Source organism: Bacillus cereus group sp. N24 (assembly GCF_016483345.1).
In the GTDB taxonomy this organism is placed as follows: Bacteria; Bacillota; Bacilli; order Bacillales; family Bacillaceae_G; genus Bacillus_A; species Bacillus_A toyonensis.
On record NZ_JAEHCA010000011.1, the window covers coordinates 1 to 115,343 of the forward strand.

Sequence of the window (115,343 nt, forward strand, 5' to 3'; positions counted from 1 at the left end):
GCTCTCCTCTTTGTCCGCGTGGGCCTTGTGGTCGTCGTTGTGCAGTTGGGCCTGTTGGTCCTGTTTGTCCAGTTTGTCCTGTTTGTCCTGTTTGTCCTGTTTGTCCTGTTTGTCCTGTTTGTCGTGCTTATCTGGTTTACCTGGTTTACCTGGTTTACCTGGTTTATCTTGTTTGTCCTGTTTGTCCTGTTTGTCCTGTTTGTCCTGTTTGTCCTGTTTGTCTTGTTTGTCTTGTTTGTCTTGTTTTTCATGTTTGTCGTGCTTGTCCTGCTTATTTTCTATTTCCTGCTGTTCTAGTTCAAATTTGTCAGAGTCTAATTCAGAGCGCTCGTCTTTTTTATAGCTTGTTATTCTATAAATCTTTATTTTACTTTGTTTTCTATGTTTTGGCATAGGAATCCCCTTTCGAATTGTGTTATTTTATTTTATTCTATGTAATTTAGTAGAGTTTGCTTGGACAATAGATAGAAGAGTGTGTTCAAGAGAGGTTTATTTTTTTACTGGATTTTCAAGCTGAAAAATTTTTTTAGTGTTTTTTTATTTTAAATACAACTAGACAACTAAACACTAATCTATTTTCATACAGTTATGTGTTAAAAGTGTGTTGTTTTATAACACACTGTGTGTTTTTTTGGGGGACACACTAATTGAAAGCGTTAACACACAAAGAAAATGCTCGAAAAAGCGCTGATTTTAGTGGTTTTAAAAAGTTGGCACGATAATTGCATTAATAAATATCGTAAAGAAAAATAAATAACATAAACTTTTTACACTACACAAGGGGGATTTTCAAATGAATATTTTATTATGTTGCTCAGCAGGGATGTCTACAAGTTTACTAGTTACAAAAATGGAAGCGGCTGCAAAAGCTCGCGGTTTAGAAGGAAAGATTTGGGCTGTATCTGGGGATGCAGTAAAAAACAATATCGATCAAGCAGATGTACTATTATTAGGACCACAAGTTCGTTACATGCTCTCTTCAATGAAAACGCTTGCTGATGAGAAGAACGTTGGAATTGATGTTATTAATCCAATGCACTACGGCATGATGAATGGAGAAGCAGTTTTAGATCACGCACTAACACTTAAAAAATAATTAGGGGGGAAGCGAAATGCAAAAATTTATTGCATTTATGGAGAAATATTTAGTTCCAGTCGCAGGAAGAATCGGATCACAGCGTCATTTAGTTGCAATCCGTGATGGTTTTATCGCAGTTATGCCTCTTATTTTAGTTGGATCGTTTGCAGTACTTATAAATAATCTACCAGTTGATGCATTCCAAAAACTTATGAAGGGTGCATTTGGGGATGTTTGGAAAGATATCGGCGGTGGTATGTGGACAGGGTCCTTTGCAATATTAGCTCTCATAGCCGCAGTTGGGATAAGTTATAATTTAGCGAAATCTTACGGTGTAGATGCGTTGTCAGCAGCAATTATTACATTCGGTGCATTAATTATTATATCTCCGACAACGCCAAAAGAAGGCGGTATTGATTTAGCTTGGACAGGATCACAAGGTTTATTCGTTTCTATCATTGTAGCTCTTCTTGTAACGGAGGTATTCAGGTTCTTTGTTCAAAGGGATATTACAATTAAGATGCCAGATGGTGTTCCACCAGCAGTAATGAAATCATTCGCAGCATTAGTTCCAGCATTCGTTATTTTAATCGCAACAGCAAGTATTCAATTAGCTGTGAAATTAGCGGGAACAAGTATTCATAAAATCGTATTTGAAACAATTCAATTACCATTACAAGGTTTAGCAGGTACGTTACCAAGTGCAATTATTATCGCATTACTTATTCACGTATTATGGTTCTTCGGATTACATGGTCCTAATATTATCGGTGGTATTATCGACCCAATCTATTTACCAGCACTAGAAAAGAACATTAAATTATTTAACGATGGTATGTCTGCATATGATGTACCGCACATTTTCACAAAGCCATTCTTTGATGTATACGTATACATCGGTGGATCAGGTGCAACATTAGCATTCTTAGTAGCGGTAATGCTTGTTGCAAAAAGTGCGCAACTTCGTGGTGTAGGCCGTGTATCTATCGGTCCTGGTTTCTTCAATATTAACGAACCAGTTATTTTCGGTACACCAATTGTACTAAACCCAGCGTTAATCATTCCATTCGTACTTACACCAGTTGTATTAGTAATTACTTCTTATACAGCAATTTCTTTAGGATGGGTACCAAAAACAGTTGCTTTAGTTCCATGGACAATGCCACCAATCTTTAGTGGTTATCTTGTAGCGGGCGGAAGTATTGCTGGTGCTGTACTACAGCTTGTAAACTTTGCAATCGCGGTAGTTATTTACTATCCATTCGTATTAATGTGTGACCGTACGTATGTACAAGCTGCGAAAGCTGAAACAAAAGGAAACGACAATTCAGTATCACTTTAAAAAGTGTTGTTCTGACGAGTTTGTATAGCTCGTCAGAACAATTACCTTTATATCATGTTCAGAAAGATGAGACCCATCTACAAGAACACCAAACTATCATTAATAAAATAATAATTTAATAGAAATGTTCAAACTGAAGGGGTATTTAAATCGGTTGAACCATAATAGAGAGGGCGGTAATTATGATGACTACAGCAGAACAAATTCCATTCCAATTAATTTTAAATAGTGGTAATGCACGAAGCTTTGCAATGGAAGCACTTCAATTTGCCAAACAGGGGAAAATGGCAGAGGCTGATGAAGCGATGGTAAAGGCGAAAGAAGCGATTAATGAAGCGCATCATTTCCAAACAGAGCTCATACAATCAGAAGCAAGAGGAGAAAAAACAGAGATTAGTGTTCTTTTAATTCACGCACAAGATCATTTAATGAATGCAATTACAGTAAAAGAATTAGCAGCAGAATTTATTGACCTTTATAAAAAGTTAGAAGCGAAAGGGGAATAAAGCATGACTGGAATTAAAATTGCTACAATCGGCGGTGGATCTAGTTATACACCAGAGTTAATTGAGGGATTTATTAAACGTTATGATGAGCTTCCTGTTCGTGAAATTTGGTTAGTAGATATTGAGGCAGGAAAAGAAAAGTTAGAAATCGTTGGTAACTTAGCGAAACGCATGGTGAAAAAATCAGGTTTACCAATCGAAGTGCATTTAACACTTGATCGCCGCGAGGCATTAAAAGGTGCTGACTTCGTAACAACACAGCTTCGCGTCGGTTTATTAGAAGCACGTGCAAAAGATGAAGCAATTCCGTTAAAATATGATGTAATCGGTCAGGAAACGAATGGTCCTGGTGGTTTATTTAAAGCGCTGAGAACGATTCCTGTTATTTTAGATATTTGTAAAGATATGGAGGAACTTTGTCCAAATGCATGGTTAATTAACTTTGCTAACCCAGCTGGTATGGTAACAGAAGCTGTCCTTCGCTATACAAATGTTCAAAGAGTAGTTGGTCTATGTAACGTTCCAATCGGAATTCGCATGGGTCTTGCGAGATTACTTGAAGTAGATGCAAGTCGTGTACATGTTGATTTCGCAGGTTTAAACCATATGGTATACGGATTAGACGTATACTTAGATGGCGTAAGTGTAATGGATCGAGTGTTAGAGCTTGTAACAGATCCAGAAAAGCAAATTACGATGGAAAATATCGCTGCTCTTAATTGGGAGCCAGACTTTATTCGCGGTCTTCGCGCAATTCCATGTCCATATCATCGTTATTACTACAAAACACGTGAAATGTTAGAAGAAGAGAAAGAAGCTTCAATTGAAAAAGGTACACGTGCAGAAGTAGTAAAACAATTAGAAGATGATTTATTCGAGTTATATAAAGACCCGAATTTAGATATTAAGCCACCACAATTAGAAAAACGTGGCGGAGCTTATTACAGTGATGCAGCATGTAGCTTAATTACGTCTATTTACAATAATAAAGGTGATATCCAGCCTGTTAATACAAGAAACAACGGAACAATTGCAAGTTTACCACATGATTCCGCTGTTGAAGTGAACTGTATTATTACGAAAGAAGGTCCAAAACCAATTGCGGTCGGAGATCTTCCAGTACCAGTTCGCGGTTTAGTACAGCAAATTAAATCATTTGAGCGCACAACAATTGAAGCTGCTGTTACAGGGGATTATCATAAGGCGCTGCTTGCTATGACAATTAATCCACTTGTACCGTCAGATAAAGTTGCAAAACAAATTTTAGATGAAATGTTGGAAGCACATAAAGAATATCTTCCACAGTTCTTTAAAAAGGTAGAGAAGTAAAAAGCGGCGCTATTTAGCCCGCTTTTTTTATTCTATTAGGAGGTATTATGATGATTAAGTTGATTGTAAATGCAGATGATTTCGGTCTTACAGAAGGTACAAATTACGGTATTATTGATGGACATATAAATGGACTTGTAAACTCAACGACAATGATGATGAATATGCCAGGAACAGAGCATGCCGTACGCTTAGCGAAAGATTATAAAACGTTAGGAGTAGGAGTGCATCTCGTATTAACGGCAGGAGAACCACTTTTAAAGGATGTACCATCCCTTGTAGGGAAAGATGGGGAGTTCCATAAACAACGTGTTGTAAGGGAAGGGAATATAAATCCTGAAGAAGTTGAGAGAGAATGGACTGCTCAAATTGAGAAATTTTTATCTTACGGATTAACACCAACTCATTTAGATAGTCATCATCATGTGCATGGATTAAAGGTTTTACACGATGTTCTTGAGATGTTAGCAAGTAAATATAACGTTCCGATTCGTCGTTGTGAGGAAGATAGAGCAGTGCGCCCATTTTCTGATGTGTTTTATAGCGATTTTTACGCGGATGGTGTGACGGAAGATTACTTTTCCAAGTTAAAAGGAAGAGTGAAGGATAAACAAACGATAGAAATTATGGTACATCCAGCGTATATTGATCCAGAGCTTGTGAAACGTTCTTCTTACGTAATGGATCGTGTGAAAGAATTGCGTATTTTAACGGAGAGTGAGTTACCTGAAGGAATAGAGCTTGTGAAGTTTTAATAGGAAAACGACGGCTAAGTGGCCGTCGTTTTTTATATTTATAAAATAGATATAACATATCCACCAAAAGCCCCAAGTATAACGATAATCCAAGGCGGTGTTTTCCAAAAAGTTAGTAAGCCAAAAAGAAGAGATGCAAAGACAAAATCTGAAGCATTCATAATTGTACTCGTCCAAATTGGATCGTAAAAAGCGGCAATTAAAATACCGACAACTGCGGCGTTAACACCGAGTAATGCGCCTTGTATAGCGGGTACCTTTCTTACACTGTCCCAAAATGGTAAAACACCAATAACGAGCAAAAAGGCAGGAAGGAAGATAGCGATTGTTGCGATTACTGCTCCAGTGGTTCCGTTTAGCACTGCCCCTATATAAGAAGCAAATGTAAAGAGAGGTCCTGGCACCGCTTGTGTTAATCCGTATCCAGCTAAAAATTGTTCTTTTGTCATCAGCCCGTTCTGTACAAACTCACTTTCAAGAAGAGGGAGTACGACGTGCCCTCCGCCAAATACGAGAGAACCAGAACGGTAAAAGCTATCAAATAATGCGATATGAGGAGAGAGCGGTCGCAGTATTGGTAGCAATAGTAATAGTCCGAAAAATAAAATGAGACAAGAACTAGCCATCGTTTTTGAAATAGAAATTTGTATTTTATAGACTTGGGCGTTTTGAGGAGTTTTATATAAAAGCCAGCCGATCAGCCCTGAAAGTAAAATGAGAATGATTTGTGTCCAGCTACTTGGCCATAACAAGGCAATCGCGGCAGTTACAATGGCGATTGTTGCACGGTTTCGGTCCGGGGTTAGCTTTTGAGCCATTCCCCATATTGCATGAGCGACAATTGCGACTGCTACAAGTTTGAGTCCATGAATCCATCCTGTACTTCCAATTTCGAATTGATTAAGGAATGAAGCAAAAAAGACTAAAACGAGAACAGAGGGAAGGGTGAAACCAATCCAAGAGATAATTGCTCCTAATAGCCCGCCCCTTAATAATCCAACGCCCATACCGACTTGACTACTAGCGGGACCAGGAAGGAATTGACACAGTGCTACTAAGTCTCCGTAACTTTTTTCATCCATCCATTTTCTTTTTTGCACGTATTCATGATGAAAATAACCAAGATGAGCGACAGGACCGCCGAATGAAGTAAGTCCTAATTTAAATGAGACGAGAAAAATCTCGACTAATAATCGAAAAGAGTAGTTGTTATTTTTCAAAGTAACCTCCTAGAAAGTTTTTTCTATGTGCATTATACAAGAGGTGGTAAAGCAAAAGAAATGATTCTTATGTAAAGATTTTGTGAATCTTTTCTTCGTAATTAAAAGTTGAAAAAGTCATAAATGATTATGTGTAAACCATAAAGTAGTAAAAGAAGTGCTGGGAAATTGATATAAGGAGAATGCCCTATGACAACACACTTTTTTGCTAGGTTAACAGGGAAGAGGGAATTGCCTCCTGTAAATACAGAAGCTTTTGGGGTAGCAGAGTTTATTTTTAGTGATGATTTAACGAAGTTGCATTACAGGGTAATATTAAAAAATATAGAAAAGGTCACGTCGTGTCAAATTCATTTAGGGAAGTCCAGTCAAATTGGTCCCGTTGTTTTCTATTTATACGGTCCGCTAGAGCAAGGGATTAGTTTGAATGAGGGAAGCATTACTGGTGCTGTAAATGTGGAGGAATTCGAAGGGCCTTTACAAGGAAAATCCCTTGTTCATTTTCTCCAAGAAATTATTCAAGCTAATGTATATGTAAATGTTCATACGAAATCACATAAAAAAGGAGAAATAAGAGGGCGGATTAGAAAGGTAAAGAAGTAAATGAAAAGGCTGTTCCAAAAAATTGGAACAGCCTTTTCGAATTAGATAGGATGATGTGTATTGACGATACATTCATATATTTTGAAAATCGTCGATATAAATTTATCCTGCATTAACTGCCCGTAAAAGCCTTCACTTTATTCGAAGGAGTGTCGCTAAAGGTTACTTGTTTAACTTTTAACAGGCTGATTTTTAATAAAGAAGTCCATGATATAAAATACTTCATCATCTGGTATTTGTATTTCAAATGTATTTTCAATTGGTTGTAATGCTTTTTTCACTTTCATATACATCCAGTACTCATCTTGTCTTCTTTTTTCTTTATCAGGGTGAGGAAGAAGTTTTTCTCCTTTTTGAAGACGATCAACCATACAGCTCATATGCAGAATAACACCCATTAAGCTATCAGGAGTTAGCTGCAAGGAAATTAATTCTTGAATTGTATTTAGTGCGTAACGAATTGTTTTAATTAGTAATGCCCCGTCGTTACGCTGCATTTGTTGTTCAAGAATATCGGCCATTTTCGCATATGTTTCTTCATACGTAATTAATTCTTGAATTGGCTGAATCGCTGTGTAGTTCACAATATCTTGGAAATGATATGTTAAACATGGAACTTGCACATCGAAATTTGTGACGATACAAATGATATTACGCTCTTTTTTTATGTTCTCAATCATTTTCGTTAAATCTTTTTCATGGACGATACTAATTGGAATAATTTCAATTAAGTCTTTATCAAATCGTAAATAGTTCTCTAACATTTTTTGAATAGCTAAGGCACTTCCTTCACCAGTTAAACAAGCTGTTAAAATAACAGACTTCATTGGTGATAGTGGCTTTTTCTTTTCTTCTTGTACGTTTAAATAGAACGGCGTTAAGTTCTTTACTGTTTCATATAGTGCATCTAATGAATAGCCGAGCTGAGCTTTTCGAGCTGCTTCTAGTGCGTGTGGAGTACTTGTCATGGAAAGGACACGTACAGGAATTTTGAATTCAGTTTCTAATATATCACCGATATAGGCAAGAGACCCCATATCAACAAGTAAGAGAAGCCCGTTTACATTTTGAAGTGTTTTCATATACACTTTAACCCGTTCTAAAAAATCTTTCGGTGATTCATGTAGCGGCATATCAATACCGGTCACTTCATCAATACCGAGGAGTTCGTTTGCAACGTTTGCCATTTCTGTTGCGATGCCATTACCGTGCGCTAATATTAATACTTTTACTTCTGTTTGAGAAGAAGGAATTGGATCAACAACGAAGAACATTGTTAAGAAGCCAGCTTCATCCATGGGCATTGTTATTTGTAATTCTTCTTCCAGTAGTTGAATGCATTGCATAGCTACGGAAAAAGCTTCTTTATATTTCGTACGAATTTGATTCAATTGTGGGTGATGAATTTGCTTCCCGCTTTGTAAACGTTGTAGAGTTGTCTGTACATGTAAACTTAATGCGAGAAAGACTTTTTCATCAAACGTCTTAGATAAATGTTTTTCAGCGAGCTCCGCAATTTTTTCACATACGGAAACGATGTTACGATCAACAATTTTAAAAACATTTTCATGACTTGTCTTTTTGGACATTTGGTTAAAATATTGTACGAAAAAGCTTTGAATATCATTTTCTATTAGTAATTCTAATTCTTCCTCTTCAATACCGCGTGCTTGAAGTTCTTCATATTTATAATCAATATAGTCGTAAATAGAAGACCGTTTTTCATCTTCTGCTTTATGTTGACTCCAACCTTCATCTCCCGTAAATACAAATGTTTCATTTGGTATTTGGTATAGGTGACGGCTCTTTCTTTCAATAAATAGCCCTTCTTTCATATACCAAGGTAAATCTGTACTTGAAACATAGACAGAATCACGTTTCTTTGTTACAAAATCAGAATAAGCTTTCGCACAAGCGATTTGTACATCTGTTTTTAATTGACCGATGTTATTGGGACAATTGTAAAAGACGAAAGCACGCATTGCGTTCGGGCTAACGTGAATTTCTTTCCTTAGCCGAATTGCTTCATTTGTGAAAAATAGTTGTAGTAAAGCAAAGCGTTCTTTATGTGTACGCTCACGAAGTGGTGGAAGCGTGACAGTCATCGGTATACGTCTTGTAAATGTTTTTAATAAAAATGAATTTGGTTCTTCTGTTGTTGCAGTAATGATTAATACTTGTGCTTTACGCTCGTTTTCTGTTTCTCCTAGGCGGCGATATACTCCGCGGTCAATAAAAGTAAAGAGCATTTCCTGTCCTTCTGGAGGAAGGCGGTGTACTTCATCTAAGAAAAGAATTCCTTCATGTGCTTTTTCAATTAACCCTTTTTGATCATTCGCACCTGTGTAAGCTCCTTTTTTGATCCCAAATAACTGTCCTAGTAGTAGCTGTGGATTGTTTGCATAATCAGCACAGTTAAAGACGATAAATGGTGCCTTTTTTGGAAGCTGTTCAACTTCAATTGCATATTCGTGCATTAAAGAAGCAAACATAGATTTTCCGACTCCTGTTTCTCCTAGCAGTAAAGTATGCATACCGTTTGGAGGATAGAGAATAGAAGCTTTCGCCTTTTCAATTGCGATTTTAAGGCTCGTATTTTCAATTGCAAATGTATCTAGTGAAGTCACGTCTTTTGAATGCGTTTCCAACGAAGTGTTCGTTTCTATATAAAAACGAACAGGGCGCGTATTTGTTTTTAATAAACGTTTATCTTTTACAAGTTTGTTTAAGTCGCTACTTACATTGGCACGATCTAGTTGTAGAAGGGTAGCGAGTTCTAATGCGGTTATACCTTCTGTATAATTTCCTTCTTGTATTGCGTTAAAAATGAGATCTATTCGTTTCATTTCTATTCACCTCGAAACTTCATCACTATTTAAAATTTTACACAAAAATGAGAAGGGTGGGAAGAGAAAAATAAAACAGCTTTAGCATATAGGCACTAAAGCTGTTACAATCTTGTGTCTTTCCAAAAATTAACTTCGAGATGGAAAGAGGGATTATAAGGAAGAAGTTTGTATCCTTGTGACTGTAAATAATCGATTACTTTTGGCAGTATTTGTACAGTGACACTTGAATCGTGCATTAAAATAACTTCGACTTGTTCATCACTTTGATTACGTACTCTTTCTAGTATGGCAGAAGGATTGTCATAACTTTTCCAATCATATGTATCAATTGTCCAATCCCACATTTTATATCGAGCTGATACAAGAGCATCACGATAATTCTTTTTTAAGTAAGGCATGCTACCGTATGGAACGCGGACGAGGTGTGTATTTAATTTTGTAACTTGCTGGACAATGTTTTGAGTTTGTTCCATTTCTGTAATTAAAGTGGAAGGATCGCCAGTATAAAGGCGTTTTACATCGTGTGACATACTATGAAGTCCAATATAATGTCCGTCTTTAATTAATCGCTGCATCGTCTTTTGGTAATGCGGTACTTTTCCACCAATAACAAAGAAGGTTGCTTTTCCATTCTTTTCTTTTAAAATGTTTAAAATTTGCATCGTATATTTGTTTGGTCCGTCATCAAATGTTAAGTACGCAATCTTTTGTGTAGGAGAGGTCGTTTCAGCATTTGGATGATGTTCAGCAGGAATAATTGTAGTTGCTTCAGGATTAGATGACGTGTATATAGTAATTGTGAAAAATAAAATGATACATTGAAATACTCGCTTGATCATAACATTCACCCTCAGTTTGACAATCAAGATGTAAAAAATAAAATTTGATACTTTTTTTATTATGTATATCTTTCTCCAATAAAGGGACTCTCAAACAATCTATATTTTGGAAATGTCAAATAAGGAGTAAAAAAATAAAAAATAGCATCCTCTTCAAAGAAAGAGGATGCTATTTGAATATTTCATAATTGTAAAGGCTATACTACAATTAGTCTTCGCGTTTTTTCATTTTTTTATAGAAGGAAATAATTGGTTTGTAACGTTCGTGTACAAGGCCGATTATTTCAGCAATGATTTCTGTGAAGAAGATTAAAATGAAAAGAAGAATAATGGATAACCATAATGTTGCACTAGTGAAAATAATGGCATTTACACTAAAGAAGATACCGAATGCGTATATAATTAGTACCGTTTTACGATGAGAGAATCCCATTGCAAGCAAACGGTGATGTAAATGCGATTTATCTGGTGCTGAAATAGGTTTTTTATTTACGATACGGCGGATAATTGCGAATGCCGTATCAAATACAGGTACACCTAAAATGATAACTGGAACGATGAAACTGAATAACGTTACACTTTTGTATAATCCAAGTAACGATATGACAGAAATACAGTATCCTAAAAATAGTGCTCCTGTATCTCCCATGAAAATTTTTGCTGGATGGAAGTTATAGAATAAAAATCCAAGTGTACTTGCAAGTGCAATTAGTGCTAGAGGCAAAATGATAGCTGTTCCAGTACCCCATGGGCTAGTGAAGGCCATATATGCCAGCGTTGCAAGTACGATAGATGAAATTCCAGCGGACAATCCATCTAATCCGTCAATTAAGTTGATTGCATTTGTAATACCTACAATCCAAAACACTGTAATTGGATAAGCAAGCCATCCAAGTTCAGTATCCCCGAGGATTGGAATATATAATACTTGCACTAATAATCCACTTTTTACAATCATAGCTGCAACTAATAGTTGTCCACCGAATTTTACCTTCGCAGATAGTTCGTACATATCATCTAAAATCCCGATGATTACAATGATAATCGCACCTAATGTTATCGATAACATTCTTTGTTCATATAACCCGCCAACAACAAATCCTACAGCTACACCGATAAATATTGCTAATCCGCCAAGACGAGGCATAATCTTTTGGTGTACTTTACGCGCATTTGGCTTATCTGTTGCTCCTATTTTAAAAGCTAATTTAATAACTAAAGGAGTAACGACGAGTACAGTGATGAAAGATGCCAAAATGGCATAAATCACTTGTGAGTCCATTAATACCCCACCTTTTTATAGTCTAACATAATTTTTTAGTTTATTTATCTGAAAATTATGATGTTTATTTGCAGGCTCATAACATATGGTATCACAAAAAGATTAGAATTCAATCTTTTTTTCTTTTTGTAGTAAGTGGAAGTGAATAGAAGATATGACAATCGTATATGGAATATTAGCTCATTTAAGAAGGTTGCGTTTGTTGGTATTTATAATAGACCATTTTCGCACCTCTCCTATAGTGAGTATTTTTATTTCAGTATTATAAGTGTTACACGTAGAAATGAGTAAGTCTCGTGTTAAAATATGGTAATTTATATTCTCTTATGTAATTTTACAAAAACTTAAAAAAGTATGGAAAAGGTAATTCATATAATAGAGAAGTAAAATGTTTTCTCATTTTTAATATGAGAGGAGGAAGCACAGGGGAATTCTATGTATTCGTATATTTTCTATTGTATATTCCTGTGCGAAGGGGAAATGAAAATTACGATAATTGGTACTGGATATGTTGGATTAATTACAGGAGTAGGTTTGGCAAAACTGGGACATTCGGTCACATGTTTTGATATAGATTATGAAAAAATTGAACGGATAAAACAAGGGGATTTACCTATTTATGAATGTGGCTTACATGAATTAATACATGATGCGTATAAGTGTGCAAAGTTAACTTTTACAACAAGTAAATTAAAAGCTTTTAACAATGCTGAATTTATATTTATTGCGGTTGGAACACCATCATTAGCAAATGGGAGAGCTGATTTAACGTATATTAAGCATGCGTGTGAGGATATTGGGACGTACGTGAATAACGATATTATTGTTGTTACGAAAAGTACGGTTCCTGTAGGTACAAATGAAGCGATGCAGGGATGGATTGAGGCGAAGTTACAAGGGAGGCATACATTATATATCGTATCGAATCCAGAGTTTTTACGAGAAGGTTCCGGTATTTATGATTTCTTTCATGGTGATCGTATTGTAATTGGAGCGGATGATGAGAAAGTTGCACAGAAAGTAGAGGATTTGTACAGTTCATTATGCTTACAAACGTATATTACAGATATTAAGAGCGCAGAGATGATTAAATACGCGTCTAATGCATTCTTGGCTACAAAAATTAGCTTTATTAATGAAATTTCGAATATATGTGAGAAGGTAGGAGCAAATGTATTAGATGTAGCAAAAGGAATGGGGATGGATAAGAGAATTGGTACCCATTTTTTACAGGCAGGCATTGGATATGGGGGATCGTGTTTTCCGAAAGATACGAAAGCACTTGTACAAATGGCAGGAAACGTTTCTCATGATTTTCGTTTGTTAAAAGCGGTCATTGAAGTGAATAATAAGCAGCAGTTTTTATTAGTTGAAAAAGCGAAAAAAGTAATAAATATGAATAAGAAACGGGTTGCAGTTCTTGGAGCGGCATTTAAACCGAATACAGACGATATTAGAGAAGCGCCATCTCTTATTATTATACAAGAATTGATTAATATAGGTGCGGATGTAGTTGTATACGATCCGAAAGCAATTCAGCATATACAACAAATATTTGGGAAGACGATACAATATGCTGAATGTATAGATGAATCGATTAGAGGTGCGAGTGCAGTTTTTATCGTAACGGAATGGGAATCTATTCGAACATATCCATTAGAAAAGTATGTACAACTTATGGGGAAGGCTATTCTATTTGATGGGAGAAATTGTTATACTAATGAGGATGCTAGAAAGCAAGGGATAGATTACTACTCAGTGGGACGAAAGAATGTTTGTAATAATCATGTTGCTACTATTCGATAAAAAGAGCATGTTCCTTGTTTATTCTTATACGTCATAATAGAAACTGTAACTAGTGAGAGAAAAGAGGCAATAAAATGACTGAACGTTTAAAAGTAATGACAATTTTCGGGACACGTCCAGAAGCAATTAAAATGGCACCTCTTGTATTAGAGTTGCAAAAGCATCCAGAAAAAATAGAATCAATTGTGACTGTAACAGCACAACATCGTCAAATGTTAGATCAAGTATTAAGTATCTTTGGAATTACGCCAGATTTTGATTTGAATATTATGAAAGATCGTCAAACTTTAATTGATATTACAACGCGCGGTTTAGAAGGTTTGGACAAAGTAATGAAAGAAGCAAAGCCTGATATTGTACTTGTACATGGTGATACAACAACAACATTTATTGCTAGCTTAGCTGCTTTTTATAATCAAATTCCAGTAGGTCATGTTGAAGCTGGACTTCGTACATGGGATAAGTATTCTCCATATCCAGAAGAGATGAATCGTCAATTAACAGGTGTAATGGCAGACCTTCATTTCTCACCGACAGCGAAATCAGCAACGAACTTACAGAGAGAAAATAAAGATGAGTCACGCATTTTCATAACAGGAAATACAGCGATTGACGCACTGAAAACGACTGTAAAAGAAACATATAGTCATCCGGTACTAGAGAAGCTTGGAAATAATCGCCTTGTACTGATGACAGCGCATCGCCGTGAAAACTTAGGTGAACCAATGCGTAATATGTTCCGTGCAATTAAGCGCCTTGTTGATAAACATGAAGATGTGCAAGTTGTGTACCCTGTTCACATGAATCCTGTTGTTCGTGAAACAGCAAATGATATTTTAGGAGAACATAGCCGTATTCATTTAATCGAGCCGCTAGATGTGATTGATTTCCATAATGTTGCAGCTCGTTCATACTTAATGTTAACTGATTCTGGCGGTGTTCAAGAAGAAGCACCATCACTTGGCGTGCCAGTTCTTGTTCTACGTGATACAACAGAGCGCCCAGAAGGTATTGAAGCAGGTACGTTAAAATTAGCAGGAACAGATGAAGAGACAATCTTTAATCTTGCTGATGAGTTACTATCTGATAAAGAAGCTCATGATAAGATGGCGCAAGCATCTAACCCTTACGGTGATGGTCGTGCATCAGAGCGTATTGTTGAATCAATTTTACAACACTTTAATAAGTAAATAAAAAAGAGCCAAATCGTATAAGAGTTGGCTCTTTTTGTTATTCCTGATTTCTCATAATCCACTCTGCATGAGCATTTGTGGAAGGGGGCGGCTCAGTTGGTGTTTTGTTCGGGTTTGTTTCTTTCTTTGCTTTTTCGTTAGAGTTAGAATTTGAGTCAGGATTTGATGAATCGGTTTTTGTATTTGGATTTGTTGGAGTTTTTGCTTTTTCCCCTAGTTCTTTTTCTATTTCATTACGTACCGTCTCTACACCGATTGGATCCGGAAGGAAGTAATAAATACCGCCTATTTTTTTGTCTTCTCCTTCAAGTTTTAACGTTTGTATTGTAGAAGGATCAAAACCAGAAAGTTTATTGTAAAGAGCAAGTCCGTCTGAAATAGGAATGTCGGTTTTTATATATTTTCCAACGACAGTCGTTAAATCTTTAATTTTAAATACAGTAGAGGCAGAATTCAGTTTTTGAGCAACAGCGGCTAGCAATTGTCTTTGTCTAGCGGCTCGGCCATAATCGCCGTTTGGATCCTGCTTTCGCATACGGACGTAAGCGAGTGCCTCTTCACCGTTTAAGTTTTGTTGCCCTTGCTTAAATTGGATTTTTTTGTAGTAATCCACGTCAGAGCGCTCCCAAAAATCGAAAGGGACATCAACGGTAACACCGCCAACAGCATCAACGATACCTTTAAAGCCTTGGAAATCAATTTTAATATAATGGTCTACAGGAACTTTTAGAAAACCTTCGACAGTTTTGATTGCCATTTGTTCTCCACCATAAGCATGCGCAGCGTTAATCTTATCTTCTTTGTCCTTTCCGACAATTGGAACGCGACTATCCCGAGGAATACTCATAAGTGAAATCCTTTGAGTTTTCGGATTGACTGTCGCAAACATTAATGAGTCTGTACGCCCATTTTGACCATCTGTTGCATAATCTTCTATACCCATAATGAGGATTGTAAAAGGTTCCTTTGTAATTTCTACATCTTTAGTTCTTAAATCTGATTTTTCACGACTAAATCCACTATACATCCCCATAAGAGAAGTGTAGGAATTTAATATATAGACTCCTACACTGCCAAATAAAAATGCGAAAATAAAGAAGTAGAAAAGTTTTCTTCTTCGCTTCTTTTTTATTCTGCGATTTTGGAGATGATGATAACGTTCTTCCATATATAATCTCCTTAGTTCATTGTAGAGAAGTTCTTCACTACATTAATCTTTAAAGGTGATAATTTCATTATTCTTAGATAAGATCTTGCTCTAAGTACAACATATCTCCTTCTGTAATTGTACATTTCCCATTTGTTAATTCAATCATCCAATCTGTGAATGCTTGTTTTCCATCTTCTTCTACAAACGTATCGAATGTGACATTTTCTAAATAATGTATATCTTTAATGACATATTTTGAATTGCGTAATTCATTTTCTAGCTTGCCAAGTAAAGTGTAATCAATCTCGGTTTGTATAACCCGCACTAGTTTTCGTTCGACAATGCCGACGTGATTAATACCTTCGCTTGTACATTTTCCGTATGCCCGAATTAATCCACCTGCACCGAGTTTAATGCCACCAAAATAGCGTGTAACGACAACAACAGTATCTTTTAACCCGCGTTTTTTTAATACCTCTAACATAGGTACACCAGCTGTGCCGCTCGGTTCACCGTCATCGTTCGCTTTTTGAATTTGATCTTGTTCGCCAATTAAATACGCTGAACAGTTATGTGTTGCATTCCAATGCTGTTTTTTTATTTTTTGTATAAACGCTTGCGCTTCTTCTTCAGTTGTAGCTCTATTTACATAACAAATAAATCTTGATTTTTGAATGACAATTTCGTGTTCGCCATAGTCTTTTATTGTTAAATATTGTAATAACAATGATATACGCCCCTATCTGTCAAAATGACTAGTACTTTACATTTTAAAAGCGGGCGTTTTTATATTCAAACATTTTTTATAAATAAGCTGAAATTTTTGATGAGTATTTTATCTTTTTGTTGTAATTTGTCGAGATGCTGAGTATAATTCTCAACCGGTATTTTTATGTATGGATGCACCTTTTTTAGTTTTCGTGTAAAATTAGGGGATAAAAATTTTTTATAAGGCAGGTACGAGAATGAAAACAGCTATTGTTACTGATAGTACAGCATATATACCGAAGCATATTCGTGACGAACTAAATATATATATGATTCCATTAAACGTTGTGTTTGGAACAGAATCTTATCAAGAAGAAGCTGAAATTTCAGTAGATGATTTTTATGTAAAAGTACGTGAGCAGGAAGAACTTCCGAAAACTTCGCAACCAGCGATTGGAAAGTTTTTAGAGTTATACGAAGAATTATCTAAAGAATATGATGCAGTTATTAGTATTCATCTTTCAAGTGGAATTAGTGGTACATACCAAACAGCAACGACAGCTGGACAGATGGTAGAGGGTATTGAAGTATATACGTATGACTCTGAAATTAGTTGTGAAGTACAAGGATTTTATGTACGTGAAGGCGCGAAATTAGCAAGTGAAGGAAAAACACCAGAAGAAATTATCGCTCGTTTTGATGAAATGAAGCAAACGATGGACGCATATTTTGTAGTGGATGATTTACATCATTTACAACGTGGTGGAAGATTAAATAGTGCGCAAGCTTTCATCGGTAGCTTGCTACAAGTGAAGCCAGTTTTATATTTTAGAGAGAAAGTCATTATTCCATTTGAAAAGATTCGTACACGTAAAAAAGCGCTAAAACGTATCGTTGAAATTTTTGATGAACAAGCAAGTAAAGGTGTACCTATGGAAGCAGTTATCATTCATGCGCAACGTGAAGAGGAAGCGAATGAATGGAAGCAAGAATTAGAAGCAAAATATCCTCATGTCGCAATTCGCACGGGTTATTTTGGTGCTGTAATTGGTACGCATTTAGGTGAAGGTGCACTTGGTCTTGGATGGTATACGAAGTAATAAGATAGAAAAGGCTCTCTTTTTGAAGAGGGTTTTTTTACGGAAATGTTACGTATAGTTGACAAGTTAATATTTGGAAATGATAAAATGTACGTAAAATAAAATATGAGGAAAGTTTTATAACTTACTTTTTACAAGAAACTATATTATAATAGAAGAGAGGTGAAACATATGGAGCATAATTCTTGTTTATGTCCAAAGTTTGAGTCAGCTTTTACTTTGCTTAGTAAAAAATGGACTGGCTTAATCATTAAATCTTTGCTAGAAGAGCCGAAACGTTTTAGAGAAATCGCAGATATTATACCGAATATGAGCGATCGTATGTTGTCAGAGCGTTTAAAGGAATTGGAAAGCGAAGGCATTGTAGTTCGTAATGTTTATCCAGAAGTACCAGTTCGAATCGAGTATGGCTTAACTGACAAAGGAAAAGCGTTAGAAAGTGTTATGGATGAAGTCCAAAATTGGGCTGAGAAATGGATGAAATAGCGTTTCAATTTCATTTATATTTGCATTTGCATATTTAATAAAACGTAAGGGACACCTTGCGTTTTTTCTTTGTTTATAACATTGAGGAAAAATTAAAAAATTCTACACATACATACAAAAATATACGTATTTTGCGCTAGATACACATATAATATTACATTTGTTTTACAAAAGCGTAACATTGGTAAAAAAAAACCCGAATTATGGTATAAATTTTATAGGTTATATACGGAAAAAAGAAAAAGAAAGCGGTGTAAAAGATAAAATGAAAAAGCTAAAAATGGCGTCTTGCGCATTAGTTGCAGGGTTAATGTTTTCAGGATTAACACCAAATGCATTTGCAGAAGATAATATTTCTGACGTGAAATCACAAATTAATACACAAAATGACACTTTACATAAACAACAACAAGAACGTGATGAATTACAAAAACAAATGAACGAATTAAATAAAACAATTCAAGGTTTAGATAAGTCTGTTCAAGAAAATTCTTCAAAGCTTGATGAAACAACGAAAAAAGTTGCTGATACTGAGCAATTAATCGAAAAGAAAAATAAAGACATTGCGGAACTACAAACGAAAATCGCAAAACGTGAAGACTTATTAAGAAAACGCTTAGTTGCGCTTCAAGAACAGCCGAATACGAACGTTGTAACAGAAGTTCTTGTAAACTCTAAAAACGTTGCAGATTTAGTTGATCGTTTAACTTCTGTTTCTAAAATTCTTGAGTCTGACGAAGATATCATGAAAACACAACAAGAAGATCAAGCGAACGTGAAAAAGGATGTTGCAACAGTAAAAGAAAAACAAAAAGAATTAAAAGAAGCACAAGCTCAAATTGAAACTGCTAAGAAAGAACTTGACGCTGAAAAAGCGAAAAAAGAAACAGCAGTAAATGATTTAAGTGGTAAAATGGATACAGTTGTAACTACGATGACAAGTACGGAAAGCCAATTGAAAGAGCTTGAAAAACAAGCACTACAATTACAACGTATGGCTGAAGAAGAAGCACAAGCAAAAGCTGCACAAGAAGCTGCTGCTCAAAAACAAGCAGAACAAGCTACTAAAGAAGTGCAAGCGCCTGCTCAACAAGTTGCACCAGCGAACAGCGGTGGACAAGCTCAAAAAGAAGAGCCTAAACAAGAAGCACCTAAACAAGAAACACCTAAACAAGAAACACCTAAACAAGAGAAGAAACAACCAGAGCCAGCTTCAAATGCGGGTGGCGTAATTGGTAAAGCACAACAATACTTAGGTATGCCATATGTTTGGGGAAGTGCATCTCCATCAAAAGGTGGTTTTGATTGTAGTGGATTCATTTCTTACATCTTTGGTGTAGGTCGTCAAGACGTTAACGGTTACTGGAACTCAGTTTCTAAAGTAAGTAGCCCACAACCTGGAGATTTAGTATTCTTCCAAGGTACTTATAAAGCAGGTCCATCTCACATCGGTATTTACGTTGGTAATGGCCAAATGATTCATGCTAGTGATAAAGGAATTGCGTACGGTGATATTAACAGTTCATACAACAAAAAACATTTCTTAGGATACGGTCGATTCTAGGATTTATAAACGAATAAAACACGTGTATAAAGTCGATAGCTTACTATTTTATAAGTAGGTTATCGGCTTTTTTGCGTTTTTACGAAATTACGGGAAAGGTTTATAGTGTGCTTGAGGTGATGGTCCATGTTATCTGGGAAACAGTTATTATTAGAAGAACTCTCTACAGACGTACGTGATAATTTAGATGATTTGAAGAAGAAGGGAGAGGTCGTGTGTGTACAAGGTGTAAAAAATAAGGCTTCTACATATATGTGTCAGCGTTGCGGAAATATAGCACAAAGACTCTTTTCATCATTTTTGTGTAAAAGGTGTAGTAAAGTCTGCACATATTGCCGGAAGTGCATAACGATGGGGAGAGTTAGTGAATGTGCTGTACTTGTTCGCGGAATTGCCGAAAAAGAGGGAGAAATGGATGTAAATCCGTTACAGTGGAAAGGGAATTTATCTACTGGCCAGAAGTTGGCTGCGCAAGGTGTTATGGAGGCTGTTAAACAGAAAGAATCGTTTTTTATTTGGGCTGTGTGCGGCGCTGGAAAAACAGAAATGTTGTTTTATGGTATTGCAGAGGCACTTCAAAAAGGAGAAAGAGTTGGTATCGCAACGCCGAGAGCGGATGTTGTACTTGAATTAGCACCGAGATTGAAAGAAGTATTTCCGAATATAAATGTAGCTGCTTTATACGGTGGGAGTTTAGATCGGGAAAAAGATGCAGCGTTAGTCGTTGCGACCACCCATCAGCTATTGCGTTATTATAGAGCGTTTCATGTCATGATTGTAGATGAAATAGATGCCTTTCCATACCATGGAGATCAAATGTTGCAGCATGCGGTAAAACAAGCGATGAAAGAGAAAGCGGCATGTATTTATTTAACTGCAACTCCAGATGAAGAGTGGAAGCGTAACCTTAGAAAGGGGAAACAAAAAGGTATCGTTGTTTCTGGACGGTATCACCGTCATCCGTTGCCAGTCCCCAAATTTTGCTGGTGCGGAAACTGGAAGAAAAGCCTCATCAATAAAAGAATTCCTCAAGTTTTACTACAATGGTTAAAAGTATACTTAAATAAAAAGTACCCCATTTTTTTATTTGTTCCCCATGTGCGATATATAGAAGAAATGAGTCTGTTATTGAAGTTGTTAGACGATAGAGTTGCCGGTGTGCATGCAGAAGATCCAATGAGAAAAGAGAAAGTTACAGCTTTCAGAAAGGGAGAAATTCCTTTATTAGTTACAACGACGATTTTGGAGAGAGGAGTAACGGTGAAAAATTTGCAAGTTGCGGTTTTAGGGACGGAAGAAGAAATATTTTCAGAAAGTGCACTCGTACAAATTGCAGGCCGGGTAGGTCGTAGTTTTGAAGAGCCGTATGGAGAGGTCATTTATTTTCATTATGGTAAGACAGAGGCGATGGTGCGCGCGAAAAAACACATTCGAAGTATGAACAAAAATGCGACAGAACAAGGGTTAATCGATTAATGCATTGCTTACTTTGTGATGAGGATATTTCATACGCGATTAGTTGGTACAATTTTTTTGTTAAGGCTCACAAAAAGTATATATGTGATAGATGTGAGCAAAAGATTTCCTATATTATAGGAGAGATTTGTAGAGAGTGCGGACGGTCTTTAGATTCATTGCCAGCTGAATATAAAGAAGGTGACATTTGCAAGGATTGTGTACGATGGATGAATTTGGAGAGTTATCGACCTTTAAAAAATCGTTCATTATACATGTACGATAATGAGATGAAAGGAATACTAGCGCAGTTTAAGTTTCGTGGTGATGCTGAGTTAGTTCGTATTTTTCATCGCCCTTTTCGAAGTTTATTTCAACAGTATTCTGCTAACGTTTCAACCGTTATCGCTGTTCCGCTTAGTAAGGAAAGGGAATATGAACGTGGTTTTAATCAAGCTGAGCTATTAGCAGCTTGTTTGCCTGTTGGTCTTTCTTATCCGTCATTAAGAAGAAGGGAAACAGAAAAACAAAGTAAGAAGACGCGCAAAGAAAGGATGTTGGGAAGCAATCCTTTTTATTTTCAGGGTGAAGAGATGTTTCATGGGCAACATATTTTACTCGTTGATGATGTGTATACGACAGGTATTACAGTTAGACAAATTGGCAGTCTTTTATACGATAGAGGGGCAAGTGAAGTTTCTAGTTTGACGCTCTGTAGAAGTTAATCTGTAACTGTCGAAAGAGATAATAAAAAGACGATAAGTCTTCTTTGACTTCGTAAGTTGTCATTCGTTATAGTCAGAATATGGGGCGAATGCCCTGATTTTTAGAGTGAAGGGAATGGAATGAACATGCAAGGAAAAGTGAAATGGTTTAATGCAGAAAAGGGATTTGGGTTTATTGAGCGTGAAGATGGTGAGGATGTGTTTGTTCATTTTTCTGCTATTCAACAAGATGGGTATAAGTCATTAGAAGAAGGGCAACAAGTGGAGTTTGATATTGTAGATGGAGCACGTGGACCACAAGCAGCTAATGTTGTGAAACTGTAGGGATATTGTTTTTGGGAAGAGAAAGCTGCGTTTGTGGCAACGTTATATATAGTAGAACCTCTTGTTTTTCGCAAGAGGTTTTTGTTATGGGGCGAATTGTCAAAAAGTTGTTTCTTTTCTGTAACGAATTGTCCACAGTTATATTCGTTACTCACGATGTTAATAGGATAAAATAAAGGTAGAAACGATGCATCTTTTCATTTCAACAAAAAACGATAAAAAAATCGCAATTCCACTAATTTTTTTAAAAAAGTTAGAAGGAGTTTTTAAGCCGATGTCGAAATTATAGTACATAGGCTTGAAAGGAGGAATTCATCTATGAAATTCAACATTCGTGGTGAAAATATTGAAGTAACTCCAGCATTAAAGGAATATGTAGAGAAAAAACTAAGTAAGTTAGAGCGTTATTTTGATACATTCCCAGAGATTAAAGTTAATTTAAAAGTATACTCTGACAAGCAACGTGTCGAGGTAACAATTCCGTTTACTGATTTATTACTTCGTGCAGAAGAAACTAATAGCGATATGTACGCTGCTATCGATTTAGTAGTTGATAAGATTGAGCGACAAATTCGTAAACATAAAACAAAAGTAAATCGTAAGTTACGTGAGAAAGGTTCTGTGAAAACTAACTTTATCCTTCCAGAAGCAGTAGCTGTTCTGGATGAGGTAGAAGAGGATGAATTAGAACTTGTACGTACAAAACGATTCGATTTAAAACCGATGGACGTTGAAGAAGCGATCTTGCAAATGGATATGCTAGGGCATAATTTCTTCGTCTTCACAAATGCTGATACAAATGAAACAAATGTTGTATATGGCCGTAAAGACGGAAAATATGGTTTAATCGAAACTAAATAATAATTCGAAAGCGCAGCCGAAAGAGGCTGCGCTTTTTTTTTGCTGAAAATAGATTTTTAAAAAACTTTTCCTAATTTAGAACGAGACATTCGGCCGATTGTTGTCATAGTTATAAGACAAGTGTTACAATTATCATTAGGTATATACATTTTAGTTTTTTTAATTAGGAGAAAAATTGGCATAACATACATTTGATTTTTATAACGACTGATTGTAATAGAAAAAGAAAAAACAATCGGAAGTTTTATTTTAATAAAAAAGAGGAGCGTATTTCCTATGATCGGTATTTTAAAAAAGGTATTTGATGTAAATCAACGCCAAATTAAACGTATGCAGAAGACAGTTGAGCAAATTGATGCATTAGAATCATCTATTAAGCCACTAACAGATGAACAATTAAAAGGAAAGACGCTTGAGTTTAAAGAACGTCTAACAAAAGGTGAGACAGTAGATGATCTACTTCCTGAAGCTTTTGCGGTTGTTCGCGAAGCTGCGACTCGTGTTCTTGGAATGCGTCCGTATGGCGTGCAGTTAATGGGTGGTATTGCTTTACATGAAGGGAATATCTCTGAGATGAAAACGGGTGAAGGTAAAACGTTAACATCTACATTACCTGTATATTTAAATGCTTTAACAGGAAAAGGTGTTCACGTTGTTACAGTCAATGAATACTTAGCACAACGTGATGCGAGCGAAATGGGACAACTTCATGAGTTCCTTGGCTTAACAGTAGGAATTAACTTAAATAGTATGTCACGCGAAGAGAAGCAAGAGGCTTATGCTGCTGATATTACGTATAGCACAAATAATGAGCTTGGATTCGATTACTTACGTGACAATATGGTTTTATATAGAGAGCAGTGCGTTCAGCGTCCACTTCATTTTGCTATTATCGATGAAGTCGATTCTATTTTAGTCGATGAAGCACGTACGCCGCTTATTATTTCGGGACAAGCTCAAAAATCAACAGAGCTATACATGTTTGCAAATGCATTCGTTCGTACATTAGAAAATGAAAAAGAGTATTCATTCGATGTGAAAACGAAAAATGTAATGTTAACTGAAGATGGTATTACGAAAGCAGAGAAAGCTTTCCATATTGAAAACTTATTTGATTTAAAACATGTTGCACTTCTTCATCATATTAATCAGGCACTTCGTGCGCATGTTGTTATGCACCGTGATACAGACTATGTTGTACAAGAAGGTGAAATCGTAATTGTAGACCAATTCACTGGTCGTCTTATGAAAGGGCGTCGTTATAGCGAAGGTTTACACCAAGCGATTGAAGCAAAAGAAGGCGTAGAAATTCAAAATGAAAGCATGACGCTTGCGACAATTACGTTCCAGAACTACTTCCGTATGTACGAAAAGTTATCTGGTATGACTGGTACAGCGAAAACGGAAGAAGAAGAATTCCGTAATATTTATAATATGAATGTTATCGTAATTCCAACGAACAAAGATATTATTCGTGATGACCGTGCTGATTTAATCTTCAAATCAATGGAAGGTAAATTCAATGCAGTTGTTGAGGATATTGTAAATCGTCATAAACAAGGACAACCTGTACTTGTTGGTACAGTTGCAATTGAAACGTCAGAGCTTATTTCAAAAATGTTAACACGTAAAGGTGTACGCCATAATATTTTAAACGCGAAAAACCATGCGCGTGAAGCAGATATCATTGCAGAAGCTGGTATTAAAGGTGCTGTAACAATTGCGACGAATATGGCTGGTCGTGGTACGGATATTAAATTAGGCGATGATATTAAAAATATCGGTCTAGCGGTTATCGGTACAGAGCGTCACGAAAGCCGTCGTATTGATAATCAGTTACGTGGTCGTGCTGGTCGTCAAGGGGACCCTGGTGTAACGCAGTTCTATTTATCAATGGAAGATGAACTAATGCGCCGCTTCGGCTCTGACAATATGAAAGCGATGATGGATCGTCTTGGTATGGATGATTCACAGCCGATTGAAAGTAAAATGGTTTCTCGTGCAGTAGAATCTGCGCAAAAACGTGTAGAAGGAAATAACTATGATGCACGTAAGCAGTTATTACAATACGATGATGTGCTTCGTCAGCAACGTGAAGTTATTTACAAACAGCGTCAAGAAGTAATGGATTCTGAGAACTTACGTAGTATTATTGAAGGTATGATGAAATCTACAGTAGAACGTGCTGTTGCGCTTCATACACAAGAGGAAATTGAAGAAGATTGGAATATTAAAGGTCTTGTTGACTACTTAAATACAAACCTTCTGCAAGAAGGCGATATAAAAGAAGAAGAATTACGTCGTCTTGCTCCAGAAGAAATGAGCGAGCCGATTATCGCGAAATTAATAAAGCGTTACAACGACAAAGAAAAGCTTATGCCAGAAGAGCAAATGCGTGAGTTCGAAAAAGTTGTTGTATTCCGTGTAGTAGATACGAAATGGACAGAGCATATTGATGCGATGGACCACCTTCGTGAAGGTATTCATTTACGTGCTTACGGTCAAATCGATCCACTTCGTGAGTATCAAATGGAAGGATTCGCAATGTTCGAGTCAATGATTGCTTCTATTGAAGAGGAAATCTCTCGTTACATTATGAAAGCTGAAATTGAACAAAACTTAGAGCGTCAAGAAGTTGTTCAAGGTGAAGCTGTTCATCCATCTAGCGATGGCGAAGAAGCGAAGAAAAAGCCTGTTGTAAAAGGTGATCAAGTGGGCCGTAACGATTTATGCAAATGTGGTAGTGGCAAGAAATATAAAAACTGCTGTGGCATTGTAAGCTAATAAAAACTGCGGCTGTTGAATTCAGCTTGTTTTGCAAATTATAATAAAAAGGATTAAACTCTCTCCCTAATAAGTGGAGAGAGTTTCCCTTGTTTTCATACGAAAGTAATAGCAATTACATAGAGGTGAAGGAAATGGAATTAGTAGAAATTAGACAGGAATTAGAGAAAATGGCTAAGAGATTAGCGGCTTTTAGGGGGTCTCTTTGACCTCCCTACTAAGGAGAAACAAATTGCAGAATTAGAAGAAAAAATGATGGGCGCAGGATTTTGGGATGACCAACAAGGCGCTCAAACTGTAATTAACGAAGCAAATGCGTTAAAAGATATGGTTGGAAAGTTCCGTCAGTTAGACGAGACGTTCGAAAACTTAGAAGTAACGCATGAACTCTTAAAAGAAGAATATGATGAAGATTTACATGAGGAATTAGAATCGGAAGTAAAAGGCTTAATTCAAGAAATGAATGAGTATGAGCTTCAATTACTATTAAGTGATCCTTATGATAAAAATAATGCGATTTTAGAATTACACCCAGGTGCAGGTGGAACAGAGTCACAAGACTGGGGTTCTATGTTATTACGTATGTATACACGCTGGGCTGAAAAACGTGGATTTAAAGTAGAAACAGTTGACTACTTACCAGGTGATGAAGCCGGTATTAAGAGTGTTACTTTATTAATTAAAGGTCATAACGCTTACGGTTATTTAAAAGCAGAGAAAGGTGTACATCGTCTTGTACGTATTTCACCGTTCGATTCTTCAGGCCGTCGTCATACATCATTCGTATCTTGTGAAGTTGTACCTGAGTTCAATGATGAAGTTGAAATTGAAGTGCGTACAGAAGACTTAAAAATTGATACGTACCGTGCAAGTGGAGCTGGTGGACAGCACATTAATACGACAGATTCAGCAGTTCGTATTACGCATACACCGACAAATACGGTTGTAACGTGTCAGTCAGAGCGTTCTCAAATTAAAAACCGTGAGCATGCGATGAAAATGTTAAAAGCAAAATTATATCAAAAGAAATTAGAAGAGCAACAAGCACAATTAGATGAAATCCGCGGGGAACAAAAAGAAATTGGATGGGGCAGCCAAATTCGTTCTTACGTATTCCACCCGTATTCTCTTGTAAAAGACCATCGTACAAATACAGAAGTTGGTAACGTACAAGCAGTTATGGATGGAGAAATTGATCCATTTATTGATGCTTACTTACGTTCTCGCATCTAATAACCAGTGGGGGAATCCCCACTGATTATTAGCTTTAACAAATCTGATTTTTACGGGCAGCCCGACCCTCACCTAACTTCTTTGCTTTTGTTGAATTTTGAGGTAGGGGTCTTACTACCCAGTAAATAGTGGGATAAGAGAAAAAGCCAACAAAATTGTTGGCCCATGCTGAGAAAATAGAGGATATACAACGTTTTGTTTATATGGATGAAGTACAGGGGAAGAGAAGTTGGAAACGACAACTTCTCTTTTTGATGGGGTTATATGCAGAATACAATGTTGTATATTGTTTTGTAAAAAGTAGAGAATAGTAAAACAGAGCGGCAATAGAGTAAGATTTTATAAAGAACTTTTTTGATTTGTCTTTTAAAAAGATTCTTTATAGAAGTTTTTACGTTGTTCACAGAATTGAAACAAATTATGGAAGCTTTATTTTATCAGGGTTCTCACTGTATTTTTCAAGAATATGAAATATACCTTAGTTTTTCTATATAAAGATAATGCTTATAATAAAAATGAGTGTGTTAGGAATGAAAAGAATATCAACAATGGGGAGCGATAGAATTGAAAAAGAAATTGTTGGCTATTGCACTAGGTACATCAGTCGTTTTTGCTTTAGGAGCATGTGGAAATAAAGAAGAGAGTAAGCCTTCGAAACAATCTGCAAGCACAGATAGCCCAGAGCAAATTTATCAAAAAAGTTGTATAGGCTGCCATGCGAAAGATTTATCAGGAGCAACTGGACCGGATTTACGAAAAGTAGGGCAGAAATATGATGCAGCAGAGATTGAAAAGATTATTGAAAAAGGTCGCGGTTCAATGTCACCGGGAATTATTCAAGGTGAAGATGCGAAAAAAGTAGCTGAGTGGTTAGCTGAACATAAATAAAAAGAGAAAAATGGGCGAGTTGATTATATAATCTTATCTAAAAATGACTTTGGATAAGAGTTATAACAACTCGTCTCCTTTTTCTGGGATGTAACATAACTGTAACAAAAATGTATCCGAACTGGAAACCGTTTGATGTTACAATGAGGTTTGTAGAATTTTGCTGAAATATATTACATAGAGTAGCGGTGCGAATAAAAAGCATGTAAGTAAGCTGCCTTCAACAAGAATGGTTAAATGAAAATAAAGGATTCCTTTTTATTTTCACATGTACAGGAAAGTATTTCGAAAAAAAATCATTAAGCATTGGGTGATAAATAATGATAAAAATGACGAATGTTTATAAGGAGTACCCGAATGGTATGAAAGCCGTTGCTGGTCTCACAGTTAACATTAAACAAGGTGAATTCGTATACGTAGTTGGACCGAGTGGAGCCGGAAAATCTACATTTATTAAAATGATGTATCGTGAAGAAAAGCCAACTACAGGATCTATTAATGTAAATGGACTTACTATCGAATCATTGGCAGAAAGAGATGTTCCATATTTCCGTCGTCAATTAGGCGTGATTTTCCAAGATTTTAAATTATTACCTAAATTAACGGTATATGAGAATGTTGCGTTTGCTTTAGAAGTAATTGAAGAAGAACCAGATGCGATTCGTGAGCGTGTTACTGAAGTGTTAGGACTAGTAGGTCTAGATGATCGTGCAGACGCACTTCCAAGTGAACTTTCAGGTGGAGAGCAGCAACGTGTGGCTATTGCAAGAGCGATTGTTAATAGACCAAAGGTTGTAATTGCCGATGAGCCAACTGGTAATTTAGATATTGAAACAGCTCTTGATATTATGAAGATCTTTACGCGCATTAATGAGCGTGGTACAACGATTGTTATGGCGACGCATAATGCAGATATCGTAAATACAATCCGTCATCGTGTAATCGCGATTGAAGGCGGAAAAATTGTTCGAGACGAGATTGAGGGAGGATACGGATATGAAGGCTAAAACCCTTAGTCGACATTTGCGAGAAGGTGTAAAAAATCTATCCCGTAACGGATGGATGACATTTGCTTCTGTAAGTGCAGTAACAGTTACATTATTACTTGTAGGTGTCTTTTTAACAGCGATTATGAATATGAACCATTTTGCTACAAAAGTAGAGCAAGATGTAGAAATTCGTGTACACATTGATCCAGCAGCAAAAGAAGCTGATCAAAAGAAATTAGAAGAAGATATGAGTAAAGTCGCGAAAGTAGATTCTATTAAATACTCTTCTAAAGAAGAAGAATTGAAACGTTTAATTAAAAGTTTAGGCGATAGTGGAAAAACGTTCGAGTTATTTGAGCAAGATAACCCACTGAAAAACGTATTTATTGTAAAAGCGAAAGAGCCAACTGATACAGCACAAATTGCGAAAAAGATTGAAAAAATGCAGTTTGTAAGTAACGTTCAATACGGTAAAGGTCAAGTTGAAAAATTATTTGATACTGTAAAAACAGGACGTAATATCGGGATTGCATTAATTGCAGGTCTTTTATTCACAGCGATGTTCTTAATCTCTAATACAATTAAAATTACAATTTATGCTCGTAGTACTGAGATTGAAATTATGAAACTTGTAGGTGCAACAAACTGGTTTATTCGTTGGCCGTTCTTGCTAGAAGGATTATTCCTAGGAGTATTAGGATCAATTATTCCAATTGGTCTAATTCTAGTTACGTATAATTCACTGCAAAGTGTGTTTAATGAAAAACTTGGCGGAACAATTTTCGAGCTTTTACCATACAGCCCATTCGTATTCCAATTAGCTGGTTTATTAGTGTTAATCGGTGCGTTAATCGGTATGTGGGGAAGTGTAATGTCAATTCGTCGCTTCTTAAAAGTATAAAAAGTTGCAAACATAATTCGTACAAGCTTATCATATAGTAGAAATAGGTAAAGGCATCACACGCTGTGTGATGCCTTTTGCTACACCACCTGTGTGTTTTGGAAAGGGGAATTCCGCATTGAAACGTAGAGTTGCAATTATTGGAATGGTTGTTGCATTTTTAATTGGTGCTGGCGGAATGTTTGCAGGAATGTCTGTATTTGGGGTTAACCCAGCAGAAGTAACGCAAACAATTTCGAGTGGGAACGCTAGCACGACGCAAGGGAATTTGGCAAAAATTAATGAGGCATATGGACTAATTGATTCACGTTATGTGGAAGACGTGAAAGATGACAAGTTAGTTGAAGGTGCAATACAAGGCATGTTGTCTACGCTGAAGGACCCTTATTCCACGTATATGGATAAAGAAACAGCCAAACAGTTTAGTGAATCACTTGATCCCGAGTTAGAGGGGATTGGGGCTGAGGTGAACAAAACAGACGGTAAGCTTATTATCGTATCGCCAATTAAAGGTTCACCAGCAGAAAAGATTGGAATTAAGCCGAATGACCAAATTTTATCTGTAGATGGAAACAGTGTAAAAGACTTATCGCGTGAAGAAGCTGTATTAAAAATTCGTGGTAAAAAGGGAACGACTGTCGCGATTGAAATTAAACGTGCAGGAGTAACTGATCCGATTGTATTCAAAATTAAGCGTGAAAAAATCCCAATCTTCACGGTAGTTAGTTCTGTGAAACAAGAGAATGGAAAAGATATCGGTTATATGCAAATTACTTCTTTTGCTGAAAATACAGCGAAAGAATTTAAGGATCAGTTAAAAGAGTTAGAGAAGAAAAACATAAAAGGTTTAGTTATTGACGTTCGTGGTAATCCTGGTGGCTATTTAAATAGTGTAGAAGATATACTAGGAGAAATTATGACGAACAAAAAGCCGATGCTACAAGTAGAGCAGCGAAATGGAGAGAAAAAGAAAATCTCTACAGAGCTGAAAGAGAGGAAGCCATATCCAATTTCAGTATTGATTGATAAAGGAAGTGCTTCTGCTTCGGAAATTTTAGCTGGCGCATTGAAAGAAGGAGAAGGTTACGATTTAATTGGTGAAACAACATTTGGTAAAGGAACTGTTCAGCAAGCCGTTCCGTTTAAAGATGGCAGTAACATTAAATTAACGATGTTCAAATGGTTAACTCCAGATGGAAACTGGATTCATAAAAAGGGAATCAAGCCAACTGTAGAAGTGAAACAACCAGATTACTACCATGCGACGCCAATTCAAATTGAAAAAACACTTTCATACAATTCAAATGATGTGCAAGTGAAGCATGCGCAAGAGATGCTGAAAAGCTTAGGTTATGTACCGGGGCGTGAAGATGGCTACTTTAGTAAAGAGACAGAATCAGCACTGAAAGCATTCCAAAATGCGAATGAGATGGAAGCGACAGGACAGCTTGATAAAAAGACAGCTGAGGCAATCCAAACTAAAATCATTGAAAAAATCCGTTCTGGAGAAAATGATCTACAATTACAGGCAGCATTAAAATTAATAGCGAAATAAGAAGAAATACAGGCATTTTATTGCCTGTATTTTTTTGTGTTAAACAAACGTTTGTCCAGTTATGATAATATAAAAAGAAAGAATGATATAAATGGTGGTGAATGAGTTCGTGGAGGCATGGCTTTTTGAAATAATGCGGGCAGTTGGACGTTTTTTCTTGCACCCTGCTGTCTATGTATTTTTAATAAGTAGTATCTTCGTTGGATATTTACGTATATTACGAGAACGAAAAGATTTTTCTTTTAAAGTTTATGATATTTGGTTTGAATTGCGAACATCTCTATTTGCAGGGCTTGGATATGGATTAATCGTATCTATTATTACGATTGGGCTTGGACTTGTTGTTTCCAAGGCGAGCTTATGGGCCATTTTACTTTGGACATTATTATTTGGATTAACTGCTATGTATCGATATTTATCGGCAGCTTATACGTTCAGTATCGCAATTGTATGTGTTTTATTATCTTCTAAGCTGCCAGTTTCCTTCTTACAGCTTGGAGAAGGTGAAGAGGGTACGATTGTATCTCTTGCTATTTTACTAGGCATCATGCTTGTTGTGGAGGGCTTATTGATTTCTAAAAACGCGGTGAGATATTCTACACCGAGGATTAGGAAGGGGAAACGTGGGCTCAAGATTGGTTTACACGAATCGAAGCGTTTATGGATCGTGCCGATTTTTATTCTTGTACCAGGTGATGCGGTAACCCAGTTTATTTCATGGTGGCCTGTCGTTTCAATAGGGGCAAATACATATTCTCTATTCCTCGTTCCATTTTTAATTGGATTTATGCGAAAGATTAGAAGTTATGAGCCGACGGAAGCTTTACTCTTTACAGGAAGACGTGTTTATGGATTAGCTGGTCTTGTACTTGTTTTAGGGGTCGCGAGTTATTGGTGGCACGTACTTGCTATTATTGCAATGGGTGTCGCAATGCTTGGACGTTTTACGATTTCGATGCAAGAAAAAATTGTAGATGAGACAAGACCGGCATATTTCGCTGCACGCAATGATGGACTTGTTGTGTTAGATACAATTCCAAATACAATTGGGGCCGAGCTGAATTTACTGCCTGGAGAAATAATTACGAAAGTAAATGGAGTCGTTCCAAGGAGTGCCGAAGAATTTTATGATGCGCTTCAAACGAAAACAACAGGAGCTTTTTGTAAATTAGAAGTGGTAGATACAAATGGTGAGCTTCGTCTTGCTCAAACAGCATTATATGCTGGAGGACATCATGAGTTAGGCGTTGTATTTGTTCAGCAAGAGCACGAGTGGGATTCGGAAGCGATGTAATAAAAATGAGGGTGTTACCACTAGGTGACACCCTTTTTGTTTGATTGGGAGCAGCAGTACATGAAATTTATATCGGCGGTTATCAGAATATATCAGCGCAATTGATATATCGGCGATTATTAAAATATATCGACTTTCTGGAAAAAAACAACAACTATCGCAAACCTTATTTGCAGTTTCGTAGTCGAATAACTTGAATAATTATTTGATAATGGTTATCATTTAGGGAGTCTTTTAATTTGGAAAAGGGAGGAAATATATGCTACGTAAATTTTTTTCTTACTATAAACCGTATAAAGGTTTATTTATACTCGATTTTTCTTGCGCGGTTATCGCAGGATTACTGGAACTTGGTTTCCCGCTTATCGTAAATCAATTTATTGATAAGTTATTACCAGGACAAAACTGGACGCTTATTTTATGGGCTTGTTTTGGTTTACTTGCAGTTTATATGTTAAATGCAGGTTTACAATATGTTGTTACCTACTGGGGGCATATGCTAGGAGTTAACATTGAAACAGATATGAGGCAGAAATTATTTGATCATATTCAAAAGCTATCATTCAGATTTTTTGATAATAATAAAACAGGTCATCTAATTTCACGTCTTACGAACGATTTAATGGAAATTGGGGAAATTGCTCACCACGGGCCAGAGGATTTATTCATCGCCGTAATGACTTTAGTTGGGGCATTTTCATTTATGATGATGATTAACTGGAAGTTAGCGCTTCTAACATTCTTTGTAATTCCATTCCTATTATGGTTGGCGCTTTACTTCAATAAAAAAATGACGGGTACGTTTAGACGTTTATTCTCAGATGTTGCTGATTTTAATGCATGTATCGAAAATAACGTCGGTGGTATTCGCGTTGTACAAGCATTCGGAAATGAAAAGTTTGAGAAAGACCAATTCGCTGTGAACAATGCTCGTTTCCGTACAACGAAATTAATGGCGTATAAAATTATGGCGCTAAACTCATCCATTAGTTATATGCTCATGCGTCTCGTAACGCTCTTCGTATTAATATGTGGCACATGGTTTGTTCTGCAAGGTGAGTTAACGTATGGTGGATTTATCGGATTCGTCTTATTAACGAATATTTTCTTCCGACCAATTGAGAAAATTAATGCAGTTATTGAAAGTTATCCGAAAGGAATCGCAGGTTTTAAAAGGTATGTAGAACTTCTTGAAACAGAGCCTGATATTGTGGATTCTAAAGATGCAATAGAAGTAAAGCATGTACACGGTGATATTCACTATAACAACATTACGTTCGGATATGAAAATAAAGAACCAATCTTAAATGATATTAGCTTGAAAATACACGCAGGTGAAACAGTTGCGTTCGTTGGGCCATCAGGGGCAGGGAAAACAACGTTATGTAGTTTATTACCACGCTTTTATGAGCAGGAATCTGGGTCAATCCAAATTGATGGCATTGATACGAAAGAGATGACTTTATCGTCACTTCGTAAACAAATTGGAATTGTACAGCAAGATGTATTCTTATTCTCAGGAACGATTCGCGAAAATATCGCTTATGGAAATTTACAGGCTTCAGAGGCTGCAATTTGGCAGGCGGTAAAACGTGCCCAGTTGGAGGATTTAATTTACTCGCAACCAGACGGTTTAGATACAGTTATCGGTGAGCGTGGTGTGAAACTTTCAGGGGGACAGAAGCAGCGTCTAGCAATTGCTCGTATGTTCTTGAAAAACCCGCCAATTTTAATATTAGATGAAGCGACTTCTGCATTAGATACAGAGACGGAACTTGCTATTCAAAAATCACTTGCAGAACTAGCTGTCGGTCGTACAACATTAGTTATTGCTCACAGGCTTGCAACTATTAAAAATGCGGATCGTATCGTCGTTGTAAATAAAGATGGTATTGCAGAACAAGGTTCGCATGAGGAATTAATTGAGCGAGGCGGAGGGTATAGCCGATTATACGAAGCGCAGTTTAGTTCGTAAATATAATTTCTGCTGAATTCGTGCACCATAAGTAAGTGGAAATCTTATATGGGAGGCTATAAAGCATGATTGTAACAACAACATCTACAATTCAGGGGAAAGAAATTATTGAGTATATTGATATCGTGAATGGAGAAGCGATTATGGGTGCGAATATTGTTCGTGACCTTTTCGCATCTGTTCGTGACGTTGTCGGCGGCCGTGCAGGCGCTTATGAAAGTAAATTAAAAGAAGCGCGCGACATTGCAATGGAAGAGATGAAAACATTCGCAAGGCAAAAAAATGCGAATGCCATCGTTGGTATCGACGTGGATTACGAAGTAGTTCGCGAAGGAATGCTAATGGTTGCGGTGAGTGGGACTGCTGTCCGTATATAAAGTGAAACTTTAATCAGTGGGGGCATCCCGGCTAGTTATTAGCCTTCACCAACTGGGCATTTAATGCCCACAAGTAGCAAGATAAAGTGAAAAGCCGTGCTGGTGCACGGCTTTTTGTTATTGTGATGTCTAATATTATCTTTATGTCGAAGCCACGATATTTCTTGGGAAATGTGGAAGGCCCCGTCGATATATAGGGAAGACATTAGAGCGCTTCTTTACACCGCTGAATTTGAACTAATAATTTTTCATATTCTTGTTCAAGAAATGTGATGTCATCGTGATGATTGGGTATAGAAATCCGGCTGATGACTTCTGTTAATTTCGTTTGTAATCGCAATAATTCTTGTTCAGTAACGTTTACGGAAGCTTGAGTGGTTCTTTTAATGTATTGTTCGTAATTGCCATAGAATATTCTTGGTTCGCTCTCATCTACTTGTAGAATATGGTCTGCAACAGAACGAATAAAGGCACGGTCATGGCTAATAAAGAGTATAGTGCCAGGATACTCTTGTAACATGTTTTCTAATTCTTCCTGTGTTGTTAAATCTAAATAGTTCGTCGGTTCATCGAGCAGGAGCATATTATAGTTTCCTAAAAATACTTTTGCGAGTGCAACCTTCATTCGTTCACCCCCGCTTAGAACGTGCACAGGTTTATGAACATCTTCACGACGGAATAGAAGCCGGGCAAGTATTGTGCGAACGAATGCTTCTGTATAGTTGGTTTCTTCTAGAACGTTCTCTAAAATGGTTTTATCTGTTTTTAAAATGGATAGTGCTTGTTCAAAGTATCCAATTTTACAACTTTTTGAAAGCTGAATGCCACGTTCGTTTGTGAGAAGCATATTGAACAAAGTTGTTTTGCCACTTCCGTTTGCTCCTAAAATAGCTAATTTTGCACCAGGGGCAATAGTTCCATTCATATTTTTAAATAGTGTGCGGTCGCCTATTTTCTTTGTTGCTTTATTGAACTGTACTGCCACTTTACTATGAATGGGTGTATGGTATTGCACGTCAAACTGAGCCTGAGAAAGATCTTTTGGCTTTTCTTTCTTTTCTAGTTTTTCGAGACGTGTTTCTAATGCTTTGGCTGCTTTGCTAACCTGTTCTTGCCCATGAGCCCCGCTTAACTTATAAAGTTTAGATTCAGATGAACTGAACCGAGTTGGGATTTTTGTCATGCTAGAAGCACGTTGCTTTTTTTGTGAAATTGATTGCTCTAAACGATTTTTTTCTTGTATATATTGCTCATACTCTGCTTGCTTTTGTATTCGTTCACGTTCTTTTTGCTTTCGATAGTTGGAATAGTTTCCTTTATACTCTTGAATCATGCCGTCTTCAATTTCAATGATTTTTGTGCATATATTATCTAAAAAATCACGATCGTGCGATATTAAAACAAGTGCCCCTTTATAAGATAAAAGTGCTTTTTCTAATTGCTCTGTACCGGCCATATCTAAGTGGCTCGTTGGTTCATCAGCGAATAAAATGCCTGCATCTCGTTCGAGAGCATGGGCAATCTTTAGCCGCATTCGTTCGCCGCCGCTCATTGAATTTGCGACGTTTGAAATACTCCATTTTCCTTTTGCAAGAGAAGAAGCGGTTTCCAGTATTGTATCGCTAAGCTGAGGAATGATGCTGATAGAACTATGATGAGTTACTGTCCCTTTGTCAGCTTCTATTTTTTTACTTAATATTTGCAATAACGTAGATTTTCCAGCTCCGTTGACTCCAACGATTCCTATGCGATCGTGTGCGTGAATTTCTAGCGATGGTAACGTAAATATGGTACGGTCACCAAAGCTCTTTTCAATATTACGTGCGAATAAAATACTCATAAAAAAACCTCCCTAGTTTCACTAGAGAGGATAAATGTCGCCCTTCAATGTAAAAATCGTACATAAATAAACGATTTTTCACATGATCGTCTCGAAAGAAAGTATCGACAAATGGACAGACTAATCCCCTGCTAGTTTTCATCATTTTTGTTCACTATTTGTGATGGATGAAATAAATAAGAGAATTAGAACTTCATTGGTCAAAGTACCTTCCTTTCATAATATTATTTTTATTGTATGCGCATACAAACGGGTTTGTCAAACTTATTTCTGTTGGCTATTTTTAAATTTGCTATTATACAGTTGTGCCTTTGTAAGTGCTTCAGCATCATTTTTGATTTCATCCAATCCATTCGCATCCCCGATAATATACCCTTCAAATGATGAACCAACAAAATCAAAGATATACTGGAATTGAGCAATAAGTGGCAATGCTTTCAGTTTCGGATTGTCTCCGCCAACGATGACGACGTACATTTTTTTACCTTTCATTTTCTCTTTGAAATGAAGAGAGGTATTGCGTAAGCTTTGTGACCAGCGATCAACGAAGTTTTTCATATGGCCGCTCATTCCGTACCAGTATAGTGGTGTAGCAAAGATAATCGTGTCGTGCTCTAGCATGCGTTTGGTTAATTGCTCGTAGTCATCATTTACAGGTTGAAATCCTTCAGCATCATGGCGTTGGTCTGTAATAGGATAAATGGTATGGTCACGTAAATAAATTTGTTCTGCTTTCATTCCATCAATCATCATATATGTTAAGGCTTCCGTATTCCCATTTTGTCTTGAACTGCCGTGTATAACAAACATGCAATCATCCCTTTTCTTTTTCTTGTTTTAGGAGTGAAACGTGTTTTTGTAAATTCGTTTGAATGTTGGAAAGTAATGAGATTTGCCTTGTTACTTCATTGAGCTTATCTTCGTAAAGTGCAAGGATACTGCTGCATGGATTTTCGTATAGATGTGGTTCGATTTCGAGGCAGCGTAGCATTCTTGCGGTTTCTTCTAAATTTAAGCCGAGCTGTAAGTACATTTGGATAAGCTCTACTTTTTCAATGGCACTTTTATCGAAATCACGATAGCCGTTTGTGAGGCGATTTGAAGGGAGCAATCCCTTTTCTTCATAATGTCTTAGTGCTCTTTCGCTAACGCCAGTTTCTTTTGATAACTCTCCAATTCGCACTGCATTTCACTCCTTTTACATGTATTGTAAACCTTCACACTAATGTGAAGGTCAACTCTGTTTTTTCGCAAAAGAATCTACATGATTTAAAAACACTTGAATGGCTTTAGATGGAATGAAATATTTGCCACGCACGATGGAGAATGGACGAATTAGTTTTTCAGTTGGAACTTCGACGTGGAATAGTTCTTGGGTTAGTAGTTCTTTCCGCACGGTCCAATCAGAAAGTATAGCGATGCCAAGCCCGGCAGCGACGGCTTCCTTTACACTTTGAATGCTACTAAATGTAAAGAATCGTTTCATTTTTAAATGGTGTTGATGAATAAAACGATCGCTATAGGCACGTGTCCCAGAGCCACTTTCTCTTAATACCCATACTTGGTCTTGGAGAGTAGCTTCGTTTATATCCTTGATGTGAAGTAATGGGTGATTTGGAGGGACGACGAGCTTCATTTCATCTTGCATAAACGTTTCAACGTCTACGTCAGCATATACGACTTGCCCCTCTACTAAGCCGATATCAATTTGATTAGAGCGAAGGCTTTGCAAAACTTCTTCTGTATTAGAGATAAGGGTATGAACTTCAACGTGCGGATTTTCATTGGCATAGTTAGCGAGTATTTTGGGAAGTAAGTATTCGCCAATTGTAAAACTAGCGCCGATGCGAAGTGTTCCTGTTACAACGTTATGTAATTCGTTAATTTCCTGTTTTGCATCATCATAAAGAGAGAGCATTTGCTTTGCATGTATGTATAATATGTTTCCAGCTTCCGTAACTTGTACATGCTTTGGGGAGCGCTGAATGAGTGTAGTTCCAAATTCATTTTCCAGGTTGCGAATGTGCATGCTTACACCGGGTTGTGAAAGGTTTAAAAGTTCTGCTGCACGAGAGAAATGTTTCTGTTCAACGACAGTCACAAAGATTTTCAAAATGTCGACGTTCATTTGTTGGCCCCTTTATTTTTGTTTTTATTCTATCATAAGTATTTCTGATGATAGAGATTTAATATTAATATTAAACTTATTATAAAAACTCTCTTATAATGTAAGTAGAAAGAACATGCATGTTCCAATACGATTATTGGGGTGGTACAAGGTGGAACAAACACTTGTTATACAAAAGAAAAAGGGCTTTGGATTTTCGCAAGGTATTGGGATTACATTATTAATCGCCATTGCTGCGAAATATTTAGCGGAGCTTCCATTTTTAAATATTATGGGACAATTAGTAATTGCTATTCTAATTGGGATGATTTGGCGCGCAGCGATTGGAGTCCCTCCAGAAGCGATAGCGGGAACGAACTTTGCGAGTAAGAAGTTGCTTCGCTTTGGGATTATCTTACTTGGAATGCGATTAAATCTGGTTGATATTGCGAAGGCTGGGCCGAAAGTATTGGTCATCGCAGCGGTAGTTATTACATTCACCATTTTCGTTGTATATGGATTGACAAAAGTATTTAAAGTAGAAAAGAAACTTGGGATTTTAACGGCGTGTGGAACGGCGATTTGTGGTGCGGCAGCGGTCGTGGCAATTGCACCACAAGTGAAAGCGAAGGACGATGAAACGGCGGTTGGTGCCGCAATTATTGCTATTTTAGGTACGATATTTACGCTTATTTATACATTATTATATCCAGTGCTTGGCTTATCTCCGTACGGTTACGGTGTATTCTCGGGAGCGACGCTGCATGAAATTGCTCACGTAATTGCGGCTGCGGCACCAGGCGGTAGCACGGCTGTCGACATCGCAGTTATCGTGAAATTAACGCGCGTTGCGATGCTTGTACCAGTAGCGATTTTAATTGGGTTATGGTTTGGTAAGAGCGAGGGAAGCGAAGAAAAGAAATCGTGGAAGGAGCTTCCGATTCCTTGGTTTATATTCGGATTTTTAGCGATGAGTGCGGTGCATTCACTCGGGATTATCCCCGAAGTTGTTGCCGGCTATATTGTAATAATTGCGTACATGCTTATCGCAATGGCGATGGCAGGTCTCGGTTTAAATGTAGAGTTTAAAACGTTCCGTAAGTTAGGAAGCAAAGCATTTGTAGCAGGGCTGATCGGCTCGGTTTGTCTTTCTATTCTTGGATATGTTCTTGTATGGGTATTAGGATTTATGTAGTAGAGGAGAAAGCTGTTCCAAAAGATATTTTGGGACAGCTTTTTCTTATGATTATAGCGCTATGGATTTCAGTATTTGTTAGTAAGTCGATATATTCGGAAAATCGCCGATATAAATGGAGTTGCGCTGATATATTTAGAAAATCGCCGATATAAATGGAGTTGCGTCGATATATTGGGAGAATCGCTGATATAAACTTAACTACTAGCGTACTTTGTTAGAGAAGGTGTTCAGTGGAATGTTTTTCTAAAATTTGTAAATTAATCTTTACTTGTAATTGGAAAATATTTATAATTTAAGTAAAGATATCTTTACTTTTGAAGGTGGATCCTATGGGTGTGAAAAATAAAATTAAAGAATTAAGAAAGCAAAATCATATAACACAAGTTGAAATGGCAAAGGTGATGCAGGTGACGCGTCAGACGATTGTAGCGATTGAAAATCACCATTACAATCCGAGTCTAGAGTTATCCCTAAAAATCGCCAAATATTTTGGGATGAAGGTGGAAGAAATCTTTACGCTGGAGTAAGGGAAGAAAAAATGGAAAATACTAAAAAGTTGTATATCGATGCGTTTTTTAGATTGTTGTTGGGAGACGTTTTCGTTCGTATTATGAATCCAGCTATACCAATTTTACCGCTCGTAGTTAGTAACGTTTTAGCAATTGTATTTTTGACAGTGTATGTGTATTAAAAAAAGCGTAAGTACATAAAAGAAGAATTTCCAGATATAGATGAGCGAGTAAATGAAAATATAAAAAAGCATGTAAATGTTTCGTTTATCTTCGCATTCATTCTACTTATAGTTTATATTATTGCGAGCAAAGCGATAGGGAGAATTACTATACCTATTTCAGAAATATTCATTGTATGTAGTTTCTTATTTGCCAGTAGTCTCATCGTAGGAGTTATGAAGGGAAAACGAGCATAGGGATAGGAGGAATGAAAATGCAAGATGAGTTTGAGAGATTTCAGTCGGATAAAGCGTTTAAATATGTAGGGTTGTTTTTCACAATTAGTTTAGCCGTGTGGAGTTTGTACAATTTAATCGTTTATGGAAGTGCTGGCATGCCGTTTGTGTTATTTGTACTAGGGCAGTTTGTTTATTTCTTTGTGAACTATTGGCCGAAGTGGAAATATAGAAATAGTAAAGGTGCTGATCGTGTATGAGTATGGCATCGAAGAATGTGTTAACAACAAGAAATAATAGATAGAAAAAGGGGAACTGGGATGGGATTACCGGTGTTATGTGTCGCTACAGCTATTTTTGCTTTGTTTTGGGGAATGCAGAATTTCTCTCATAATCCAGTACCAAGTATTTGTATTATGCTTGGTACTGTAGGTTTATCATATTATTTATTAGTTTCAGCTCATTACCATAAAACAGCAACAAGTGTTGTTGTTGGAGCACTTATTTTATTTTGTGGGCGCGCTGTACAAAAAGGATTATTTCCGTAAAAGCTGTTTATACAATGAGTATAAACAGCTTTTTGTATTTTTTTTACAAAAGTCTTGAAAGTTACGTAACGTCATCTTTTATAATGAAGGGGAAGAGGTGATGGTAGTGATTTCAATACAAGAATTGACGAGAGAGACAGGGGTAACAGTACGTACATTACGTTATTATGATCAAATAGATTTATTAAAGCCGAGCGGGAAAACAGAAGGCGGGCATCGTTTATATAGTGAAGCTGACGTAATACGTCTCCAACAAATTTTATTTTTAAAGGAAATGGGATTTTCACTAAAAGAGTCTGCGAATATGTTAGTAAAAGGTGAGCTTAACTTAAAGGATTCGCTTGAAAAACAACTTCGGTTTGTACAGGAAGAACAAAAGAAATTCAATCGAATGGAGCGCGTTTTACAAGCAGTTGTTTATTCGGTGGATGTGGAGGGAGAGCTCGATTGGAAAGTTATGTTTGAACTGATCCAGCTTTCGAAACAGTCTTCTCGTATACGTGAAATATTTCAAAATGAAGTATTTTCAAAGGAAGAACAAAAGTTGCTTCATAATTTGCCAAATATGAGTGAAGAAGATCCGAATGTTTTAGAATGGGTGGATTTATTAAAGCAATTACGCACTTTTATGAAAGACGGTAAAGAAACTGCAAGTGATGAGGTGCAAGGGGCAATGAAGAGATTAATGCAGAAGTGTTTAGAAATGGCCAATGGTGATGAAGCGTTTTTAGATAAGTTATGGGAAGTTAGAAAATCGAAGGAAGATTCACAGAAAATGAGCATGTATCCAATCGAAGAAGAATTTTTATTATATATGGATGAAGCTTTTCGTATATATGATGAAAAGGAGAAGGATAAATGAGTATACTCGCAGAATATCGTTGGTACTTTTTAATTGGGGCAGAGATTGTATTTTGGTTATCGGCTATCGGTTTCTTTTTACTCCGTTATGGATTCCGTTTGAAGAAGGCAAGCTTTATTATGGGGATTGTACTACTCGTAAATGAAGTGTTCATTTTAACCTTAGGGGTAGTGGACTATTATCAAACAGGGAAGTTTTCTAACTTTCAGATTATTACCGTAATCATTTTATTGTATGCGGTCTTCTACGGGAAAAAGGATTTGAAGAAGCTTGATATATTTGTGCAAAAGTTAGCTGCGAAATGGCGGAATGAACCAGCGCCTGTTATTGAAGAACATATAGAATTAACAGGTATGGCCTATGCAAAGCAGGAAATAAAAAATTGGGTATTACATCTTGTTTTATTCGTTGTTGTGCATACTTTCTTTTTCTTCGCGTATGGGTTTATTCCATTTGAACAATGGGACAATTGGTTAGAGTCAGGAATCGTTTTAAATAAAACTGCGAGTCGAGTGAGCCAAGTGTGGGCACTTATATTTTTAATTGATACAGCGATTTCATTTTCATATGTTCTTTTCCCGAAGAAGGAGAAAGGAAAAGAGAAGCTACTTTCGTAGAGGAAAGTAGCTTTTGCAGTATACAAATAATTCTTATAGGAGAGGATGACAATAGGAAAAAGAAGTGGTTGTATATGCCTACTTCTCTTTAGTTTAGTAGCATGCTCACAACCTAACATTACAATTGATAAGAAGAATGATGTCATTGTAAAGGAAGCAGTAACTTCTAATCTAGATAAATTTGAAAAGTTCGTTTTGAATGTGGAACAAGGGGAAGTTGATAAAATAAGAATTGTACATTATACACATGAAGGTGATCCGGTTTTTCAAACGTTAGAGTATAGTGGAACAGATATAATTCATATGTTAGATAATAGGCAAGATCGATTTGCTGGTAATCATACAGATATAGATGAAGATAGTTGTAAAAGGATTGTTAAAGAGCAGCGTGAATTACAAACGGCTTATAGGTTAATAGACTGTGTGAATGAAAATGGGCGCAATGGATATGATTTATTATATGTACCTAAAAAATAGAGTTAGTAGAGGAAGGAAGTTTTGACTCCTTCCTTTTTCTATGTATATATTGTCGAAAATTTTACCGAATATCTGTTCGTTTTTTTAGGTTTTTTATGGGCATTCGTGGTAAAATAATAATACAGATTTTTATGAGGAGGTCGGATTTTACTTGGAACATCAATTTGAAATTATCTCAGCGTATTCCCCGCAAGGTGATCAGCCGGTAGCTATAGAGAAGCTTGTAGAGGGACTTAATAGTGGAAAGAAAAAGCAAGTGTTGCTTGGAGCGACAGGGACGGGTAAGACATTTACGATTTCAAATGTCATTAAAGAAGTACAGAAGCCAACACTTGTGATGGCTCATAATAAAACGTTAGCAGGACAATTATATAGTGAGCTGAAAGATTTTTTTCCGAATAATGCAGTTGAATATTTTGTTAGTTATTACGATTATTATCAACCAGAAGCGTATGTGCCGCAAACGGATACTTTTATAGAAAAGGATGCGCAAATTAATGATGAAATCGATAAATTGCGTCACTCAGCAACGTCTGCATTATTTGAACGGGACGATGTAATTATCGTTGCGAGTGTTTCGTGTATATATGGTTTAGGTTCTCCGGAAGAATACCGCGAGTTAGTTGTTTCACTTCGAGTTGGTATGGAAAAGGACCGCAATCAATTGCTTCGTGAACTTGTTGATGTACAGTACGGACGTAATGATATTGATTTCAAGCGTGGGACATTCCGTGTGCGCGGAGATGTAGTTGAAATCTTCCCGGCATCACTTGACGAGCATTGTATTCGAATTGAATTTTTCGGTGATGAAATCGATCGTATTCGTGAAGTAAATGCGTTAACAGGTGAAGTATTAGCAGAACGTGATCATGTAGCAATCTTCCCAGCATCTCACTTCGTTACACGTGAAGAAAAAATGAAGGTTGCTATTGAAAATATAGAAAAAGAATTAGAAGAGCGTTTAAAAGAATTAAATGATAATGGTAAGTTGTTAGAAGCGCAGCGTATAGAGCAACGTACACGTTATGATCTAGAAATGATGCGCGAGATGGGCTTTTGTTCAGGGATTGAAAACTATTCTCGTCATTTAACACTTCGTCCAGCGGGTGCAACGCCGTATACGTTATTAGACTATTTCCCGAAGGATTTCTTAATTGTTATGGATGAGTCGCACGTATCAGTGCCGCAAGTAAGAGCAATGTATAACGGGGACCAAGCACGTAAGCAAGTACTTGTGGATCATGGATTCCGTCTGCCATCAGCTTTAGATAATAGACCGCTCACGTTTGATGAGTTTGAAGAGAAAACGAATCAAGTTATTTACGTTTCGGCAACGCCAGGACCGTACGAGTTAGAGCAATCACCAGAAGTAATAGAACAAATTATTCGTCCAACAGGGCTTTTAGATCCACCAATTGATATACGACCAATTGAAGGTCAAATTGACGATTTATTAGGAGAAATTCAAGATCGTATTGCAAAAAATGAACGTGTATTAATTACGACTTTAACGAAAAAAATGTCAGAGGATTTAACGGATTACTTAAAAGATGTAGGAATTAAAGTGAACTATCTTCACTCTGAAATTAAAACGTTAGAACGTATTGAAATTATCCGTGACCTTCGCCTTGGTAAGTTTGATGTACTTGTCGGTATTAACTTATTACGAGAAGGATTAGATATTCCAGAAGTATCACTTGTAGCTATTTTAGATGCAGATAAGGAAGGATTCTTGCGTTCAGAACGTTCGTTAATTCAAACGATTGGTCGTGCGGCGCGTAATGAAAACGGCCGCGTTATTATGTACGCAGATCGCATAACGAGATCGATGGGAATTGCAATTGAAGAAACGCAGCGTCGTCGTACTATACAAGAAGCTTACAATGAAGAGCATGGTATCACGCCGAAAACGATTCAAAAAGGCGTTCGTGATGTAATCCGTGCAACGACAGCGGCCGAAGAACCGGAAACATATGAAGCAACTCCTGCTAAGAAGATGACGAAGAAAGAACGTGAGAAAACAATCGCTAAGATCGAAGCAGAGATGAAAGAAGCAGCAAAAGCGTTAGACTTCGAGCGTGCAGCTGAATTAAGAGATTTACTATTAGAATTAAAAGCGGAAGGGTGAAAAGAGTGAGCATGAGCAAGGATTTTATCGTTGTAAAAGGTGCTAGAGCACATAACTTAAAAAATATTGATGTAACCATTCCGAGAAATCAGCTTGTTGTTGTAACGGGATTGTCTGGTTCAGGGAAATCATCATTAGCGTTTGATACAATTTATGCAGAAGGGCAGCGCAGATACGTAGAATCGTTATCTGCGTATGCACGCCAATTTTTAGGACAAATGGATAAACCGGATGTCGATACGATTGAAGGGTTGTCACCAGCGATTTCGATTGATCAAAAAACAACGAGTCGTAATCCACGTTCAACTGTCGGGACAGTGACGGAGATTTATGATTATTTACGTTTATTATTCGCACGAATTGGTACGCCGATTTGCCCAAATCACGGAATTGAAATTACATCACAAACAGTGGAACAGATGGTAGATCGTGTTCTTGAATATCCTGAACGTACGAAATTACAAGTGTTAGCTCCTATCGTGTCAGGACGTAAAGGTGCACATGTGAAAGTACTTGAAGATATTAAGAAGCAAGGTTATGTTCGTGTACGTGTTGATGGTGAAATGCTAGATGTGTCAGAAGAGATTACGTTAGATAAAAATAAGAAGCATTCCATAGAAGTTGTAATTGACCGTATTGTTGTAAAAGAAGGAATTGCAAGCCGTCTTGCTGATTCACTTGAAAGTGCATTAAAGCTTGGCGGGGGACGAGTGTTAATCGATGTTATGGGAGAAGAGGAACTTCTATTTAGTGAACATCATGCATGTCCGCATTGTGGTTTTTCAATTGGTGAATTAGAGCCACGTATGTTCTCATTCAACAGTCCGTTCGGTGCATGTCCTTCTTGTGATGGACTTGGCTCAAAGTTAGAGGTAGATTTAGAGCTTGTCATTCCGAACTGGGATTTAACATTAAATGAACATGCGATTGCTCCTTGGGAACCGACAAGTTCACAATATTACCCACAACTTTTACAATCTGTGTGTACTCATTACGGCGTTGACATGGATATGCCTGTGAAAGATATACCGAAAGATTTATTTGATAAAGTGTTGTACGGGAGCGGTGAAGAGAAAGTTTATTTCCGCTATGTAAATGAATTTGGTCAAGTAAAGGAAAATGAGATTTTATTTGAAGGTGTTATTCCGAATATAGAGCGTCGTTATCGTGAGACGAGTTCTGATTATGTTCGTGAACAAATGGAGAAATATATGGCGGAGCAAGCTTGTCCGAAGTGTAAAGGTGGACGCTTAAAGCCTGAGAGTTTAGCTGTTTTCGTTGGTGATAAAACGATTGCTGACGTAACGAAATATTCTGTTCAAGAAGTACAGGAATTCTTCTCAAATGTTGAGTTAACGGAGAAACAACAAAAAATTGCTCATTTAATTTTAAGAGAAATTCAAGAACGTGTAGGTTTCTTAGTAAACGTTGGCTTAGATTATTTAACGTTAAGTCGTGCGGCTGGTACTTTATCAGGTGGTGAGGCACAACGTATTCGCCTAGCAACACAAATTGGTTCTCGACTCACTGGCGTACTTTACATCCTTGATGAGCCTTCTATCGGTTTACATCAGCGCGATAATGATCGTCTTATTCGTACATTGCAGGAAATGCGTGACTTAGGAAATACGTTAATTGTTGTTGAGCATGATGAAGATACGATGATGGCTGCTGATTATTTACTTGATATCGGACCTGGTGCAGGTATTCATGGTGGTCAAGTTGTATCAGCAGGTACACCAGCTGAAGTTATGCAAGATGAGAATTCGTTAACAGGAAAATATTTAAGCGGTAAAGAGTTTATTCCAGTTCCACTTGAAAGACGTAAAGGTGACGGACGTAAAGTGGAGATTGTCGGTGCAAAAGAGAATAACTTAAAGAATGCGAAGATGTCATTCCCACTTGGTACATTTGTAGCGGTAACGGGTGTATCTGGATCAGGTAAAAGTACGATGATTAATGAAGTACTATATAAATCGTTAGCGCAAAAGTTATATAAAGCGAAAGCGAAGCCAGGTACTCATAAAGAGATTAAAGGTCTTGAGCATTTAGATAAAGTAATTGATATTGATCAATCGCCAATCGGTCGTACACCACGTTCTAACCCAGCGACGTATACAGGTGTATTCGATGATATTCGTGATGTGTTTGCTCAAACGAATGAAGCGAAAGTGCGCGGATATCAAAAAGGACGTTTTAGCTTTAATGTGAAAGGCGGACGTTGTGAAGCGTGCCGTGGTGATGGAATTATTAAAATCGAAATGCACTTCTTACCAGACGTATACGTGCCGTGTGAAGTTTGTCATGGTAAACGTTACAACCGTGAAACGTTAGAAGTGAAATATAAAGATAAGAACATTTCTGAAGTATTAGGAATGACAATTGAAGATGGGGTAGAGTTCTTCGCTAATATCCCAAAAATTAAGCGTAAACTTCAAACGCTTGTAGACGTTGGGCTAGGTTATATGAAATTAGGACAGCCGGCAACGACGTTATCAGGTGGTGAAGCACAGCGCGTGAAATTAGCCTCTGAATTACACCGTCGTTCTACAGGGCGTACGTTATACATTTTAGACGAACCAACGACGGGTTTACATGCACATGATATTGCACGTCTTCTAGAAGTGTTGCAACGTCTTGTAGAGAGTGGTGAGACGGTACTTGTAATTGAACATAATTTAGATGTGATTAAAACAGCTGATTATATCGTTGACCTTGGACCAGAGGGCGGGGACAAAGGTGGACAAATCGTCGCTTCTGGAACGCCAGAGCAAGTAGTAAAAGAAGAACGCTCGTATACAGGTAAGTATTTAAAAGAGATTTTAAATCGTGATAAAGCAAGAATGAAAGAGAAAATAAAAGAAGTAGAATTATCGCAATAAGTTTATTCATGAAAACCGAGTGGAAATGAAGCTCGGTTTTTATTTTATAGGGGGAGAAGATGGAGTTTTTAGAAGGGTTAAAGAAGAAAAGTGTGAAGGTAAGAGAGTTTCAGAAATGGGGTGTATATTTTCGGAAACGCTGGGAGGACCATTTTGCAAATCATTTAAGTGATGAAGAAAAAGAAGACATTTTCCTTTATGGAGATAAGTATGGCTGTGGGTATCTTTGGCACATATTTAGTTATGAGAAGAAGAAGTGTTTAGAGGGGAAAGAAGCGGAGAACGCGTTTCATAATGAAGTGAAAAAGGAGTGCTATATCTTCTATCAACACTGTAATGATGTACTACTAATAAAAGATGCGAGTTTATTAAGTATGGATGATATATTACGTGAAACAGATGATATGTATAAAGGTGATATATATATTGTAGATAAAGATTTCACTTGGACTTTTGTAAAAACTCATGAACATAGATGGTGTGGTTCTTATTTTACTAGGAGATGTTAGTAGGTATACAAGCATGAAGGGTAGAATAAGTTGATATAAGTGTTTGTATGATACTTGCGTTTATTGTCTATTAGCGTATGATGAAATATATATGTCAAAAGGATGTGTAAGAAAATGAGATGGATTGTATCACTTCTTGTAAATAGCGTTGTGTTAATCGCTGTATCGGGACTTTTAAAAGGGATTGCACCAGACGCGTTTTACGTAGCAAATATACAAACTGCAATTATTGCGAGTATTATATTGGCGGTTTTAAATGTGTTTGTAAAACCATTTTTAATTTTAATTACGCTACCAATTACTGTTGTAACGTTCGGGTTCTTCTTAATTGTTATTAATGCGATTACGTTAAAAATAACAGATTCATTATTAGGAGATGCTTTTAATATAACAGGGTTTGGCGTAGCAATTATTGCGGCAATTTGTATTTCTATTTTTAATATGATAATTGAAAAGGCAATTGTTGAACCGTTATATGAAAAAAAGAGAAAATGACAAAAAGAAAAACATTTCATCATTCGTATGAAATGTTTTTTTCTATTTATGAGAAACCGTATTTCTTGTTTCCAGAAAAAAATGGTACAATATCCGGTAGAATGGAATTTTACATCAAACGAGACTGAACCCGCAGCGGAGTGGAGGTTTATACATATGCCAAAAGTAAGGACAAAAGATTTAATTGAACAATTTCAATTGGAGTTAATAAGTGGTGAAGAAGGAATTCATCGTCCGATTGATACAAGTGATTTATCACGACCTGGAATTGAAATGGCAGGATTCTTTACATATTATCCAGCTGATCGCGTGCAGCTTCTTGGAAAAACGGAGCTTACGTTCTTTGATACGTTAACGACAGAGCAAAAACAAGAGAGAATGAAAGCGCTTTGTACCGAGGAGACGCCATGTATTATTATAACTCGTAATCAAGATGTACCAGATGAGTTATTACAAGCATCACGTGAATCAGGCATGCCTTTATTACGTTCTTCTCAAACGACAACGAGATTATCAAGTCGTTTAACAAATTATTTAGAAGGTAAGTTAGCACCAACAACTGCTGTTCATGGTGTATTAGTGGATATTTACGGTGTTGGTGTTTTAATTACAGGTCAAAGTGGTGTTGGTAAAAGTGAGACAGCTCTTGAACTTGTGAAGCGTGGCCATCGCCTTGTTGCGGATGATAGTGTAGAAATTCGCCAAGAAGATGAAGACACATTAGTAGGAAGCTCACCAGATTTAATTGAGCATTTATTAGAAATTCGTGGTCTAGGTATCATTAACGTTATGACGTTATTTGGTGCAGGGGCAGTGCGAAATTATAAGCGTATTACACTTGTTATTAATCTTGAAATTTGGGATCAAAAGAAAAATTATGATCGCTTAGGTCTTGATGAAGAGAAGATGAAGATTATTGATACAGAACTTACGAAGATTACACTTCCAGTTCGTCCTGGCCGAAACTTGGCTGTTATTATTGAAGTAGCAGCGATGAACTTCCGTTTGAAACGTATGGGAGTCAATGCGGCACAACAGTTTTCTGAACGATTAATGAGTGCGATTGAGTTAGGGAATCAGGAGTAAACTTTGGAGAGGGAGGTCATACATATGCTGTTAGGTTCTGTACCACAGCTTGACCGCGTAGCCATCCAACTTGGGCCGTTTCCTGTTTATTGGTATGGGATTATTATCGGTACAGGTGTGCTATTAGGTCTTTGGCTAGCAACTCGTGAGGGAGAAAGGCTAGGTATTCCAAAAGATACATTTGTTGACCTTGTATTAATTGCAGTACCGATCGCTATTCTATTTGCGAGAATGTACTATGTTATTTTTGAATGGGAATATTACGCGCAAAATCCGAGTCAAATTATTAATATTCGTCAAGGTGGCTTGGCGATTCATGGTGGTTTAATCGGGGCTGTTATTACAGGTATTCTTTTTGCAAAACGACGCGGGCTTTCATTCTGGAAGTTGGCGGATATTGCTGCGCCGAGTATTTTATTAGGACAAGCAATTGGCCGATGGGGAAACTTTATGAACCAAGAGGCGCATGGTGATGAAGTAACGAGACAGTTTTTAGAAGGTCTTCATTTACCAGATTTCATTATTAATCAAATGTATATCGAGGGTGTGTATTATCACCCGACGTTTTTATATGAATCATTATGGAATTTTGCAGGTGTCATTTTATTACTCGCACTACGAAAAGTGAATCTACGACGCGGGGAATTATTCTTTACATATTTAATTTGGTATTCAGTAGGGCGCTTCTTCGTAGAAGGCTTACGTACAGATAGTTTAATGCTAGGACCACTTCGTATTGCACAAGTAATGTCAATTGGACTTGTTGTTATTTCTATTATTTTCATTATTGTGAGACGAAAAATGGGGCAAGCTGATAAAAGATATTCAGAAAATTAGAGACAAGTAGCATCTTATTATAAGATGCTGCTTCTTTCATATTCAGGAAAGCGAAAGGACTAGGGCGATGCAAATAAATACAGTGTTATTTGATTTAGATGGAACTTTAATTAATACAAACGAACTTATTATTTCTTCTTTTTTACACACTTTAAATACATATTATCCAGATCAATATAAGCGTGAAGATGTGCTGCCATTTATCGGTCCATCTTTGCATGATACTTTCAGCAAGATTGATGAAAATAAAGTTGAAGAGATGATTACATGTTATCGTCAATTTAACCATGAGCATCATGATGAATTAGTAGAAGAATATGAAACTGTATACGAAACAGTTCAAGAGTTGAAAAAACAAGGTTATAAAGTTGGTATTGTTACAACGAAAGCGAGACAAACCGTTGAGATGGGATTAAAGTTGTCAAAGCTTGATGAGTTTTTTGATGTTGTCGTGACAATTGATGATGTGGAACATGTGAAGCCACATCCAGAACCACTTCAAAAAGCGCTCGAGTTATTAAATGCGAAACCAGGAGAAACAGTGATGGTTGGGGATAATCACCATGATATTGTCGGCGGACAAAATGCGGGTACGAAAACAGCTGCGGTTTCATGGACGTTGAAAGGTAGAGCGTATCTAGAATCTTACAAACCAGACTTTATGCTAGATAAAATGAGTGATTTACTGCCGATTTTGTCCGGTATTAACCGATCATAAGTAGAGGAGAGGATTAAGTGCGACGGACAACGCGCTATCCTGTTTCAGGAGAGAATTCATTATGGAATGTGTATAAAACCGTGTCTTTTTGGAAGGTAATGAAAAACTTTATTATTATTCAAATTGCACGTTACACACCATTTTTATCTGTGAAGAATTGGTTATATCGTACGTTTTTAGGAATGAAAGTAGGAGAAAAAACATCATTTGCACTTATGGTTATGCCCGATATTATGTTTCCCGAAAAAATCACTGTGGGTGACAATTCAATTATCGGATACAATACAACGCTTTTAGCACATGAATATTTGATTCGTGAATATCGACTTGGAGAGATTGTCATAGGAAATGAAGTGATGATTGGAGCGAACACGACAATCTTACCGGGGGTAAGGATTGGAGATAGCGCCATTGTTTCGGCTGGAACACTTGTCCATAAAGATGTACCGAGCGGCGCTTTCGTAGGTGGAAATCCAATGCGTATTATTTATACGAAAGAGGAAATGGCGGCTCGAGAAGGTTGATGCTAAAAATGTAACATTTCTTTTCTTTTTTTATGAATAAAAAGGAAATAATTGAGTATAATATACTGTTTTGTTTTTTACGGAATCGTTTATACTTATAGATAGAAGAATGTGTGAGCGAAGAAAACAAAAAACTGGAGGATATATGGGGAAAAATCAAAGGATATATAAGGAGAACGGACAAGTTATCTCTTTTAACCAATTAGCGGACTTCTTTTATAAAAAAGGGATGAGGGCTTACAAAGGGCAAAAATTGCAAGATGCAATTAAATATTTTCGAAGAGCGGCACAAAGCGAGAAGGAGCCGTTTATTTTATGCCAATTAGCAATAGCGTTATCTGAGGCTGGTGAATACCAAGAGTCGAATCAGATATTTCTAAAGCTTGCTAGATCCAACCCTGAACTTGAACAATGCTATTATTTTATTGCAAATAATTATGCATATATGGGTTTATTTCAACAAGCGAAGAAGTATGCGGATCGATATTTAGAAGTTGCGAAAGAGAAGGAATTTGTAGAAGATACATTAGAATTGCTTGAGATTATGGAAGAAGAAGCAATGGGTGCGGAAGAGATTGAGGATGAAGATGATTTAATTGTTATGCAAGAAGAGGCAAATCGTTATATTCGTAATGGACAATTAGAAGAAGCAATTGCTACATTAGAAATTGTTACGAAAGATTATCCGGAATTTTGGTCGGGTCATAATAATTTAGCCATCGCACATTTTCAATCTGGTAATGTAGACAAAGCGTTGAAATTAACGGAAATGATTTTAGAGAAAAATCCTGGTAATATACATGCGCTTTGTAATACGCTTATTTTTCTATATTCAATTGGGGAACATAAACAAGTAGAAGCATTAGCGGGACAGCTAGTTTCAGTATATCCGATTTCATTTGAACATCGTTTGAAACTTGGAACGACCCTTGCAACAATTGGTTATTTCGAGCATGCATATAAGTGGTTCAAAGTATTAAAGCGTCAAGGATATGAGGGAGACGTAAGTTTTTATTATTGGTTTGCGTATTCTGCGTATATGGTGAAAAATCAGCAAGTAGCTGAAAAAATGTGGCAACATGTAGTAGAATTGCACCCTGATAAAAAAGGAAAAGAGCCGTGGAACGCACTAAATTTAGCGGATGAAGGGCAAAACGTGTTGTTTGAAGAATTACAAAAGTCATTTCAGCAAAGTGCGACGCTAGAGGAGCAAATGCTAGCTTTATATTTAATGAATGAATTGTCAACACCAGAGAAGGTCGGCTTCTTTTTTGATGTAACACAAGTGAAAAATGGTGTTCCAATTGTATCGCAACTTGCAAAGTATTTCTTTTTACTTAATAGTCATAAAGGTATTCCTGCTGATTTACAGCAATTTGAACAATGCGCGCGAATCGCGGACGCATTATATAATTATACGAAAAAGGACGATGAACTAATCGAAGAGTGTTTACACTTTTGGTTTTGTACGTTCATACGTTTATATACATCCGGGTCTGTTTTTACAAACGTGTACGGTTGGTCGGCGGCAATTGAATATATTGTGCGCGGCGAACAAGGAAATAAAATGACACAGTCGGAGCTTGGAGATGTATATAATGTATCTGTAGCGACTGTTCGAAAATATGTGCAAGCTGTTAAGCGTACGCACACATAGTATAAGCAAATCATTGGGAAAAAAATGATGCTAACAGTATAATGAGGGTAACTTAATTGTGTAGGAATGGATAGGAGTGAATGGTGTGTCAGAAGAAAAAATTTATGATGTCATTATTATTGGTGCAGGACCAGCTGGTATGACAGCTGCAGTATATACATCTCGTGCGAATTTAAGCACATTAATGCTTGAGCGTGGTATTCCAGGTGGCCAAATGGCAAACACAGAAGATGTAGAAAATTATCCAGGTTATGAGTCTATTTTAGGACCAGACTTATCAAATAAAATGTTCGAGCATGCGAAGAAATTTGGTGCTGAATATGCATATGGTGATGTGAAAGCAGTCATCGATGGTAAAGAATATAAAACAATTATTGCTGGTAAAAAAGAATATAAAGCACGTGCAATTATCGTTGCAAGCGGTGCAGAATATAAAAAAATTGGTGTGCCAGGTGAAACAGAGCTTGGCGGCCGCGGTGTATCATATTGTGCAGTATGTGATGGGGCATTCTTTAAAGGAAAAGAACTTGTTGTTATTGGAGGCGGAGATTCAGCTGTTGAAGAGGGTGTGTTCTTAACGCGCTTCGCATCAAAAGTAACAATCGTTCACCGTCGTGACACTCTTCGTGCACAGAAAATTTTACAAGATCGTGCATTCCAAAACGAGAAAGTGGATTTCATTTGGAATCACACTATAAAAGAAATTAATGATGCAAATGGTAAAGTAGGAAGTGTAACACTTGTAGACGTAAATAGTGGAGAAGAGAAAGAAGTAAAAACTGATGGCGTTTTCGTATACATCGGTATGTTACCTTTATCAAAACCATTTGTTGAACTAGGTATTACAAATGAAAATGGTTACCTTGAAACGAACGAGCGTATGGAAACGAAAGTTCCTGGTATTTTCGCAGCAGGTGATGTTCGTGAAAAAATGCTTCGTCAAATTGTAACGGCAACAGGTGACGGTAGTATTGCTGCACAAAGTGCACAACATTACGTAGAAGAATTATTAGAGGAATTAAAAACTGTAACAGAAAAATAAGGGGTAATACTCCTTTTGAGAAGAAAGCTACCGATAGGAGCTTTCTTTTTTTATGTAAAAATGTCAAAGTTTTGTCAAAAACAATTAGGATTATAAGCTTTCTTATTGATATACTGGACTTTACGGAAAAAATCACTATAAGAAATGAGGAATTTATTCAGTATGGAATGGCGTAATATATATCGTGGATTTTGTATGGGAGTTAGTGATTTAATTCCTGGTGTGAGCGGCGGTACAATCGCTGTAGTGTTAGGGATTTATGAACAATTGCTTGCGGCAATTAGCGGGTTCTTTAGTCGTGAATGGAAAAAACATTTAGGATTTTTAATTCCCCTTGCAGCTGGTGTGGCGGCAGCGTTTTTAACGTTAAGTCACGTTATTAAATATTTACTTGCAAATCATTATGAACCGACTCAATTTTTCTTCCTCGGTTTAATTATTAGTATATTACCGATGTTAATGAGAGAAGCTGATGCAAAGGCGACGTTTAAAGGTAAGCACATCGCTTTATTAATAATTGCAGCTATTCTTGTTGCGATAACAGCGTTCTTTAAGCCAGATAAGGCAGCAGATCCAATTACGACGTTAACAATTTTAAATGCAATCGGTTTATTTTTCGCAGGATGGATGGCTAGTATGGCTATGCTCCTTCCTGGAATTAGCGGATCGTTTATTTTATTAATTATTGGTGTTTATCCAACGGCAATTAACGCTTTAACTACACTTAATTTACCATTAATTATGGTTATTGGTGCTGGTGTTATGGTCGGATTTGTTGTAAGTAGTAAAGGAATTAGCTTTTTATTAGATCGTTATAAAAATATGACATTTGCAGTAATTATTGGACTTGTTATCGGTTCGATTGTAATTGTTTTCCCTGGTATTCCAACTGGCGGATTTTCAATTGTAAGTTCGATCATTACCTTCATTTTAGGATTTACGATTGTTACTTATTTCGGTAAGAAATAAAGAATGTAATCCCCTTAGCGATAAAAATCGTTAAGGGGATTTTTATGTGTGATTCATTGTAATTGCAAGCATTTAGATTGCTTGTTATAGAAAGCTTTTTTACAATTGTTGAGGACTATGTGTTTAGCGAAAGAGGACTGGCTCCTTCGTTGTAGCAAACTGTTTTTGATAGTATAATGAAATGAGTATGCAGTGATAAATTTTGCTGCAAGTAGCTGAGGTGAAGAAACATGCAAAGAGTGACAAACTGTGTGTTAATTAGAGATAATGAAGTACTCTTACTCCAAAAACCTCGCCGAAATTGGTGGGTTGCACCAGGCGGGAAGATGGAGCGTGGTGAGACAGTAAGAGATTCCGTTGTTCGCGAGTATCGTGAAGAAACAGGTATTTATTTAAAGAACCCAGCGTTAAAAGGGGTCTTCACCTTTGTCATCCAAGAAGGTGATAAAGTTGTTTCTGAATGGATGATGTTCTCCTTTTTAGCGACAGATTTTGCAGGAGAAAACAAACTAGAGAGCGAAGAAGGCATCATTGGTTGGCATACATTTGATAAGATTGATGATTTAGCAATGGCGCCAGGAGATTATCACATTATTGATTATTTAATTAAAGGGAATGGTATAATCTACGGTACATTTGTATATACCCCAGATTTTGAGCTGCTTTCATATCGATTAGATCCGAGTTAAATTGCCAAGGAGAGGATACGATGACAGAGAATAATGATATAAAAATGGTGATTATTACAGGAATGTCTGGAGCCGGAAAAACAGTAGCTTTACAAAGTTTTGAAGATTTAGGATATTTTTGTGTAGATAATTTACCGCCGATGTTATTGCCGAAGTTTATTGAGCTTATGTCGGATTCAAAAGGGAAAATGAATAAAGTAGCGCTTGGCGTTGATTTACGTGGCCGAGAGTTTTTCGAACATTTATGGGGAGCGCTTGATGATTTATCAGAACGTACATGGATTATTCCTCATATTTTATTTTTAGATGCGAAAGATAGTACGCTTGTAACTCGTTATAAAGAAACGAGACGTTCGCATCCGCTTGCGCCGACTGGTTTGCCGTTAAAGGGAATCGAAGCGGAGCGTAGTTTATTAACAGATATGAAGGCACGAGCGAATATTGTGCTTGATACATCGGATTTAAAACCGAAAGAATTACGTGAAAAAATTGTTCATTTGTTTTCTACTGAAACTGAGCAAGCATTTCGTGTAAATGTTATGTCCTTTGGATTTAAGTACGGTATTCCAATTGATGCAGATTTAGTATTTGATGTTCGTTTTTTACCAAATCCATATTACATTCCACATATGAAGCCATTAACAGGACTAGATGAAGAAGTTTCGTCGTATGTACTGAAATTTAATGAGACACATAAGTTTTTAGAGAAACTGATAGATCTCATTACTTTCATGCTGCCTCATTATAAAAGAGAAGGCAAAAGTCAACTTGTAATTGCAATTGGATGTACAGGTGGACAGCATCGTTCTGTTACGCTTACAGAGTACCTTGGGAAACATTTGAAACCAGAGTATAGCGTTCATGTATCTCATCGTGATGTGGAGAAGAGAAAGGGCCATTAGGGGATGAAAAAAGAGAGAAAACCTAAAATTGTCATCATGGGAGGAGGAACTGGACTCTCTGTTTTATTAAGAGGATTAAAGCAATATCCTGTTGATATTACAGCAGTTGTTACAATCGCTGATGATGGTGGCAGTTCAGGTAGATTACGTGATGAGCTAGAAATTCCACCCCCAGGTGACATTCGTAACGTACTTGTTGCACTGTCGGATGTAGAGCCTCTGGTGGAAGCTTTATTTCAGCATCGTTTCACAACGGGAGACGGACTGAAAGGTCATGCGTTAGGAAATCTGTTATTGGCAGGTATGACCTCGATTACAGGAGACTTTTTCCATGCAATTACAGAAACGAGTAAAGTATTAAATGTCAGAGGACGTGTATTACCAGCAGCGAATCAAAGTGCAGTACTGCATGCGGAACTAGAGGATGGAGAAATTGTAACAGGTGAATCAAAGATTCCGTATTTCGGAAAGAAGATTAACCGTGTCTTTTTAACTCCAGAAGATGTAGAGCCGTTACATGAAACGTTAGCTGAGATTAAACGAGCTGATTTACTTGTTTTCGGTCCAGGAAGTTTGTATACGAGTATATTGCCGAATTTAGTTGTTAATAAAATTGGGGACGCTGTTCTTGCTGCAAAAGCAAAGAAGGTATATGTATGTAATGTTATGACACAAGCGGGTGAAACGATGGGGTATACTGCGTTTGATCATGTGCAGGCGTTACATGATCATTTAGGGCAACCATTTATCGATACTGCAATTGTAAATAATCGTGATATTCCTTGTGAATTACGCAAGTTATACGAGGAAGAAATGTCGACACCAGTTGTAGTGGATGAAGAGCGTTTTACTGAAAATAATATTGATGTCATTCAAGATAGATTAGCGAAGTATGATGAGCGTGTTGTAAGGCATGATACGTTAAAGTTAGCTTCTATTTTATATTCACTGTTATAAATGTGCGTTACCTCGTTTTGAGGTAACGCTCCTCATTCATATAGGACAAGATTTTTGTTCCATAATAATCGTATAAGGAGGTGTTGACTGTGTCATTTGCATCGGAAACAAAGAAAGAGTTGACGAATCTTGAGGTGAAGGAATGCTGTGAGAAAGTAGAATTATCAGCATTACTTCGAATGAACGGGTCGCTTTCTTTTTCAAATCGTCGTCTATCTATCGATATTCAAACGGAAAATGCGGCAATTGCAAGAAGGATTTATACGCTTTTGAAAAAAGGATATGACGTAACGGTAGAATTACTTGTTCGTAAAAAAATGCGATTGAAGAAAAATAATGTATATATTGTGCGGCTTGTTGAGAAGTCTCGTGAAATATTAGCAGATCTCCATATTGTCCGGGACGACTTTTCATTTATTCGAAATATATCACAAGAATTAATTGAGAAGAAATGTTGTAAACGATCGTATTTACGAGGTGCATTTTTAGCAGGTGGTTCAGTAAATAACCCAGAAACATCATCTTATCATTTAGAGATCTTTTCGTTATATAAGGAACATAATGATGCTATATGTGAACTGATGAACGGATTTGATTTAAATAGTAAGACGTTGGAAAGAAGAAAAGGGTACATTACGTATTTGAAAGAAGCAGAAAAAATTACGGAATTTTTAAATATTATAGGTGCTCATAACGCACTTTTAAGATTTGAAGATATTCGAATTGTTCGTGATATGCGTAATTCAGTGAATCGACTAGTGAACTGCGAAACAGCTAATTTAAATAAAACAATTGGTGCAGCGCTAAGGCAGATTGAAAATATCCGCTATATTGATGAGTCAGTTGGTCTAGATATTTTGCCAGATAAACTAAGAGAAATTGCGCAACTACGAAGAGATTATCAAGATGTAACATTGAAAGAGTTAGGTGAGATGGTATCCGGGGGGAAAATTAGTAAATCGGGTATTAATCATCGTTTGCGTAAAATCGATGATATTGCAGAGAAATTACGCGCGGGGGAAACGATAGCAAAAAAATAAGAGGTTAAAGGGGAAATGGAGCTGTGGTTCAAAAACAGGTTAAAGTTTCATTAAAAAACGGCTTGCAAGCACGTCCGGCTGCGTTGTTTGTACAAGAGGCAAATCGCTTTCATGCAGATATCTTTATCGAGAAAGATGGAAAGACAGTAAATGCAAAGAGCATAATGGGGATTATGAGCTTAGCAATCGGAACTGGTAGCATGATAACAATTACAACAGAAGGTTCAGATGCAGAAGAGGCTTTAGAAGCATTAGCTGCATATGTACAATAAAATGGCTATCGCGCATGTGCGATAGCTTTTTTGTTTTTGCTGTTTACTTAAGGGGAGTTTGCGGGATAGGGGGTATGTAGCTGGTTTGTCCTTGTCGTAGATTGTCGGTAAATCGATATGTTGTGTCGAACCGTTGATATATTAAAAAAATCGTTGATATAATTTGAGTTTTGTTCGATATAATTGAAAAATCGTTGATATATTTAGGGGAATACCAGGATGGGTATACAGACGGAGGGCATGATAATAAAAAAGCGCCCTGTAATAGGGCGCTTCTGCTTTTAAGTGTATCCAGCTCCAGCGGCTAGAATCTCCGGTCGCTTCGCCCCTTCATTCGAGGCAAAAAGCGCCTCTCGGAATCAGGGGCTCCATCGCCCTGCGATTCTGAACGAGCCGCTTCCGCTTTAAATCTATTAACGATTTGTAAAGATCTTATCAATTAAGCCGTATTCTAAAGCTCTTTCTGCTGTCATGAAGTTGTCGCGGTCTGTGTCGCGTTGTAGTACTTCAAGTGGTTGACCTGTGCGGTCAGCAAGAATTTGGTTTAATTTTTCACGTAAGAATAGGATACGTTTTGCAGCGATTTCGATTTCAGTCGCTTGACCTTGTGCTCCGCCAAGTGGTTGGTGAATCATTACTTCACTGTTAGGAAGAGCGAAACGTTTTCCTTTTTCACCTGCTGCAAGTAAGAATGCACCCATAGATGCAGCCATACCGATACAGATTGTTGATACTTGTGGTTTAATAAACTGCATTGTATCGTAAATTGCCATACCTGCTGTGATAGAACCACCAGGGCTATTGATGTAGATGTGAATATCTTTTTCTGGATCTTGAGATTCCAAGAATAAAAGCTGGGAAACAATTGAGTTAGCTACGTTGTCATCAATTGCACTACCAAGCATAATGATGCGGTCTTTTAATAGTCGAGAGTAAATATCGTAAGCGCGTTCTCCACGATTTGTTTGTTCAATTACTGTAGGAATTAAATTCATCTGTTATTTCCTCCTTCTAAAGCTTTCTTAGTCTTATAATACAATTATGGTCAATAAAGGTCAAACGAAACCACTTTAAATCAAAAAAATATGTAGTTGTACCATGAAATATTCGCTATGTTTTTGAAATTCCCTGCTTATGTATCTTCAACATCATAACCGAATTACATAAATTTAAACGTCATGAAAACTGTAGAAAAAAAGAAAAGAACGCCTTTTGATTGAAGCGTTCTTTCGATATTTATTCTTTTAAAAGATAGGTTACTCTATTTAAAATCTTTTCGATTTGTTTCGCGTTTTTACTATACATTTCGCTTGCTGATTTCGATTTTGTTTCTAAAGAAAATAGCTCAAGATCAGCATGACATTTTTTTAAAGATGCCAATAATAAAGGTTTGTTTTGAGGAGAAGGCATTTGGAGTTTGTCATTATAAATGTCGATAGTAAGTTGCCCGTACGAGTCAACTTGACCGAGAAAAACATTTTCAATGACAACGCCGAGCTTTTCTAATTCTGAATGTAGCCAAGCGCGGTTATGCCCGCTTGATGACAGAGGTTCATCTAGTACATTTCCATCCATAATAACAGTTTGTGGTTCCTTCTCGTTTGGTACTTTTAAACCTACGTCTTTTGCTGTAAGTGGTTGGCGATCTTTCTTTAATAATACATTTAATTCACCGCTCGGTTCTAGTACAGCAAATTCAACATCCGCTACGCTGAATGCATTTTTTCCTCGGAGTAGTTCAAGTAATTCGTCACTTGTATATTTTTCTTTCTTTAAGTTATCTTCAAGTATTTTTCCATCTTTTATTAATACGGTAGACTTCCCTTCAAAAAAATCTCGAGCTGTTTTGTTCTTTAAAGAGAGGATTCCTGTGAAAAAGGGTACCGCAGCAAAAATGAGTATCGCAAAGACGCCATGGAAAAACTTTTGATCGAGCCCTGTAGATACTTGGGCAGCGATGTCACCAATCGTCATTCCAGCTATGTATTCAAAAAAGGAAAGTTGGGAGATTTGTCTTTTCCCTAACCATTTTGTAATAGCGAATAACATGATTAATATAAAAACAGAACGGAGAATGACAAGTGTCCATTCAGGTAGGTGAGACATAGCGATTTCCTCCAGTCTGCTTAAAACCCTTTATATTGAGGTTCTTCACGTTCTAATATTGAAACTCTATCCTTAACATCAGCGATGACGCTGTCCATTTCTAACATACATTCATGAAATACGCGTTTTGATTCTTCATCCTGTGAATTTAATGAAAGGGAACTTAAACTTGCTTGAGCACCCCTTAAACTAGCAAGACAAGTTTTTACGCTAGCGATAACAGTCATGCAAACACCTCTTATCCTTTCGGTTTAAATAGTAATGCTCCAATGAAGCCGAAAATAATCGCTGCGGATACACCTGCGCTCGTTACTTTAAACATACCAGTAATTACGCCGACGATTCCATGTTTTGCAGCTTCTTCCATCGCGCCGTGAACGAGGGCGTTTCCGAAACTTGTAATAGGTACAGTTGCCCCAGCTCCGGCGAAATCGATTAGTGGTTCATACAAATTGAATCCGTCTAATATAGCTCCAGCAACAACGAGTGTTGCCATTGTATGAGCTGGTGTTAGTTTGCCGACATCAAACATAAGTTGTCCAATTACACATATAAGTCCACCGATTACAAAAGCCCAGAAGAAAATCATTGCGTTGCACCTCCAAATTCAATCGAAACGGCGTGGGCGATACACGGAATCGTTTCTTCTTGTTGGAATGTAAGTGGAGATAGTAAAGCGCCTGTCGCAACGACAAGTATTTTTTTGAATTCTCCTCTTTTCATTCGGTTTAATAAGTGACCGTATACGACTGTCGCTGAACAGCCTGGACCACTTCCGCCGGCTATTACAGGTTGACCTTCTCTATAAATGAGTAGTCCGCAGTCTTGAAATTGTTCACTCGTTACTTTTGTCCCATGTTTATGTAGTAAGTCATAAGCAATTTCGCGTCCAACATGTCCGAGGTCGCCTGTTACGATTAAATCATAGTGAGATGCATCAAGATTTCTTTCTCTTAAATGAGCTTCAATTGTATCGACAGCAGCAGGGGCCATTGCACCTCCCATATTAAATGGATCAGTTAATCCCATATCAACAATGCGCCCAATTGTGGCGGAAGTTACTCTTGGGCCATGTCCTGTATCGCTTAAAATAGCTGCGCCCGCACCAGTTACTGTCCACTGGGCCGTAGGAGGTTTTTGACCACCATATTCAGTTGGATAACGAAATTGTTTTTCCACGGCAGCGTTATGGCTTGAAGCTCCAGTTAATAAATATTTTGCGCCTTTTGCATTTACGATACTTGCACCGAGCGCTAAACCTTCCATAGAAGTAGAGCAAGCGCCAAATAATCCGAGATAAGGTGTGCCAAGTGTGCGGCATGCAAAGCTAGTAGGCGTAATTTGGTTAATTAAATCTCCAGCGAGAACGAATTGAATATCATCTTTCCTAAGTCTCGCTTTTTCTGTAGCACGGCTACAAGCTTCTTCAAACAAAATTTTATGTGCTTTTTCGTAGGAATCTTGTCCGAGCCATAAATCTCCATGGAGGGTATCGAAGTCTTCAGGGATTTTTCCCTTTGCCTCAAAGGGGCCACCGATTACACCTGTTGAAATAATAACTGGTTTGTTTTCGAATACCCATGTTCGGTGTCCTTGTAACATTTATAACCCTCCCCATTGAACGAGAATCGTTTTAATAAGTGCGATGACGAAAGCGGAAAATACGCCAAATAAGATGACTGATCCTGCTAGTTTAAACATGTTACCACCAACGCCGAGAACGAATCCTTCTGTACGGTGTTCAATACATGCGGCAATAACAGAATTACCAAATCCAGTGACGGGAACTGCGGTACCAGCACCAGCAAATTGTCCAAGGCGATCGTAGACGCCAAATCCCGTAAGTAGCATGGAGATAAAAATAAGAGTTGCAACGGTAGGGTTCCCGGCAGAGCGCTCAGTGAAATCAAAATACGTAATATAAAAGGTAGAAATCAGTTGGCCTATTAGACAAATGAATCCGCCGACGAAAAAAGCTTTTATACAATTTTTTAAAACGGGGCGCTTCGGTTCGCGCTGTTGTTCGAATTTTTTATATTCTTGTTGTACAGGTGTTAAGTTTTTATCTTTACTAGACATTTGAATCCTTCCTTCTCTATTAGAAAGCTTAAATATTAGATCCCATTTCTGATTGAATGAGCTTCAATTGTTTTTTGATGCCGTCGTTACTTACTTTCTTTTTCTTAATTTTGTTTTCAAGTTCTTCTATGAGCATAAAGATCTTTTTGTCTGTACTTACATGAATATCAAAAGTAGGATTTTCATCACTTAGTTTCTTTTTTAATTTACTTCGTAAAGGTTTTAAACCAAATCTTTCGTGATGTTCAGGTTTGATGGCTATGTAAAGATCTAAATTTGTATTAACTGCGGTAGCTTCTATAATTCCCTCCATAGCAAGAGCTCTTTTCTTAGCGTCTTGCGATATAGATTGATTAAAGGATTCTGTACTCATTTTTGTTAATTTAGGACCTTTTTTCTCATCTGCTCGCTTCGCTTCTTCTTTCTTTACCTTTTTATCTAACGGGCTATTATCACATCCGGTAAGTGAACCGAATAGCAGCATAAATAACGCGGTTATGATTCCGAGTTTTCGCATTATAATCATTCCATTTCTATCTGCATTATGTAATGTGAGAAAAAGGATGATTGCATATCACCCTTTTTCTCACATTGTGTACCATTAGATAAAATGGTACTTTCGGTTATTGCTGTGAATATTGTGGTTCTTCTTGTTGGACTTCTTCAACGCGTGGGTTTAAAGAATCAATAATAGTTTGCGTTTGCTCTGCAGCTGTTTGGAAAAGTTGCTTTGCTTGTTGGTTATCCGTATCAAGAGCGAATCCCTCTAAGCTAGCTTGTGCACTTTTTAATCCAGAAACAGTTTGCTTTAGTTTTGTAATTACAGTCATTGAATGAAGCCCCCTTTGGAATATCAATTCAAAGATTATAATTTGTGAGTTGAGGTGAATTTATGATTGGAAAATTTAGGTGTATTACACGTGTGGATTACAATTTTATAATGAATATGTAAGGGTAAGCGATAGTGGAAAAAACTTTTTCTCCTAGAATAAAGAGCGTAAAGCAAGTTAAAAGGATATGTTAAGGAGAGTGAAATGGGTTTAATTGGAGTTTTTATATTAGTTATTGGTGTGGCAAGCTTTTCTCATAATGAGGTGACTGATACATATAATCCGCTTGTGAAAGAAGACTTTGTATATGTAAAAGCGAAAGAATCCGGCCGATTATCCACAGTTGGAGAGGTAGCTGGAGACTATAAATTTACTGGTTAATCCGCTTCGGGTGAAGAAAGAGATGTTAAGTTTTATGCGCCGCGTGGACTTAGAGAAGGGGCATATGTAAAGGTTAAAACAAAAGGTAAATATATTGAAACATACCAAGAAGTACAGCCAAATGAAATTCCAAAAGGGATTAAAAAGAAATTAGATAAATAAGATGGTTAAGAATTGCCTCCTAAATGTAGAAATTAGGGGGCGTTTTTATGCAGGAAAAAGCGTACGTACAATGTGCTATCAAAGAGTTTTTATTGATTTAAATGGTTTTTATTGCTATTATTATGAAGAGAAAATGAAGTATATTTTATAATCATGCGCCCATAGCTCAGTCGGATAGAGCGGTGGTTTCCGGTACCACGTCTGCCGGGGGTTCGAATCCCTCTGGGCGCGTTAAAAATCCCTAACTTACATCGTTGTGAGTTAGGGATTTTTTTATTCATAATTGTATTGTTTGTCCCGTAAATACCAGATTGGTAAGGGTTATGAATCAGTGTATGCCGTTGAACCAGCTTGCGCTTTATTCATTTTAAATAATGATAAATTCATTATATATTGCAAAGTAAAGGCTGCAAGTATAATGAAGATCGGGAAGAAGAAATAGCGATAACGAATTTGAACTTCAGTCACTAAGTAAATGAGAAAAGCACCGATAATCAGAATTTGAAAATACTTCATGTTTAAATTTTTAAATGGAGAACTGAAAAGAAAAATAAAGACAGAACCCATGCTCAGCAACATAATCGATACATAGTGTATAAAGTCTAGTTTTATAAATGAAACATCGTTGATAGTATTTCTGGCGATATCATTTATAGGGATATATGCATAAGAATCTGTTGGACTACCCCACATAATAATATTTTTTTTGTTCATAAGAGGGATAAGGTCGGTTAAATTTTCGGTTCTTTCTTTAATTAATTGTTTTTGAATTCGATTATGTTCCTCTATATCAAAATCGACAATACTTTGTCTTAATTTAGCGAAGTCCTCTAAGGAATATTGGCCGTTAGATTCTTTATTCAAGCCTATAACAAATTTCCAGCCAGAATCCGCATTGGTTATTGGGTTATGTGAAATATTAAGCATTACAGGAATATAGGCTAAAGTATATAAGATAACTAAGTATGTAGAAATAAATGTTATAGAAGAAATGAAATTCCTTTTTAAAATATTGCTGTGAAAGAATAAAAGGAAAAGCCCGGCAGCTATTAAAAATAGGATCCCAATAGGATAAATAATATTTCCTAAAGCGAATAGCAGACCACCAAAAACCATATTTATGTAATTTTTATTTTCATCGCGTGCTAATAGGTGATACGTTCCCCAAGAAAACAACATCATAGAAAGATGCTGATTTGTGAGCACAGGGACTAGTAAAAATAAGTTAATAGATGTTACGTATAAAATGAAACCAAATCGCCCGAAGGTTTCATTGTTTAATCGGTGTTTAGCTATGTAAAAAATAGCTAAACCTGTTAGCAATGTATACACAATATTCAAGAACTGTAAGGCAAAGTAACTATGTGAGGTTAATGTAAGAACAAGTGCCTCGTAAATTGTAAAGCCCAACTGAGTAGTATTCCAAAAGAAGTACTGATTATCCTTAATGGCTTTCATGTTGCCAGCGGCTAATTCTTTAGCTCCATCCAACATGTACTGAAAATCAGAAATTGGAGACGAAGGGACTAATTTAATAATTATGATAGATATCAGTAGATAAACGATGCTTATCGTATAGACGTATTTTTTTGTGCTTATATTTCTTGTTAAGAAAACGAGGGCATATATGAAAATGATGAAAGTACATATCCAAAAGATGATAAAAGGACTAAATGCCAAATCTTGTTGTTGAAAGATACTCCAACACATGATTAGCAGAATGATACATGATGCCAGGTTAACTCCTAATGAAGGTATACTTCGAAGTGTTTTTTGCATGATTCATCTCCCGTTCTAATTGTTGTATATAATGGAAAATTTTACGTTATAAATTTAGTTCTTTCAATATTTATAGTTAAAGATTTGTTGTTTTCTATGAAATTTTATTGTTTTATACACGAGAAGATAGAGTTTTATTCTATCTTCTTTTTTATTTCCCTATTGTTATATCTAGTGATAAGATTTACTATTAGTATGTGGTTCTAATTTTTGCGCACTATTATTTTCTTTCAATATTATTCAAATTTCGGTTGTAAGTTGTAAATCTCATTAATACATATAAATTAATAATATTTTGGAATGGGTGTCTGCGATAGGATTCTCCTTTTACCAAACTTATTGTACAATAGAAACAAGGGGGAGATTAGTTTGAAGGCAAGTCTTTTACAAGAACAAAGCTTACGTTTGGCAATGACACAAGAGTTAAGGCAAGCGATTACAATGCTTCAGTATAATGTACAAGAATTATCGGAGTTTTTGTATGAGCAATCGTTAGAGAATCCCCTTATTGAGTTAGGTGGTTTTGAGAGGGAGAAGAAGAAGAGCTCTAACAAAAGTAAAAGTACCAGCAAACAAGTCGAGAATCAGATGGAAATCTACAGTGTGGATTCCATGACGATTCAGCAACATTTATTAAATCAAATACAGTATTATAAAATAGAAGAAGAAGAGCGAAAAGTAGCTTCTTTCATTATTATGAACATGGATGGAAATGGGTATTTACAAGAAACGAATGAAGAGTTAGCAGATCTCCTTTCTGCACCGCTTCATGTAGTCGATCGCTCTGTAGAGATTGTCCAATCACTTGAGCCGGCAGGGGTAGGAGCACGTAATATTCAGGAATGTCTAATTTTACAATTGAAGCGCTTACAAAGAAGGGATGGATTAGCGGAAGATATTGTAGAGGAGCACTTTGCTTATTTCGTGAAGAAGGATTGGCGAAAGCTCGTTCATGTGCTGAAGTGTAGTAATGAAGAATTACAATCGGCGGTGAACTGTATTACATCATTGCAGCCGAAACCAGGCCTTGCGTATTCTTCGGATAAACCACTGTATATTGTGCCTGACATGGCAGTGAAAAAAGAAGGCGATCGCCTCGTTTTACAGATGAATGAGAGAAATATGCCGAGAATTGAAATTCACTCTGAGTACAGTGCACTTCTTAATAATAGTGAAAGTGAAGTAGCATCTTACGTTTCAGAAAAGTATCAGCATGTGCAATGGATTATGCGCAGTTTGAAACAGAGAAAACAAACACTTCTGCAAGTGATGACGATTATTATGGAAAAACAACGTGATTTCTTTTTGGAAGGTCCAGCGTATTTGAAGCCACTCGCTTTAAAAGAGGTGGCGGAAGAGCTAAGTGTGCATGAGTCTACGATTAGTCGTGCAACAAGAAATAAGTATGTGCAAACACCACACGGTTTATTTGAGATGAAATCGTTCTTTAGTAATGCAGTTTCGACGACAGAGGATGAGGCAGTTTCAACGAAGCGAGTGAAACAGTTTATTCAAACGCTTGTGGAAGCAGAGAACAAGAAAAAGCCACTCTCAGATCAAAAGATTTCAAAATTATTAGAAGAAGAGCATGAAATTGTTATTTCTCGAAGAACAGTGGCGAAGTATAGAGAACAAATGCATATCCCAGCTTCATCATTAAGAAAAACGATCGGATAGGTGAAGAAGATGAAAGTTGTACTATATACAAAAGTAGATTGTGGTCTTTGCGTGCAGGCGAAACAAGTTTTACAAGAAGTACAATGTGAATATTCTTTTCAAATCGAGGAAATAGATATATATGAAGATAATGACCTTTTAGAAAAATATCATTTAATGATTCCGGTTGTAGAAATAGGCGGAAAACAAGTAGAATATGGTAACATTCACAAAGGTGTCATAATAAACTATATAAAGAATGCAGTTAAGAGTTGAATAAGTTTCTATCTCCTGTTACAATAATACACGTAGCAGGGATTATTTTTTTAACCTATGTGGGACACAAAATGTCACTACGGGACGTAAAGTGACCACAAGGGAAAAATGAACCAATGTAGTGAGGAGAAAAGATATGCGCTCATGGATTCAGAACACAAAAAAATTATTACCTGATCTGCTACCTGTTATGCAAACGAGAATGCAAATTCTTCAATACATTAGGCTCATGCAGCCGATTGGAAGAAGAAACTTATCAGCAAGTCTCGGTATGACAGAACGAGTATTGCGAAGTGAAGTTCAAGTTTTGAAAGAACAAAACTTAGTTCACGTCGCTTCTTCTGGAATGACTTTGACAGAAGAAGGAACAGCTTTAGTTCTTGCTTTGGAAGACTTTATGAAAGAAATTTCCGGGTTAAAGGTTTTAGAAAAGCAACTTAAGGAAACATTAGACTTGGATGAAGTTTTCGTTGTCCCTGGTGATAGTGATGAGTCGCCGTGGGTCAAACTGGAGATGGGCCGTGCTTGTGTGACTTGTATAAAAGACCGTCTGACAGCGAATAATATCGTTGCTGTGGCTGGAGGAACTACGCTAGCTGCTGCTGCGGACATGATGCAACTTGATTGCAAAGATTTACATATGCTATTTGTCCCAGCACGTGGTGGAATTGGAGAAGGTGTTGAATTAGAAGCCAATACCATTTGTGCCAAGATGGCGCAAAATACGATGAGTAATTATCGCTTATTGTATGTTCCAGACCATGTTAGTAGCGAAGCATATGCGTCTATTGTGACAGAGCCCTCCGTGAAAGAAGTTCTTGAGTTGATTCGATCTTCCAATATCGTCATTCATGGAATCGGTGATGCGTTAACAATGGCACGTCGCAGAAGTACTTCGGAAGCAGATTGGTTAAAGATTCAAGCAAACGAAGCAGTTGGCGAAGCTTTCGGTTACTACTTTAATGAACAAGGAAATGTTGTTCATAAAGTAAGAACAGTTGGTATGCAACTTGAAGATTTACAAAATGTATCTCACGTTGTTGCAGTCGCTGGAGGTTCTTCAAAGGCAAAGGCAATACAGGCTGTAATAAAGCAAGGGCACACTTCAATTCTAATTACAGATGAAGGTGCAGCAAAACAATTAACAAAGGGTATTACCCTTTAATATAATCCCCCAAGGAGGAAATTCAAATGACTAAAATTGGTATTAATGGATTTGGACGTATCGGACGTAACGTATTCCGCGCAGCTCTTAACAACTCTGAGGTAGAAGTAGTAGCAATCAACGACTTAACAGATGCTAAAACATTAGCTCACCTTTTAAAATATGACACAGTTCACGGAACTTTAAATGCAGAAGTATCTGCTAACGAAAACAGCATCGTTGTTAACGGTAAAGAAATTAAAGTTATCGCTGAGCGTGACCCAGCTCAATTACCATGGAGCGACTACGGAGTAGAAGTAGTAGTAGAATCTACTGGCCGTTTCACTAAAAAATCAGACGCTGAGAAACACTTAGGTGGATCAGTTAAGAAAGTTATCATCTCAGCTCCAGCTTCTGACGAAGATATCACTGTAGTTATGGGTGTTAACCACGAACAATACGATGCAGCTAACCACAATGTAGTATCTAACGCTTCTTGTACTACAAACTGTCTAGCTCCATTCGCTAAAGTATTAAACGAAAAATTCGGCGTAAAACGCGGAATGATGACAACAATTCACTCTTACACTAACGACCAACAAATCTTAGACTTACCACACAAAGATTTACGTCGTGCTCGTGCAGCAGCTGAAAACATGATCCCAACATCTACTGGTGCTGCTAAAGCTGTAGCATTAGTATTACCAGAACTTAAAGGTAAATTAAACGGTGGCGCTGTACGTGTTCCAACTGCTAACGTTTCTCTTGTTGACTTAGTTGTTGAACTTGACAAAGAAGTAACAGTTGAAGATGTAAACGCAGCATTCAAAGCAGCAGCTGAAGGCGAATTAAAAGGTATCCTTGGATACAGCGAAGAGCCATTAGTATCTATCGACTATAACGGATGTACAGCTTCTTCTACAATCGATGCATTATCTACAATGGTAATGGAAGGTAACATGGTTAAAGTACTTTCTTGGTACGATAACGAAACTGGCTACTCTAACCGCGTAGTAGACCTAGCTGCATACATGACTTCTAAAGGTCTTTAATTCTTAAGTATATAAGCAATCAATGACAAAACGAGGGAGAGGGTTTGTTCCCTCTCTCTCTTCTTTCGTTTTAGAAGCAAATGTGTTAAGCTTTTGAATGGGTTTTGTCAATCCTAACTAGTAGTCGGAGGGAAATCCAATGAACAAAAAATCAATTCGTGACGTAGATTTAAAAGGTAAGCGTGTATTTTGCCGCGTTGATTTCAACGTACCTATGAAAGAAGGCAAAATTACAGATGAAACTCGTATCCGTGCAGCTCTTCCTACAATTCAATATTTAGTAGAGCAAGGTGCGAAAGTTATTTTAGCAAGCCACTTAGGCCGTCCAAAAGGTCAAGCAGTAGAAGAATTACGTCTTACTCCAGTAGCAGCACGTTTAGGTGAGCTTCTTGGTAAAGATGTTAAAAAAGCAGACGAAGCATTCGGACCAGTTGCACAAGAAATGGTTGCAGCAATGAACGAAGGCGACGTATTAGTTCTTGAAAACGTACGTTTCTATGCGGGCGAAGAAAAGAACGATGCAGAACTTGCGAAAGAATTTGCAGCTCTTGCTGACATCTTCGTAAACGATGCATTCGGTGCAGCTCACCGTGCTCACGCTTCTACAGCAGGAATCGCAGACTACCTACCAGCAGTATCTGGTTTATTAATGGAAAAAGAGTTAGATGTACTTGGTAAAGCACTTTCTAACCCAGAACGTCCATTCACAGCTATCATTGGTGGTGCGAAAGTAAAAGATAAAATCGGTGTAATTCGTCATCTATTAGACAAAGTAGATAACTTAATCATCGGTGGCGGACTTGCTTACACATTCGTTAAAGCTTTAGGTCATGAAATTGGTCTATCTCTATGTGAAGACGACAAGATCGAACTAGCTAAAGAATTTATGCAACTTGCAAAAGAAAAAGGCGTAAACTTCTACATGCCAGTTGATGTTGTAATCACAGAGGAATTCTCTGAAACTGCAACAACTCAAATCGTTGGTATCGACTCTATTCCTTCTACATGGGAAGGCGTGGACATCGGTCCTAAAACACGTGAAATTTATGCAGATGTAATTAAAAACTCTAAGCTTGTTGTATGGAATGGACCAATGGGTGTATTCGAAATGACTCCATTCGCAGAAGGTACAAAAGCAGTAGGACAAGCATTAGCAGATGCAGAAGATACATACTCTGTTATCGGCGGTGGTGACTCTGCAGCAGCTGTTGAAAAATTCGGTATGGCTGATAAAATGAGCCACATTTCTACTGGCGGCGGTGCGTCATTAGAATTCATGGAAGGTAAAGAGCTTCCAGGTGTAGTTTGTCTTAACGACAAATAAGTAGCAGCCAAAGAAAAAGGACGGTGCAAAGCATGCGTAAACCAATTATCGCAGGTAACTGGAAAATGAATAAAACTCTATCTGAAGCAGTTAGCTTCGTAGAGGAAGTTAAAGGTCAAATCCCAGCAGCTTCAGCTGTTGATGCAGTAGTTTGCTCTCCAGCTCTATTCTTAGAGCGCTTAGTAGCAGCAACTGAAGGAACTGACTTACAAGTAGGTGCACAAAACATGCACTTCGAAAAAAATGGTGCATTCACTGGCGAAATTAGCCCAGTAGCACTTAGCGACTTAAAAGTAGGCTACGTAGTACTTGGCCACTCTGAGCGTCGTGAAATGTTTGCTGAAACAGACGAATCAGTAAACAAAAAGACTCTTGCAGCATTTGAACATGGTTTAACACCAATCGTATGTTGTGGTGAGACTTTAGAAGAGCGCGAAAGCGGAAAAACATTTGATCTAGTAGCAGGTCAAGTGACAAAAGCACTTGCAGGTTTAACAGAAGAGCAAGTTAAAGCAACTGTTATCGCTTATGAGCCAATCTGGGCTATCGGTACAGGTAAATCATCTTCTTCTGCAGATGCAAACGAAGTATGTGCGCACATCCGTAAAGTTGTTGCAGAAGCTGTTTCTCCAGAAGCTGCAGAAGCTGTTCGTATTCAATACGGCGGTAGCGTAAAACCAGAAAACATTAAAGAGTATATGGCACAATCTGACATCGACGGCGCTTTAGTTGGCGGTGCTAGCTTAGAGCCTGCTTCGTTCTTAGGTCTTCTGGGGGCGGTAAAATGAGAAAGCCAACAGCTTTAATCATTCTTGACGGTTTCGGACTTCGTGAAGAAACTCATGGGAATGCTGTAGCACAAGCTAAGAAACCTAATTTTGATGGTTACTGGAACAAATTCCCTCATACAACGCTTACAGCTTGTGGTGAGGAAGTAGGTCTTCCAGAAGGTCAAATGGGTAACTCTGAGGTTGGTCACTTAAATATCGGTGCTGGCCGCATCGTATACCAAAGCTTAACACGCGTAAACGTTGCAATTCGTGAAGGTGAGTTCGATCAGAACGAAACATTCCAAAATGCAATTAAAAGCGTGAAAGAAAAAGGTACTGCTCTTCATTTATTCGGTTTACTTTCTGATGGTGGTGTGCACAGTCACATGAACCATATGTTTGCTCTTCTTCGCTTAGCAGCAAAAGAAGGCGTGGAGAAAGTTTATATCCATGCGTTCTTAGATGGCCGCGATGTTGGACCACAAACAGCAAAAGGTTATATCGATGCAACAAATGAAGTAATTAAAGAAACAGGTGTAGGACAATTCGCGACTATCTCTGGTCGTTATTACTCCATGGACCGTGACAAGCGTTGGGATCGCGTAGAAAAATGTTACAGTGCTATGGTGAATGGTGAAGGCCCTACTTATAAATCAGCAGAAGAGTGTGTAGAAGACTCTTATGCGAACGGTATCTATGATGAATTCGTATTGCCGTCTGTAATTGTTAACGAAGATAACACGCCAGTTGCAACAATCAATGATAATGATGCAGTTATTTTCTATAACTTCCGTCCAGACCGTGCAATTCAAATTGCTCGTGTATTTACAAACGAAGACTTCCGTGAGTTCGATCGTGGTGAAAAAGTACCTCACATTCCTGAATTCGTTTGTATGACACACTTCAGTGAAACTGTAGATGGTTACGTGGCATTTAAGCCAATGAACCTTGATAACACTTTAGGTGAAGTTGTTGCGCAAGCGGGATTAAAGCAACTTCGCATCGCGGAAACTGAAAAGTATCCGCACGTTACATTCTTCTTTAGCGGTGGTCGTGAGGCTGAATTCCCAGGAGAAGAGCGTATCTTAATTAACTCACCAAAGGTTGCAACGTATGATTTGAAACCTGAAATGAGCATTTACGAAGTAACGGACGCTTTAGTAAATGAAATCGAAAATGATAAACATGATGTTATCATTCTTAACTTTGCGAACTGTGATATGGTTGGCCATTCTGGGATGATGGAACCAACAATTAAAGCAGTAGAAGCAACTGACGAATGTTTAGGAAAAGTTGTAGAAGCGATTCTTGCAAAAGATGGTGTAGCACTTATTACTGCTGACCATGGTAATGCTGATCAGGAGTTAACTGCTGATGGCGGGCCTATGACAGCTCATACAACTAACCCGGTTCCTTTCATCGTTACAAAAAATGATGTAGAGCTTCGTGAAGGTGGTATTTTAGGAGATATCGCCCCAACAATGCTTACACTTTTAAATGTGGAACAACCGAAAGAAATGACAGGTAAAACAATTATTAAATAATTTGCTTATATAAAAAGGAGAGAATTTATTATGTCAACAATTATTGATGTTTATGCTCGCGAAGTCCTTGACTCTCGTGGTAACCCAACTGTAGAAGTAGAAGTTTACACAGAAAGCGGCGCTTTCGGACGCGCTATCGTACCAAGTGGTGCATCTACTGGTGAGCACGAAGCAGTAGAATTACGTGACGGTGACAAATCTCGTTACCTTGGTAAAGGTGTTATTAACGCAGTAAACAACGTTAACGAAATTATCGCTCCAGAAATCGCTGGTTTCGATGTAACTGACCAAGCTGGTATCGACCGTGCTATGATCGAATTAGATGGCACTCCAAACAAAGGTAAACTAGGCGCTAACGCTATCCTTGGTGTATCTATGGCAGTAGCTCATGCAGCAGCTGATTTCGTAGGTCTTCCATTATACCGTTACCTTGGTGGATTCAATGCAAAACAATTACCAACTCCAATGATGAACATCATCAACGGTGGTTCTCACGCTGATAACAACGTAGACTTCCAAGAGTTCATGATCTTACCAGTTGGCGCTCCAACATTCAAAGAATCAATCCGTATGGGTGCTGAAGTATTCCATGCACTTAAAGCTGTATTACATGACAAAGGTCTTAACACTGCAGTAGGTGACGAAGGTGGATTCGCTCCAAACCTTGGTTCTAACCGTGAAGCTCTAGAAGTAATCATCGAAGCTATCGAAAAAGCTGGTTACAAAGCTGGCGAGAACGTATTCTTAGGAATGGACGTTGCTTCTTCTGAGTTCTACAACAAAGAAACTGGTAAATATGACCTTGCAGGCGAAGGCCGTACTGGCTTAACTTCTGCAGAAATGGTTGATTTCTATGAAGAGCTTTGCAAAGACTTCCCAATCATCTCTATTGAAGATGGTTTAGACGAAAACGACTGGGATGGTCACAAATTATTAACTGAGCGTATCGGTGATAAAGTACAATTAGTTGGTGACGATTTATTCGTAACTAACACTCAAAAACTTGCTGAAGGTATCGAAAAAGGTATCTCTAACTCAATCTTAATTAAAGTTAACCAAATCGGTACTTTAACTGAGACTTTCGAAGCTATCGAAATGGCTAAACGTGCTGGTTACACAGCAGTTGTATCTCACCGTTCTGGTGAAACTGAAGATGCTACAATCGCTGACATCGCAGTTGCAACTAACGCTGGCCAAATCAAAACTGGTTCTATGAGCCGTACTGACCGTATTGCTAAGTACAACCAATTATTACGCATCGAAGACGAACTAGGCGAAATCGCTGTTTACGATGGTGTAAAATCTTTCTATAACATCAAACGATAATTGTAGAAAATAACGACAGACCGTGAGAAATCACGGTCTGTTTTTTTATGCTAAAATTGTTCACCTGTCATAAGTGACATGAAATGTTTGAAGAAGCGATTATAATCAAAATCAATTGCTATTTGATGACTCGGCCAATCAATAAATGGCTTAGATTCTCCTAAAGAGCGAAATTCTCCAATGCTTGCCCCCTGTGCATAAGATTCTGTCATGACAACGATAGGTGATTTGTGATATGTAAACATAGCGTTATCAAGTAAAGCGAGTATTGGCATTGTGTCATGGAAGGGGCTGCCCTTTAAATGTGGTAGGGCGTCTTTATAATATCCGTAGTAATAGTGATCGAATAACGGTTTGACAAGTGGAGCTTTTCCTTTTGCCTCGATGTATTCGGCCATTTCTGGTGTAATGATGGAGTATTGGGTGACGTTTAATGGGTATATGTACATGTTAGCTGCGGATTGAAGGACTATATTAGCGGCAGTAGGATCGCCATAAAAGTTTGCTTCGGAAATAGGGGTAACATTACCAGGATGGAGAAAAGCACCGCCCATTACGTAGAAAGATTTAATTTGCTCCATTAATTGTTTACATACGATAAATAAAATTGCTAGGGAGGTAAGTCTTCCTAAACTTACAATGATTAATTCATCTTTATACTGTTCAATAAGAGGAATAACTTCAAAAAAATTCTCCATTTCTTCGTTAGTCACATTCTCCTTTGGAATAATTGGGCCGAGTCCCTGTTTCCCGTGTACATCTGTAAAAAAAGCAGGAGGGGCACCAGTAATTGGCCGTTCTGATCCACCAAAGATTTTGATATTTCTACCCTCTACTTCGTTTGTAAGAAAATGAGCATTTTCTACGGCCATTTTTTTTGGAACATTGCCGTAATCAGCAACGATACCGACTATTTCTATTTCATCGATAAAGAATGCTAAGAGGAGAGCCATCGTATCATCGATTCCAGGATCGCAAAAAATAAGAACTTTTTTGGGCATATGTTCACCACCTATCTTGTTTATCCCGTACAAACTTGCTTGGTGAGGGCTAATAATCAATAGGGATGAGGACACCCTCATTGATTAAAGTTTCACTTTATATATATGTAAGTTTAAGGATAAAAAGATTATTTTATTGAAATAATAGTATCGTAAATTCAGAAAATAAAAACTTTTTATATTAGGTCAATGTTTTTGACGTAATTTTTGTTTGGAAATGCAGTCATATCAAGGTTGTAAGCGTATAACATAGGCTGTTTTTGCTGTCAAGTTGATAAATTGCAGCTTTTTACAATTTATACTATGATAAAGATATTAACAGAAGATCGTATAAACATGAGGGATGATGAACATGAAATTTACAAAGATCCTTGTCCAAATTGCTGCTCTTTATGTGTTTTATATGGTTGGAACTTGGGTGCAAGAAATGTTGAATATTCCAATTCCAGGAAGCTTGATTGGGATGTTTCTTTTACTTGTTTTACTTAGCCTAAAAGTACTTCCAGTGAAATGGTTTGATTTAGGAGCGGAAACACTCGTCGCTATTATGCCGTTTTTATTAATTCCGCCAACGCTTGGCTTAATGAATTACGGTGCTTTTTTTATGAGTAAAGGAATTTCTCTTTTCATTACAGTTGTAGCGAGTACGTTTTTAATTATCATTGTCGCAGGACATACAGGGCAATATCTTGCGAATAGAAAGGAAAGAGAGTCGTGATGAGTCAAATATTAATCGGAATCGGTTGGGTTCTTTTTACGGTGCTATTATATCAATTATCTAAAAAAATCTATCAATTATTTCCAACACCATTTACTATTCCAATGCTTGTAGCGACAGGATTAATGGCTTTCTTATTTATTGTGCTTGATATACCATATCAACATTATATGGAAAGCGGTGGTGGCTGGATTGCGAAGTTACTTGGACCAGGTGTTGTAGCATTTGCAATCCCGCTTTACAAACAACGTCATGTGCTGCAAAAATATGTTGTACCGATTGCGGGCGGAGTATTAGTAGGTACAACAGTTGCGATTGCGAGTGATTTTGCTATTGCCTCACTTATGGGAACAGATAAAAGTTTAATTTTATCTTCATTACCAAAATCAGTGACAATGCCGGTTGCGATGAGCGTTTCTGAACAAGTTGGTGGTGTTCCATCCTTAACAGCGGCATTCGTAGTTATCGCAGGTATTACTGGAACGATTACAGGTCCAATTTTATTAAAATGGAGCCGCGTTACAAACTCGGTTGGTAAAGGTATCGGATTTGGATGTGCTTCTCATATTATGGGTGTTATGAGAGCGATGAAAAATAACGAACATGAAGGTGTTATTGGATCGGTAACAATGACATTAACAGCAATTTTGACATGTTTGCTCGGACCGTTATTTGCAATGATGTTTATGTAATAGAAGAAAAGCGAGAGCGACTCTATAGCTCTCGCTTTTCTATAGGATTTATGCTACAGTTAAAATAACTGAATCTTTGTAGGAGGTACGCCAAGTGCATACGTTATTATCCGTTTTACTTATTATTGTATCGATTTTAATGATTGTTATGGTACTTATGCAGTCTAGTAATAGCTCAGGCCTTTCAGGTGCAATTTCCGGCGGTGCAGAGCAATTATTTGGTAAGCAAAAAGCACGTGGAATTGAAGCGGTATTAAACCGTATTACAATTGTTTTAGCTGTATTGTTCTTTGTATTAACAATTGCTGTTACGTACTTAAACTTATAGAGTTGAAAGAAGAAGCGTTAGTAGTTTGTACTAATGGTTCTTCTTTTTTTATTTTGTTATTTGAAAAAAGTTTCTAATTAGATTATAGAAATATAAATATGGTACACTAAGATATAGAAAGAATACGACTAGATTACAGAAGAGAAAGAGGAGAAGTACATGATGAAATTAGCATCTCCGAAACCATTTACATTTGAGGGTGGAGACCGCGCTGTTTTATTACTACATGGATTCACAGGAAACTCAGCTGATGTACGTATGTTAGGGCGTTTCTTAGAAAAGAAAGGCTATACTTGTCATGCGCCAATTTATAAAGGACACGGCGTACCACCAGAAGAACTTGTTCATACAGGCCCTACAGATTGGTGGCAAGATGTAACGGAGGCATATCAGCTTTTAAAAGATAAAGGCTTTGAGAAAATTGCTGTCGTTGGTTTGTCACTAGGCGGAGTATTTTCTCTGAAATTAGCATATACAATCCCTGTTTTAGGTGTCGTACCAATGTGTGCACCGATGTATATTAAGAGTGAAGAAACAATGTACCAAGGTATATTGGCATATGCCCGCGAATATAAAAAGCGTGAGCAAAAATCACCAGAGCAAATTGAACAAGAAATGTTGGAATTCCAACAGACACCGATGAATACATTAAAAGCATTACAAGAGCTAATTGCTGATGTACGTAATAATGTTGATATGATTTATGCACCGACGTTTGTTGTACAAGCGCGTCATGATGAAATGATTAATACGGATAGTGCTAACATTATTTATAATGGTGTAGAATCAACGTTAAAGGACATTAAATGGTATGAAGACTCTACGCATGTCATTACACTGGATAAGCAACGTGACGAGCTACATGAGGATGTATATAACTTCTTGGAGCAACTAGATTGGTAAGATCTAGTTGCCTCTTTTTTTCATAAGGAAATTTTTATGGAAACTGTAAAAAAATCATTAGGGGAGTATTGAATTTTCGCTTTATACATCCCCCATCTTTCGGATACACTAAATAATATAAGGGTTTAAAGGAGGTATTTTTGCTTGGAAGAAATCACACAAGAACATATTGATAAGTTGTTATTATTTATGAGAGAAGAAGCGTATAAACCGTTAACGATACAAGAGTTAGAAGAGGCATTTGGAATTAAAGGTTCTGAGGGCTTTAAAGATTTTGTAAAGGCACTTGTAATGATGGAAGAGAAGGGACTTGTTATTCGTACACGTAGCAATCGTTATGGTCTTCCAGAAAAAATGAATTTAGTGCGTGGTAAGTTAATTGGACATGCGCGTGGCTTTGCTTTCGTTGTGCCAGAAGAGAAGAAAACGGGAGATGATGATCTTTTCATTCCTCCTACAGAATTAAACGGTGCACTTCACGGTGATACAGTATTAGCACGCCTTAGTTCACAATCAAGTGGTTCACGTCAAGAAGGTTCAATTGTACGCATTTTAGAACGTGGAACGAAAGAACTAGTTGGTACATATACAGAATCGAAAAACTTTGGGTTTGTTATACCTGACAATAAGCGTTGGACAAGTGATATTTTCATCTTGAAAAGCGCATCCATGGGTGCTGTAGAAGGCCATAAAGTAGTTGTTAAAATTACGAGCTATCCAGAGAATCGTTTAAGTGCGGAAGGTGAAGTTATTCAAATTCTAGGTCATAAAAATGATCCAGGAGTAGATATTTTATCGGTCATCCATAAACATCATTTACCTTTAGCATTTCCTGAGGAAGTGATGGAGCATGCAAACAGTGTACCAGAAACGATTTCAGAAGAAGACTTGAAAGATCGCCGTGATTTACGTGACCAAATGATTGTAACGATTGATGGTGCAGACGCGAAGGACTTAGATGATGCTGTTACAGTAACGAAGCTTGAGAATGGTAATTACAAGCTTGGTGTTCATATTGCGGATGTAAGTCATTACGTTGAAGAAGGTTCTCCAATTGATGTTGAGGCAGCGGAAAGAGCGACGAGTGTATATCTTGTTGATCGTGTAATTCCAATGATTCCACACCGTCTATCTAACGGTATTTGTTCATTAAATCCGAAAGTAGACCGTCTGACACTTTCTTGTGAAATGGAAATCAACAACTTAGGTGATGTTGTCAAACACGAGATTTTCCAAAGTGTGATTAAAACGACAGAGCGTATGACATATGCTGACGTAAGAAGCATTTTAGAAGATGAGGATGAAGAGTTAATCAAGCGCTATGAACCGTTAGTACCAATGTTTAAAGAGATGGGTCAATTGGCACAAATTTTACGTGAAAAGCGTATGCGCCGTGGTGCAATTGACTTTGACTTTAAAGAAGCAAAAGTATTAGTAGATGAAGAAGGAAAACCGACTGATGTTGTCATGCGTGATCGTTCTGTATCAGAAAAGTTAATTGAAGAATTTATGCTTGTTGCGAACGAAACAGTAGCAGAACACTTCCACTGGATGAACGTACCATTCATGTACCGTGTCCATGAAGATCCGAAAGAAGATAAGTTAGAGCGATTCTTCGAGTTTGTAACGAACTTCGGATATGCGGTAAAAGGACGTGCGAATGAAGTACATCCTCGTGCATTACAACAAATCCTTGAAATGGTTCAAGGACAGCCTGAAGAAGTAGTAATTTCAACGGTTATGCTTCGTTCTATGAAGCAAGCACGTTACGATTCGGAAAGCTTAGGACATTTCGGCTTATCAACTGAGTTCTACACGCATTTCACATCGCCGATTCGTCGTTACCCAGATACGATCGTTCATAGATTGATTCGTGAATACGTCATTAACGGTAAAGTCGACAGTGAAACACAAGCAAAATGGCGTGAAAACTTACCAGAGATTGCAGAACACTCTTCTAATATGGAACGTCGTGCTGTTGAAGCAGAGCGTGAAACAGACGAAATGAAAAAAGCAGAGTATATGGTCGATAAGATCGGTGAAGAGTATGACGGTATGATTAGCTCTGTAACAAACTTCGGTTTATTCGTAGAGCTTCCAAATACAATTGAAGGTCTTGTACACGTTAGTTACTTAACGGATGATTACTACCGTTACGACGAGAAGCATTTCGCAATGATTGGAGAACGTACAGGTAACGTATTCCGCATCGGTGACGAAATTACAATTCGCGTTATTAACGTAAACAAAGACGAGCGCGCAATTGACTTTGAAATCGTTGGCATGAAAGGTACACCTCGCCGTAAGTTCAAAGATCGTCCAGTCGTTATCGAACAGCCAAGAACAGGCAGAAAGAAACGGGGTGGACGTAGCGAGCGCAGTAATGAGCGCGGCGGCGAACGCGGTACAGGTAGAAAATTTGACCGTGGTGGCAAAGGTAAAAGCACAGGAAGAGGATCAGCATCAGCATCAGCATCCACGTCCGCTAGTCAGCCAGGGAAAAAAGATGGTAATGGCAAGAAGAAAAAAGGATTCTTTGAAAACGTACCAGGATTCAAGAAGAAAAAGAAAAAGCGTAAGTAAGAAAAGAGTGGCTTCGCTTTGATGAAAAGCGGGGCCGTTTTTCTTTTTATTGGTCATTTCACTCCCTCGAACGAAGCAAAAAACGCTTCTCTGTCGGGAGTTCCAATGTCCAAAGATTCTAAGCGAGCCACTTTCGCTTTTTGTTTACATTTGTTACAATAGTAAAAATAGAGGAGGGACGTTATATGCCAAAAGGTACAGGTAAGGTTATTGCACAAAATAAAAAAGCATTTCATGATTATTTCATCGAAGAAACATACGAAGCAGGGCTTGTCCTTCAAGGAACGGAAATTAAGTCGATTCGCGCTGGTCGCGTGAACTTGAAAGATGCGTTTGCACGTATACATAATGGTGAAGTATGGGTTCATAATATGCATATTAATACGTACGAGCAAGGGAATCGTTTCAACCATGATCCGCTTCGCACGAGAAAATTACTTCTTCATAAAAAAGAAATTGATAAACTAGCGGGAGCTGCCAAAGAAACAGGTTACGCATTAGTTCCACTTAGAATCTATTTAAAAAATGGATTTGCAAAGATGGCACTTGGTTTAGCAAAAGGTAAGAAACAATATGATAAACGTCATGATTTAAAAGAGAAAGAAGCGAAACGTGAAATTGCACGCGTGTTCCGTGATCGCCAAAAGATGTAATACAGATATTTACATTTGTAAAACGGCGCGCGTATGATATAATAACTTATGTAAGGTTATTGCACATTGAAAAACAGCTCTTAGTAGCTATCACGATATTTTCTTCGTATGCTCCATTTTTATCATGGGGACGTTACGGATTCGACAGGGATAGTTCGAGCTTAGGTTGCGAGTCGAGGGGATCGGCCTCGTTAAAACGTCAAAGCCTATAATTGGCAAACAAAACAATCTTTCTTTAGCTGCTTAATTGCACTAAAGGTTCCTCCCTCCATCGTCCATGTGGTAGGGTAAGGGACTCAAACTAAGTGGACTACGCCGGAGTTCGCCGTCTGAGGGCGAAGGAAGAGAACAATCAGACTAGCAACTTGGAAGCCTGTCGATAGGCCGAAGAGTTTGCGAAATGCTAATATATCGACTACACTCGTAGAAGCTTAAGTGCCGATATTTTTGGACGTGGGTTCGACTCCCACCGTCTCCACCAATACATATTTGGTGGTTTTTTTATTTTGTATAACAGGAAGCATAACTTTGCATAATGTGCAGGTTTATGCTTCTTTTTTGGTATGTAAAGATATGCTTCTTCAAAGTGATATTAATTAATAATTCATGTTGTTTTAGAATAAAGTTTGTTCAAGTTAAGCAAATAACCTTGATAAACAAACAAAAAGAAAAAAGCGTGTTTTGAAAAAAGATTGTTCAAAACACGCCCTTAATATTTTCAATTGGTTTATTCTTTTATAAAAAGTTGGATCATTTCCTATCTATGTTGCTCAACAATTCCGCCCTATAGCTTAATAAGAAAACCTTTTATTCAAATACAACCATTTCTCCTACATCTATAAATCCAAATCGCTTATAGATATTTTTCCCATCATCTGAAGCCTGTAATACAACTGGTTTTTGTTTATCCGTTGTTTGATTTAGAAGAAATTGAAACATTTCACTGCCAATTCCTTTACCTCTAAATGTTTCTTTTGTCATCACATCATAAATACCATAACTATCTTTGCTTTCTATTAATAAACCAGTAGTTACAGGCATGTCATCTATGCATCCAATAAACATTTGAACTTCTGAACCTAATTTTACTTGTGAAAACTTATTAAAATAACTTTTTAATGCATCTTTTTCTGGTGTACCCTCGAATAAGCTCATGAATACGTCTATATATTTTAAAAGTTCTTCATTATTTTTTACATTAGTAATCATAAGTTGATGGGAAATTCTTTGATCAACATTAAGAGTATTTTCAAGTTTCATCATTACATTACGTTCCGCTTCTTTTAGGTCATATTCTTGCATAAGTTTTGTCCAATCCTCAGTTAAATACTGAGCATCAATCCAAATACTAAAGGGATATTTTTTATATGAAAAATTATCGATTCCATGTCTAATCTTAACTGCATTTTTGATATTTGGAGATTTCGGCAATACAACATTGAATGTATCAGTAGGAATTTCTGTATTTGCTATGATGAAATCTTCTTCCTTTGTAAGTTCTCCACTAACTGTATGAGTAAATACTTTTAATTTTTCTTCCAAATTGTTTATTACTAATTGTTGATTTGTAATCATGTTTTTGCACCTTTCAATTCAATTTAGCGCGCTTTTTTTTATTATAAGGTCAACTAAACACTAAATATACAGTGTTCACAGTATTTACATCCTCCCATAATATTCAGAAAACATTGAAGTGATTTGTTTTCTAGATTTAAAGTAATAGAAAGAATACCGTTTTTTCATTTTGTGGTTTTATAAAATGTTTAAGTTGATGGGGGCTGAACGTAAGCACCCGATTGGTGAAGGTGTATTTAAATTCACTTTATTCAAATCTTTATATGTTTTGTGTTTTTATCCATACCTATTGTAAGATTATATAGAGTTCTCCTAATAAGCTGTTATAACGGATTTTTTAGGAATTTAAAATTTATAAATCTTAAATTATTTTTTGGGATAATTTTTTATCTAACTAAGTTATATTGAAGTAGAGGTGAACCATCGGTGAAGCAGGTTTTAGTAATTAAGAATGAACGGTCTTTAGCGAAGAAAATCGTAAGAGGTCTAACGCAAGAAGGCTATTTCATTTTAAAACTTCACAATGAAAACGAAGGTTTAAATATAATATATGAACAAGATTGGGATATTATCATATTGGATTGGGATTCATTAAGTATACCCGGACCAGAAATTTGTAGACAAATACGATTAGTTAAAACGACACCGATCATTATTGTGACCGACAATGTTTCTAGCAAGGATTGCGTAGCAGGGTTACAAGCAGGAGCAGATGATTATATCAGAAAACCATTTGCGAAAGAAGAATTAGTAGCAAGGGTTCAAGCAATTTTAAGGAGAAGTGATTGTAACCAGCAAAAGGAGATAAACTTTTTTCAGTTTAAAGATCTCTTTGTTGATGCATCTAGCAATATTGTGAAAAAAGGTGGTGAAAACCTCTCGCTTACTAAGCGAGAGTACGATTTACTTGTATTTTTAATCAAGAATAAAAACACAATATTGAGCCGTGAAATGCTTTTGAATCAAGTATGGGGATATAACGTAGTAGTAAATCCAAATGTAGTAGACTTATATATTGGGTATGTAAGAAAAAAGTTAAAGTGCGAGAAGAAAGACAGATATATTCAAACGATACATGGCAGAGGCTATTCAATGATTGACTGATAAAAATAAGATAATAAAAAATGATAATCAAATAGTTTCTTAGAAGTATTAAAAGACGTGAAAAAATGGATTATGAAAATATTAGCTATTAATGAGCGTGTTTTGTAGAGGAAATCATGGTTAATCAACACGCCCGACTTCACATATTACTTTTTATACCTGATTTTATGAATTCGCACCATTCACAAGATTTTCACAGAATTAATGACTATACTAATTAACAGGATGTTCAAATGAAAATGATTATCAATAGCGATTCAATTGAATAAAAGTTACTTTCTAATTCAATCTATGGATGTCATCATTTTCGAAATAAATCACACTATAAGGAGTATACATATGAAAAAATCTATGCTTTTAAAATTAGTAAGTATTCTAGCAATTTTCACTTTAATGTTAGTGGCTTGCTCGGATTCAAGTAAAGAAACTTCGAAGGCTAATAATAAAGATAATGGTAGTGATAAGCCAAAAACGGTTGAAATCACTGATGCACATGGAAAGGTTACTGTTCCTGTAAATCCAAAGAATGTAGTTGCTTTAGATAATAGAACGTTTGAAACTTTAGCTGATTGGGGAATTAAATTAGCGGCTGCTCCAAAGGATATCATGCCTGCTGATTCAGCATATAAAAAGGATGAAAAAGTTCAAAATATTGGGAATCACCGTGAGCCAAATCTTGAAATTATTGCAGCTGCAAACCCTGACCTTGTAATCGTTGGTCAAAGATTTGCTGACCATTACGAAGAAATCAAAAAATTAGTACCAAATGCAGCAGTTATTGATCTTAACTTTGATGTTTCAGAGAAGGCTACTAAGCCTGGAGAAAACTTAGTAAAAGGACTTAAAGATTCTACAATTACTTTAGGAAAAATCTTTGATAAAGATAAAGAAGCTAAAAAATTAGTGGCTGATTTTGATAAATCTATTGAAACTGCAAAATCTGCTTATAACGGAAAAGATAAAGTTATGAGTGTTATCGTTACTGGTGGGAATATTGGTTTTGCTGCTCCACATTCTGGTCGTGTTTGGGGACCAATGTATGAAATTTTCGGTTGGGTTCCAGCACTAGAAGTTTCAAATTCTACTGCAGGTCATAAAGGTGATGACGTTTCTGTTGAAGCTATTGCACAAACAAATCCTGATTGGCTTTTCGTATTAGATCGTGATGCTGCAACATCTGATGCAGCTACTTCAACACCTGCTAAGGATGTTATTTCTAAATCACCAGCTCTTCAAAACACAACTGCTGTTTCTAAAAAACAAGTTGTTTATGCACCAGAAGATACTTACACAAATGAATCAATTCAGACTTATATAGAGTTGTTTGGAAATCTTGCAAAAACTTTAGCTAAGTAGTGTAAAGGAGTACGAAACAGTGTCAAAAAATATAATTTCTAGGGTTGAGAATATTTCTCAACCCCAGTTTTATAATCACAATAAATTATGGACAAAATCTTTTATAATAGCGATTATAGTTGTTATAATTTTAGGGATTATATCACTGTTTACTGGAGTTTATGATATACGTGGACAAGAGGACGGAATGGAGATGTTTTTCATAACTCGTGTTCCGAGAACAGTTGCATTAATGCTTACTGGAGCTGCAATGGCGATGGCAGGGCTCGTCATGCAACTTATTACACAGAATCGTTTTGTTGAACCTACTACAACGGGGACTATTGAATGGTCAGGCTTAGGCCTGCTTTTTGTATATTTATTATTCCCTGCCCCGACTTTAGTGCAAAGAATGACTGGTGCAATCATTTTTTCTTTTATAGGAACTATGATTTTCTTTTTATTTTTAAGAAGAGTTAAACTTCGTTCGTCTTTAATTGTCCCGATTATTGGATTGATGCTTGGAGCAGTTATTTCTGCAGTGTCTACTTTTTTGGGACTCCTTTTTCAAAAGACACAAAGTATTGAAACTTGGTTCGTAGGTTCATTTGCTAACATTCAAGTGGGAAGATATGAATATTTATGGCTGATTGTTATCATTACTTTTCTTATTTTTATGTATGCTAATAGATTGACTTTAGCTGGACTAGGAGAAGATGTCGCAACAAGCCTTGGAGTTAATTACAATAGAATTGTTCTTTTTGGGACTGGTCTTATCTCTGTTGCAGTTGGAATTGTTGCAGCTGTTATTGGACACTTACCTTTCTTAGGATTAATTGTGCCAAATATCGTTTCCATGTTTAGAGGTGATGATCTTAGGAGTAATTTACCTTGGGTTTGTGTGATCGGAATGGGGTCAATAACTGTCTGTGACATCATTTCTCGAACAATTATAAAGCCTTTTGAATTACCTGTTTCTTTAATACTTGCAACAGTGGGAGCAGTCGTGTTTATTACTATTTTATTGAGACAAAGAAAACCAAGGAGGCTACGATGATCACATTAGAATATAGAAATAAAGAAAATGTCGAAATCGATTCTAGCCTTCATAATGAAAGTAGATCAGCTAGCGCTTTTCGTTCTAAGAAGGAAGCAAGACGTTATTGGATTTTATTGATAACATTGATTGGTTTAGGTCTCCTTTCTTCATATGGACTTTTAGTGTATAACAATCCAGTTCCGATAGATTCACCTTCTTTTATCCCAGTTGTTAAGAGAAGGATAGTAGCTATTGTTGCAATGATTATTGCTGCGGTTTGCCATAGCTTGTCGACAGTTGCTTTCCAATCTATTACGAATAATAAAATTATTACTCCTTCACTTTTAGGTTTCGAATCACTTTATTCAGCAATTCAAACGAGTACAGTATTCTTCTTTGGTGCTAGTGCGTTAATAAATTTTAATGGAATTGGATCATTTTTATTCCAAGTTGTTGTTATGGTCTTCATGAGTTTGATACTTTATGGATGGTTACTTTCCGGTAAATACGGGAATTTACAACTTATGCTTTTAGTTGGAATTATTATTGGTACCGGGCTAAATTCTGTGTCAACTTTTATGAGAAAACTACTTGCGCCTTCAGAATTTGATATTTTACAAGCAAGATTATTTGGTTCTGTTAATCATGCAGATCCTGCATATTTTCCTATTGTAATTCCTATGATCATAATTGTAGCAGTATTGATTTTTGCTCATTCTAAGAATTTGAATGTTTTGTCACTAGGAAAGGATGTTGCTACTTCTTTCGGGGTTAAATATCAACCTAGTGTAATTTATACGCTTGTATTAGTAGCTATTTTAATGTCCATCTCAACAGCTCTAATTGGGCCACTTACTTTCTACGGCTTTTTAGTGGCAACTTTGAGTTATCAGGCAGCGTCAACGTATGATCATAGATATATTTTTCCGATGGCTTTTGCTATAGGATTTTTAATAATGACGAGCGCATACTTTTTAATGTATCATGTATTCCATGCTCAAGGTGTAGTTTCAGTTATTATTGAATTATTTGGTGGAATCATATTCTTAACTATAGTTTTAAGGAAGAGGGCTTTATGATAAAAATTGATAATGTTAAAAAGTTCTATAGTGATAAGGTAAAAATAGGACCTTTGGATATTGAAATACCAAAAGCAGGCTTTACTTCTTTAATTGGACCAAATGGCGCTGGAAAGTCAACGACACTTTTGATGATTGGCAGACTTTTAGATATGGATGAAGGTCACATTCAAGTAGCAAATATGGATGTTTCTGAATCCAAATCAAAAGACTTAGCAAAAGTTTTGACTATATTGCGACAAGAAAATCATTTTGTAACTAGGCTTACTGTTAGACAACTAGTTGGATTTGGGCGCTTTCCTTATTCAAAGGGAAGATTAACGAAAGAGGATGAAGCTATTATTTCTAAATATATTGATTTCTTGGATTTAACTAATTTAGAGAATAGATATTTAGATGAACTTTCTGGTGGTCAAAGACAAAGGGCATATGTAGCAATGGTATTGTGCCAAGAGACCGAATACGTACTTTTGGACGAGCCTCTGAACAACCTTGATGTTGCTCGATCTGTTCAAATGATGGAGCATTTGAGACGTGCAGCTAATGAATTCGGAAGAACAATTTTGACTGTTATGCATGACATAAATTTTGCTGCTAAATACTCTGACAAAATTTGTGCTATGAAAGATGGACAAATTGCGGCTTTTGGAACAGTAGAAGAGGTTATGGACCCAACAATTTTGACTGATATTTTTGAAACAAAAATAGAAATTATCAATGGTCCCTATGGGCCAATCGCTGTTTATTAGTTACAAAATGTATACTGTAGCTTGCGTAAATTATGCTAGCTACTCTAGTTGAAGTTGCTGTCTGTATTTTATAGGCAGCAGCTTTTTTTATGCGATTGCCCATCGTGATAACTCTTAATTTTTCTGGCTGTTGGTAATAGCTCCACAGATATGTCATTACTCCCAGTCCTGCGACGTGTTGAACACTCGGACGGTGAATGTAAGGGAATCATTATATTCTGGTTTGGTTATCCACTCATAAGCTAACACAATTGTGTTAGACAAAGTAGGTCTCGTCCGTTCTCATATAAGAAGTTGTGATGTAGTTAAGATTCGGTATAGTGTGTCTACATTTAAGGGAGAAGTAGCTTGTTACGCTGCAAGATAATCCTTAGCGTATATTTTCGTTAAAATGTGGGCGGCAGCCCTGGTAGAAAAGAAAAAAATAAAAAGATAAGTGGAGACAAAATTGCTGAACACCTTATACAAATAATCCTGTGAGATTGGCGTTTACGGCAATAATATTCAAATTACAATTTTATATGATAAGAACCATAACTTTTCCAGGTTGGCAGGGGTATGGTTCTTTTTGTTTGCGAAAAAATTATGCTTGCTTTGTAAAATGATAAAAATGTTTTAATCCAAAATGATAGGATTACAAAAGTGTAATGTGGGTGTAAGGAAACTGGATTGTACTCTCTTTTTAGATAAAGCATACTTAAAGTAAGGAAGATTTATATGTGAATGAATATAAATTTTACAAGTAGGATAGAAAGGTTAGGTATTATCATATGAAATGGATCATTAGGATTTTTGTGTTATTAGCTATAATAGGAGGTGCTTTCTACTATCTGAAATCAGGTAATGGGTACTATTCAACTAAAGAATATTATGTAAAGGTAATGACTGATTCTACAGTAGAAAACGAAAAATTGAGTAATGGAGAAATTCTTACGTATCATGTTTACGATGAGAAGGTGTACGATAAAAAAGGGGAAGAAAGAAAACTGAAAATTTCCGTGCAAAATAAATTGGAAAAAAATCAATATTATTTGATTGATTGGGAAGATCGCCGTGGGATTGTTTCTAAAATAGCTAAAGTGGATCAAACAAAAATAGAGAAGAGTATCTTAGATAAATTGAACGGAAATTCATAATATGTCAGGACAAGCTAACCAATAGCTGTGTTAACATAAAGCTTTATAAGCAAAAGATATTGTAGAAAAATAAGAGAGATTATTATAAAACAAAAGGGATCAACCGTCTGGTGTGATCCCTTTTTGTTAGGACTGAGCAAGGAGTATTATTGCATTGTATAAACCCTTTACTCTTTCCAAAACTGTTCTAGCAGAATACTGATCATAGTGCCTACGAGTAATCCGTTACTTAAAACATATTGTAAGGAAGAAGGAATACCGCTAAATGCACCTTCTGGAAGGAATATTATTCCTAAACTGATTAATAATGTAATTCCTAATATAGTTAATCGGCGTTGATTTAATTCTTCACGTAAAATTGATTGAAATGAAAGGCCTATTACTTGGACAAATGTTGCTAAAAGTGCAGCATTAGCAATAGGGCCTGGAAGTAAGGATATAAAGCTTACAATTGAGGGAATAAAAGAAATTCCTGCTAATATGAGACTTGCTATAAGGAATGACTTCACTTTTCTTTGTCCTGTTAGTTGAATAAATCCTGCTGATGCAGGTAATGGTACAATTCCAATTGTAGAGAATAACGACGAGATAATATGTGATATACCTCCGACCCATACACCACGGTTCAGTGTTCGCTTTTCATTTTCTTTAGATAATGGAGCCACTTGTGTTACAGCCGAAATAGCAGCAATCGTATTTGCAACTAAAAGAAATGTAAATAAAATTACAGTTAGAGTCATTCCGATATCGAATCTAGGCATGCCCCAAGCAAATATCTGTGGTAACTTAACTAACGGTGTGTGTGAAGGCATATGAGATGATTTTCCTAATAAAGCATACAAAAGCCAACCAAATGAAAGGCCAAGTAACACAGCGTAACTTTTCATCCATCCTTTCCCTTTAATTGATAAGAAGGTAATCATGGCAAAAACAAAGAGTGCAATAGTAGCTGTTGTATAATCAGGTTGAGTTACAGATCCTTGTAATCCTATCATTCCTTTTAGTAACACACCACTAAGCTGAAGTGCTAAGATTAAAAGAAAAGTTCCTGTAACTAAAGGGGTAAATAAACGTAAGATTCGATGTACAAGTCCTGTTATACCAAGTACGAAGAGTAATATACCTGCAATAATTAACCCGCCTTCTAAAAGTTGCAACACGTCTTTTGCACTTTGTTCCTGATGCATAGCTACTTGTCCCAGTATGACAAATATACTTACCCATGAACCTGCTGGACCATCTGCTATGGGATAGCGATGCCCAAACCATGCTTGTATAAATGAACTTACTCCCACGACTAAAAAAGTTCGCTGCATTAATGTTGAGATATCTTCTATTGATAAATGAAATATGCCACCAATAATGATAGGCAATGCAATTGCATTTGCCAATAGAAACACAAACCACTGTAGAATACTAAAGCTCGTATTAAAGTATTTTTTGTTCATATTATTCTCCTTTGCCGAAAAAGAATCTCATAGTAAGAATCCATCCTTTCTATACAGCTAGATTAAAAAGGATGGATTTTGTAAATCTATAAAATTATTTTAATTATATATATAGATTTAAAGTTGATTACCATGTACGGAATGGTAAGAATTTACCGTTAAGTGTAATAACGATACGAGGATCGCCACCTTTTGGATCTTCTTGTGTATCCACACCTAGATTGAAGTTAATTGCACTCATTACACCTTCGCCAGCTTTTTCTAAGATTAATTCTCTAAGAGTTGGTGCGTATTGTAACATCATTTCATATAGTCGATATAAGATTGGGTCAGTAGGAGGCATTTGCATTACTTGACCTCTAAGTGGAACTACTGTTAATGCCTGAACCACTTCCTCATCTAATTCTAATAGTTTACCGATTTTTTCTGCTTCCGGACGTGTCATTGTAGCTTGTCCTAATAATGCTGTTACAACCCAAGTCTCAGAGTTTTCGCTTACTTTTGAAATTTCTTCCCATGTTAAACCTTTTGCAATTTTTGCTTCCATAATTTTTTGCGTAGCTTCTTGTCTATTCATATTTAATAACTTCCCTTCATTTGAGTAATAATTAATTTTTCATACCATTTAATGTTTTATATCCATCAACTACTAAATCTAATTTACCTGTGTGAGGATCAATGACTAAACCATGTACAGGAACATCTTTTGGAATAAGTGGATGATTTCTTACTAAATCAACATTAGCTTGAGTTGAATCGCAGACATCATCGAATCCAAATAACCACTTTTCAAGATCAACACCAGCATATTCAATTGCTGATAAAATTTCGGATGAAGCTACTCCACGATCTAATATTTTTTGAATTGTTCCTTTTGGATTAGTTTGGCTTGCACCACATTTATGGTGTCCGATAAGAAAGATTTCATCTGCATTTAGATCATATACTGATGCTATAACACTTTGCATAACGCTATCGAAAGGAGAAGCAATTTTACCACCTGCATTTCTGATAACTTTTGCATCACCATCGTGTATATCTAAAGCTTTTGGAAGTAGCTCAATTAAACGAGCATCCATGCAAGAAACAACAACCATACGTTTTTTAGGCATTTTTGTCGCTTCAAAAGGAGCGTATTCCTTATTTTCTACAAATTGTTCATTGAACGATAGGATTTCTTGTAATAACATATTTGTAACCTCCTTTAAATCTAGATGTATTTTTTTGTTGCGTCCTCTATGTTATAAGTGAATATAACTGATAAACAATGTGATGTAAGAGGATAAACTAAGTATAGTGAATTGTATCGATAAGCAGAATAAGCTGGCGAAACACTTTCTGGCTTTCTACTTTCACGGTGAAAGGATTGGTTTATATCATTGATCAAACAGATTTTGAGATACTGCAATTATTAGGAGAGAACTCAAGAATACAATGGAAAGAACTTGGTCAAAAAATACATATGACGGGGCAGGCAGTAGGAAATCGAATTCGAAGGTTAGAGGATTTAGGGATTATTGAGCAATACACAATCGCAATAAACCGAATCAAATTAGGACAAGTAGTGACTGCGTTTGTTACTCTGTTCGTAACAACAGCTAACCATCAAGAGTTTATGAATTTCTTTCAAGGAGAAGAAGGGATTTCTGAAGTACATCGTATAAGTGGTGACGGATGTTATTTATTAAAAACACATTTTGCTTCCAATGAAGAATTGGATAACTTTCTAGGACGACTATTAAAGTATGGGAATTACCGTGTTAACCTATCAATAGGGAAGTTAAAATAAACTTTATGCAAGTTTATAGTTCTTTTTGCTTGTGGCTAAGACATGTTTCCAAAAATAAAAGGAGTATCTCTTATTAAATAAGAGATACTCCTTTTATTTGTTTTTAATAATTATTGATTATTTTACATCTGATTTTTCTTTTTTCATTATTTGCCTTTGACTAGTGAAGGGAAATTTTTTAACATCAAACCCCCTGCGTTGTATGCAACAGGGATTCTATTATTACTTATCTGACGGTATGATCCTATTTCATTTTATAGCTTATTTAGAAGAATCATGTGCAGGTTTTGATTTAGTGTCCTCAGGCATTTCAAAGGTTTGATTATGGTTAGATTTCACATCTTCGTTAGGAATTGCTGGCACTGCGTCTTCAGATGAATTATGGATTGGCGAAGAAGTTGTTGTTCCATCTACACTTGTTGTAACTGACATTGGTTGATTTTGATCAATTTTTGTACCTTTGTCCATCTTTTTTGCGGATTCTTTTTCACTTTTATTTGTTTGTCTCCATTCTATTTTTTCATTCGATTCTAGTTTGTTCGTTTTCACATCTTCTGTATCTACTGCACCACCCGCTAATAATCCTGTACTTAAAAGTGTTCCTGCTAATAATGTTTTAAACATTTTTTATTACCTCCTTGTTTAAGATTACATTTAGCATAAAACAAGTATCTGGAGTTTATTTGGAGTTCATCTAGATTTTATGTAAGTTTTGCATGTAGGGGCACCATACGAAAAAAGCAAATTGTGCGTTTGGACAAAATGTATCCGATTCCCTGTATGTTAAGGAACCGGATACTTTCTATACTACCTTTTTATGATTATGAAATTAAAAATGATAGAGTAGAAATCATGTATGAAATAAATGTAAGTAACACAAGGAAGAATATAAGCATGGTATTGGATACGCATCGTTCTATTCTTTTTTTCATTTGAATTAACTTTATTTTTTCAATTTGGTAGGATCAATTTGAAGTTGACCTTTCCAAGAACCAGCTAATTTTCCAATCCTGCTTATATTGACATCTAATGTAAGTGGTTGTTTGAAGGAATCTTTCCCTTCAGGACCTTCGATAAATGTAATGACACCTTCTGGTCTATCCTTAAAACGAATACCTATATGCTTTAATTCTTCACCTGATGCTTTTAGCTCGAAGGGCCCATCATTTGCTCCTTGAATAAATGCTAATTGTCCGAAGTACCCATTTTTCTTATACTCTGGGTTTTGTTCTTGTTGACCATTTACTTTGCCATCATCTTCAAGTTGTAACCCCGTTGTATCAAATTCAAACGGTACTACATTTCCATTTTCTTTTTCAATTTTGTAATGAACGGATATACGTGCATCCGCTACATATAATTCTTTCAGATGTACTGTAACACCTTGATCTGTAATCTTTTCATCAAGAGGAATAAATTGCCCTTTTGTAACGTCTCTTCCTTCATCAATAATCCTATCATTTGAAATTGCATTGGAAAAATAAGAGGCAACATCTGTAGCTGCCACTCGAACTTGTGGAATCATAGCTGTTGAAAAAAGCCCTGCTACCGCTACTGCTATATACATGAAACGTTTTGATTTTTTATTCATATTTGTAAATAATCCCTTCTTCTGTTCAGGTTTTTGATTGATATAAGAAACATCTTCTAATTTTGCGCGACTTTCAAATGCTTGCCACGCTTTGTCTACATCAATTTTGATTTCTTTTGATGAATGTACTATTTCTTCCTCTAACATGACATTTTCCCATTGATTTAATTTACTAATTTCTAGTAATAAGTCTTGGCATGCGTTACACGTATCTAAATGTTTTGTGAATTCTTTTCTTGTCTCATAAGGTAATTCCCCATCCATATATGCTTGAATAAATCCCACATCATAACAATTCATTTATTAAGCCTCCTCTAATTGTTTATAAATCTTACGAAACTTTTGTTTGGCTCGGACCAATAATGTTCCAATAGAAGATATGTCGATTTGAAGCACTTCTGCAATTTCTTTATACTGAAAACTAGAAAATTTCATCAATAAGATGGTTCGATCTCGTTCATTCATGTTACTGAGTACCATTTGGACCTTTGTAATTTCTTCTTTTCTAATCCAGTCATCATCTAATGATGAAATATGTTGTACTTCATGATATTGTATGGTTTTATCTACTCTCGCCTGATGCCGTTTTTCAGATCGCAGATATTTATAGGCTACATAAGTAGAAGATTTTATTAGCCATCCAGGTAAGTGTTCAATACTCTTCCAATCGTTGCGATATAGCTGTAAAAATACTTCTTGGGCTAATTCTTCAGCGATAGTCTGACTTTTGACAATCCATACGATCTGTTTCACAACGTAAACATAGTTTTGTTTAAACAAATCTTCAAATGTCACATCCGAAACAGGCCTTTCTTCCTTTTTTATTTTTAACATGTCAGTTAAAACCTCACTCTCATTTGATGCCTGTATTATAGAGAACCCGGAACAGCGAGTTTTGTGACAGAAATTTTTTGTTTTTTTATTATGCACGAAAAAACATTCATCGGTTAAGGGGAAAAAGGATAGTAGTGCTCTAACTATGCTTTATGGCAATATTACAGTTCAAAACACATTTTATTTACAGTCAACTTACGCTTCCAGAAAGTTTAATTTTATTAGATGCAATTTTAAGTCTTGCAATGGAACCAATATTAACATTTAGTTTAGTTAACTAAACTAAATTATATATTTGGAGGTTTTGAAATGGGAAAAGAAATAGTTTCAAACGAAAATAAGCCAAAAAAGCCATTTCTTTTTAAAGTTGGAATAGGGCTTCTAATCATATATGTTCTACTGTGGGCGAGTGCTTTAATCATACCATTTACTTCACTTTCGACTCAGATAAAGGCCGTTGTCATTCCAGGATGTATAGTAATAGGAGAGATCCTTTTTTGATAGGTGCTGTCTTTGTCGGGAAAGAAGTGGTGTCAAAATATAAAAAGTATGTAAATCCGAAAAATTGGAGAAGAAAAGGTGAGAGAGACAAGTATGAAAAATAAAAATATAGCTGAGGAAATTAATCAAACACTTGAAGAACTATGGATATTACTTGAAACGAAAGAAAGATCCTATACGAATTTCAATTTAAATAATCAGCAATATACGTTATTAACATTAATTATTCGGTACCCATCATCCACTCCTAAAGAGTTAGCAGAAAAAATGAATGTAACGAAGAGTGCCATTAGCCAACAGTTAGTAAAACTTGAGATGGAAGGATATATTTTCAGAAGGCAACATGCAGAAGATAAGCGTGCTTTTTCAGTTGAATTAGGTGAGAAAGGCTTGTTGTATAAAAAAGAAATGGACGCATATATGCAGCAGGTTTCTGAAAAATATTATGCGAGTTTATCACCTGAAGAATTAACAAATTTTTTATCAGCGCTTCAAAAGCTAACGAAAGTCATTGATGAACTGTAGTGGTTGATCCTAGTTGTAACAAGAAGCATAAGATGACCGTTTTGGTTAGCTTATGCTTCTTTTCGTTTACAGCTAATTCATGTTTCGAATATAAAAAGTAGACTCATAAGAAAAATCCTGTAGTTCAGTACAGGATTTTTAATCAAACTAATTAAAAACTAAATTGTGGTTTAACATCACCTTTATAAGGTTCATGTTCAACGAATATAGTTATGTCTTTACCAGATTGGTCTTTACCAGTTCTTTTATACGTAAATTTCTTATTGTTCAGTTCAGTAAGTTCAAGAGCCGCACCATATTTATTATTTCCAATTGATACATGAGCTCTTATTTTATTTTCGTGTACAACATCGAAGTAACCATAGTCACCGCGGCTTTGACCTGTTTCGCTATTGAAGAACTCGTATTTATTAGACTTGTCATCAAATTTTGCTAGACTTATAAAATTAGAATTAAACTGTGTTACATCATTACCAGCTTCATCTAATACCTTTGTTCCATGCCAAAGGGTGCCGCCTAAAATTTTATCTCCATCAACATTTTTAACAATATCGCCTGTAGTAGTGTTCAGTTGCTTGTCCGGATCAGTGAAAGAAAGTTCTTTTTCTTTATATGGAACATGTTCAACGAAAACTTCTACATCTTTACCGTTAGCGTCTTTCCCCATTCGTTTATAAGTAAATACATTTTTATTTAGTTTTGTCATGTCAACGACAGCTTGATACTTCATTGATTCTGAAATTAATATTCTCTTCTTCCCATCATTTGTGACAAAGAAAGTTCCTTTATCGCCACGACTTGCACCTGTCTTAGCATCAAAGAATTCATATCTGCCGGACTTCGCATCATATTTTGCAAGACCAATGAAGTTTGCATTCTCTTTTGTTAAGTCATTCTTATCTTTGTCATATACTCTTGTACCTTGCCAATTAGTATCGCTAAGAATGTTAGCCATTTTTTGGCCTTTCGTTAACTTGTTTTCCTTTTTCGTCTCTTTAGCAGCTTGTTCTTGTTTTTGTTTACCGTGATTTTCTTCGGCTTTAGTACCAGCACACCCTGTTAATGCTAATGTGAATCCGAGCAGTATTGATGATAGTGCTTTCGTTTTTTTGTTCATTTTTTATCGTCTCCTCATTGTATGATTTTCATGTTATTCACATGGTTTTAAGTAGTACGGTTTGTGATTATAGTAGTAGTTCATCCTTCTGAATCTTTGTTATATGAAAAGATTTAGGTTGAATCAATGAACTTAGTTGCTACGTTTATTATGTTAATCCCAGAGTATAAACTCCCTCTAAATAAAACATTAAAAAAAGATAAACTAATTCCTAAAAAATCTTCATATTTATAAAAAAGCAATCGCTAGCTTGCTGCAGGGATCTTTCGAATATTTACCAAAGTAGTTTCTGATGCCTACGAGTAATCAAAAAAATACATTGTAAAGAAGAAGGAAAGCCGTTAACAATAATGTAATTCCTAATAGAGTTAATCGATTGTAGTGCAAAATTTTTGAGCTGAACTGTATGGGAAATGAAGATTTTATAGAAGTCGCTTCATATAGGAAGGGGATGTCCATGTTTGATTCAACAGATTTTAAAATTATACAGTTACTACAAGAAAACGCAAGAATGAACTGGAGGGAAATTGGAGAGATAGTACATTTGACTGGCCAAGCCGTTGGAAAACGAATTAACAAATTAGAAGAGGCTGGTGTCATTCAAAAATATACGATAGATATCGACAGAGCTAAGCTGGAAGGATCCATTATGACGTTTGTTACGCTATTTTTGCATGCACCACATTATCATATTCAAATTCAAAGTTTTTTCGAAAAAACAGACGTAATTACTGAAATGTATCGTATAAGTGGTGATGGGTGCTATATCATGATTCTTCACACATCTTCGCATCAGCAATTAGAAGAGACGCTTGCAGATGTTTTACATTATGGTGATTATCGTATAAACACTGTCATTAAGACAATGGAAAAAAAGAAAGAATAAGATATTTATCCTTTCTTTTTTCATATGGAACTGTAATTCTTTATTTGTTTTTATTTATAAAACAGCTTGCTGACATGACTTTTGCGTAAATATCACCAAACTCTAATGCGCTCATGAACGATTGATGAGCGTGTACTGCTGGGATTAGATTTCCTTGGAATTCTAAATCTTTTGTTGTACAAGCATCTTCAATTACAATACATTGAAATCCTAAATCACTGGCAGCCCGTACTGTTGCATCAATACATACATGAGTCATCATACCGCAAATGACTAGTTGGTCTATTTTCTCTTCTTTTAATGTTTGTAATAAATTTGTTCTTAAAAAACTGTTAGGGTGGTGTTTTTGTATGACTCTTTCATTAGCGATCGGTTGTACATCATCATGAATTTGAGCACCTACTGTCTCGGGGAGGAAGAAGGTAGCTCCTTCATTGTTCGCAATATGTTGTACATGAATAATTGTTTTATGTTTTTCACGAAACACTCTCAATACTTCTTTCGCTTTTTGGATGGCTTTTTCAGGTAGATGTAATTCCATATTGCCGCCTTTAAAGTAATCATTTTGTATGTCGACTAATAGTAATGCTTCGTTCATCGTTATTCCCCCATACTTAGTGATTCAGCACGTTATTTGTACTGTACCGTTATTATATAAATTGTAGCTATGCTGAAGTAATAACATTATGAAACGATTTTGAGGTATATAGTTTCAGTGTGAAAAAAGTGAAAGTTGGTATAAGTACAAATGGATTTTGTGGAATTCACGGCAAAGTTATAGGTAGAGTGGCATTATAAGGTAAAAACCATAACTTTGCTGGAGGAGCAGGTTATGGTTTTTTTATGAGGAAATGCGATTTTAAGTTTTTGCTGAAGGTGTTTTTCTAGGATATGCTGTGAGTGATTGGAGTGAGGTATTGTTGGATATTGTCGACCAATCGATATATTGGAAAAATCGTTGATATATTGTGAGTTGTGATAGATATATTGGAAAAATCGTTGATATATTGTGAGTTATGATAGATATATTGAAAAAATCGTTGATATATTTGTAAAGGGGTGTTTGAGGTGATTGTGAAAGAAAGAAAAATGCCGATTTATATAAGACAGTTAGAAGCACTTCTTAGAAGGTTACCTGTACATCATCCGAAACGAAATTTAATTGGAGAAAACTTGGCCAAACACATGGCGGGGTATAAAGGGGAGCAATCGATTGATTATCCACTTAGTTTTATTTCTGAGAAAGAGTATAGTGTTTTACATGATGTTCGCTTATCTAATTATGATAAATACTTTCAAATTGATACTATTATCCTTTCCACAAAGTTTCTTCTTTTTCTTGAGATAAAAAATATAGCAGGTACATTAATGTTTGATACAAAGTTTAATCAACTTATTCGAATAACAGAAGGAAATTCAGAGGGATTTCCAGATCCGGTTTTACAAATAAAAAGGCAAGAAATACAACTAAAGAAATGGTTAAGCTTACATGGATTTTCCTCTAGTCTTCCAATTGAGTCCCTCGTTGTTATTAGCTCGCCTCGTACCATTATAAAATCTTCAGATGACAATCTTCTTCATACAATTATTCATAGTGCAAATTTACCTCATAAAATAAAGTGGTTTGAAAGTAAATATAAAAGAAAAGTTATAGATAATGTAGATAGGCTCATTCATCAAATAATAACGGAGCATTCTCCACTTCAACAAAATATACTTGAGCAATATAAAATAGAAAAAGAGGAGTTGTTAAATGGAGTACAATGTGAGAAATGCTTAGTTATTCCAATGGTTAAAGTGAAGAAGGGCTGGCGTTGTACAAGTTGTAAAGATTTTTCAAAAGTGGCACATGAGGATGCTATACGAGATTATGCATTGCTCATTAGTACGACATGTACGAACGGTAATTTGAAAGAGTTTCTCCATGTTTCGTCGGGTATGGTTGTAAACAGAATTCTCCACACACTAAATCTTCCCTACACTGGCAACAACAAAGGACGAATATATGATTTAACTTCTTTCCAATGATAATTTTGCTATAATAAATACGTACGTATACGAAGGGGAGTTTAAAGAGAAAATGAAGTCATTTAATATCGATCATCTTATAGCTAGTGTTTTGCAATGGATATTAAATATAGCGCTAATTATATTATCCATTGTCTTATCTATCTTTTTAATTAATGAGACAATCACATTTATTCAATACATCTTTTCAACAAAGAAATATACATCGTATAAATTGGTTGAAAGTATCATCGTATATTTCTTATACTTCGAGTTTATTGCATTAATTATTAAGTATTTTAAATCGAACTATCATTTCCCGTTACGTTATTTTATTTATATCGGAATTACGGCATTAATTCGGTTAATTATTGTATCTCATGAGGAACCGATGGAGACGTTATTATATGCGGGATCCATTCTTGTTTTAGTCATTGCTTTATACATATCGAATATGAGAGATTTGAGAAAAGAGTAGTAGTGCAGACATAAGTTTGCACTACTTTTTTCACCTTGACCTTCAAGTTACTTGAAAGTTTACAATGAAATTAGGGCGTTTGAAATTGAAAAAAATCGAGAAATTAAGTGAAGAGGTTTCTTTTACTTGGAGGTTATAGAAATGAGTCAGGAATTGAAGTTACGTCCATTAGAACGAGAAGATTTAAAGTTTGTACACGAACTGAATAATAACGCGCATATTATGTCGTATTGGTTTGAAGAACCTTATGAGGCCTTTGTAGAATTGCAGGACTTGTATGATAAACATATACACGATCAAAGTGAACGCCGATTTATCGTTGAGAAAGATAATGAAATGGTTGGATTGGTTGAGTTAGTGGAGATTGATTATATTCACCGAAGAACAGAATTCCAAATTATTATTGATCCAAATTATCAGGGGCATGGTTACGCAGCAGAAGCGACGCGTTTAGCGATGGGTTATGCCTTTGCTGTCTTAAATATGCATAAGATATATTTAGTTGTCGATAAAGAAAACGAAAAGGCTGTGCATGTTTATAAAAAGGTTGGATTTATGGTAGAAGGTGAGCTTCTCGACGAGTTTTTCGTTGATGGTAACTATCATAATGCGATAAGAATGTGTATGTTTCAGAAGCAATATTTTGAAAGTAAGTAGTTGAATGATTTGGAAGTAATGTTGACGCTTCGCAAAACCGTATGCTAAAATCCCTTTTAAGTATTAAGGAAGGTGCAGAACATGCTTTATATAAAATTTGTAAAACTCATTAGAAAACTTTGCTCCGCACAAATGTATACGGTGAAGCGTTGTACGGAGCTTAATCAAGGGGCATAAATCCCCTATATTCATCGGCTGCATAACTTTTCTAAAAAAGTATAGTTTATCTATGCTTATTTGGTTACGGTTTGTAAGTCGATGTATAAAATAGATTAAGGGCCATAGACAATGCTTTGTCTATGGCCCTTTGTGTATATTATTCCAATGAGCTTTTACTATAAATTGGAGTAGTATAGGAAAAACCACGAAGCAGAGGGCTAGTGTCGAATGACGCTATCTCTCTGCTTTTTTTAATTTCAGGAAAAGAGGAATACGAATGAGTTTACTTAAAGTTGAAAGTTTATCACATAGTTTTATAGATAAAGCCTTATATGAAAATGCTTCTTTTAGTTTGCATAAAGGAGAACATATGGGGATTGTTGGACAGAATGGTGCAGGAAAAAGCACGTTAATGAAAATATTGATTGGAGAAATCATTCCTGATAAAGGAGATATAAAGTGGCAACCTAATATTCAAATTGGACATCTTGATCAATACGCAGAAATTGATGGGGGCTATACCATTTCACAATATGTAAAGAGAGCTTTTTATGATTTGTATGAAATGGAAGATAGAATGAACAAGTTATATGAAGAAAGTGCTAGGACTGGAGATGAGAATCAACTATTAAAAGCGGCAGAGATTCAAGAACAGCTTGAGGCTCGTGATTTTTATTCGGTAGACAGTATAACGAATAAGGTGGCAGCTGGTTTAGGTATTGATGCTATCGGGATGGATCGTATTATTGGTGAATTAAGCGGAGGACAACGTGCAAAGGTAATTTTAACGAAGCTTTTATTAGAAGAGCCGACTATTTTATTACTAGATGAACCGACGAATTTTCTTGATAAGGAGCATGTGGAGTGGCTTGCTAATTATTTAATGAATTTTGAAGGGGCGTTTATTGTCGTGTCACATGATTTTGATTTTCTGGAAAAGGTGACTTCTTGCATATGTGATGTAGAGTTTGGAACAGTTAAGAAGTATTACGGAAAATACTCAGATTTTGTAAGACAAAAGGAGCATTTGCGAAAAGATTATATTCGCCAATATCATGCACAACAGAAGAAAATTGAAAAAACGGAAGAGTATATTCGTAGAAATATTGCTGGAGTGAATTCAAAAATAGCACAAGGACGTAGAAAGCAGTTGCAACGTATGGAAAGAATTGCGCCACCAAGTTTTACTCATAAACCGTCTATTCATTTTCGGGAACTTCCTATTTCAGTTCAAACAGTTCTTGAGGTAAATAATCTCGAAGTTGGTTATGACTTTGCTCTCTTACCAAAATTGAATTTTTCAGTAATGGGTGGGCAAAAACTTGTTATTACAGGATTCAATGGAGTAGGGAAATCTACTTTATTAAAAACAATTGTTGGCACTATTGCTAGTATTGCTGGAGAATTTCACTTCTCAGAGCAAATAAAGATTGGATATTATGAGCAAGATTTAAATTGGAGCGATGATTCTTTAACTCCGCTTCAAATTATTTCGGAACAGTTTCCTACATTGAATATGAAGGAAATACGTCATCATTTAGCTGCGTGTGGTGTGAAAGATACTCATGTTTCGCAAGAAATTCGTACGTTAAGTGGTGGTGAACAATCGAAGGTGAAACTGTGTGGATTGTTATTATCACCTTGTAATTTTTTAATTGTAGATGAACCGACGAATCATTTAGATGCAGAAGCGAAGGAAGCTTTGCGAAAGGCGTTAATACAGTTTAAGGGCAGCATTATACTCGTATCTCATGAAGCGAGTTTTTATCTTGATTGGGCAGATAGTATTTTCAATATAGAGACGGGATTAGTTAAGGGGGTGTGAAACATATGAATGAAAATAATTGGAGAATGAACATTATATTATTTTTGACCGCTCAAACTATTTCGTTGTTCGGTTCATCTCTCGTGCAATACGCGATTATATGGTATATCACCCTTACAACATCATCAGGGGCGATGTTGACCATTTCAACTGTTTGCGGTTTTCTACCACAAATTGCGATATCTTTATTTGCTGGTGTGTGGATTGATCGTTATGACCGTAAAAAGATGATTATGTTATCGGATGGGATTATAGCGATTGCTACGTTAATTTTGGCAATTTTATTTTTAACAGGATATAAAAGTATTTGGATGCTGTTTATAGTATTACTCATTCGCTCAGCTGGTACAGGTGTACAAACGCCGGCTGTGAATGCGTTAATTCCACAAATTGTTCCGAAAGATTATCTTATGAAAGTAAATGGGATAAATAGTAGTATTACATCTTTAATTATGTTTCTTTCACCGGCGGTAAGTGCCGCAATTCTTTCTGTTACTAGCATTGAAACGACATTTTTTATTGATGTTATTACAGCTATAATCGGAATTAGTATTATGTTTATCATTCAAGTGGAAGGACATGTGAATGTAGGGGGTAAGCAAAAATCTAATCTACAAGGTATAAAAGAAGGGTTTGCTTATTTAAAAGAAAATGTATGTATGAAAAGGCTACTCGTTTTATTAATCATTATTATGATTTTAATAAGTCCAGCCGCCTTTTTAACACCTTTAATGGTGACTCGTTCCTTCGGGGCGGAAATGTGGAGACTTACTGCTAGTGAGATGACCTTTAGTGCTGGTGCAGCAGCTGGTGGCGTACTGATTGCAGCATGGGGTGGCTTCCGTAATCGTATGCATACAACAGCGCTGGCCTGTGCGTTATATGGTCTGCTTATGGTAGGATTAGGAATTGCACCGGTATTTATTATGTATTTAGTCTTTAATTTTTTAATTGGTATAACAATGCCATGTTTTAATACGCCAGTTACTGTGTTATTGCAGGAGAAAGTAGATCCAGTTATGCATGGCAGAATGTTTAGCCTCGTACAGATTGCAAATTCATGTGCTTTACCTTTAGGGATGGTTATATTTGGTCCTTTGGCTGATGTGTTTAGTGTAGAGGTTTTGTTAATTTATGCTGGGATATTCGTACTATTTTGCGCAATGTATGTTGTATCGAGCAGGAAGTTTGAAGTGTAAATATATATTGTTTATAAAAGGTTTGTGAGGCAATTTAAGATGCTTCATAAACCTTTTGTTTTTTTATTCTAGTCAATAATAATTTATTGCAAAACGATAAATTATTATTGACTAATGATTTTATTTTGGATAATATGATGTTAATTAAGAAGAATTATATGAATAGAGGAGAATGTAAAATGAAAAATAAATACGTAGTAGCTATTTCTTTCATGATCTTAGCGATTATTTTTTTAACTATACATGCTTCAAACAGTAAAGTAGGAGCGGATGGATTTCTTGAAGAACCTTTCTTTTTCCTAGTACCGGTAAGTTATGTATTGTTCTTTAGTGGTATTGGTGTATTACTATTTGGATGTATTACTTCAAAGCTGAGAAAAAGTAATAGATAAAGTGAAGCTTAATTAGTGATGGATTCCCCAATCGGGACAAAATACTCACTATGAAATAGAAACATACCATATGGAAGAAAAATAATAAGTGAGCTGAATAATGATGAATCATTATTTTTATAATGGTAGACAAGTAGGGGCGGCTATAACGCTAGCCGGGGCACAGGGGACAATTCATGCTGTGAACCAAGTTATTCAAACGCAGCAACAAGCACAATTTGCACAAATGATGCAAAGTCAGTATATGTCGTATTCACAGCTTCCGATGCAAATTGTACATTATGATGTGCATCCAGCTGGTTTATTTTCCATTCCATATGGCGGGATATACTTCTTATGAAAGAAAGCGACTCAATAGAGTCGCTTTTTTATATTCCACCGAGCTTCATTCCAAGGAATGCGAAGAGGATACCGATTATGTAAGTAGTACTTACATATAAAAGGGATGTGTAAATTTTTTTGCGATTGAGAAGCTGAATGGATTCTAATTTAAACGTCGAAAACGTTGTGAATGCGCCCATAAATCCAGTTCCTAATAATAATTGCCAGCCTGTAGTGACTCCGTTGCCAATTATATACCCGAGTAAAAATGCTCCTGTTATATTAATAAGGAATGTAGCAATTGGAAAGGATGTTTTATTTCTTTTTTTAAACCAATTGCTAATTGCAAATCGTGTAATCGCACCGAAAAAACCTCCAGTTGCCACTAATAAAGCTTCCATCATAAGTGATCTCCTTCCGTAACTGATTTCTTAATTAAGAAATCACCTAGTGTATAGCCAATTCCAGACATAATGAGACCGCCAAGTATGCTACATGATACATATAGGAAAGCCATGCTCCATTCAGAATGATTAATTAATTGCATGGTTTCTATACTAAATGTTGAAAACGTCGTAAAAGAACCGATGAATCCAGTACCGATGCCTGTGATAACCTCCGAAGGTAAGATGTTTAGCCGTGCAACATATGTAGTCAGCCATGCTAATAAGAAGCAGCCGATTAAGTTAATGAGTAATGTAGCTAATGGAAATGAATGATGCCAAAATTCATGAATAGTAAGACCTAAATAATAACGAGAAAGGGCTCCTAATATACCGGCTATACCGACGATAATATAAATCAAATTCCTCACCTCTTTAAATAGCTTGCTCAAAAAAATAGACTCCTACCAGTAGTTATACTGGTAGGAGTCATTAGCTAAGCAGCGGTTATGGCGAACTCCATCGCCTATAATTATTACATATAGTGTACTAAAAATTGCGTTTGATTTCCAGTGAAGAAGTTGGTGTATTTTGTAGTTCTCTAATCGTTTAAGATAGGGAATCATTACTTATAAACTAAATATAGTGATATAAGGTTTTCAGTGTGATAAAATGTTTCGTATATCTGTCATTTTTTATTTGACTGAAAATAAAGAAAAATAAAATCGTATGTTTTAGAAAAGGAGTCGTTTGTTTGAAAAAGTTATTAAAAATAGTACTTATATGTATTTTAGTAGGTGTGGGAGTTGTAGGTGGGTTTTTAGCGTATATGACACTTACAAAAGAACAGCCAGCTGATGTTATAAGCTTGAAGGTGGAAAACAATAAGGAGCGCGTAATTGCGCAGGGAAATGAATTTAAAGTTACAACGTTTAATATTGGATATGCTGGACTAGATAAGGATCAAGACTTCTTTATGGATGGGGGAAAAGGGTCTGGTTCAAGTAGTAAAGAACAAACGGAAACGAATTTAAAGAATATGCTTTCGTTTTTACAAAATGAGAATAGTGATTTTGCGCTATTACAAGAAGTAGATATAAAATCAATGAGATCATTTGATATAAATGGGCATGAATTTTTGAAAAAAGGACTGCCTGATTATGCTTCTTCGTTCGGAAAGAACTATGATACAAAATGGGTTCCGGTGCCAATCACAAGTCCAATGGGATATGCTGATGCTGGACTAAGTACGTTTTCTAAATATACAGTTCAAACAGCGAAGAGGTTCCAATTACCAGGAATGGAGCCGTGGCCAAAGCGTTTATTTGATTTAGACCGAGCGATTGTTGAACATAAAATTCCTGTTAATAATGGAAAATTTGTTAGACTTGTAAATTTACATTTATCTGCTTATGATGAAGGCGGAAAAATTAGAAAGCAACAAGTGGAGTATTTAAAAGAATATATGAACAAACATTATAAAAATGGTGATTATGTAATAATGGGCGGAGACTGGAATCAATTAATTTCTAACGCTCAGTTAAGTGATCCGAAGTTCGTGAAGGAGCGTCCTGATTGGTTAGTAGAGTTACCGAAGGACTTTACTGATGGTGGCTTTAAGTGGGCTGTAGATCCGTCTGTTATGACTGTGAGAGATGATGTAAAGAAATACGTGGAAGGTGAAAACTTTGTCACGATTATTGATGGTTTTATCGTTTCACCGAATGTTGAAATTGTAAATGTACAAGGGAAAGATTTGAAGTTTGAAAATAGCGATCATAACCCAGTGAGTGCGGTATTCAAGCTGAAGTAATCGATACGTATGAGAAGGTGGGGCTTCATATATGGAGTGGTTAAAGAGAACTTGTTTTTCTAACCTTGAGAAAGAATCACAGAAAAATCATTTATTGCTGTTTATCACGATTTGCAGTTTTTTCCTTGGGGTAATCGCGATTGGGTATTACGGATATATTTTTACAGAGAGAGCAATAGCATTTTGGATGTGTGGTATTTCTATCGTAGTATTTGGAACGCTGCTTACTTTTATAGAAAGTATGGAAGCGATGTATAAATACATCATGACATGTATGCTACTTATTATGTCTTTCATTATGGTACAAGCATTTAATGAAAGCCCAGCTGTATTTCAAATGGTCTATTTTACATTAGCGGTTTCACTTATTTATTTGAGTGAACGTCTTATTTTAATTCTTGGCGGGGTAGCAGTTGTTGTTACATTTATACTTTGTAGTTATTGGCCAAATCAATTTTTTGCTTATACAGCATCATCTGAAGCTGCAAATTTTGCAAGCTTGTTAGCGATTGTAACGATCGCAATGTGGGGTGTCACAAAGATTGGTTCTAATCTTTTGGCTCGTTTAAGTGATGAGAAGCAAGCAGTGATGAAGAAAGCTCAGGAGTTAGAAGAAACGCAAAGGCTTATTGAGGAAACTGTTGTGAAGTTAGATAGTAATTTCAATCATTTAAGACAGAATATGAACACGTCGATGGAGTCGATGAGTGAAATTAATTTTGCTTTTGAAGAAGTGGCAGTTGGTACTCAATCACAATCAGAGATGATGTCACGTTCAGTAGAAGTATTGAATGATATGGAGGGAAATATTGACCAAATCATCTCTCAAGTAAGAAATGCTTCGATGCGTGTTGATAAAAGTTTGGAAATCTCAAAGGGTAGTGTAAACACTTTAAGAAATTTTGAAGCTAACATGAAAAGTTTAAATGATGTTGTTTCACAATCAGGAACGATATTTAGAGAATTAATGACACAATCGAAACAAATTAATGAAATTGTAGATGTAATAACGAATATTTCAAGTCAGACGAGTTTGCTAGCTTTAAATGCAAATATTGAAGCTGCAAGGGCAGGAGAACATGGAAAAGGTTTTGCTATTGTAGCGAATGAAGTGTTAAAGCTTGCTGAAGAATCGAATCGTTCTGCGGGGAGAATTCAAGGGATTTTGAAGGAGTTTAGTAATCAAGCAAGTAAAGTAGAAGTGCAGGTAGAGAAGTCAGAAAGAGTACAAGAAGAGTGTAACGAAATGTTAGCAAGTGTTTTAACGAATGTAACGGACTTAGGGAAGTTTATTGATACGATTAATGATGTAATGAGAGAGATTGTTGGTCATCAAGAAAATTTCCAAGTTAAAACGACGAATATCGTTAAAGATGTGACACATGCTTCTAACGTAATTCAGCAAACTTCTGCAGCTACGGAAGAAGTGTTAGCAAGTATTGAAGAAGAAAAGAATCGAAATGATACGTCGGTGAAGACGCTACATACTGTTAGTGAGCAAGTGAAGTTGCTAGAAGATATTTTAGAAAAATAATATCGCTGAAAAAGAGCACAAATGATGTGCTCTTTTTCATTTGAACGAATACTTGATAGGAATTTAATTGCTTTTCTATGAGTTTTCTGCCAAGCTTAAGGAGATAAAATTTAACTAATAGCTACTGATTATTAGTTGAACCTCGCAGATAGCGAGATAAAATACTTCAAAGAAAGAATTATATAGGTGACGCATATGATCGAAGTTAAGACTTCTGAACTTAGTGATGGAGAATTTAATAGAGGTGTATTTGCAACTCGTGATATTAAAAAGGGTGAGTTGATACATTCAGCACCAGTTATCTCTTATCCGAATGAACAGCATGAACATATTGAGAAAACGTTACTTGCTGACTACGCATTTGAGTATGGGGTAAATCATACGGCATTCCTTTTAGGATACGGCATGTTATTTAATCATTCATATAAGCCGAATGCAACGTATGATATCGTCTTCGAGAACCACACGTTTAACTTCTTTGCTTATAAGGATATAAAAGCTGGAGAAGAAATTTTAATCAATTATAATGGTGAAGTTGATGACGATGAACTATTATGGTTTGATAAGGAAAAAGAAGAGAACGAAAAGTAATATAAAGAGTATAGAAAGAGTATAGAAAGAGCGCATTCTGTGGGATGTGCTCTTTTTTTTATATTGAAGAAAATAAAGTAAAGATTACAAAAAAATACCACTTTATTTTCGTGTGGTATAGTAAGATACTGAAGGATAGTGTTTTGTAAAAGTTATATATTTTACAAATTGTTGTCTTTCTGATGACATGTCAAGTTTAGTAGTCCATTTGGGTTGCTTTATTATGCAATATATATTTTAATATGAGTGGCACCTCTTATAATTTAAGAGGTTTATAGGTGTCTCGAATTGATTTTGGGTACACTGTATCCACCACTTTAGTTTCATTTCATGTATGTGGGGATATTATGGGCCCGTATAGCGGGATAAAAAGAATATAGAAATAGAGGAATCGTAAAATGAATATGCAAGAGGTTTATAAATATTTAAGTACGGTATTGCCTGAAGGTCATGTTACACAAGATGAAATGTTAAAGAATCATACGCATATTAAAGTTGGCGGAAAAGCAGATGTGTTCGTTGCGCCTACGAATTATGATGAAATTCAAGAAGTTATTAAGTATGCTAACCAATATAATATTCCAGTTACGTTTTTAGGAAATGGATCAAATGTCATTATTAAAGATGGTGGGATTCGCGGAATTACGGTCAGTTTAATTCATATTACAGGTGTTACTGTAACAGGAACAACGATTGTAGCACAGTGCGGTGCAGCAATTATTGATGTATCACGTATTGCATTAGACCACAATTTAACAGGTCTTGAGTTTGCTTGTGGCATTCCAGGTTCAGTTGGCGGAGCATTATATATGAATGCTGGTGCCTACGGTGGTGAAGTATCGTTTGTATTAACAGAAGCTGTCGTAATGACAGGTGATGGAGAGTTACGCACTTTAACGAAAGAAGCATTTGAATTTGGATATCGTAAGAGTGTATTTGCGAACAATCATTATATTATTCTTGAAGCGAGATTTGAACTTGAAGAAGGTGTACATGAAGAGATTAAAGAAAAAATGGATGATTTAACGTATAAGCGTGAATCGAAACAACCTTTAGAATATCCTTCATGCGGTAGTGTATTTAAGCGCCCACCAAATAACTTTGCTGGTAAGTTGATTCAAGAATCAGGACTACAAGGAAAGCGAATTGGCGGAGTAGAAGTTTCATTAAAACATGCTGGATTTATGGTGAATGTTGATAATGGAACAGCACAAGATTACATCGATTTAATTCACTTCGTACAAAAGACAGTTGAAGAAAAATTCGGTGTGAAGTTAGAGAGAGAAGTAAGGATTATTGGAGAAGATCTACAATAATTTTTGAATTAAAAGCGTATAAAAGTATGAATTATTTTAAAATAACATTTGGGTATTGTTGACAATTTGTTTTCAATTCAATATAATGGCTAATAATTTAACAAATAACATACGTTGAAAGAGCCCAGTAGCAGTTTGTCACTGTTATCAAAGAGAGCTAGGGGTTGCTGGAACCTAGCACAAACAAACTTGTGAATTACACTCTGGAGTATCTTAGGTAACGCTAAGCGGAGTAGCAATCGATATTATTGCTAAGAGTGGTATGAATAGCTATGCTATTTATGCAAACTGGGTGGTAACACGGTGAATAATCGTCCCTATGTCATAGACATAGGGGCTTTTTTGTTTTTTAAAAATAAAGGGGATGACAAAAGATGAATATTATTGATGAATTAGAATGGCGCGGTGCTGTGAATCAGCAGACGGATGAAGAAGGTTTACGTAAGTTAGTAGAAGAGAAAAAGATTTCACTATACTGCGGAGTGGATCCGACTGGTGATAGTATGCATATCGGACATTTGATTCCGTTTATGATGATGAAGAGATTCCAATTAGCTGGTCATCATCCGGTTATTTTAATTGGCGGGGCAACAGGAACAATTGGTGATCCAAGTGGACGTCAATCAGAGCGTCAACTGCAAACTTTAGAAGTAGTGCAGCATAATGTAGATGCATTAACAGCGCAAATGAAAAAGCTATTTGATTTCGGCGGAAATAGCGAAGTGAAGATGGTAAATAACTACGACTGGACACATGAAATAAACATTATTGAGTTTTTACGTGATTACGGGAAAAACTTTAGCATCAATAGCATGTTAGCGAAGGATATTGTAGCAAGTCGTTTAGATACAGGAATTTCTTTCACAGAATTTACGTACCAAATTTTGCAAGCGATGGACTTCCATCATTTATACACGAAAGAAGATGTTCAACTGCAAATTGGTGGTAGTGACCAATGGGGAAATATTACGAGTGGTTTAGATTTAATTCGTAAGTTAGAAGGGCATGAGGCGAAAGTATTTGGACTAACAATTCCGTTATTATTAAAATCAGACGGTACGAAATTTGGAAAATCAGCAGGTGGTGCGGTTTGGCTTGATGCTGAAAAAACAACGCCATTTGAATTTTACCAGTTCTGGGTGAATACAGATGATCGTGATGTAATTAAATACTTGAAATACTTTACATTCTTAGCGAAAGAGCGAATTGATGAATTGGCAACGAAGGTAGAAGCCGAGCCTCATAAACGTGAAGCGCAAAAAGTGTTAGGCGAAGAAATGACGAAATTCGTTCATGGAGAAGAGGCATTATTGCAAGCTGTGAAAATTACATCGGCATTATTTAGCGGAGATATTAAATCGTTAACAGCTGATGAAATTGAACAAGGCTTTAAAGAGATGCCGACATTCCAGTCTTCCAAAGAGACGAAAAATATTGTAGAGTGGCTAGTTGATTTAGGGATTGAACCATCTAGACGTCAAGCTCGTGAAGACATTAATAACGGTGCGATTTCTATGAATGGTGAGAAAGTAACGGATGTAGGTACGGATGTTACTGTAGAAAATTCATTTGATGGAAAATTTATTATTATTCGTAAAGGGAAGAAGAACTACAGCTTAGTGAAATTGGGATAATAATTTTTGTGGAAGAGTGGAAGTAAGAAAGATGCTTTCACTCTTTTCATATACACAATTTCGACACAAAAAAGTCAGTATATTTAGATAATTAAAGAGGGTTATAGTATTTCTTTGCCGAATATAAGTAAGTAGAGAATATTACGGATAAAAATAGCCCGAACCATGCAGGGCATGATTCGGGCTTATATTCAGATTAGTAAGCTAAGCTGAATAGACCTTTAATGTGTGATAAGTAACGAACGTTACTTGCTTCTTTCATTAATGATGCTGGTAAGCCTTTAAGTGGAGTATTGCTTGCTCCAATTGTAGCAACAGCATCTTTACGTCCTAGACTAGCAAGTGTTCCAGAGTTTACAGGTGCGAACTCTTCGAATGCTTTGCCTTCTAGTGCTGCGTATAAGTTGTATCCAATTAACTCACCCATTTGCCAAGCAATTTGTGCAGTTGGTGGGTAAGGACGTCCGTCTGGAGCGAAGACAACAGCGCTGTCTCCAGCAACGAATACGTCTTTATGAGAAGTAGATTGTAGGTATGCATCAACTGTTGCACGACCACGGTTTACTTCAAGACCTGATTCACCGA

The 115,343-nt window shown here is 36.5% G+C and carries 115 protein-coding genes, 1 tRNA gene, 1 other RNA gene, 4 pseudogenes, 1 riboswitch and 1 other annotated feature (1 of these 123 running past the window's edge); of the genes and pseudogenes, 88 read left to right on the top strand and 33 right to left on the bottom strand.

Annotation, left to right across the window (positions count from 1 at the left end; all coding sequences use genetic code 11):
• A pseudogene (locus tag JDS95_RS16690) lies at positions 1 to 393 on the bottom strand (polyamine aminopropyltransferase); the annotation flags it as partial.
• Positions 394 to 793: 400 nt separating this feature from the next.
• Between JDS95_RS16690 and JDS95_RS16695 the strand changes: the two are divergent.
• The 5 genes from JDS95_RS16695 (at position 794) to chbG (ending at position 5,010) form a co-directional block, all read left to right on the top strand.
• A complete protein-coding gene (locus tag JDS95_RS16695) occupies positions 794 to 1,096 on the top strand; it encodes a PTS sugar transporter subunit IIB (protein ID WP_001023563.1) in 303 nt (100 codons plus the stop codon).
• A gap of 16 nt (positions 1,097 to 1,112) precedes the next feature.
• The gene (gene celB / locus JDS95_RS16700; protein ID WP_001168852.1) at positions 1,113 to 2,420 is read left to right on the top strand and encodes a PTS cellobiose transporter subunit IIC; all 1,308 of its coding nucleotides are present in this window, start codon (positions 1,113 to 1,115) and stop codon (positions 2,418 to 2,420) included.
• Positions 2,421 to 2,602: 182 nt separating this feature from the next.
• Positions 2,603 to 2,926 carry a PTS lactose/cellobiose transporter subunit IIA gene (locus tag JDS95_RS16705; protein ID WP_000989050.1) on the top strand — a complete coding sequence of 108 codons (324 nt, stop codon included), beginning with the start codon at positions 2,603 to 2,605 and terminating at the stop codon, positions 2,924 to 2,926.
• Between the two features lie 3 nt (positions 2,927 to 2,929).
• Positions 2,930 to 4,255 carry a 6-phospho-beta-glucosidase gene (celF, locus tag JDS95_RS16710; protein WP_000145770.1) on the top strand — a complete coding sequence of 442 codons (1,326 nt, stop codon included), beginning with the start codon at positions 2,930 to 2,932 and terminating at the stop codon, positions 4,253 to 4,255.
• 50 nt (positions 4,256 to 4,305) lie between these two features.
• Positions 4,306 to 5,010, top strand: a complete 705-nt coding sequence (chbG, locus tag JDS95_RS16715) for a chitin disaccharide deacetylase (protein WP_000593460.1) — start codon at positions 4,306 to 4,308, stop codon at positions 5,008 to 5,010.
• 38 nt (positions 5,011 to 5,048) lie between these two features.
• Here chbG and JDS95_RS16720 read toward each other — a convergent pair whose 3' ends face one another.
• The gene (locus JDS95_RS16720; protein ID WP_000794690.1) at positions 5,049 to 6,230 is read right to left on the bottom strand and encodes a chromate transporter; all 1,182 of its coding nucleotides are present in this window, start codon (positions 6,228 to 6,230) and stop codon (positions 5,049 to 5,051) included.
• 189 nt (positions 6,231 to 6,419) lie between these two features.
• Between JDS95_RS16720 and exsM the strand changes: the two genes are divergently transcribed.
• Entirely contained in the window at positions 6,420 to 6,833 is a 414-nt protein-coding gene (exsM, locus tag JDS95_RS16725) for an exosporium regulatory protein ExsM (protein ID WP_000207041.1), read from the top strand.
• A gap of 170 nt (positions 6,834 to 7,003) precedes the next feature.
• Here exsM and JDS95_RS16730 read toward each other — a convergent pair whose 3' ends face one another.
• The 3 genes from JDS95_RS16730 to JDS95_RS16740 all read right to left on the bottom strand — a co-directional run bounded on the left by JDS95_RS16730 (position 7,004) and on the right by JDS95_RS16740 (position 11,803).
• Positions 7,004 to 9,679, bottom strand: coding sequence for a sigma-54-dependent transcriptional regulator (locus JDS95_RS16730; protein WP_000820946.1), 2,676 nt, complete (start codon positions 9,677 to 9,679; stop codon positions 7,004 to 7,006).
• Positions 9,680 to 9,783: 104 nt separating this feature from the next.
• Positions 9,784 to 10,521, bottom strand: coding sequence for a polysaccharide deacetylase family protein (locus tag JDS95_RS16735; protein WP_000597143.1), 738 nt, complete (start codon positions 10,519 to 10,521; stop codon positions 9,784 to 9,786).
• 208 nt (positions 10,522 to 10,729) lie between these two features.
• Positions 10,730 to 11,803, bottom strand: coding sequence for a glycosyltransferase family 4 protein (locus JDS95_RS16740; protein ID WP_000378305.1), 1,074 nt, complete (start codon positions 11,801 to 11,803; stop codon positions 10,730 to 10,732).
• Positions 11,804 to 12,238: 435 nt separating this feature from the next.
• Between JDS95_RS16740 and JDS95_RS16745 the strand changes: the two genes are divergently transcribed.
• Together JDS95_RS16745 and wecB are read left to right on the top strand one after the other, a co-directional pair.
• Positions 12,239 to 13,609, top strand: coding sequence for a UDP-glucose dehydrogenase family protein (locus JDS95_RS16745; protein ID WP_000287624.1), 1,371 nt, complete (start codon positions 12,239 to 12,241; stop codon positions 13,607 to 13,609).
• A gap of 74 nt (positions 13,610 to 13,683) precedes the next feature.
• Positions 13,684 to 14,799 carry a non-hydrolyzing UDP-N-acetylglucosamine 2-epimerase gene (wecB, locus tag JDS95_RS16750; RefSeq protein ID WP_000140137.1) on the top strand — a complete coding sequence of 372 codons (1,116 nt, stop codon included), beginning with the start codon at positions 13,684 to 13,686 and terminating at the stop codon, positions 14,797 to 14,799.
• 40 nt (positions 14,800 to 14,839) lie between these two features.
• Here wecB and JDS95_RS16755 read toward each other — a convergent pair whose 3' ends face one another.
• Together JDS95_RS16755 and JDS95_RS16760 are read right to left on the bottom strand one after the other, a co-directional pair.
• On the bottom strand, positions 14,840 to 15,970 hold the full coding sequence (locus JDS95_RS16755) for an LCP family protein (protein WP_000392749.1): 1,131 nt from the start codon (positions 15,968 to 15,970) through the stop codon (positions 14,840 to 14,842).
• Between the two features lie 73 nt (positions 15,971 to 16,043).
• Entirely contained in the window at positions 16,044 to 16,679 is a 636-nt protein-coding gene (locus JDS95_RS16760) for a YigZ family protein (RefSeq protein WP_000926675.1), read from the bottom strand.
• 238 nt (positions 16,680 to 16,917) lie between these two features.
• Here JDS95_RS16760 and JDS95_RS16765 point away from each other — a divergent pair, with 238 nt between their 5' ends.
• The 16 genes from JDS95_RS16765 (at position 16,918) to JDS95_RS16840 (ending at position 35,171) form a co-directional block, all read left to right on the top strand.
• Complete coding sequence (locus JDS95_RS16765) at positions 16,918 to 17,760, top strand: DegV family protein (RefSeq protein ID WP_000844773.1); 843 nt, start codon at positions 16,918 to 16,920, stop codon at positions 17,758 to 17,760.
• A 171-nt stretch (positions 17,761 to 17,931) separates the two neighbouring features.
• Positions 17,932 to 18,246: a winged helix-turn-helix transcriptional regulator gene (locus JDS95_RS16770; protein WP_000400852.1), complete on the top strand. Its 315-nt coding sequence runs from the start codon at positions 17,932 to 17,934 to the stop codon at positions 18,244 to 18,246.
• Between the two features lie 160 nt (positions 18,247 to 18,406).
• Positions 18,407 to 19,810, top strand: a complete 1,404-nt coding sequence (locus tag JDS95_RS16775; RefSeq protein ID WP_033660846.1) for a C40 family peptidase — start codon at positions 18,407 to 18,409, stop codon at positions 19,808 to 19,810.
• A 126-nt stretch (positions 19,811 to 19,936) separates the two neighbouring features.
• Positions 19,937 to 21,286: an ATP-dependent helicase ComFA gene (gene comFA / locus JDS95_RS16780; RefSeq protein ID WP_199690692.1), complete on the top strand. Its 1,350-nt coding sequence runs from the start codon at positions 19,937 to 19,939 to the stop codon at positions 21,284 to 21,286.
• Positions 21,286 to 21,990, top strand: coding sequence for a ComF family protein (locus tag JDS95_RS16785; protein WP_199690693.1), 705 nt, complete (start codon positions 21,286 to 21,288; stop codon positions 21,988 to 21,990). Before comFA ends, JDS95_RS16785 begins: the two co-directional genes overlap by 1 nt.
• A 126-nt stretch (positions 21,991 to 22,116) precedes the next feature.
• Positions 22,117 to 22,314 carry a cold shock protein CspC gene (gene cspC, locus JDS95_RS16790; protein ID WP_002045823.1) on the top strand — a complete coding sequence of 66 codons (198 nt, stop codon included), beginning with the start codon at positions 22,117 to 22,119 and terminating at the stop codon, positions 22,312 to 22,314.
• A 318-nt stretch (positions 22,315 to 22,632) separates the two neighbouring features.
• Positions 22,633 to 23,175: a ribosome hibernation-promoting factor, HPF/YfiA family gene (gene hpf / locus JDS95_RS16795; RefSeq protein ID WP_000671188.1), complete on the top strand. Its 543-nt coding sequence runs from the start codon at positions 22,633 to 22,635 to the stop codon at positions 23,173 to 23,175.
• 276 nt (positions 23,176 to 23,451) lie between these two features.
• On the top strand, positions 23,452 to 25,959 hold the full coding sequence (gene secA / locus JDS95_RS16800; protein WP_000579397.1) for a preprotein translocase subunit SecA: 2,508 nt from the start codon (positions 23,452 to 23,454) through the stop codon (positions 25,957 to 25,959).
• A gap of 134 nt (positions 25,960 to 26,093) precedes the next feature.
• Positions 26,094 to 27,192, top strand: a protein-coding gene (gene prfB, locus JDS95_RS16805) for a peptide chain release factor 2 (RefSeq protein ID WP_096001583.1) whose coding sequence is annotated in 2 segments (ribosomal slippage) — positions 26,094 to 26,165 and positions 26,167 to 27,192 — 1,098 coding nt in all. Because the reading frame shifts where the segments join, the coding sequence is not laid out codon by codon here.
• Positions 27,193 to 27,756: 564 nt separating this feature from the next.
• Positions 27,757 to 28,080, top strand: a complete 324-nt coding sequence (gene cccB, locus JDS95_RS16810) for a cytochrome c551 (RefSeq protein WP_000727967.1) — start codon at positions 27,757 to 27,759, stop codon at positions 28,078 to 28,080.
• Positions 28,081 to 28,400: 320 nt separating this feature from the next.
• The gene (ftsE, locus tag JDS95_RS16815; RefSeq protein WP_000594334.1) at positions 28,401 to 29,087 is read left to right on the top strand and encodes a cell division ATP-binding protein FtsE; all 687 of its coding nucleotides are present in this window, start codon (positions 28,401 to 28,403) and stop codon (positions 29,085 to 29,087) included.
• A complete protein-coding gene (ftsX, locus tag JDS95_RS16820; RefSeq protein ID WP_000645031.1) occupies positions 29,077 to 29,970 on the top strand; it encodes a permease-like cell division protein FtsX in 894 nt (297 codons plus the stop codon). Before ftsE ends, ftsX begins: the two co-directional genes overlap by 11 nt.
• 118 nt (positions 29,971 to 30,088) lie before the next feature.
• A complete protein-coding gene (locus JDS95_RS16825; protein ID WP_000830307.1) occupies positions 30,089 to 31,525 on the top strand; it encodes a S41 family peptidase in 1,437 nt (478 codons plus the stop codon).
• Positions 31,526 to 31,634: 109 nt separating this feature from the next.
• Positions 31,635 to 32,819: a PDZ domain-containing protein gene (locus JDS95_RS16830; RefSeq protein WP_000388656.1), complete on the top strand. Its 1,185-nt coding sequence runs from the start codon at positions 31,635 to 31,637 to the stop codon at positions 32,817 to 32,819.
• 259 nt (positions 32,820 to 33,078) lie between these two features.
• Positions 33,079 to 34,794, top strand: coding sequence for an ABC transporter ATP-binding protein (locus JDS95_RS16835; protein WP_000944601.1), 1,716 nt, complete (start codon positions 33,079 to 33,081; stop codon positions 34,792 to 34,794).
• 65 nt (positions 34,795 to 34,859) lie between these two features.
• The gene (locus JDS95_RS16840) at positions 34,860 to 35,171 is read left to right on the top strand and encodes a heavy metal-binding domain-containing protein (protein ID WP_000637523.1); all 312 of its coding nucleotides are present in this window, start codon (positions 34,860 to 34,862) and stop codon (positions 35,169 to 35,171) included.
• A gap of 205 nt (positions 35,172 to 35,376) precedes the next feature.
• Here JDS95_RS16840 and abc-f read toward each other — a convergent pair whose 3' ends face one another.
• The 4 genes from abc-f to JDS95_RS16860 form a co-directional block, all read right to left on the bottom strand.
• Complete coding sequence (abc-f, locus tag JDS95_RS16845; RefSeq protein WP_000025426.1) at positions 35,377 to 37,011, bottom strand: ribosomal protection-like ABC-F family protein; 1,635 nt, start codon at positions 37,009 to 37,011, stop codon at positions 35,377 to 35,379.
• 264 nt (positions 37,012 to 37,275) lie between these two features.
• Positions 37,276 to 37,821 (bottom strand): flavodoxin family protein, encoded by a 546-nt coding sequence (locus JDS95_RS16850; protein ID WP_000497641.1) that lies wholly within the window; start codon positions 37,819 to 37,821, stop codon positions 37,276 to 37,278.
• A gap of 4 nt (positions 37,822 to 37,825) precedes the next feature.
• A complete protein-coding gene (locus tag JDS95_RS16855; RefSeq protein ID WP_001219184.1) occupies positions 37,826 to 38,194 on the bottom strand; it encodes a MerR family transcriptional regulator in 369 nt (122 codons plus the stop codon).
• 51 nt (positions 38,195 to 38,245) lie between these two features.
• A complete protein-coding gene (locus JDS95_RS16860; RefSeq protein WP_001099967.1) occupies positions 38,246 to 39,139 on the bottom strand; it encodes a LysR family transcriptional regulator in 894 nt (297 codons plus the stop codon).
• Between the two features lie 151 nt (positions 39,140 to 39,290).
• On the opposite strand from JDS95_RS16860, the gene JDS95_RS16865 reads away from it, so the two are divergent.
• From JDS95_RS16865 to JDS95_RS16980, 24 genes and pseudogenes are all read left to right on the top strand, one after another.
• Positions 39,291 to 40,313, top strand: a complete 1,023-nt coding sequence (locus tag JDS95_RS16865) for a YeiH family protein (RefSeq protein WP_000438410.1) — start codon at positions 39,291 to 39,293, stop codon at positions 40,311 to 40,313.
• Positions 40,314 to 40,645: 332 nt separating this feature from the next.
• Positions 40,646 to 40,843, top strand: coding sequence for a helix-turn-helix transcriptional regulator (locus tag JDS95_RS16870; protein WP_000538369.1), 198 nt, complete (start codon positions 40,646 to 40,648; stop codon positions 40,841 to 40,843).
• Positions 40,844 to 40,854: 11 nt separating this feature from the next.
• Positions 40,855 to 41,244 (top strand): annotated as a pseudogene (locus JDS95_RS31150) (hypothetical protein).
• 17 nt (positions 41,245 to 41,261) lie between these two features.
• A complete protein-coding gene (locus tag JDS95_RS16880) occupies positions 41,262 to 41,483 on the top strand; it encodes a hypothetical protein (RefSeq protein ID WP_001150204.1) in 222 nt (73 codons plus the stop codon).
• A gap of 60 nt (positions 41,484 to 41,543) precedes the next feature.
• Positions 41,544 to 41,771: a hypothetical protein gene (locus JDS95_RS16885; RefSeq protein ID WP_000524119.1), complete on the top strand. Its 228-nt coding sequence runs from the start codon at positions 41,544 to 41,546 to the stop codon at positions 41,769 to 41,771.
• Positions 41,772 to 41,871: 100 nt separating this feature from the next.
• Complete coding sequence (locus tag JDS95_RS16890) at positions 41,872 to 42,633, top strand: MerR family transcriptional regulator (protein WP_000260340.1); 762 nt, start codon at positions 41,872 to 41,874, stop codon at positions 42,631 to 42,633.
• A complete protein-coding gene (locus tag JDS95_RS16895) occupies positions 42,630 to 43,250 on the top strand; it encodes a hypothetical protein (protein ID WP_000025212.1) in 621 nt (206 codons plus the stop codon). The genes JDS95_RS16890 and JDS95_RS16895 overlap by 4 nt, the downstream gene beginning before the upstream one ends.
• Before the next feature lie 45 nt (positions 43,251 to 43,295).
• Positions 43,296 to 43,727 carry a DUF4362 domain-containing protein gene (locus tag JDS95_RS16900; protein WP_199690694.1) on the top strand — a complete coding sequence of 144 codons (432 nt, stop codon included), beginning with the start codon at positions 43,296 to 43,298 and terminating at the stop codon, positions 43,725 to 43,727.
• A gap of 151 nt (positions 43,728 to 43,878) precedes the next feature.
• Entirely contained in the window at positions 43,879 to 45,855 is a 1,977-nt protein-coding gene (uvrB, locus tag JDS95_RS16905; RefSeq protein ID WP_000401005.1) for an excinuclease ABC subunit B, read from the top strand.
• 11 nt (positions 45,856 to 45,866) lie between these two features.
• On the top strand, positions 45,867 to 48,737 hold the full coding sequence (uvrA, locus tag JDS95_RS16910) for an excinuclease ABC subunit UvrA (RefSeq protein WP_000030987.1): 2,871 nt from the start codon (positions 45,867 to 45,869) through the stop codon (positions 48,735 to 48,737).
• 59 nt (positions 48,738 to 48,796) lie between these two features.
• Positions 48,797 to 49,246: a DUF4275 family protein gene (locus tag JDS95_RS16915; RefSeq protein WP_000394727.1), complete on the top strand. Its 450-nt coding sequence runs from the start codon at positions 48,797 to 48,799 to the stop codon at positions 49,244 to 49,246.
• Between the two features lie 114 nt (positions 49,247 to 49,360).
• The gene (locus JDS95_RS16920) at positions 49,361 to 49,741 is read left to right on the top strand and encodes a phage holin family protein (protein ID WP_001267312.1); all 381 of its coding nucleotides are present in this window, start codon (positions 49,361 to 49,363) and stop codon (positions 49,739 to 49,741) included.
• A gap of 156 nt (positions 49,742 to 49,897) precedes the next feature.
• Positions 49,898 to 50,827 carry an HPr(Ser) kinase/phosphatase gene (gene hprK / locus JDS95_RS16925; protein ID WP_001127251.1) on the top strand — a complete coding sequence of 310 codons (930 nt, stop codon included), beginning with the start codon at positions 49,898 to 49,900 and terminating at the stop codon, positions 50,825 to 50,827.
• Positions 50,828 to 50,851: 24 nt separating this feature from the next.
• The gene (lgt, locus tag JDS95_RS16930) at positions 50,852 to 51,664 is read left to right on the top strand and encodes a prolipoprotein diacylglyceryl transferase (RefSeq protein WP_000924230.1); all 813 of its coding nucleotides are present in this window, start codon (positions 50,852 to 50,854) and stop codon (positions 51,662 to 51,664) included.
• Positions 51,665 to 51,731: 67 nt separating this feature from the next.
• Entirely contained in the window at positions 51,732 to 52,382 is a 651-nt protein-coding gene (gene ppaX, locus JDS95_RS16935) for a pyrophosphatase PpaX (RefSeq protein ID WP_001166732.1), read from the top strand.
• Between the two features lie 17 nt (positions 52,383 to 52,399).
• Positions 52,400 to 52,906 (top strand): acyltransferase, encoded by a 507-nt coding sequence (locus JDS95_RS16940; protein ID WP_001255056.1) that lies wholly within the window; start codon positions 52,400 to 52,402, stop codon positions 52,904 to 52,906.
• Between the two features lie 145 nt (positions 52,907 to 53,051).
• Positions 53,052 to 54,563 carry a tetratricopeptide repeat protein gene (locus JDS95_RS16945; RefSeq protein WP_000517711.1) on the top strand — a complete coding sequence of 504 codons (1,512 nt, stop codon included), beginning with the start codon at positions 53,052 to 53,054 and terminating at the stop codon, positions 54,561 to 54,563.
• 85 nt (positions 54,564 to 54,648) lie between these two features.
• Complete coding sequence (gene trxB, locus JDS95_RS16950; protein WP_001288066.1) at positions 54,649 to 55,605, top strand: thioredoxin-disulfide reductase; 957 nt, start codon at positions 54,649 to 54,651, stop codon at positions 55,603 to 55,605.
• 162 nt (positions 55,606 to 55,767) lie between these two features.
• Positions 55,768 to 56,574, top strand: coding sequence for a DUF368 domain-containing protein (locus JDS95_RS16955; protein WP_000455191.1), 807 nt, complete (start codon positions 55,768 to 55,770; stop codon positions 56,572 to 56,574).
• Positions 56,575 to 56,804: 230 nt separating this feature from the next.
• Positions 56,805 to 57,263, top strand: coding sequence for an NUDIX hydrolase (locus JDS95_RS16960; RefSeq protein WP_001190080.1), 459 nt, complete (start codon positions 56,805 to 56,807; stop codon positions 57,261 to 57,263).
• Between the two features lie 20 nt (positions 57,264 to 57,283).
• Positions 57,284 to 58,165: an RNase adapter RapZ gene (gene rapZ, locus JDS95_RS16965; protein ID WP_000138467.1), complete on the top strand. Its 882-nt coding sequence runs from the start codon at positions 57,284 to 57,286 to the stop codon at positions 58,163 to 58,165.
• A 3-nt stretch (positions 58,166 to 58,168) separates the two neighbouring features.
• On the top strand, positions 58,169 to 59,122 hold the full coding sequence (locus JDS95_RS16970; protein ID WP_000712174.1) for a gluconeogenesis factor YvcK family protein: 954 nt from the start codon (positions 58,169 to 58,171) through the stop codon (positions 59,120 to 59,122).
• Positions 59,123 to 59,211: 89 nt separating this feature from the next.
• On the top strand, positions 59,212 to 60,162 hold the full coding sequence (whiA, locus tag JDS95_RS16975) for a DNA-binding protein WhiA (protein ID WP_000006570.1): 951 nt from the start codon (positions 59,212 to 59,214) through the stop codon (positions 60,160 to 60,162).
• 23 nt (positions 60,163 to 60,185) lie between these two features.
• Positions 60,186 to 60,434, top strand: a complete 249-nt coding sequence (locus JDS95_RS16980; RefSeq protein ID WP_000250298.1) for an HPr family phosphocarrier protein — start codon at positions 60,186 to 60,188, stop codon at positions 60,432 to 60,434.
• Between the two features lie 413 nt (positions 60,435 to 60,847).
• Here JDS95_RS16980 and clpP read toward each other — a convergent pair whose 3' ends face one another.
• The 8 genes from clpP to JDS95_RS17020 form a co-directional block, all read right to left on the bottom strand.
• Positions 60,848 to 61,429, bottom strand: coding sequence for an ATP-dependent Clp endopeptidase proteolytic subunit ClpP (gene clpP, locus JDS95_RS16985; RefSeq protein ID WP_001049156.1), 582 nt, complete (start codon positions 61,427 to 61,429; stop codon positions 60,848 to 60,850).
• 241 nt (positions 61,430 to 61,670) lie between these two features.
• Positions 61,671 to 62,540, bottom strand: a complete 870-nt coding sequence (locus JDS95_RS16990; RefSeq protein WP_000018941.1) for a DUF421 domain-containing protein — start codon at positions 62,538 to 62,540, stop codon at positions 61,671 to 61,673.
• A gap of 20 nt (positions 62,541 to 62,560) precedes the next feature.
• The gene (locus tag JDS95_RS16995; RefSeq protein WP_199690695.1) at positions 62,561 to 62,767 is read right to left on the bottom strand and encodes a DUF1657 domain-containing protein; all 207 of its coding nucleotides are present in this window, start codon (positions 62,765 to 62,767) and stop codon (positions 62,561 to 62,563) included.
• An 11-nt stretch (positions 62,768 to 62,778) separates the two neighbouring features.
• On the bottom strand, positions 62,779 to 63,129 hold the full coding sequence (spoVAE, locus tag JDS95_RS17000; protein WP_000575919.1) for a stage V sporulation protein AE: 351 nt from the start codon (positions 63,127 to 63,129) through the stop codon (positions 62,779 to 62,781).
• Complete coding sequence (gene spoVAD / locus JDS95_RS17005) at positions 63,126 to 64,142, bottom strand: stage V sporulation protein AD (protein ID WP_000938949.1); 1,017 nt, start codon at positions 64,140 to 64,142, stop codon at positions 63,126 to 63,128. Before spoVAD ends, spoVAE begins: the two co-directional genes overlap by 4 nt.
• Positions 64,143 to 64,619 (bottom strand): stage V sporulation protein AC, encoded by a 477-nt coding sequence (spoVAC, locus tag JDS95_RS17010; RefSeq protein WP_000095411.1) that lies wholly within the window; start codon positions 64,617 to 64,619, stop codon positions 64,143 to 64,145. It lies immediately after the preceding gene.
• A gap of 28 nt (positions 64,620 to 64,647) precedes the next feature.
• Complete coding sequence (locus JDS95_RS17015; RefSeq protein ID WP_001228527.1) at positions 64,648 to 65,136, bottom strand: YhcN/YlaJ family sporulation lipoprotein; 489 nt, start codon at positions 65,134 to 65,136, stop codon at positions 64,648 to 64,650.
• 106 nt (positions 65,137 to 65,242) lie between these two features.
• Positions 65,243 to 65,449: a DUF1657 domain-containing protein gene (locus JDS95_RS17020; protein WP_000216160.1), complete on the bottom strand. Its 207-nt coding sequence runs from the start codon at positions 65,447 to 65,449 to the stop codon at positions 65,243 to 65,245.
• Positions 65,450 to 65,653: 204 nt separating this feature from the next.
• Between JDS95_RS17020 and JDS95_RS31155 the strand changes: the two genes are divergently transcribed.
• The 3 genes and pseudogenes from JDS95_RS31155 to JDS95_RS17030 all read left to right on the top strand — a co-directional run bounded on the left by JDS95_RS31155 (position 65,654) and on the right by JDS95_RS17030 (position 66,223).
• Positions 65,654 to 65,830, top strand: coding sequence for a hypothetical protein (locus JDS95_RS31155; RefSeq protein ID WP_000522891.1), 177 nt, complete (start codon positions 65,654 to 65,656; stop codon positions 65,828 to 65,830).
• A gap of 15 nt (positions 65,831 to 65,845) precedes the next feature.
• Positions 65,846 to 65,992, top strand: a pseudogene (locus JDS95_RS31160) (YxeA family protein); the annotation flags it as partial.
• Between the two features lie 155 nt (positions 65,993 to 66,147).
• Positions 66,148 to 66,223, top strand: a tRNA-Arg gene (locus JDS95_RS17030).
• A gap of 90 nt (positions 66,224 to 66,313) precedes the next feature.
• Here JDS95_RS17030 and JDS95_RS17035 read toward each other — a convergent pair.
• Complete coding sequence (locus JDS95_RS17035; protein WP_001173019.1) at positions 66,314 to 67,771, bottom strand: glycosyltransferase family 39 protein; 1,458 nt, start codon at positions 67,769 to 67,771, stop codon at positions 66,314 to 66,316.
• Positions 67,772 to 68,140: 369 nt separating this feature from the next.
• On the opposite strand from JDS95_RS17035, the gene rpoN reads away from it, so the two are divergent.
• The 8 genes from rpoN (at position 68,141) to eno (ending at position 76,863) form a co-directional block, all read left to right on the top strand.
• Positions 68,141 to 69,448, top strand: a complete 1,308-nt coding sequence (rpoN, locus tag JDS95_RS17040; protein ID WP_000647944.1) for an RNA polymerase factor sigma-54 — start codon at positions 68,141 to 68,143, stop codon at positions 69,446 to 69,448.
• 9 nt (positions 69,449 to 69,457) lie between these two features.
• A complete protein-coding gene (locus tag JDS95_RS17045) occupies positions 69,458 to 69,703 on the top strand; it encodes a glutaredoxin family protein (RefSeq protein WP_000869744.1) in 246 nt (81 codons plus the stop codon).
• Positions 69,704 to 69,839: 136 nt separating this feature from the next.
• The gene (gene cggR / locus JDS95_RS17050; protein ID WP_001258184.1) at positions 69,840 to 70,868 is read left to right on the top strand and encodes a gapA transcriptional regulator CggR; all 1,029 of its coding nucleotides are present in this window, start codon (positions 69,840 to 69,842) and stop codon (positions 70,866 to 70,868) included.
• A 26-nt stretch (positions 70,869 to 70,894) separates the two neighbouring features.
• Positions 70,895 to 71,899: a type I glyceraldehyde-3-phosphate dehydrogenase gene (gap, locus tag JDS95_RS17055; RefSeq protein WP_000161234.1), complete on the top strand. Its 1,005-nt coding sequence runs from the start codon at positions 70,895 to 70,897 to the stop codon at positions 71,897 to 71,899.
• A 139-nt stretch (positions 71,900 to 72,038) separates the two neighbouring features.
• On the top strand, positions 72,039 to 73,223 hold the full coding sequence (locus JDS95_RS17060) for a phosphoglycerate kinase (protein ID WP_001036333.1): 1,185 nt from the start codon (positions 72,039 to 72,041) through the stop codon (positions 73,221 to 73,223).
• 32 nt (positions 73,224 to 73,255) lie between these two features.
• Positions 73,256 to 74,011: a triose-phosphate isomerase gene (gene tpiA / locus JDS95_RS17065; RefSeq protein WP_001231042.1), complete on the top strand. Its 756-nt coding sequence runs from the start codon at positions 73,256 to 73,258 to the stop codon at positions 74,009 to 74,011.
• Complete coding sequence (gene gpmI / locus JDS95_RS17070) at positions 74,008 to 75,537, top strand: 2,3-bisphosphoglycerate-independent phosphoglycerate mutase (RefSeq protein WP_001231146.1); 1,530 nt, start codon at positions 74,008 to 74,010, stop codon at positions 75,535 to 75,537. The genes tpiA and gpmI overlap by 4 nt, the downstream gene beginning before the upstream one ends.
• Before the next feature lie 30 nt (positions 75,538 to 75,567).
• The gene (eno, locus tag JDS95_RS17075) at positions 75,568 to 76,863 is read left to right on the top strand and encodes a phosphopyruvate hydratase (protein WP_000103946.1); all 1,296 of its coding nucleotides are present in this window, start codon (positions 75,568 to 75,570) and stop codon (positions 76,861 to 76,863) included.
• 50 nt (positions 76,864 to 76,913) lie between these two features.
• On the opposite strand, the gene JDS95_RS17080 is transcribed toward eno, so the two are convergent.
• On the bottom strand, positions 76,914 to 77,864 hold the full coding sequence (locus JDS95_RS17080) for a nucleoside hydrolase (RefSeq protein ID WP_016107231.1): 951 nt from the start codon (positions 77,862 to 77,864) through the stop codon (positions 76,914 to 76,916).
• Between the two features lie 352 nt (positions 77,865 to 78,216).
• Here JDS95_RS17080 and JDS95_RS17085 point away from each other — a divergent pair, with 352 nt between their 5' ends.
• The 7 genes from JDS95_RS17085 (at position 78,217) to ssrA (ending at position 84,222) form a co-directional block, all read left to right on the top strand.
• Positions 78,217 to 78,582 carry a CidA/LrgA family holin-like protein gene (locus JDS95_RS17085; RefSeq protein ID WP_000673221.1) on the top strand — a complete coding sequence of 122 codons (366 nt, stop codon included), beginning with the start codon at positions 78,217 to 78,219 and terminating at the stop codon, positions 78,580 to 78,582.
• Positions 78,582 to 79,274 (top strand): LrgB family protein, encoded by a 693-nt coding sequence (locus JDS95_RS17090; RefSeq protein ID WP_000078307.1) that lies wholly within the window; start codon positions 78,582 to 78,584, stop codon positions 79,272 to 79,274. Before JDS95_RS17085 ends, JDS95_RS17090 begins: the two co-directional genes overlap by 1 nt.
• A 94-nt stretch (positions 79,275 to 79,368) precedes the next feature.
• Positions 79,369 to 79,602 carry a preprotein translocase subunit SecG gene (gene secG / locus JDS95_RS17095; RefSeq protein WP_000557263.1) on the top strand — a complete coding sequence of 78 codons (234 nt, stop codon included), beginning with the start codon at positions 79,369 to 79,371 and terminating at the stop codon, positions 79,600 to 79,602.
• 162 nt (positions 79,603 to 79,764) lie between these two features.
• Complete coding sequence (estA, locus tag JDS95_RS17100; RefSeq protein ID WP_000761983.1) at positions 79,765 to 80,505, top strand: carboxylesterase; 741 nt, start codon at positions 79,765 to 79,767, stop codon at positions 80,503 to 80,505.
• A 144-nt stretch (positions 80,506 to 80,649) separates the two neighbouring features.
• Positions 80,650 to 83,088: a ribonuclease R gene (gene rnr, locus JDS95_RS17105; RefSeq protein ID WP_000391347.1), complete on the top strand. Its 2,439-nt coding sequence runs from the start codon at positions 80,650 to 80,652 to the stop codon at positions 83,086 to 83,088.
• A gap of 185 nt (positions 83,089 to 83,273) precedes the next feature.
• Positions 83,274 to 83,741: an SsrA-binding protein gene (smpB, locus tag JDS95_RS17110; protein ID WP_001123917.1), complete on the top strand. Its 468-nt coding sequence runs from the start codon at positions 83,274 to 83,276 to the stop codon at positions 83,739 to 83,741.
• 126 nt (positions 83,742 to 83,867) lie between these two features.
• Positions 83,868 to 84,222: a transfer-messenger RNA gene (gene ssrA / locus JDS95_RS17115) on the top strand.
• A 326-nt stretch (positions 84,223 to 84,548) separates the two neighbouring features.
• On the opposite strand, the gene JDS95_RS17120 is transcribed toward ssrA, so the two are convergent.
• Positions 84,549 to 85,316 (bottom strand): GNAT family N-acetyltransferase, encoded by a 768-nt coding sequence (locus JDS95_RS17120; RefSeq protein WP_000632237.1) that lies wholly within the window; start codon positions 85,314 to 85,316, stop codon positions 84,549 to 84,551.
• 426 nt (positions 85,317 to 85,742) lie between these two features.
• On the opposite strand from JDS95_RS17120, the gene JDS95_RS17125 reads away from it, so the two are divergent.
• The 6 genes from JDS95_RS17125 (at position 85,743) to JDS95_RS17150 (ending at position 91,758) form a co-directional block, all read left to right on the top strand.
• On the top strand, positions 85,743 to 86,420 hold the full coding sequence (locus JDS95_RS17125; protein ID WP_085450704.1) for a response regulator transcription factor: 678 nt from the start codon (positions 85,743 to 85,745) through the stop codon (positions 86,418 to 86,420).
• A 339-nt stretch (positions 86,421 to 86,759) separates the two neighbouring features.
• A complete protein-coding gene (locus JDS95_RS17130) occupies positions 86,760 to 87,776 on the top strand; it encodes a siderophore ABC transporter substrate-binding protein (RefSeq protein WP_000749431.1) in 1,017 nt (338 codons plus the stop codon).
• Between the two features lie 19 nt (positions 87,777 to 87,795).
• Positions 87,796 to 88,812: an ABC transporter permease gene (locus tag JDS95_RS17135; RefSeq protein WP_085450703.1), complete on the top strand. Its 1,017-nt coding sequence runs from the start codon at positions 87,796 to 87,798 to the stop codon at positions 88,810 to 88,812.
• Positions 88,809 to 89,873, top strand: coding sequence for an iron chelate uptake ABC transporter family permease subunit (locus JDS95_RS17140; RefSeq protein WP_000631250.1), 1,065 nt, complete (start codon positions 88,809 to 88,811; stop codon positions 89,871 to 89,873). The genes JDS95_RS17135 and JDS95_RS17140 overlap by 4 nt, the downstream gene beginning before the upstream one ends.
• Complete coding sequence (locus tag JDS95_RS17145) at positions 89,870 to 90,622, top strand: iron ABC transporter ATP-binding protein (RefSeq protein ID WP_000590044.1); 753 nt, start codon at positions 89,870 to 89,872, stop codon at positions 90,620 to 90,622. The genes JDS95_RS17140 and JDS95_RS17145 overlap by 4 nt, the downstream gene beginning before the upstream one ends.
• A gap of 770 nt (positions 90,623 to 91,392) precedes the next feature.
• Entirely contained in the window at positions 91,393 to 91,758 is a 366-nt protein-coding gene (locus JDS95_RS17150; protein WP_000871138.1) for a YxeA family protein, read from the top strand.
• Between the two features lie 167 nt (positions 91,759 to 91,925).
• On the opposite strand, the gene JDS95_RS17155 is transcribed toward JDS95_RS17150, so the two are convergent.
• The 3 genes from JDS95_RS17155 to JDS95_RS17165 all read right to left on the bottom strand — a co-directional run bounded on the left by JDS95_RS17155 (position 91,926) and on the right by JDS95_RS17165 (position 94,396).
• Positions 91,926 to 93,206, bottom strand: coding sequence for a purine/pyrimidine permease (locus JDS95_RS17155; protein ID WP_085450702.1), 1,281 nt, complete (start codon positions 93,204 to 93,206; stop codon positions 91,926 to 91,928).
• A gap of 127 nt (positions 93,207 to 93,333) precedes the next feature.
• Complete coding sequence (cynS, locus tag JDS95_RS17160; RefSeq protein ID WP_001081567.1) at positions 93,334 to 93,783, bottom strand: cyanase; 450 nt, start codon at positions 93,781 to 93,783, stop codon at positions 93,334 to 93,336.
• Positions 93,784 to 93,814: 31 nt separating this feature from the next.
• A complete protein-coding gene (locus JDS95_RS17165; protein WP_000926483.1) occupies positions 93,815 to 94,396 on the bottom strand; it encodes a beta-class carbonic anhydrase in 582 nt (193 codons plus the stop codon).
• Between the two features lie 167 nt (positions 94,397 to 94,563).
• Here JDS95_RS17165 and JDS95_RS17170 point away from each other — a divergent pair, with 167 nt between their 5' ends.
• Positions 94,564 to 94,995 (top strand): Lrp/AsnC family transcriptional regulator, encoded by a 432-nt coding sequence (locus JDS95_RS17170; RefSeq protein ID WP_002045736.1) that lies wholly within the window; start codon positions 94,564 to 94,566, stop codon positions 94,993 to 94,995.
• Positions 94,996 to 95,256: 261 nt separating this feature from the next.
• Here JDS95_RS17170 and JDS95_RS17175 read toward each other — a convergent pair whose 3' ends face one another.
• The 3 genes from JDS95_RS17175 to JDS95_RS17185 form a co-directional block, all read right to left on the bottom strand.
• Entirely contained in the window at positions 95,257 to 95,619 is a 363-nt protein-coding gene (locus JDS95_RS17175) for a hypothetical protein (RefSeq protein ID WP_085450701.1), read from the bottom strand.
• Positions 95,620 to 95,938: 319 nt separating this feature from the next.
• The gene (locus tag JDS95_RS17180; protein WP_085450699.1) at positions 95,939 to 96,886 is read right to left on the bottom strand and encodes a DUF4179 domain-containing protein; all 948 of its coding nucleotides are present in this window, start codon (positions 96,884 to 96,886) and stop codon (positions 95,939 to 95,941) included.
• Between the two features lie 3 nt (positions 96,887 to 96,889).
• Positions 96,890 to 97,420, bottom strand: coding sequence for an RNA polymerase sigma factor SigX (locus JDS95_RS17185; RefSeq protein ID WP_085450698.1), 531 nt, complete (start codon positions 97,418 to 97,420; stop codon positions 96,890 to 96,892).
• 309 nt (positions 97,421 to 97,729) lie between these two features.
• Between JDS95_RS17185 and JDS95_RS17190 the strand changes: the two are divergent.
• Together JDS95_RS17190 and JDS95_RS17195 are read left to right on the top strand one after the other, a co-directional pair.
• Positions 97,730 to 98,025 (top strand): annotated as a pseudogene (locus JDS95_RS17190) (transporter suffix domain-containing protein).
• On the top strand, positions 98,015 to 98,446 hold the full coding sequence (locus JDS95_RS17195) for a MarR family winged helix-turn-helix transcriptional regulator (protein ID WP_085450697.1): 432 nt from the start codon (positions 98,015 to 98,017) through the stop codon (positions 98,444 to 98,446). Before JDS95_RS17190 ends, JDS95_RS17195 begins: the two are co-directional and overlap by 11 nt.
• 151 nt (positions 98,447 to 98,597) lie before the next feature.
• Here the strand turns inward: JDS95_RS17195 and JDS95_RS17200 are convergent, their stop codons facing one another.
• The gene (locus tag JDS95_RS17200; protein ID WP_001036594.1) at positions 98,598 to 99,563 is read right to left on the bottom strand and encodes a DUF4822 domain-containing protein; all 966 of its coding nucleotides are present in this window, start codon (positions 99,561 to 99,563) and stop codon (positions 98,598 to 98,600) included.
• 451 nt (positions 99,564 to 100,014) lie between these two features.
• Between JDS95_RS17200 and JDS95_RS17205 the strand changes: the two genes are divergently transcribed.
• Entirely contained in the window at positions 100,015 to 100,449 is a 435-nt protein-coding gene (locus tag JDS95_RS17205) for an Lrp/AsnC family transcriptional regulator (RefSeq protein WP_139823529.1), read from the top strand.
• A gap of 40 nt (positions 100,450 to 100,489) precedes the next feature.
• Here JDS95_RS17205 and JDS95_RS17210 read toward each other — a convergent pair whose 3' ends face one another.
• Positions 100,490 to 101,047 (bottom strand): cysteine hydrolase family protein, encoded by a 558-nt coding sequence (locus tag JDS95_RS17210; protein WP_001001101.1) that lies wholly within the window; start codon positions 101,045 to 101,047, stop codon positions 100,490 to 100,492.
• 476 nt (positions 101,048 to 101,523) lie between these two features.
• On the opposite strand from JDS95_RS17210, the gene JDS95_RS17215 reads away from it, so the two are divergent.
• The 7 genes from JDS95_RS17215 to JDS95_RS17245 all read left to right on the top strand — a co-directional run bounded on the left by JDS95_RS17215 (position 101,524) and on the right by JDS95_RS17245 (position 107,506).
• Positions 101,524 to 102,477: a nuclease-related domain-containing protein gene (locus tag JDS95_RS17215; protein WP_033661388.1), complete on the top strand. Its 954-nt coding sequence runs from the start codon at positions 101,524 to 101,526 to the stop codon at positions 102,475 to 102,477.
• A 52-nt stretch (positions 102,478 to 102,529) separates the two neighbouring features.
• Positions 102,530 to 102,934, top strand: coding sequence for a phosphate-starvation-inducible protein PsiE (gene psiE / locus JDS95_RS17220; RefSeq protein ID WP_000834705.1), 405 nt, complete (start codon positions 102,530 to 102,532; stop codon positions 102,932 to 102,934).
• Positions 102,935 to 103,075: 141 nt separating this feature from the next.
• Positions 103,076 to 103,591: a spermidine N1-acetyltransferase gene (gene speG, locus JDS95_RS17225; RefSeq protein WP_000076822.1), complete on the top strand. Its 516-nt coding sequence runs from the start codon at positions 103,076 to 103,078 to the stop codon at positions 103,589 to 103,591.
• A 436-nt stretch (positions 103,592 to 104,027) separates the two neighbouring features.
• Positions 104,028 to 105,575 carry an ABC-F family ATP-binding cassette domain-containing protein gene (locus JDS95_RS17230; protein WP_085450696.1) on the top strand — a complete coding sequence of 516 codons (1,548 nt, stop codon included), beginning with the start codon at positions 104,028 to 104,030 and terminating at the stop codon, positions 105,573 to 105,575.
• 5 nt (positions 105,576 to 105,580) lie between these two features.
• Entirely contained in the window at positions 105,581 to 106,774 is a 1,194-nt protein-coding gene (locus JDS95_RS17235) for an MFS transporter (RefSeq protein ID WP_001004942.1), read from the top strand.
• A 179-nt stretch (positions 106,775 to 106,953) separates the two neighbouring features.
• Entirely contained in the window at positions 106,954 to 107,166 is a 213-nt protein-coding gene (locus tag JDS95_RS17240; RefSeq protein WP_000792608.1) for a DUF3955 domain-containing protein, read from the top strand.
• 100 nt (positions 107,167 to 107,266) lie between these two features.
• On the top strand, positions 107,267 to 107,506 hold the full coding sequence (locus tag JDS95_RS17245) for a DUF3947 family protein (RefSeq protein WP_000980961.1): 240 nt from the start codon (positions 107,267 to 107,269) through the stop codon (positions 107,504 to 107,506).
• Positions 107,507 to 107,534: 28 nt separating this feature from the next.
• Here the strand turns inward: JDS95_RS17245 and crcB (JDS95_RS17250) are convergent, their stop codons facing one another.
• Both crcB (JDS95_RS17250) and crcB (JDS95_RS17255) read right to left on the bottom strand, forming a co-directional pair.
• Entirely contained in the window at positions 107,535 to 107,891 is a 357-nt protein-coding gene (gene crcB / locus JDS95_RS17250) for a fluoride efflux transporter CrcB (protein ID WP_000969609.1), read from the bottom strand.
• Complete coding sequence (crcB, locus tag JDS95_RS17255; RefSeq protein ID WP_000639319.1) at positions 107,888 to 108,292, bottom strand: fluoride efflux transporter CrcB; 405 nt, start codon at positions 108,290 to 108,292, stop codon at positions 107,888 to 107,890. Before crcB (JDS95_RS17255) ends, crcB (JDS95_RS17250) begins: the two co-directional genes overlap by 4 nt.
• A gap of 54 nt (positions 108,293 to 108,346) precedes the next feature.
• Positions 108,347 to 108,406, bottom strand: a riboswitch (Fluoride riboswitch).
• Between the two features lie 218 nt (positions 108,407 to 108,624).
• Here crcB (JDS95_RS17255) and JDS95_RS17260 point away from each other — a divergent pair.
• The 5 genes from JDS95_RS17260 (at position 108,625) to tyrS (ending at position 114,758) form a co-directional block, all read left to right on the top strand.
• On the top strand, positions 108,625 to 109,683 hold the full coding sequence (locus JDS95_RS17260; RefSeq protein WP_000734848.1) for an endonuclease/exonuclease/phosphatase family protein: 1,059 nt from the start codon (positions 108,625 to 108,627) through the stop codon (positions 109,681 to 109,683).
• 31 nt (positions 109,684 to 109,714) lie between these two features.
• On the top strand, positions 109,715 to 111,217 hold the full coding sequence (locus JDS95_RS17265; RefSeq protein WP_000455095.1) for a DUF4077 domain-containing protein: 1,503 nt from the start codon (positions 109,715 to 109,717) through the stop codon (positions 111,215 to 111,217).
• A gap of 195 nt (positions 111,218 to 111,412) precedes the next feature.
• Entirely contained in the window at positions 111,413 to 111,808 is a 396-nt protein-coding gene (locus JDS95_RS17270) for an SET domain-containing protein (protein ID WP_000573656.1), read from the top strand.
• Between the two features lie 398 nt (positions 111,809 to 112,206).
• Positions 112,207 to 113,124, top strand: coding sequence for a UDP-N-acetylmuramate dehydrogenase (gene murB / locus JDS95_RS17275; RefSeq protein WP_001057110.1), 918 nt, complete (start codon positions 112,207 to 112,209; stop codon positions 113,122 to 113,124).
• 105 nt (positions 113,125 to 113,229) lie between these two features.
• Positions 113,230 to 113,446 (top strand) — a binding site (T-box leader).
• 52 nt (positions 113,447 to 113,498) lie between these two features.
• A complete protein-coding gene (gene tyrS / locus JDS95_RS17280) occupies positions 113,499 to 114,758 on the top strand; it encodes a tyrosine--tRNA ligase (protein WP_001021086.1) in 1,260 nt (419 codons plus the stop codon).
• Between the two features lie 196 nt (positions 114,759 to 114,954).
• Here the strand turns inward: tyrS and JDS95_RS17285 are convergent, their stop codons facing one another.
• On the bottom strand, positions 114,955 to 115,343 hold the final stretch of the coding sequence (locus JDS95_RS17285) for an NAD(P)/FAD-dependent oxidoreductase (protein ID WP_000043190.1). Its footprint extends 790 nt past the window's final position; 389 of the gene's 1,179 nt are visible here — the last part of the coding sequence; the start codon falls outside the window, past its right edge; its stop codon occupies positions 114,955 to 114,957.

Excerpts from the sequence above, each read along its gene's own strand:
- exsM (WP_000207041.1), top strand. The coding sequence starts at position 6,420 with ATGACAACACACTTTTTTGCTAGGTTAACAGGGAAGAGGGAATTGCCT.
- JDS95_RS17270 (WP_000573656.1), top strand. The coding sequence starts at position 111,413 with ATGATCGAAGTTAAGACTTCTGAACTTAGTGATGGAGAATTTAATAGA.
- ftsE (WP_000594334.1), top strand. The coding sequence starts at position 28,401 with ATGATAAAAATGACGAATGTTTATAAGGAGTACCCGAATGGTATGAAA.
- JDS95_RS31155 (WP_000522891.1), top strand. The coding sequence starts at position 65,654 with ATGGGTTTAATTGGAGTTTTTATATTAGTTATTGGTGTGGCAAGCTTT.
- JDS95_RS16870 (WP_000538369.1), top strand. The coding sequence starts at position 40,646 with ATGGGTGTGAAAAATAAAATTAAAGAATTAAGAAAGCAAAATCATATA.
- JDS95_RS17240 (WP_000792608.1), top strand. The coding sequence starts at position 106,954 with ATGAAAAATAAATACGTAGTAGCTATTTCTTTCATGATCTTAGCGATT.
- crcB (WP_000969609.1), bottom strand. The coding sequence starts at position 107,891 with ATGATGGAAGCTTTATTAGTGGCAACTGGAGGTTTTTTCGGTGCGATT.
- JDS95_RS16835 (WP_000944601.1), top strand. The coding sequence starts at position 33,079 with ATGCTACGTAAATTTTTTTCTTACTATAAACCGTATAAAGGTTTATTT.
- JDS95_RS17200 (WP_001036594.1), bottom strand. The coding sequence starts at position 99,563 with ATGAACAAAAAAACGAAAGCACTATCATCAATACTGCTCGGATTCACA.
- ppaX (WP_001166732.1), top strand. The coding sequence starts at position 51,732 with ATGCAAATAAATACAGTGTTATTTGATTTAGATGGAACTTTAATTAAT.
- ftsX (WP_000645031.1), top strand. The coding sequence starts at position 29,077 with ATGAAGGCTAAAACCCTTAGTCGACATTTGCGAGAAGGTGTAAAAAAT.
- gpmI (WP_001231146.1), top strand. The coding sequence starts at position 74,008 with ATGAGAAAGCCAACAGCTTTAATCATTCTTGACGGTTTCGGACTTCGT.
- smpB (WP_001123917.1), top strand. The coding sequence starts at position 83,274 with ATGCCAAAAGGTACAGGTAAGGTTATTGCACAAAATAAAAAAGCATTT.
- JDS95_RS16785 (WP_199690693.1), top strand. The coding sequence starts at position 21,286 with ATGCATTGCTTACTTTGTGATGAGGATATTTCATACGCGATTAGTTGG.
- JDS95_RS17205 (WP_139823529.1), top strand. The coding sequence starts at position 100,015 with ATGTCCATGTTTGATTCAACAGATTTTAAAATTATACAGTTACTACAA.
- wecB (WP_000140137.1), top strand. The coding sequence starts at position 13,684 with ATGACTGAACGTTTAAAAGTAATGACAATTTTCGGGACACGTCCAGAA.
- celB (WP_001168852.1), top strand. The coding sequence starts at position 1,113 with ATGCAAAAATTTATTGCATTTATGGAGAAATATTTAGTTCCAGTCGCA.
- psiE (WP_000834705.1), top strand. The coding sequence starts at position 102,530 with ATGAAGTCATTTAATATCGATCATCTTATAGCTAGTGTTTTGCAATGG.
- celF (WP_000145770.1), top strand. The coding sequence starts at position 2,930 with ATGACTGGAATTAAAATTGCTACAATCGGCGGTGGATCTAGTTATACA.
- JDS95_RS16730 (WP_000820946.1), bottom strand. The coding sequence starts at position 9,679 with ATGAAACGAATAGATCTCATTTTTAACGCAATACAAGAAGGAAATTAT.
- JDS95_RS17080 (WP_016107231.1), bottom strand. The coding sequence starts at position 77,864 with ATGCCCAAAAAAGTTCTTATTTTTTGCGATCCTGGAATCGATGATACG.
- JDS95_RS16920 (WP_001267312.1), top strand. The coding sequence starts at position 49,361 with ATGAGATGGATTGTATCACTTCTTGTAAATAGCGTTGTGTTAATCGCT.
- JDS95_RS16900 (WP_199690694.1), top strand. The coding sequence starts at position 43,296 with ATGACAATAGGAAAAAGAAGTGGTTGTATATGCCTACTTCTCTTTAGT.
- chbG (WP_000593460.1), top strand. The coding sequence starts at position 4,306 with ATGATTAAGTTGATTGTAAATGCAGATGATTTCGGTCTTACAGAAGGT.
- JDS95_RS17195 (WP_085450697.1), top strand. The coding sequence starts at position 98,015 with ATGAAAAATAAAAATATAGCTGAGGAAATTAATCAAACACTTGAAGAA.
- cynS (WP_001081567.1), bottom strand. The coding sequence starts at position 93,783 with ATGAATAGACAAGAAGCTACGCAAAAAATTATGGAAGCAAAAATTGCA.
- JDS95_RS16860 (WP_001099967.1), bottom strand. The coding sequence starts at position 39,139 with ATGAACGTCGACATTTTGAAAATCTTTGTGACTGTCGTTGAACAGAAA.
- JDS95_RS17265 (WP_000455095.1), top strand. The coding sequence starts at position 109,715 with ATGGAGTGGTTAAAGAGAACTTGTTTTTCTAACCTTGAGAAAGAATCA.
- speG (WP_000076822.1), top strand. The coding sequence starts at position 103,076 with ATGAGTCAGGAATTGAAGTTACGTCCATTAGAACGAGAAGATTTAAAG.
- JDS95_RS16740 (WP_000378305.1), bottom strand. The coding sequence starts at position 11,803 with ATGGACTCACAAGTGATTTATGCCATTTTGGCATCTTTCATCACTGTA.
- eno (WP_000103946.1), top strand. The coding sequence starts at position 75,568 with ATGTCAACAATTATTGATGTTTATGCTCGCGAAGTCCTTGACTCTCGT.
- JDS95_RS17180 (WP_085450699.1), bottom strand. The coding sequence starts at position 96,886 with ATGAATTGTTATGATGTGGGATTTATTCAAGCATATATGGATGGGGAA.
- hprK (WP_001127251.1), top strand. The coding sequence starts at position 49,898 with ATGCCAAAAGTAAGGACAAAAGATTTAATTGAACAATTTCAATTGGAG.
- JDS95_RS16915 (WP_000394727.1), top strand. The coding sequence starts at position 48,797 with ATGGAGTTTTTAGAAGGGTTAAAGAAGAAAAGTGTGAAGGTAAGAGAG.
- JDS95_RS17060 (WP_001036333.1), top strand. The coding sequence starts at position 72,039 with ATGAACAAAAAATCAATTCGTGACGTAGATTTAAAAGGTAAGCGTGTA.
- JDS95_RS16955 (WP_000455191.1), top strand. The coding sequence starts at position 55,768 with ATGGAATGGCGTAATATATATCGTGGATTTTGTATGGGAGTTAGTGAT.
- JDS95_RS17155 (WP_085450702.1), bottom strand. The coding sequence starts at position 93,206 with ATGAACAAAAAATACTTTAATACGAGCTTTAGTATTCTACAGTGGTTT.
- JDS95_RS16960 (WP_001190080.1), top strand. The coding sequence starts at position 56,805 with ATGCAAAGAGTGACAAACTGTGTGTTAATTAGAGATAATGAAGTACTC.
- JDS95_RS17085 (WP_000673221.1), top strand. The coding sequence starts at position 78,217 with ATGAAATTTACAAAGATCCTTGTCCAAATTGCTGCTCTTTATGTGTTT.
- JDS95_RS16840 (WP_000637523.1), top strand. The coding sequence starts at position 34,860 with ATGATTGTAACAACAACATCTACAATTCAGGGGAAAGAAATTATTGAG.
- JDS95_RS17245 (WP_000980961.1), top strand. The coding sequence starts at position 107,267 with ATGATGAATCATTATTTTTATAATGGTAGACAAGTAGGGGCGGCTATA.
- abc-f (WP_000025426.1), bottom strand. The coding sequence starts at position 37,011 with ATGAGTATTTTATTCGCACGTAATATTGAAAAGAGCTTTGGTGACCGT.
- tyrS (WP_001021086.1), top strand. The coding sequence starts at position 113,499 with ATGAATATTATTGATGAATTAGAATGGCGCGGTGCTGTGAATCAGCAG.
- JDS95_RS16885 (WP_000524119.1), top strand. The coding sequence starts at position 41,544 with ATGGGATTACCGGTGTTATGTGTCGCTACAGCTATTTTTGCTTTGTTT.
- JDS95_RS16945 (WP_000517711.1), top strand. The coding sequence starts at position 53,052 with ATGGGGAAAAATCAAAGGATATATAAGGAGAACGGACAAGTTATCTCT.
- JDS95_RS16755 (WP_000392749.1), bottom strand. The coding sequence starts at position 15,970 with ATGGAAGAACGTTATCATCATCTCCAAAATCGCAGAATAAAAAAGAAG.
- JDS95_RS17145 (WP_000590044.1), top strand. The coding sequence starts at position 89,870 with ATGATAAAAATTGATAATGTTAAAAAGTTCTATAGTGATAAGGTAAAA.
- uvrA (WP_000030987.1), top strand. The coding sequence starts at position 45,867 with ATGAGCAAGGATTTTATCGTTGTAAAAGGTGCTAGAGCACATAACTTA.
- JDS95_RS16890 (WP_000260340.1), top strand. The coding sequence starts at position 41,872 with ATGGTAGTGATTTCAATACAAGAATTGACGAGAGAGACAGGGGTAACA.
- JDS95_RS17035 (WP_001173019.1), bottom strand. The coding sequence starts at position 67,771 with ATGCAAAAAACACTTCGAAGTATACCTTCATTAGGAGTTAACCTGGCA.
- JDS95_RS17020 (WP_000216160.1), bottom strand. The coding sequence starts at position 65,449 with ATGACTGTAATTACAAAACTAAAGCAAACTGTTTCTGGATTAAAAAGT.
- JDS95_RS16695 (WP_001023563.1), top strand. The coding sequence starts at position 794 with ATGAATATTTTATTATGTTGCTCAGCAGGGATGTCTACAAGTTTACTA.
- JDS95_RS17235 (WP_001004942.1), top strand. The coding sequence starts at position 105,581 with ATGAATGAAAATAATTGGAGAATGAACATTATATTATTTTTGACCGCT.
- JDS95_RS17175 (WP_085450701.1), bottom strand. The coding sequence starts at position 95,619 with ATGTTTAAAACATTATTAGCAGGAACACTTTTAAGTACAGGATTATTA.
- JDS95_RS17210 (WP_001001101.1), bottom strand. The coding sequence starts at position 101,047 with ATGAACGAAGCATTACTATTAGTCGACATACAAAATGATTACTTTAAA.
- rapZ (WP_000138467.1), top strand. The coding sequence starts at position 57,284 with ATGACAGAGAATAATGATATAAAAATGGTGATTATTACAGGAATGTCT.
- JDS95_RS17185 (WP_085450698.1), bottom strand. The coding sequence starts at position 97,420 with ATGTTAAAAATAAAAAAGGAAGAAAGGCCTGTTTCGGATGTGACATTT.
- JDS95_RS17140 (WP_000631250.1), top strand. The coding sequence starts at position 88,809 with ATGATCACATTAGAATATAGAAATAAAGAAAATGTCGAAATCGATTCT.
- JDS95_RS16990 (WP_000018941.1), bottom strand. The coding sequence starts at position 62,540 with ATGTCTCACCTACCTGAATGGACACTTGTCATTCTCCGTTCTGTTTTT.
- murB (WP_001057110.1), top strand. The coding sequence starts at position 112,207 with ATGAATATGCAAGAGGTTTATAAATATTTAAGTACGGTATTGCCTGAA.
- spoVAE (WP_000575919.1), bottom strand. The coding sequence starts at position 63,129 with ATGATTTTCTTCTGGGCTTTTGTAATCGGTGGACTTATATGTGTAATT.
- JDS95_RS16765 (WP_000844773.1), top strand. The coding sequence starts at position 16,918 with ATGAAAACAGCTATTGTTACTGATAGTACAGCATATATACCGAAGCAT.
- JDS95_RS16895 (WP_000025212.1), top strand. The coding sequence starts at position 42,630 with ATGAGTATACTCGCAGAATATCGTTGGTACTTTTTAATTGGGGCAGAG.
- JDS95_RS17015 (WP_001228527.1), bottom strand. The coding sequence starts at position 65,136 with ATGCGAAAACTCGGAATCATAACCGCGTTATTTATGCTGCTATTCGGT.
- secA (WP_000579397.1), top strand. The coding sequence starts at position 23,452 with ATGATCGGTATTTTAAAAAAGGTATTTGATGTAAATCAACGCCAAATT.
- hpf (WP_000671188.1), top strand. The coding sequence starts at position 22,633 with ATGAAATTCAACATTCGTGGTGAAAATATTGAAGTAACTCCAGCATTA.
- comFA (WP_199690692.1), top strand. The coding sequence starts at position 19,937 with ATGTTATCTGGGAAACAGTTATTATTAGAAGAACTCTCTACAGACGTA.
- JDS95_RS16770 (WP_000400852.1), top strand. The coding sequence starts at position 17,932 with ATGGAGCATAATTCTTGTTTATGTCCAAAGTTTGAGTCAGCTTTTACT.
- JDS95_RS16735 (WP_000597143.1), bottom strand. The coding sequence starts at position 10,521 with ATGATCAAGCGAGTATTTCAATGTATCATTTTATTTTTCACAATTACT.
- JDS95_RS16995 (WP_199690695.1), bottom strand. The coding sequence starts at position 62,767 with ATGACTGTTATCGCTAGCGTAAAAACTTGTCTTGCTAGTTTAAGGGGT.
- JDS95_RS16850 (WP_000497641.1), bottom strand. The coding sequence starts at position 37,821 with ATGTTTGTTATACACGGCAGTTCAAGACAAAATGGGAATACGGAAGCC.
- JDS95_RS16880 (WP_001150204.1), top strand. The coding sequence starts at position 41,262 with ATGCAAGATGAGTTTGAGAGATTTCAGTCGGATAAAGCGTTTAAATAT.
- JDS95_RS16705 (WP_000989050.1), top strand. The coding sequence starts at position 2,603 with ATGATGACTACAGCAGAACAAATTCCATTCCAATTAATTTTAAATAGT.
- JDS95_RS17130 (WP_000749431.1), top strand. The coding sequence starts at position 86,760 with ATGAAAAAATCTATGCTTTTAAAATTAGTAAGTATTCTAGCAATTTTC.
- JDS95_RS17150 (WP_000871138.1), top strand. The coding sequence starts at position 91,393 with ATGAAATGGATCATTAGGATTTTTGTGTTATTAGCTATAATAGGAGGT.
- JDS95_RS17165 (WP_000926483.1), bottom strand. The coding sequence starts at position 94,396 with ATGTTATTACAAGAAATCCTATCGTTCAATGAACAATTTGTAGAAAAT.
- gap (WP_000161234.1), top strand. The coding sequence starts at position 70,895 with ATGACTAAAATTGGTATTAATGGATTTGGACGTATCGGACGTAACGTA.
- lgt (WP_000924230.1), top strand. The coding sequence starts at position 50,852 with ATGCTGTTAGGTTCTGTACCACAGCTTGACCGCGTAGCCATCCAACTT.
- spoVAC (WP_000095411.1), bottom strand. The coding sequence starts at position 64,619 with ATGTCTAGTAAAGATAAAAACTTAACACCTGTACAACAAGAATATAAA.
- cggR (WP_001258184.1), top strand. The coding sequence starts at position 69,840 with ATGCGCTCATGGATTCAGAACACAAAAAAATTATTACCTGATCTGCTA.
- JDS95_RS17045 (WP_000869744.1), top strand. The coding sequence starts at position 69,458 with ATGAAAGTTGTACTATATACAAAAGTAGATTGTGGTCTTTGCGTGCAG.
- cspC (WP_002045823.1), top strand. The coding sequence starts at position 22,117 with ATGCAAGGAAAAGTGAAATGGTTTAATGCAGAAAAGGGATTTGGGTTT.
- JDS95_RS17120 (WP_000632237.1), bottom strand. The coding sequence starts at position 85,316 with ATGATTACAAATCAACAATTAGTAATAAACAATTTGGAAGAAAAATTA.
- JDS95_RS17090 (WP_000078307.1), top strand. The coding sequence starts at position 78,582 with ATGAGTCAAATATTAATCGGAATCGGTTGGGTTCTTTTTACGGTGCTA.
- JDS95_RS17230 (WP_085450696.1), top strand. The coding sequence starts at position 104,028 with ATGAGTTTACTTAAAGTTGAAAGTTTATCACATAGTTTTATAGATAAA.
- JDS95_RS16970 (WP_000712174.1), top strand. The coding sequence starts at position 58,169 with ATGAAAAAAGAGAGAAAACCTAAAATTGTCATCATGGGAGGAGGAACT.
- spoVAD (WP_000938949.1), bottom strand. The coding sequence starts at position 64,142 with ATGTTACAAGGACACCGAACATGGGTATTCGAAAACAAACCAGTTATT.
- JDS95_RS16745 (WP_000287624.1), top strand. The coding sequence starts at position 12,239 with ATGTATTCGTATATTTTCTATTGTATATTCCTGTGCGAAGGGGAAATG.
- tpiA (WP_001231042.1), top strand. The coding sequence starts at position 73,256 with ATGCGTAAACCAATTATCGCAGGTAACTGGAAAATGAATAAAACTCTA.
- clpP (WP_001049156.1), bottom strand. The coding sequence starts at position 61,429 with ATGAATTTAATTCCTACAGTAATTGAACAAACAAATCGTGGAGAACGC.
- estA (WP_000761983.1), top strand. The coding sequence starts at position 79,765 with ATGAAATTAGCATCTCCGAAACCATTTACATTTGAGGGTGGAGACCGC.